Annotated in this window: 116 protein-coding genes, 3 tRNA genes and 1 pseudogene (1 of these 120 only partly in view); 46 read left to right on the top strand and 74 right to left on the bottom strand. The window is 72.3% G+C overall.

The features are described from left to right. Window positions 1–186, bottom strand: partial view of a DoxX family protein gene (locus B0E54_RS08265; RefSeq protein ID WP_234582674.1) — the 5' end (the start) only. It extends 360 nt beyond the left edge of the window; 186 of the gene's 546 nt are visible here — the first part of the coding sequence; it begins with the start codon at window positions 184–186; the stop codon falls past the left edge of the window. Window positions 187–320: 134 nt separating this feature from the next. On the opposite strand from B0E54_RS08265, the gene B0E54_RS08260 reads away from it, so the two are divergent. Next, window positions 321–869 (top strand): GNAT family N-acetyltransferase, encoded by a 549-nt coding sequence (locus tag B0E54_RS08260; protein ID WP_234582673.1) that lies wholly within the window; start codon window positions 321–323, stop codon window positions 867–869. Window positions 870–890: 21 nt separating this feature from the next. On the opposite strand, the gene B0E54_RS08255 is transcribed toward B0E54_RS08260, so the two are convergent. From B0E54_RS08255 to B0E54_RS08245, 3 genes and pseudogenes are all read right to left on the bottom strand, one after another. Continuing rightward, window positions 891–2,132: an ATP-binding protein gene (locus B0E54_RS08255; protein ID WP_234582672.1), complete on the bottom strand. Its 1,242-nt coding sequence runs from the start codon at window positions 2,130–2,132 to the stop codon at window positions 891–893. A gap of 133 nt (window positions 2,133–2,265) precedes the next feature. Then, entirely contained in the window at window positions 2,266–2,721 is a 456-nt protein-coding gene (locus tag B0E54_RS32745; RefSeq protein WP_308195342.1) for a hypothetical protein, read from the bottom strand. A gap of 333 nt (window positions 2,722–3,054) precedes the next feature. Continuing rightward, window positions 3,055–3,525, bottom strand: a pseudogene (locus B0E54_RS08245) (flagellar basal body protein FliL); the annotation flags it as partial. A 489-nt stretch (window positions 3,526–4,014) separates the two neighbouring features. On the opposite strand from B0E54_RS08245, the gene B0E54_RS08240 reads away from it, so the two are divergent. Both B0E54_RS08240 and B0E54_RS08235 read left to right on the top strand, forming a co-directional pair. Beyond that, window positions 4,015–5,067 (top strand): EamA family transporter, encoded by a 1,053-nt coding sequence (locus B0E54_RS08240; protein ID WP_234582670.1) that lies wholly within the window; start codon window positions 4,015–4,017, stop codon window positions 5,065–5,067. A gap of 10 nt (window positions 5,068–5,077) precedes the next feature. Next, window positions 5,078–5,713, top strand: a complete 636-nt coding sequence (locus tag B0E54_RS08235) for a prepilin peptidase (RefSeq protein WP_234582669.1) — start codon at window positions 5,078–5,080, stop codon at window positions 5,711–5,713. A 33-nt stretch (window positions 5,714–5,746) separates the two neighbouring features. Here the strand turns inward: B0E54_RS08235 and B0E54_RS08230 are convergent, their stop codons facing one another. From B0E54_RS08230 to B0E54_RS08210, 5 genes are all read right to left on the bottom strand, one after another. Next, window positions 5,747–8,941, bottom strand: coding sequence for a UvrD-helicase domain-containing protein (locus tag B0E54_RS08230; protein ID WP_234582668.1), 3,195 nt, complete (start codon window positions 8,939–8,941; stop codon window positions 5,747–5,749). A gap of 61 nt (window positions 8,942–9,002) precedes the next feature. Next, entirely contained in the window at window positions 9,003–10,253 is a 1,251-nt protein-coding gene (locus tag B0E54_RS08225; protein ID WP_234582667.1) for a metallophosphoesterase, read from the bottom strand. Window positions 10,254–10,265: 12 nt separating this feature from the next. Then, window positions 10,266–10,520: a MoaD/ThiS family protein gene (locus B0E54_RS08220; protein WP_234582666.1), complete on the bottom strand. Its 255-nt coding sequence runs from the start codon at window positions 10,518–10,520 to the stop codon at window positions 10,266–10,268. Window positions 10,521–10,523: 3 nt separating this feature from the next. Further along, window positions 10,524–11,537, bottom strand: a complete 1,014-nt coding sequence (gene moaA, locus B0E54_RS08215) for a GTP 3',8-cyclase MoaA (RefSeq protein ID WP_234582665.1) — start codon at window positions 11,535–11,537, stop codon at window positions 10,524–10,526. Beyond that, window positions 11,534–12,448, bottom strand: a complete 915-nt coding sequence (locus B0E54_RS08210) for a fructosamine kinase family protein (RefSeq protein ID WP_234582664.1) — start codon at window positions 12,446–12,448, stop codon at window positions 11,534–11,536. Before B0E54_RS08210 ends, moaA begins: the two co-directional genes overlap by 4 nt. 152 nt (window positions 12,449–12,600) lie before the next feature. Here B0E54_RS08210 and B0E54_RS08205 point away from each other — a divergent pair, with 152 nt between their 5' ends. The 3 genes from B0E54_RS08205 to B0E54_RS08195 all read left to right on the top strand — a co-directional run bounded on the left by B0E54_RS08205 (window position 12,601) and on the right by B0E54_RS08195 (window position 14,355). Next, window positions 12,601–13,647: a DUF4192 domain-containing protein gene (locus tag B0E54_RS08205; protein ID WP_234582663.1), complete on the top strand. Its 1,047-nt coding sequence runs from the start codon at window positions 12,601–12,603 to the stop codon at window positions 13,645–13,647. Window positions 13,648–13,708: 61 nt separating this feature from the next. Further along, complete coding sequence (locus B0E54_RS08200; RefSeq protein WP_234582662.1) at window positions 13,709–13,960, top strand: hypothetical protein; 252 nt, start codon at window positions 13,709–13,711, stop codon at window positions 13,958–13,960. After that, window positions 13,957–14,355: a hypothetical protein gene (locus B0E54_RS08195; RefSeq protein ID WP_234582661.1), complete on the top strand. Its 399-nt coding sequence runs from the start codon at window positions 13,957–13,959 to the stop codon at window positions 14,353–14,355. The genes B0E54_RS08200 and B0E54_RS08195 overlap by 4 nt, the downstream gene beginning before the upstream one ends. Window positions 14,356–14,562: 207 nt before the next feature. On the opposite strand, the gene B0E54_RS08190 is transcribed toward B0E54_RS08195, so the two are convergent. Together B0E54_RS08190 and B0E54_RS08185 are read right to left on the bottom strand one after the other, a co-directional pair. Then, on the bottom strand, window positions 14,563–14,757 hold the full coding sequence (locus B0E54_RS08190) for a DUF397 domain-containing protein (RefSeq protein WP_234582660.1): 195 nt from the start codon (window positions 14,755–14,757) through the stop codon (window positions 14,563–14,565). Next, window positions 14,754–15,503: a DUF5753 domain-containing protein gene (locus tag B0E54_RS08185; protein WP_234582659.1), complete on the bottom strand. Its 750-nt coding sequence runs from the start codon at window positions 15,501–15,503 to the stop codon at window positions 14,754–14,756. The genes B0E54_RS08190 and B0E54_RS08185 overlap by 4 nt, the downstream gene beginning before the upstream one ends. Window positions 15,504–15,700: 197 nt before the next feature. Here B0E54_RS08185 and B0E54_RS08180 point away from each other — a divergent pair, with 197 nt between their 5' ends. Both B0E54_RS08180 and B0E54_RS08175 read left to right on the top strand, forming a co-directional pair. Continuing rightward, window positions 15,701–15,994, top strand: coding sequence for a hypothetical protein (locus B0E54_RS08180; protein ID WP_234582658.1), 294 nt, complete (start codon window positions 15,701–15,703; stop codon window positions 15,992–15,994). Continuing rightward, window positions 15,991–16,227 carry a flavin reductase gene (locus tag B0E54_RS08175; RefSeq protein WP_234582657.1) on the top strand — a complete coding sequence of 79 codons (237 nt, stop codon included), beginning with the start codon at window positions 15,991–15,993 and terminating at the stop codon, window positions 16,225–16,227. The genes B0E54_RS08180 and B0E54_RS08175 overlap by 4 nt, the downstream gene beginning before the upstream one ends. An 85-nt stretch (window positions 16,228–16,312) precedes the next feature. Here the strand turns inward: B0E54_RS08175 and fdhD are convergent, their stop codons facing one another. After that, entirely contained in the window at window positions 16,313–17,179 is an 867-nt protein-coding gene (gene fdhD, locus B0E54_RS08170; RefSeq protein WP_234582656.1) for a formate dehydrogenase accessory sulfurtransferase FdhD, read from the bottom strand. 105 nt (window positions 17,180–17,284) lie between these two features. Between fdhD and B0E54_RS08165 the strand changes: the two genes are divergently transcribed. The 3 genes from B0E54_RS08165 (at window position 17,285) to B0E54_RS08155 (ending at window position 19,381) form a co-directional block, all read left to right on the top strand. Continuing rightward, a complete protein-coding gene (locus B0E54_RS08165; RefSeq protein WP_234582655.1) occupies window positions 17,285–17,887 on the top strand; it encodes a molybdenum cofactor guanylyltransferase in 603 nt (200 codons plus the stop codon). Continuing rightward, the gene (locus B0E54_RS08160; RefSeq protein ID WP_234582654.1) at window positions 17,884–18,147 is read left to right on the top strand and encodes a DUF6457 domain-containing protein; all 264 of its coding nucleotides are present in this window, start codon (window positions 17,884–17,886) and stop codon (window positions 18,145–18,147) included. Before B0E54_RS08165 ends, B0E54_RS08160 begins: the two co-directional genes overlap by 4 nt. Before the next feature lie 130 nt (window positions 18,148–18,277). Beyond that, window positions 18,278–19,381: a YbjN domain-containing protein gene (locus B0E54_RS08155; protein WP_234582653.1), complete on the top strand. Its 1,104-nt coding sequence runs from the start codon at window positions 18,278–18,280 to the stop codon at window positions 19,379–19,381. On the opposite strand, the gene B0E54_RS08150 is transcribed toward B0E54_RS08155, so the two are convergent. Both B0E54_RS08150 and B0E54_RS08145 read right to left on the bottom strand, forming a co-directional pair. Next, the gene (locus B0E54_RS08150) at window positions 19,378–20,334 is read right to left on the bottom strand and encodes a zinc-binding dehydrogenase (RefSeq protein WP_234582652.1); all 957 of its coding nucleotides are present in this window, start codon (window positions 20,332–20,334) and stop codon (window positions 19,378–19,380) included. The genes B0E54_RS08155 and B0E54_RS08150 overlap by 4 nt on opposite strands. A gap of 60 nt (window positions 20,335–20,394) precedes the next feature. After that, entirely contained in the window at window positions 20,395–20,856 is a 462-nt protein-coding gene (locus B0E54_RS08145) for an Lrp/AsnC family transcriptional regulator (protein ID WP_234582651.1), read from the bottom strand. A gap of 59 nt (window positions 20,857–20,915) precedes the next feature. Here B0E54_RS08145 and ddaH point away from each other — a divergent pair, with 59 nt between their 5' ends. Further along, window positions 20,916–21,749 carry a dimethylargininase gene (gene ddaH / locus B0E54_RS08140; protein WP_234582650.1) on the top strand — a complete coding sequence of 278 codons (834 nt, stop codon included), beginning with the start codon at window positions 20,916–20,918 and terminating at the stop codon, window positions 21,747–21,749. 75 nt (window positions 21,750–21,824) lie between these two features. Here the strand turns inward: ddaH and B0E54_RS08135 are convergent, their stop codons facing one another. Further along, window positions 21,825–23,012, bottom strand: coding sequence for an ABC transporter substrate-binding protein (locus B0E54_RS08135; RefSeq protein ID WP_234582649.1), 1,188 nt, complete (start codon window positions 23,010–23,012; stop codon window positions 21,825–21,827). Window positions 23,013–23,091: 79 nt separating this feature from the next. After that, on the bottom strand, window positions 23,092–23,889 hold the full coding sequence (locus B0E54_RS08130; protein WP_234582648.1) for a S9 family peptidase: 798 nt from the start codon (window positions 23,887–23,889) through the stop codon (window positions 23,092–23,094). 84 nt (window positions 23,890–23,973) lie between these two features. Between B0E54_RS08130 and B0E54_RS08125 the strand changes: the two genes are divergently transcribed. Beyond that, window positions 23,974–24,576: a bacterial proteasome activator family protein gene (locus B0E54_RS08125; protein WP_234582647.1), complete on the top strand. Its 603-nt coding sequence runs from the start codon at window positions 23,974–23,976 to the stop codon at window positions 24,574–24,576. A gap of 9 nt (window positions 24,577–24,585) precedes the next feature. Here B0E54_RS08125 and B0E54_RS08120 read toward each other — a convergent pair whose 3' ends face one another. From B0E54_RS08120 to B0E54_RS08110, 3 genes are all read right to left on the bottom strand, one after another. Next, window positions 24,586–25,398 (bottom strand): HAD family hydrolase, encoded by an 813-nt coding sequence (locus B0E54_RS08120; RefSeq protein WP_234582646.1) that lies wholly within the window; start codon window positions 25,396–25,398, stop codon window positions 24,586–24,588. After that, window positions 25,398–26,219 (bottom strand): HAD family hydrolase, encoded by an 822-nt coding sequence (locus B0E54_RS08115; RefSeq protein ID WP_234582645.1) that lies wholly within the window; start codon window positions 26,217–26,219, stop codon window positions 25,398–25,400. Before B0E54_RS08115 ends, B0E54_RS08120 begins: the two co-directional genes overlap by 1 nt. Before the next feature lie 257 nt (window positions 26,220–26,476). Continuing rightward, entirely contained in the window at window positions 26,477–27,202 is a 726-nt protein-coding gene (locus B0E54_RS08110) for a hypothetical protein (RefSeq protein WP_234582644.1), read from the bottom strand. Between the two features lie 174 nt (window positions 27,203–27,376). Here B0E54_RS08110 and B0E54_RS08105 point away from each other — a divergent pair, with 174 nt between their 5' ends. The 3 genes from B0E54_RS08105 to B0E54_RS08095 all read left to right on the top strand — a co-directional run bounded on the left by B0E54_RS08105 (window position 27,377) and on the right by B0E54_RS08095 (window position 29,268). After that, on the top strand, window positions 27,377–27,808 hold the full coding sequence (locus B0E54_RS08105; protein ID WP_007453754.1) for an OsmC family protein: 432 nt from the start codon (window positions 27,377–27,379) through the stop codon (window positions 27,806–27,808). A gap of 195 nt (window positions 27,809–28,003) precedes the next feature. Next, window positions 28,004–28,351 (top strand): metallopeptidase family protein, encoded by a 348-nt coding sequence (locus B0E54_RS08100; RefSeq protein WP_234582699.1) that lies wholly within the window; start codon window positions 28,004–28,006, stop codon window positions 28,349–28,351. A gap of 194 nt (window positions 28,352–28,545) precedes the next feature. Then, entirely contained in the window at window positions 28,546–29,268 is a 723-nt protein-coding gene (locus B0E54_RS08095; protein WP_234582643.1) for an AIM24 family protein, read from the top strand. Window positions 29,269–29,341: 73 nt separating this feature from the next. On the opposite strand, the gene pheA is transcribed toward B0E54_RS08095, so the two are convergent. The 5 genes from pheA to B0E54_RS08070 all read right to left on the bottom strand — a co-directional run bounded on the left by pheA (window position 29,342) and on the right by B0E54_RS08070 (window position 32,830). Then, the gene (pheA, locus tag B0E54_RS08090) at window positions 29,342–30,298 is read right to left on the bottom strand and encodes a prephenate dehydratase (RefSeq protein ID WP_234582642.1); all 957 of its coding nucleotides are present in this window, start codon (window positions 30,296–30,298) and stop codon (window positions 29,342–29,344) included. Window positions 30,299–30,308: 10 nt separating this feature from the next. Next, window positions 30,309–30,932: a hypothetical protein gene (locus tag B0E54_RS08085; protein ID WP_234582641.1), complete on the bottom strand. Its 624-nt coding sequence runs from the start codon at window positions 30,930–30,932 to the stop codon at window positions 30,309–30,311. Between the two features lie 66 nt (window positions 30,933–30,998). Then, window positions 30,999–31,388 carry an ACT domain-containing protein gene (locus B0E54_RS08080; protein ID WP_234582640.1) on the bottom strand — a complete coding sequence of 130 codons (390 nt, stop codon included), beginning with the start codon at window positions 31,386–31,388 and terminating at the stop codon, window positions 30,999–31,001. 75 nt (window positions 31,389–31,463) lie between these two features. Then, on the bottom strand, window positions 31,464–31,922 hold the full coding sequence (locus B0E54_RS08075; protein WP_234582639.1) for a hypothetical protein: 459 nt from the start codon (window positions 31,920–31,922) through the stop codon (window positions 31,464–31,466). Window positions 31,923–32,089: 167 nt separating this feature from the next. Further along, window positions 32,090–32,830, bottom strand: coding sequence for a hypothetical protein (locus tag B0E54_RS08070; RefSeq protein ID WP_234582638.1), 741 nt, complete (start codon window positions 32,828–32,830; stop codon window positions 32,090–32,092). Window positions 32,831–32,997: 167 nt separating this feature from the next. On the opposite strand from B0E54_RS08070, the gene B0E54_RS08065 reads away from it, so the two are divergent. Beyond that, window positions 32,998–34,215, top strand: coding sequence for an arginine deiminase (locus B0E54_RS08065; protein ID WP_234582637.1), 1,218 nt, complete (start codon window positions 32,998–33,000; stop codon window positions 34,213–34,215). 18 nt (window positions 34,216–34,233) lie between these two features. Here B0E54_RS08065 and B0E54_RS08060 read toward each other — a convergent pair whose 3' ends face one another. From B0E54_RS08060 to B0E54_RS08005, 12 genes are all read right to left on the bottom strand, one after another. After that, window positions 34,234–35,121, bottom strand: a complete 888-nt coding sequence (locus B0E54_RS08060; protein ID WP_234582636.1) for a DUF5926 family protein — start codon at window positions 35,119–35,121, stop codon at window positions 34,234–34,236. A gap of 62 nt (window positions 35,122–35,183) precedes the next feature. Continuing rightward, window positions 35,184–35,618 (bottom strand): ATP-binding protein, encoded by a 435-nt coding sequence (locus B0E54_RS08055; RefSeq protein WP_234582698.1) that lies wholly within the window; start codon window positions 35,616–35,618, stop codon window positions 35,184–35,186. A gap of 61 nt (window positions 35,619–35,679) precedes the next feature. Then, window positions 35,680–37,134, bottom strand: coding sequence for an ATP-binding protein (locus B0E54_RS08050; RefSeq protein WP_234582635.1), 1,455 nt, complete (start codon window positions 37,132–37,134; stop codon window positions 35,680–35,682). 159 nt (window positions 37,135–37,293) lie between these two features. Then, window positions 37,294–38,082 (bottom strand): glycerophosphodiester phosphodiesterase family protein, encoded by a 789-nt coding sequence (locus tag B0E54_RS08045; protein ID WP_234582634.1) that lies wholly within the window; start codon window positions 38,080–38,082, stop codon window positions 37,294–37,296. A gap of 10 nt (window positions 38,083–38,092) precedes the next feature. Continuing rightward, a complete protein-coding gene (locus B0E54_RS08040; protein WP_039905019.1) occupies window positions 38,093–38,428 on the bottom strand; it encodes a rhodanese-like domain-containing protein in 336 nt (111 codons plus the stop codon). 58 nt (window positions 38,429–38,486) lie between these two features. Beyond that, window positions 38,487–39,449, bottom strand: coding sequence for an LCP family protein (locus B0E54_RS08035; RefSeq protein WP_234582697.1), 963 nt, complete (start codon window positions 39,447–39,449; stop codon window positions 38,487–38,489). 228 nt (window positions 39,450–39,677) lie between these two features. Next, the gene (locus tag B0E54_RS08030; RefSeq protein WP_234582633.1) at window positions 39,678–40,940 is read right to left on the bottom strand and encodes an LCP family protein; all 1,263 of its coding nucleotides are present in this window, start codon (window positions 40,938–40,940) and stop codon (window positions 39,678–39,680) included. A 195-nt stretch (window positions 40,941–41,135) separates the two neighbouring features. Then, window positions 41,136–42,359: an LCP family protein gene (locus tag B0E54_RS08025; protein WP_234582632.1), complete on the bottom strand. Its 1,224-nt coding sequence runs from the start codon at window positions 42,357–42,359 to the stop codon at window positions 41,136–41,138. A 76-nt stretch (window positions 42,360–42,435) separates the two neighbouring features. After that, on the bottom strand, window positions 42,436–43,413 hold the full coding sequence (locus B0E54_RS08020; RefSeq protein ID WP_234582631.1) for an NAD-dependent epimerase/dehydratase family protein: 978 nt from the start codon (window positions 43,411–43,413) through the stop codon (window positions 42,436–42,438). An 82-nt stretch (window positions 43,414–43,495) separates the two neighbouring features. Further along, entirely contained in the window at window positions 43,496–45,187 is a 1,692-nt protein-coding gene (locus tag B0E54_RS08015; RefSeq protein WP_234582630.1) for a cation acetate symporter, read from the bottom strand. Further along, window positions 45,165–45,530, bottom strand: a complete 366-nt coding sequence (locus tag B0E54_RS08010; RefSeq protein ID WP_234582629.1) for a DUF485 domain-containing protein — start codon at window positions 45,528–45,530, stop codon at window positions 45,165–45,167. The genes B0E54_RS08015 and B0E54_RS08010 overlap by 23 nt, the downstream gene beginning before the upstream one ends. A gap of 176 nt (window positions 45,531–45,706) precedes the next feature. Continuing rightward, a complete protein-coding gene (locus B0E54_RS08005; RefSeq protein WP_234582696.1) occupies window positions 45,707–46,459 on the bottom strand; it encodes a flavin reductase family protein in 753 nt (250 codons plus the stop codon). A gap of 479 nt (window positions 46,460–46,938) precedes the next feature. Between B0E54_RS08005 and B0E54_RS08000 the strand changes: the two genes are divergently transcribed. Together B0E54_RS08000 and B0E54_RS07995 are read left to right on the top strand one after the other, a co-directional pair. Beyond that, window positions 46,939–47,724: a helix-turn-helix transcriptional regulator gene (locus B0E54_RS08000; protein ID WP_234582695.1), complete on the top strand. Its 786-nt coding sequence runs from the start codon at window positions 46,939–46,941 to the stop codon at window positions 47,722–47,724. Then, the gene (locus B0E54_RS07995) at window positions 47,721–47,936 is read left to right on the top strand and encodes a DUF397 domain-containing protein (protein WP_234582628.1); all 216 of its coding nucleotides are present in this window, start codon (window positions 47,721–47,723) and stop codon (window positions 47,934–47,936) included. The genes B0E54_RS08000 and B0E54_RS07995 overlap by 4 nt, the downstream gene beginning before the upstream one ends. Here B0E54_RS07995 and B0E54_RS07990 read toward each other — a convergent pair. Beyond that, window positions 47,933–49,636, bottom strand: a complete 1,704-nt coding sequence (locus B0E54_RS07990) for an ABC transporter permease (protein ID WP_234582627.1) — start codon at window positions 49,634–49,636, stop codon at window positions 47,933–47,935. The two genes, B0E54_RS07995 and B0E54_RS07990, sit on opposite strands and share 4 nt — an antisense overlap. Next, window positions 49,621–50,385, bottom strand: a complete 765-nt coding sequence (locus B0E54_RS07985) for an ABC transporter ATP-binding protein (protein ID WP_234582626.1) — start codon at window positions 50,383–50,385, stop codon at window positions 49,621–49,623. The genes B0E54_RS07990 and B0E54_RS07985 overlap by 16 nt, the downstream gene beginning before the upstream one ends. Window positions 50,386–50,507: 122 nt before the next feature. Between B0E54_RS07985 and B0E54_RS07980 the strand changes: the two genes are divergently transcribed. Both B0E54_RS07980 and B0E54_RS07975 read left to right on the top strand, forming a co-directional pair. Next, window positions 50,508–50,969, top strand: coding sequence for a hypothetical protein (locus tag B0E54_RS07980; protein WP_234582694.1), 462 nt, complete (start codon window positions 50,508–50,510; stop codon window positions 50,967–50,969). Then, on the top strand, window positions 50,966–51,319 hold the full coding sequence (locus B0E54_RS07975; RefSeq protein WP_234582625.1) for a hypothetical protein: 354 nt from the start codon (window positions 50,966–50,968) through the stop codon (window positions 51,317–51,319). The genes B0E54_RS07980 and B0E54_RS07975 overlap by 4 nt, the downstream gene beginning before the upstream one ends. A 14-nt stretch (window positions 51,320–51,333) precedes the next feature. Here B0E54_RS07975 and B0E54_RS07970 read toward each other — a convergent pair whose 3' ends face one another. Genes B0E54_RS07970 through B0E54_RS07960 form a run of 3 tightly spaced genes read right to left on the bottom strand, consistent with a single transcriptional unit; the run spans window position 51,334 to window position 54,777 of the window. After that, window positions 51,334–52,974 carry a cation acetate symporter gene (locus B0E54_RS07970; RefSeq protein ID WP_234582624.1) on the bottom strand — a complete coding sequence of 547 codons (1,641 nt, stop codon included), beginning with the start codon at window positions 52,972–52,974 and terminating at the stop codon, window positions 51,334–51,336. Window position 52,975: 1 nt separating this feature from the next. Further along, window positions 52,976–53,389 (bottom strand): DUF485 domain-containing protein, encoded by a 414-nt coding sequence (locus B0E54_RS07965; RefSeq protein WP_234582623.1) that lies wholly within the window; start codon window positions 53,387–53,389, stop codon window positions 52,976–52,978. A 44-nt stretch (window positions 53,390–53,433) separates the two neighbouring features. Continuing rightward, complete coding sequence (locus B0E54_RS07960; protein ID WP_234582622.1) at window positions 53,434–54,777, bottom strand: DUF4153 domain-containing protein; 1,344 nt, start codon at window positions 54,775–54,777, stop codon at window positions 53,434–53,436. 130 nt (window positions 54,778–54,907) lie between these two features. Here B0E54_RS07960 and B0E54_RS07955 point away from each other — a divergent pair, with 130 nt between their 5' ends. After that, entirely contained in the window at window positions 54,908–55,468 is a 561-nt protein-coding gene (locus B0E54_RS07955; protein ID WP_234582621.1) for a hypothetical protein, read from the top strand. A 100-nt stretch (window positions 55,469–55,568) separates the two neighbouring features. Here B0E54_RS07955 and B0E54_RS07950 read toward each other — a convergent pair whose 3' ends face one another. From B0E54_RS07950 to B0E54_RS07920, 7 genes are all read right to left on the bottom strand, one after another. Then, a complete protein-coding gene (locus tag B0E54_RS07950; RefSeq protein ID WP_234582620.1) occupies window positions 55,569–56,645 on the bottom strand; it encodes a HAMP domain-containing sensor histidine kinase in 1,077 nt (358 codons plus the stop codon). Next, window positions 56,642–57,319 (bottom strand): response regulator transcription factor, encoded by a 678-nt coding sequence (locus B0E54_RS07945; RefSeq protein WP_234582619.1) that lies wholly within the window; start codon window positions 57,317–57,319, stop codon window positions 56,642–56,644. The genes B0E54_RS07950 and B0E54_RS07945 overlap by 4 nt, the downstream gene beginning before the upstream one ends. Before the next feature lie 172 nt (window positions 57,320–57,491). Further along, window positions 57,492–58,154 (bottom strand): DUF5701 family protein, encoded by a 663-nt coding sequence (locus B0E54_RS07940; RefSeq protein ID WP_234582618.1) that lies wholly within the window; start codon window positions 58,152–58,154, stop codon window positions 57,492–57,494. 66 nt (window positions 58,155–58,220) lie between these two features. Further along, the gene (locus B0E54_RS07935) at window positions 58,221–58,979 is read right to left on the bottom strand and encodes a LytTR family DNA-binding domain-containing protein (protein ID WP_053651534.1); all 759 of its coding nucleotides are present in this window, start codon (window positions 58,977–58,979) and stop codon (window positions 58,221–58,223) included. Then, complete coding sequence (locus B0E54_RS07930; protein ID WP_234582617.1) at window positions 58,976–60,202, bottom strand: sensor histidine kinase; 1,227 nt, start codon at window positions 60,200–60,202, stop codon at window positions 58,976–58,978. The genes B0E54_RS07935 and B0E54_RS07930 overlap by 4 nt, the downstream gene beginning before the upstream one ends. 32 nt (window positions 60,203–60,234) lie before the next feature. Continuing rightward, window positions 60,235–61,806 carry a sugar transferase gene (locus tag B0E54_RS07925; RefSeq protein WP_234582693.1) on the bottom strand — a complete coding sequence of 524 codons (1,572 nt, stop codon included), beginning with the start codon at window positions 61,804–61,806 and terminating at the stop codon, window positions 60,235–60,237. A 264-nt stretch (window positions 61,807–62,070) separates the two neighbouring features. Beyond that, window positions 62,071–62,931 carry an Fpg/Nei family DNA glycosylase gene (locus tag B0E54_RS07920; RefSeq protein WP_234582616.1) on the bottom strand — a complete coding sequence of 287 codons (861 nt, stop codon included), beginning with the start codon at window positions 62,929–62,931 and terminating at the stop codon, window positions 62,071–62,073. 24 nt (window positions 62,932–62,955) lie between these two features. On the opposite strand from B0E54_RS07920, the gene B0E54_RS07915 reads away from it, so the two are divergent. After that, window positions 62,956–64,221, top strand: a complete 1,266-nt coding sequence (locus B0E54_RS07915) for a glycosyltransferase family 4 protein (RefSeq protein ID WP_234582615.1) — start codon at window positions 62,956–62,958, stop codon at window positions 64,219–64,221. A gap of 185 nt (window positions 64,222–64,406) precedes the next feature. Here the strand turns inward: B0E54_RS07915 and B0E54_RS07910 are convergent, their stop codons facing one another. The 5 genes from B0E54_RS07910 to B0E54_RS07890 form a co-directional block, all read right to left on the bottom strand. Further along, window positions 64,407–65,129, bottom strand: a complete 723-nt coding sequence (locus B0E54_RS07910) for a CDP-alcohol phosphatidyltransferase family protein (RefSeq protein ID WP_234582614.1) — start codon at window positions 65,127–65,129, stop codon at window positions 64,407–64,409. Further along, entirely contained in the window at window positions 65,104–66,171 is a 1,068-nt protein-coding gene (locus B0E54_RS07905) for an iron-containing alcohol dehydrogenase family protein (RefSeq protein WP_234582613.1), read from the bottom strand. The genes B0E54_RS07910 and B0E54_RS07905 overlap by 26 nt, the downstream gene beginning before the upstream one ends. Further along, window positions 66,159–66,890, bottom strand: coding sequence for a sugar phosphate nucleotidyltransferase (locus B0E54_RS07900; protein WP_007453659.1), 732 nt, complete (start codon window positions 66,888–66,890; stop codon window positions 66,159–66,161). The genes B0E54_RS07905 and B0E54_RS07900 overlap by 13 nt, the downstream gene beginning before the upstream one ends. 79 nt (window positions 66,891–66,969) lie before the next feature. Beyond that, on the bottom strand, window positions 66,970–67,737 hold the full coding sequence (locus tag B0E54_RS07895; RefSeq protein WP_234582612.1) for a hypothetical protein: 768 nt from the start codon (window positions 67,735–67,737) through the stop codon (window positions 66,970–66,972). Next, window positions 67,734–68,183, bottom strand: coding sequence for an NUDIX hydrolase (locus B0E54_RS07890; RefSeq protein WP_234582611.1), 450 nt, complete (start codon window positions 68,181–68,183; stop codon window positions 67,734–67,736). Before B0E54_RS07890 ends, B0E54_RS07895 begins: the two co-directional genes overlap by 4 nt. Window positions 68,184–68,297: 114 nt before the next feature. On the opposite strand from B0E54_RS07890, the gene B0E54_RS07885 reads away from it, so the two are divergent. The 4 genes from B0E54_RS07885 to corA all read left to right on the top strand — a co-directional run bounded on the left by B0E54_RS07885 (window position 68,298) and on the right by corA (window position 71,887). Further along, window positions 68,298–68,690 carry a cyclic nucleotide-binding/CBS domain-containing protein gene (locus B0E54_RS07885; protein ID WP_234582610.1) on the top strand — a complete coding sequence of 131 codons (393 nt, stop codon included), beginning with the start codon at window positions 68,298–68,300 and terminating at the stop codon, window positions 68,688–68,690. An 84-nt stretch (window positions 68,691–68,774) separates the two neighbouring features. Beyond that, entirely contained in the window at window positions 68,775–69,233 is a 459-nt protein-coding gene (locus tag B0E54_RS07880) for an ester cyclase (RefSeq protein WP_234582609.1), read from the top strand. Window positions 69,234–69,339: 106 nt separating this feature from the next. Further along, window positions 69,340–70,434: a PLP-dependent aminotransferase family protein gene (locus tag B0E54_RS07875; RefSeq protein WP_234582608.1), complete on the top strand. Its 1,095-nt coding sequence runs from the start codon at window positions 69,340–69,342 to the stop codon at window positions 70,432–70,434. Window positions 70,435–70,738: 304 nt separating this feature from the next. Beyond that, window positions 70,739–71,887: a magnesium/cobalt transporter CorA gene (corA, locus tag B0E54_RS07870; RefSeq protein WP_234582607.1), complete on the top strand. Its 1,149-nt coding sequence runs from the start codon at window positions 70,739–70,741 to the stop codon at window positions 71,885–71,887. Between the two features lie 68 nt (window positions 71,888–71,955). Here corA and B0E54_RS07865 read toward each other — a convergent pair whose 3' ends face one another. After that, window positions 71,956–72,732 (bottom strand): hypothetical protein, encoded by a 777-nt coding sequence (locus B0E54_RS07865; protein ID WP_234582606.1) that lies wholly within the window; start codon window positions 72,730–72,732, stop codon window positions 71,956–71,958. Between the two features lie 84 nt (window positions 72,733–72,816). Between B0E54_RS07865 and B0E54_RS07860 the strand changes: the two genes are divergently transcribed. Together B0E54_RS07860 and B0E54_RS07855 are read left to right on the top strand one after the other, a co-directional pair. After that, the gene (locus B0E54_RS07860; RefSeq protein WP_234582605.1) at window positions 72,817–73,347 is read left to right on the top strand and encodes a peptidylprolyl isomerase; all 531 of its coding nucleotides are present in this window, start codon (window positions 72,817–72,819) and stop codon (window positions 73,345–73,347) included. Between the two features lie 100 nt (window positions 73,348–73,447). Further along, window positions 73,448–74,359: a rhomboid family intramembrane serine protease gene (locus B0E54_RS07855; RefSeq protein WP_234582604.1), complete on the top strand. Its 912-nt coding sequence runs from the start codon at window positions 73,448–73,450 to the stop codon at window positions 74,357–74,359. Between the two features lie 3 nt (window positions 74,360–74,362). On the opposite strand, the gene B0E54_RS07850 is transcribed toward B0E54_RS07855, so the two are convergent. Further along, window positions 74,363–74,791, bottom strand: coding sequence for a PH domain-containing protein (locus B0E54_RS07850; protein WP_234582603.1), 429 nt, complete (start codon window positions 74,789–74,791; stop codon window positions 74,363–74,365). Window positions 74,792–74,909: 118 nt separating this feature from the next. Here B0E54_RS07850 and B0E54_RS07845 point away from each other — a divergent pair, with 118 nt between their 5' ends. From B0E54_RS07845 to B0E54_RS07820, 6 genes are all read left to right on the top strand, one after another. Next, window positions 74,910–76,082 (top strand): acetyl-CoA C-acyltransferase, encoded by a 1,173-nt coding sequence (locus B0E54_RS07845; protein ID WP_234582602.1) that lies wholly within the window; start codon window positions 74,910–74,912, stop codon window positions 76,080–76,082. Between the two features lie 123 nt (window positions 76,083–76,205). Further along, window positions 76,206–77,219, top strand: a complete 1,014-nt coding sequence (locus B0E54_RS07840) for a phosphotransferase (protein WP_234582601.1) — start codon at window positions 76,206–76,208, stop codon at window positions 77,217–77,219. Window positions 77,220–77,330: 111 nt separating this feature from the next. Then, complete coding sequence (locus B0E54_RS07835; protein WP_234582600.1) at window positions 77,331–77,843, top strand: hypothetical protein; 513 nt, start codon at window positions 77,331–77,333, stop codon at window positions 77,841–77,843. Window positions 77,844–77,936: 93 nt separating this feature from the next. Then, complete coding sequence (locus B0E54_RS07830) at window positions 77,937–78,629, top strand: response regulator transcription factor (protein WP_234582599.1); 693 nt, start codon at window positions 77,937–77,939, stop codon at window positions 78,627–78,629. After that, window positions 78,622–80,088, top strand: coding sequence for a histidine kinase dimerization/phospho-acceptor domain-containing protein (locus B0E54_RS07825; protein WP_234582598.1), 1,467 nt, complete (start codon window positions 78,622–78,624; stop codon window positions 80,086–80,088). Before B0E54_RS07830 ends, B0E54_RS07825 begins: the two co-directional genes overlap by 8 nt. 56 nt (window positions 80,089–80,144) lie before the next feature. Continuing rightward, window positions 80,145–80,744, top strand: coding sequence for a hypothetical protein (locus B0E54_RS07820; RefSeq protein ID WP_234582597.1), 600 nt, complete (start codon window positions 80,145–80,147; stop codon window positions 80,742–80,744). 66 nt (window positions 80,745–80,810) lie between these two features. Here B0E54_RS07820 and B0E54_RS07815 read toward each other — a convergent pair whose 3' ends face one another. Next, entirely contained in the window at window positions 80,811–82,529 is a 1,719-nt protein-coding gene (locus B0E54_RS07815; protein ID WP_234582596.1) for a glycosyltransferase family 39 protein, read from the bottom strand. 86 nt (window positions 82,530–82,615) lie between these two features. Between B0E54_RS07815 and B0E54_RS07810 the strand changes: the two genes are divergently transcribed. Further along, complete coding sequence (locus B0E54_RS07810) at window positions 82,616–82,777, top strand: hypothetical protein (RefSeq protein WP_234582595.1); 162 nt, start codon at window positions 82,616–82,618, stop codon at window positions 82,775–82,777. A gap of 222 nt (window positions 82,778–82,999) precedes the next feature. Then, a complete protein-coding gene (locus B0E54_RS07805; protein ID WP_234582594.1) occupies window positions 83,000–83,707 on the top strand; it encodes a glycosyltransferase family 2 protein in 708 nt (235 codons plus the stop codon). Here B0E54_RS07805 and B0E54_RS07800 read toward each other — a convergent pair. Both B0E54_RS07800 and B0E54_RS07795 read right to left on the bottom strand, forming a co-directional pair. Next, on the bottom strand, window positions 83,693–84,586 hold the full coding sequence (locus tag B0E54_RS07800) for a transketolase family protein (RefSeq protein WP_234582593.1): 894 nt from the start codon (window positions 84,584–84,586) through the stop codon (window positions 83,693–83,695). The genes B0E54_RS07805 and B0E54_RS07800 overlap by 15 nt on opposite strands. Window positions 84,587–84,591: 5 nt before the next feature. Further along, window positions 84,592–85,287, bottom strand: a complete 696-nt coding sequence (locus B0E54_RS07795; protein WP_234582592.1) for a transketolase — start codon at window positions 85,285–85,287, stop codon at window positions 84,592–84,594. Window positions 85,288–85,332: 45 nt separating this feature from the next. On the opposite strand from B0E54_RS07795, the gene soxR reads away from it, so the two are divergent. Further along, window positions 85,333–85,788, top strand: a complete 456-nt coding sequence (gene soxR / locus B0E54_RS07790) for a redox-sensitive transcriptional activator SoxR (protein ID WP_234582591.1) — start codon at window positions 85,333–85,335, stop codon at window positions 85,786–85,788. Here soxR and B0E54_RS07785 read toward each other — a convergent pair. Further along, window positions 85,771–86,748: an NAD(P)H-quinone oxidoreductase gene (locus tag B0E54_RS07785; RefSeq protein ID WP_234582590.1), complete on the bottom strand. Its 978-nt coding sequence runs from the start codon at window positions 86,746–86,748 to the stop codon at window positions 85,771–85,773. The genes soxR and B0E54_RS07785 overlap by 18 nt on opposite strands. A gap of 334 nt (window positions 86,749–87,082) precedes the next feature. Here B0E54_RS07785 and B0E54_RS07780 point away from each other — a divergent pair. After that, window positions 87,083–87,172 (top strand) — tRNA-Ser (locus B0E54_RS07780). Between the two features lie 3 nt (window positions 87,173–87,175). On the opposite strand, the gene B0E54_RS07775 is transcribed toward B0E54_RS07780, so the two are convergent. Continuing rightward, entirely contained in the window at window positions 87,176–87,331 is a 156-nt protein-coding gene (locus B0E54_RS07775) for a hypothetical protein (RefSeq protein WP_234582589.1), read from the bottom strand. A 143-nt stretch (window positions 87,332–87,474) separates the two neighbouring features. Here B0E54_RS07775 and B0E54_RS07770 point away from each other — a divergent pair, with 143 nt between their 5' ends. Further along, on the top strand, window positions 87,475–88,017 hold the full coding sequence (locus tag B0E54_RS07770) for a YbhB/YbcL family Raf kinase inhibitor-like protein (RefSeq protein WP_234582588.1): 543 nt from the start codon (window positions 87,475–87,477) through the stop codon (window positions 88,015–88,017). A gap of 64 nt (window positions 88,018–88,081) precedes the next feature. Here the strand turns inward: B0E54_RS07770 and B0E54_RS07765 are convergent, their stop codons facing one another. Beyond that, the gene (locus tag B0E54_RS07765; RefSeq protein ID WP_234582587.1) at window positions 88,082–88,792 is read right to left on the bottom strand and encodes a bifunctional 2-polyprenyl-6-hydroxyphenol methylase/3-demethylubiquinol 3-O-methyltransferase UbiG; all 711 of its coding nucleotides are present in this window, start codon (window positions 88,790–88,792) and stop codon (window positions 88,082–88,084) included. A gap of 211 nt (window positions 88,793–89,003) precedes the next feature. On the opposite strand from B0E54_RS07765, the gene B0E54_RS07760 reads away from it, so the two are divergent. Then, a complete protein-coding gene (locus B0E54_RS07760; RefSeq protein ID WP_234582586.1) occupies window positions 89,004–90,833 on the top strand; it encodes a hypothetical protein in 1,830 nt (609 codons plus the stop codon). Window positions 90,834–90,877: 44 nt separating this feature from the next. Here the strand turns inward: B0E54_RS07760 and B0E54_RS07755 are convergent, their stop codons facing one another. After that, the gene (locus B0E54_RS07755) at window positions 90,878–91,660 is read right to left on the bottom strand and encodes an IucA/IucC family C-terminal-domain containing protein (RefSeq protein ID WP_234582692.1); all 783 of its coding nucleotides are present in this window, start codon (window positions 91,658–91,660) and stop codon (window positions 90,878–90,880) included. Window positions 91,661–91,992: 332 nt separating this feature from the next. Between B0E54_RS07755 and B0E54_RS07750 the strand changes: the two genes are divergently transcribed. Further along, window positions 91,993–93,522: a peptide deformylase gene (locus B0E54_RS07750; protein ID WP_234582585.1), complete on the top strand. Its 1,530-nt coding sequence runs from the start codon at window positions 91,993–91,995 to the stop codon at window positions 93,520–93,522. 69 nt (window positions 93,523–93,591) lie between these two features. Here the strand turns inward: B0E54_RS07750 and B0E54_RS07745 are convergent, their stop codons facing one another. Then, window positions 93,592–94,707 carry a globin domain-containing protein gene (locus tag B0E54_RS07745; RefSeq protein WP_234582584.1) on the bottom strand — a complete coding sequence of 372 codons (1,116 nt, stop codon included), beginning with the start codon at window positions 94,705–94,707 and terminating at the stop codon, window positions 93,592–93,594. A gap of 144 nt (window positions 94,708–94,851) precedes the next feature. Here B0E54_RS07745 and B0E54_RS07740 point away from each other — a divergent pair, with 144 nt between their 5' ends. Then, on the top strand, window positions 94,852–95,622 hold the full coding sequence (locus B0E54_RS07740; RefSeq protein ID WP_234582583.1) for a CPBP family intramembrane glutamic endopeptidase: 771 nt from the start codon (window positions 94,852–94,854) through the stop codon (window positions 95,620–95,622). Here B0E54_RS07740 and B0E54_RS07735 read toward each other — a convergent pair. Then, window positions 95,583–97,013, bottom strand: coding sequence for a hypothetical protein (locus B0E54_RS07735; protein WP_234582582.1), 1,431 nt, complete (start codon window positions 97,011–97,013; stop codon window positions 95,583–95,585). The two genes, B0E54_RS07740 and B0E54_RS07735, sit on opposite strands and share 40 nt — an antisense overlap. Window positions 97,014–97,159: 146 nt before the next feature. Here B0E54_RS07735 and B0E54_RS07730 point away from each other — a divergent pair. Together B0E54_RS07730 and B0E54_RS07725 are read left to right on the top strand one after the other, a co-directional pair. Further along, a tRNA-Ser gene (locus B0E54_RS07730) sits at window positions 97,160–97,250 on the top strand. A 35-nt stretch (window positions 97,251–97,285) separates the two neighbouring features. Then, a tRNA-Arg gene (locus tag B0E54_RS07725) sits at window positions 97,286–97,358 on the top strand. 112 nt (window positions 97,359–97,470) lie between these two features. Here the strand turns inward: B0E54_RS07725 and B0E54_RS07720 are convergent. From B0E54_RS07720 to B0E54_RS07695, 6 genes are all read right to left on the bottom strand, one after another. Next, a complete protein-coding gene (locus tag B0E54_RS07720) occupies window positions 97,471–98,040 on the bottom strand; it encodes an NUDIX domain-containing protein (RefSeq protein ID WP_234582581.1) in 570 nt (189 codons plus the stop codon). 26 nt (window positions 98,041–98,066) lie between these two features. Then, the gene (locus tag B0E54_RS07715; protein ID WP_234582580.1) at window positions 98,067–99,488 is read right to left on the bottom strand and encodes a hypothetical protein; all 1,422 of its coding nucleotides are present in this window, start codon (window positions 99,486–99,488) and stop codon (window positions 98,067–98,069) included. Window positions 99,489–99,491: 3 nt separating this feature from the next. Then, window positions 99,492–100,400, bottom strand: coding sequence for a hypothetical protein (locus B0E54_RS07710; protein ID WP_234582579.1), 909 nt, complete (start codon window positions 100,398–100,400; stop codon window positions 99,492–99,494). Then, entirely contained in the window at window positions 100,397–101,722 is a 1,326-nt protein-coding gene (locus tag B0E54_RS07705; protein WP_234582578.1) for a hypothetical protein, read from the bottom strand. Before B0E54_RS07705 ends, B0E54_RS07710 begins: the two co-directional genes overlap by 4 nt. Then, window positions 101,719–103,035, bottom strand: a complete 1,317-nt coding sequence (locus B0E54_RS07700; protein WP_234582577.1) for a glycosyltransferase family 4 protein — start codon at window positions 103,033–103,035, stop codon at window positions 101,719–101,721. Before B0E54_RS07700 ends, B0E54_RS07705 begins: the two co-directional genes overlap by 4 nt. Window positions 103,036–103,176: 141 nt before the next feature. Then, window positions 103,177–103,503, bottom strand: a complete 327-nt coding sequence (locus B0E54_RS07695) for a hypothetical protein (protein ID WP_234582576.1) — start codon at window positions 103,501–103,503, stop codon at window positions 103,177–103,179. 426 nt (window positions 103,504–103,929) lie between these two features. On the opposite strand from B0E54_RS07695, the gene B0E54_RS07690 reads away from it, so the two are divergent. Beyond that, window positions 103,930–105,153 (top strand): PQQ-binding-like beta-propeller repeat protein, encoded by a 1,224-nt coding sequence (locus B0E54_RS07690; RefSeq protein ID WP_234582575.1) that lies wholly within the window; start codon window positions 103,930–103,932, stop codon window positions 105,151–105,153. Window positions 105,154–105,186: 33 nt separating this feature from the next. On the opposite strand, the gene B0E54_RS07685 is transcribed toward B0E54_RS07690, so the two are convergent. Genes B0E54_RS07685 through B0E54_RS07670 form a run of 4 tightly spaced genes read right to left on the bottom strand, consistent with a single transcriptional unit; the run spans window position 105,187 to window position 110,443 of the window. Next, on the bottom strand, window positions 105,187–105,699 hold the full coding sequence (locus B0E54_RS07685; RefSeq protein WP_234582574.1) for a DUF4913 domain-containing protein: 513 nt from the start codon (window positions 105,697–105,699) through the stop codon (window positions 105,187–105,189). Next, the gene (locus tag B0E54_RS07680; protein ID WP_234582573.1) at window positions 105,696–107,498 is read right to left on the bottom strand and encodes a type IV secretory system conjugative DNA transfer family protein; all 1,803 of its coding nucleotides are present in this window, start codon (window positions 107,496–107,498) and stop codon (window positions 105,696–105,698) included. The genes B0E54_RS07685 and B0E54_RS07680 overlap by 4 nt, the downstream gene beginning before the upstream one ends. After that, window positions 107,495–108,958, bottom strand: a complete 1,464-nt coding sequence (locus tag B0E54_RS07675; RefSeq protein WP_234582572.1) for an ATP/GTP-binding protein — start codon at window positions 108,956–108,958, stop codon at window positions 107,495–107,497. Before B0E54_RS07675 ends, B0E54_RS07680 begins: the two co-directional genes overlap by 4 nt. Window positions 108,959–108,970: 12 nt before the next feature. Then, entirely contained in the window at window positions 108,971–110,443 is a 1,473-nt protein-coding gene (locus tag B0E54_RS07670; protein ID WP_234582571.1) for an SCO6880 family protein, read from the bottom strand. Between the last annotated feature and the right edge of the window lie 173 nt (window positions 110,444–110,616).

Here is a 110,616-nt window from a genome sequence, read left to right as displayed (position 1 = left end):
GAGGCGGATCAACGTCTCGGTCTCGGTGGGGAAGTTCGGGTGCGCCTTCTGCAGGAGCGGCGCGACCCGGTCGGTGACCGGCTTGGCGGTCTCCGCGAGCCGGTGGGGGTTGCGGAAGTTGCGGTACCCGCTGACCACGAAGATGCCGCTCAGCATGGCGCGGGCGAGGGAGCGTACGGGCGTCATGGATCAGTCATACCCCGTCGGGGCGTTTGCTACCCCGGCAACCGCCGGATCCGGATCGGTCGGTGTGCACGTACGCCACGCCGATTCGAGCGACCATCGCTGATGGACAGGCTGTCACGGGTAACGTCGCGCGGGTGACGACGCTGCGGCTCCGCCCCGAAGGCCCGGCCGACGCCGGCCCGGTGCGTCGGGTGCTGGCCTCGGCGTTCGCCCGCCCGGAGGTGCAGACGCCGCCGGAGGTGGGGCTGGTCGATGACCTGCGCGGCACCGACGCCTGGCTGCCCGAGCTGGCAATGGTCGCCGAGTACGGCGGCGAGGTGGTCGGATACTCGCTGCTCACCCGGGTGCGGGTGCGACCCGATCGCGGTGCCGTCGCGCCCGCCCTGGCGCTCGGGCCGGTGGCGGTCGCGCCGCACCGGCAGCGGGTCGGGCACGGCAGCGCCGTGGTGCAGGCCGCTCTGGACGCCGCCACCGAGCTGAGCGAGCGGCTGGTCGTGGTCCTCGGTGCCCCGGCCTTCTATCGCCGCTTCGGCTTCGGGCCGGCCGCGGAGCTGGGCCTCACCAGCCCGTGGGCCGGGCTCGGGGAGCCCTGGCAGGCGCTGGTGCTGCCACCGTCGACCAGTGAGGAGGGTCCGCCGCCGCGCGGCGAGGTGGTCTTCCCGGCGCCCTGGTCGAGGGTCTGAAGGCGACTGCGGGCGCGGCGGTCAGGTTGGCTGGGTGCGCAGGTACCGGCCGAAGTGCGGAACGGTGAAGGCCACCGTGCCCCGTTCACCGGAGTAGATGAGCCCCTTCTTGATCAGCGCGTCGCGGGCCGGGGACAGGCTGGCCGGTTTCCGGCCGAGAGCGCGGGCGATCTCGGAGGTGGGCACCGCGGCGTCCATGTCGTCGCGGACCGCGGCACCGGACTCGCCCTCCACCAGGGACAGCGTGGCCATCGCCCGCATGTACTCGCGCTCGGCCGGAGTGGCCCGCTCGAACCGGGAGCCGAAGAAGCCGACCGCCAGCTCGGCCTCGGCCTCGGGGGCGGCGACCCGGACGTCGGCGGCGGTGATCGGCGACCGTGGCGCATGATCCCAGGTCGCCTTCCCGTACGCCTGGACGAAGTACGGGTAGCCACCGGACTTCTCGTAGAGCAGGTCGAGTGCCTTCTGCTCGTACTCCACCTCCTCGCGCTCGGCCGGCGCGCAGAGCGCCTGGTCGGCGGCGATCCGATCGAGCCGGTCGATGCGCTGGTAGCGGAAGAGCCGTTCCGAGTACGACTTCGCGGCGCTCAGCACGGCCGGCAGGTGTGGCAGCCCGGCGCCGACGACGATCAGCGGGGCGCCGATCTGGGACAGTTCGTGGCAGGCGGCGCAGAGCGCGGAGACGTCCTCCGGGCCGAGGTCCTGCATCTCGTCGATGAAGAGCGCGACGCCGGTGCCCACGTCACTGGCCACGGCGGCGGCGTCGGTGAACAGCTCGACCAGGTCGATCTCGATGTCGCCGGAGTCGGCCCGGCCACTGGCGGCGGGCACGTCGATGCCGGGTTGCCACCGGTCGCGCAGCTTCGACGGTGCCCCGGCGCGGCCGGTCGTTGTGGACCGCTGGGCGAACGCCTTGAGCACCCCGAGGAAGGCGTCGATCCGGTCCGGAGCGCGGTGCCGGGGGGCGAGTTCGCGGATCGCCATGTGCAACGCGGCGGCGACCGGCCGGCGCAGTGACTGGTCTGGCCGGGCCTCGATCTTGCCGCTGCCCCAGAGTCGGTTGATCGCCTGGGAACGCAGGGTGTTGAGCAGGACCGTCTTACCGACGCCGCGCAGGCCGGTGAGCATGAGGCTGCGTTCGGGGCGACCGCGGGCGATGCGTTCCAGCACGATGTCGAAGACGTCCAGCTCCCGCCCCCGCCCGGCGAGTTCGGGCGGGCGCTGCCCGGCGCCGGGGGCGTACGGATTGCGGACCGGATCCACGCATCGCAGAGTATCGGGCCCTCTAGCTGCGAAGCTAGATATGGATAGATGAGGCTACCGGCGTGTTGCGACCGTCGAGACAAAACTAGGGCTGTCTAGCGTCCACGCTAGACAGCCCTAGTTTCCGTGAGGGTTACCGCTTCTTCAGGCAGAGCACGTAGTCGAACACGTCGATCGCGTTGTCGTGCACGTAGTTCGCGGTCGCCTGCGGTGCGAGCGTCGCGCACCGGTCCCCGTCAGTGGTCGCCGGGATGCGCAGCAGCACCTGGTAGGTGTTCGGGCCACACGGCACCTTGCGCAGGTCCGCGTCGTCCTCGCTGCCGTCGTTGACCACGCAGTCCCCCTTGGCGAACTCCTCCTCGTCCGGGGACGGCAGGACGGGGCTCGGGGCGTCGCTGGGCAGGCCCGGCGGGACGACGGGGACGCTCAGCGACGGAGCTGGCGCGGCAGAGTCGCTGTCGCTGTCGGCGGCCTTCAACGCCGCCCAGCCGAAGAGACCGAGGCACGGGCAGACCAGGAGCAGGACCACCAGCGCGACGATGAGGGCGATCTTGCCGCCGTTCCTCTTCGCCGGCGGGGCAGGCGGCATCGGGTACCCGCCGGGCACCTGCGCAGGCCACGGCGCCGCCGGCTGGCCGGGGCCGGGCCCGGCGGGTGGGAACGGCCCCGGCGGCGCGTCCCACTCCGAGGGCTGCGGCGGCGGGCCCCACTGCGCCGGCTGCGGTGGCGGACCCCACTGCGGTGGCTGCGGTGGCGGCGCGTCCCACTGCGGTGGCTGCGGTGGCGGCGGGCCCCACTGGGGGACGGTCGGGTCGACCGGGGACGGGCCGTCGGGCCCGATCGGCGGGCGTTGGTACGGGTCGTCCGGCTGCCCGGAACCCGATGGTCCGTTGGTCGTCATCTCATCCCCAGGGGTGGGTGGTCAGCGCTGCTTCAGGCAGAGGACGAAGTCGAGGGTGTCCAGCTCGCTGTCGAAGAAGTACCAGTTGGTGTAGCCCTCGACCTTGGCGCACTTCGCCTCGGCGTCGCGTTCGCCACTGGTCGCGCCGTCGATCCGGCGCAGCACCTCGTACGACTTCGCCGTGCAGCCGCTGATCAGCAGCTTGGGCTTGCCGCCGGCCGTCCCGTCGTTGCGCACGCACTGGCCGACCTTGACGAACCGCGGGTCGGCCGACGACTCCGGCGCGGCGGCGCTCGGCGCCGGCTCGGCCGGCTCGGTCCCGGCCGCGCTCGGCGCCCCGACACCTGCCGAACCGGTCGGCGCGGCCACCGGAGCGGCAGGGTCATCGGACCGGCCGAGGAACCAGTACGCGCCGCCACCGGCCAGCGCCAGCACCACCACGACGGCCACCACAGCGATCAGCGGCCCTCTGCCGCGTCGGGGCGGGACGGGTGCGGGGTCACCGCCGTACGGGCCGTCGTCGGGCCGGTACGGCTCCCCGCCGTACGGGGGATGCGCCTCGGCCGGCCGGTACGCGCCACCGTACGGCGCCTCGGTCTCCCCGCCGTACCGTCCGCCGCCGTAGGGCGCACCGGACGGCTCAGCCCCGTACGGTGCCCCGCGCTCGCCGCCGTACGAGGGGCCGCCACCGTAGGGCCTCGCCGGTTCGCCGCCGTACGGACCGTCGCCGTAGGACCCGGGGCGCTCCGCAGGGGCGGGCGGGTAGGACTGAACCGTCGGCGGGTAGGGCTCCGGGCCGGGCGGGTAGGGCTGCTGCGGCGGCCGGCCGGGCGTCTCGTCGGGCCGTTGCCCACGCCACGGGCCTCGATAGCCCTCACCCGGTGGTCCGTAGTTCGTCATGCCGCCCTCCTGCACGAGTGGTGAGAGGCCGGCCACCAATGCGCGACGCCGACTCCGAGGTCACCGTAGCGTGGTCCACCGATGAGCTCATCTTCACCGAGCGCCGCCGCCCTGCCCGGCCGCCGCGCCGCCGCCGCGCCCACCCTGGTCTGGACCGCGTTGATCGTGGTCTACCTGCTGTGGGGTTCGACCTATCTGGCCATCCGGGTCGCGGTGGAGACGATGCCGCCGCTGCTGTCGGCCGCCCTGCGGTTCGCCGTCGCCGGCGTCGTGCTGGCGGTGGTGCTGCGGTTGCGCCGAGGGCCGGGCGCGCTTCGCGTGCAGCGTCGGCAGCTCGGCTCCGCCGCGCTGGTCGGTGTGCTCCTGCTCGCCGGTGGCAACGGCCTGGTGGTGCTCGCCGAGTCCGGGCCGCCCGGGGTGGCGGTGCCGTCCGGGATCGCGGCGCTGCTGGTGGCGACAGTGCCGCTGCTCGTGGTGCTGCTGCGCTCCTCCACCGGTGACCGGCCCGGAGTCTGGACGTTCGCGGGGGTCACGTTCGGCTTCGTCGGTCTGGTCCTGCTGGTGCTGCCCGCCGGCAGCGCGGACGCGGTGCCGCTGGTCGGCGCGCTGACGGTGGTGGCGGGGGCCGTCGCGTGGTCGGTCGGGTCGTTCCTGTCGGGACGGATCGGGGTGCCCGCCGACCCGTTCGTCGGCACGGTGTACCAGATGGTGGCCGGCGCGGTGGCGCTGGCAGTTGTCGCCGCCGGCCGGGGCGAGCTGAGCGAGTTCCACCCGGCGGCGGTCAGCACCCGGTCCTGGCTGGCGTTGGGCTACCTCATGGTGGCCGGCTCGCTGGTGGCCTTCACCGCGTACGTCTGGCTGCTGCAGAACGCGCCGATCTCGCTGGTCTCGACGTACGCCTACGTGAACCCGGCGGTCGCGGTGGCGCTCGGGGCGCTGCTGGTGGCCGAGCCGATCACCCCGCGGGTGCTGCTCGGCGGGGCGGTCATCGTCGCCGGGGTGGCCCTGGTGGTGAGCACGGAACGCCCGCGCCGCAAGGGCACGGAACGCCCGGGTCGGACAGGCGCGGAACGCTCGCGCCGAACGGGCGCGGGATCGCGATCGGGGACGGCGCGGACGGGCGACCGCCGGTAGCGTCCGGCCCATGTCGGCAGCGGCGCTGGTGGGGGTGGCGTTGCTCGGTGGGATGGTCGGATTCGTCGTACCCCCGGTGGCCCGGCGCTTCACGACCCTGCCGGCGCGGCCTCGACGCGACGCGCGGGCCTGGCTCTGTCCGCCGTTGGCGGCCGCGCTGTTCCTGGGGCTCGCCGTCGCCCAGGGTGACGATCCGGCGCTGCCGGTCCTCCTCGCGGTGGCGGCGGTGGGGTTGGTGCTGGCCGTGGTCGACCTTGCCTGTCTGCGGTTACCCGACCCGCTGGTCGCGGCGGCCTTCCTGCTGGCCCTCGGTGGCCTGACCGGCGCGGCCCTGCTGGCCGGCACTCCCGGGCGGTTGGTCGGCGCGCTTGTCGGTGCGGCGGTTTCCGGCGCGGCGCACGTGCTGCTGGCCCTGCTGCCGGGATCCCGGCTCGGCTTCGGGGACGTGAAACTCGCCGCCGTCCTCGGGTTGCCACTGGGCTGGCTGGGCCGCGACGCCCTGCTCACCGGGCTGCTCCTGCCACATCTGCTGCACGGGATCCTGGTCCTCGGCCTGCTGGCGGCGCGCAAGGTCCGCCGCGAAACCCTGCTGCCCCTGGGCCCGGCCCTGCTGGCGGGCACGTGGCTGGCCGCGCTCGTGAGCTGACCCCAGGTCAGTGTCGCGCGTGCGGTGGCTCGCTCAGATCAACCGGAGCTGGCGGTCCTTCGGGCGGCGCGGTTCGGTTTCGCCGAACCGCTCGAACAGGCCCGGGTCGATCGTGCCCAGGAACGGCGAGGGTGCGCAGTCACGTTCGGTGCCGTGTCGGGTCCTTCGGGCGGCGTGGCTGACGTACAGCCGGTCCTGCGCCCGGGTCAGGCCGACGAAGAAGAGCCGGCGTTCCTCGGCTACCGCGTCCTCGTCGGGCGTCGAGCCCGGCCAGCGCAGCGGCAGCAGCCCGTCCTCGACGCCGACCAGGAAGACCACCGGGAACTCCAGGCCCTTCGCGGCGTGCAGGGTGAGCAGGGTGACCGCCTCGGCACGCGGGTCGAGCGCGTCCACCTCCGCGCCGGTGGCCAACTGCGACAGGAACGCCTCCAGGTCGTCGCCGCAGCGGCGGGCCAGCGGGGTCAGCAGGTCCACCGCCGAGCGGACGTCGTCGGGGCGGACCGTGCTGCCGGCGCCGTCCAGGGTGGGCACCGCGAAACGCTCGGCGACCACCTGGCCGGCCAGGCGCACCCGGGCGGCCAGCGAGCCGGCCAACCCGTCGGCGTGCCGCAGCTCGCGGGCGATGGCCGCCACGCCGGGCCGGTCCCGCAGCCGGTCGTGCGAGCGCTTCTGCACCGGAATGTTGGCCCGGGTCAGGGCGTCCACGATCGGGGCGGCCTGCGCGTCGGTGCGGTACAGCACGGCGATGTCGGAGAACGAGAGCGAGGTGGTCCGGCCGTCGATCCGGCCCGAGTCCAGGGAACGGTGGGACAGGCCGCCGACCAGCTCGTCGACGGTACGCACCACGAAGTCGGCCTCCTCGGCAACCGACGCCGCCGGGTACCGCCCGACGAGTGGGGCTTCCGGGTCGAGTCGGGCCGGGTCCAGCCGCCGGCCCCGCACCAGCGAGGACGGCGCGATGGCCTGCACGGCGGCGGCCAGGATGGGCGCGGACGAGCGGTAGTTGCGGTTGAGCCGGACCAGCCGGGCGTCTGTGAAGTCCTCGGAGAAGCGCAGGAAGTAGCCGACGTCGGCACCCCGGAACGAGTAGATAGCCTGATCCGGGTCACCGATCGCGCAGAGGTTGCCGTCGGCCGGGCTGAGCAGTCGCAGCAGCTCGTACTGCACCTCGTCGACGTCCTGGTACTCGTCGACGAAGATCCACCGCCAGCGGTCCCGGTACCGCTCGACCAGCTTCCGGTCGGCCCGCAGCAGCTCGACCGGGAGGCTCACCAGCTCGTCCAGGTCGACCAGGTCCTGCTTGCGCAGCAGCGCCGTGTAGCTGGCGGCATCGTCGCCGGCCTCGGACCGCGCCGCCGCCCGCTCGCCGTCGTCGGCGATCCGGAACCCGGCCGGCAGGCCCGCCGCGTCGGCGTTCTCCCGCAGGATGGTCAACCCCAGCGCGTGGAACGTGCCGACTGTGACGTCCTCGGCGACCGGGCCGAGCAGACCGTCGAGGCGGTGCCGCAGCTCCTCGGCCGCCCGCCGGGTGAACGTGATCGCGAGGCAGTGCTCGGGAAAGACGTTCAGCTCCGCGCACAGGTACGCGATCCGGTGGGTCAGCGTCCGGGTCTTGCCGGTGCCCGGACCGGCCACGATGAGCAGTGGCCCGCCGGGCGCGGATGCCGCCACCCGCTGCATGGCGTCCAGCCGGTCCAGCAGGCCGGTGCCGACCTCCTCCATGCCGGAGAGCATCGGCTCGAACGGCTCGTGCGGTGACGGTGGCGACGCGATCGGCGGCGCGGGCGCCGGGACCGGCTTGCGCTTGGGTTCCGCCTTGGCCGCCGCCGGGCGTTTGGCCGTGGCCTTGGCCGCCGGCTCCGCGGGTCGCCGCTGCGCCGGCACGGGTACGTCGAACAGCGTCTCCTGTGCCGTGCCCGCACCCGTGCCCAGCTCCGCCGGGTCGAACAGGGTGATCACGCCGTACTCGCCGTCGTAACCCGGCACCCGGCGTACGTCGCCACGCCGCAGCCGCCCGATGCCCTCCGCGAGCACGTCACCGCCGGCCTGCGCGATGTCGGACAACGGCGTCGTGGTCAGGATCTCCAACTCGGGGCCGAGCGCGGCGAGCAGGTCGTTGAGTTTCCCCTCGACCTTCTTCGACCGGGCGCCCACCTTGTTGATCTCACCAAGGATCTCGGCGAGCGGCACCAGATGGGTGACGTCCCGGGCGTGCGCCGGGCGGTGCCCGTCGGGTCGGTCGGCCAGCTCCTCGATGCGGCTGAGCACGCCCACGGTGAGCGGCTTGCCGCACTCGGGGCAGAGCCCCCCGGCGGCCCGGGTCCGCTCGGGGGACCAGTTGACCCCGCAGAGCCGGTGCCCGTCCGCGTGGTACTTGCCCTCCTCCGGGAAGAACTCGATGGTGCCGGCCAGGCCGTCACCGGTGCGCAGCGCCTCCCGGACGGCGAAGTAGTCCCGCTCGGCGGTCAGCACGGTGGCCTCCCGGCCCAGGGCCGGCGGCGAGTGCGCGTCCGAGTTGGAGACCAGTTGGTAGCCGTCCAGGCTGCCGACGCGCCAGTTCATCGCTGGGTCGGACGAGAGGCCGGTCTCCACGGCGAAGATGTGCTCGGCCAGGTCGGCGTAACAGTCGGCGATCGCGTCGAAGCCGGACTTCGAGCCGAGCGCGGAGAACCACGGCGTCCAGATGTGCGCCGGGACGAGATAACCGTCCGGGCTCGCCTCCAGGGTGATCTCCAGCAGGTCCCGCGAGTCCAGGCCGAGGATCGGTCGGCCGTCGGAGCCGAGGTTGCCGATCCGGCCGAGCGCGGTGTTGAACCGGGCCACCGCTTCCAGATCGGGGAGGTAGATGAGGTGGTGCACCTTGCGGGTCCGGTCGTCCCGCTTGTAGATAGTGGAGATCTCCACGCTCAGCATGAACCGGACCGCGTCGGCGTCGGTGGTGCCGGCGAGTCGCGGCGGCAGCCGGCGGGCGACGTCGCGCTCCGCCTCCGGGGCGAGCCGGTAGAGCCCGGGCTCGGCCGGGCGCAGCGTCTCGGTCAGGTGGTCGTACCAGGCGGGGTGGGTGAAGTCGCCGGTGCCGAGCAGGGCGATGCCCTTGCGCCGCGCCCACCAGCCGAGGGTCGGCAACGTCAGGTCACGGCTGCACGCGCGTGAATACTTCGAGTGGATGTGCAGGTCCGCGACGAAGGGCGAACGGCCACCGGGGGGTACGGCGCTGAACGGGGGCACGCCGCATCCTGTCACGCCCGCCGCGCGGCCCGCCTTCCGCCACGCGCGGACGTGACGTCCGCTATGCCGAGCGCAGCTCCACGAGGCTGATCTGCGGCTTGGCGCCCACCCGCACCGGCGGGCCCCAGAAACCGGCGCCGTTGGTCACGTAGACCTTCGTGCCGTCGACCTCGCCGAGACCGCTGACCACCGGCTGCTGAAGCTTGACGACCAGGTTGAACGGCACCACCTGCCCGCCGTGCGTGTGCCCGGAGAGCTGCAGGTCGACGCCGTAGCTGGCCGCCTGCTTCGCGGCGAGGGGCTGGTGGGCGAGCAGGACGACCGGGCGGCTCGGATCGCGGTCACCGAGGGCGGCGGCGAAGTCCGGACCGGCGGCGAGGCCGGTGCCCGCCGGGTCCGCGTTCAGGTCGTTCACGCCGGCCAGGTCGAGCACACCGCCCCGGGCCTGGATCTCCTGTCGACGGTTCTGCAGCACCCGCAGGCCGAGACGGTCCACCTCCTGGACCCACTCCTGGACGCCGGAGTAGTACTCATGGTTGCCGGTGACGAAGAAGTTGCCGTACCGGGAGCGCAGGTCGCGAAGCGGCGCGGCGGCCGGCCCCAGTTCGGCGACCGAGCCGTCGACCAGGTCACCGACGACCGCGACCAGGTCCGCGTCGAGACGGTTGATCGCGGCGACGATCCGCTCGGTGTGCGCCCGCCCGCGCAGGGGGCCGAGGTGGATGTCCGAGACGGTGGCGATGCGCAGGCCGTCCATGCTGCGCGGGAGTTTGCGCAGGGGGATCTGCACCCGGTCGAGTTGGGGCGGGCCGAGTGCCGTGCGGACGCCGTACCCCGTGATGCCGGTGGCGGTGAGGCCGGCGAAGATGGCGGCTCCGCGGGCCAGCAGCAGACGGCGGGCCGGGTCGTGGTCCGGTGCCGCGACGGCGCCGGTGGCCGGCGGATCGGCGGGCCCGGCGGCCCCGACCAGCACCGGCTCGGGCGCGGCGGTGGTCGGCTCGGCGGCGGTCACCCGGCGGCGCAGCACCAGCCGGACGACAAGCATCGGCACTTCCAGCACGACGAGCGTGACCAGCAGGTAGAACATCACCGCGAGCCACAGGTAGCCGGGCCAGGCGAGCCAGTACAGGCCGGCCTGCGTGCCGACGAGGGTGGCCGGCACGAGCACCGCCAGCACCAGGGCGACGATCCCGCCGACCCGCCGCCAGCGACCCGGCGTGGTGGTGTCCCGGATGAGACGCTTCCACAGATAGAGATGGATCAGGCCGGTGACCAGCGCCAGGACGCCCATGAACCCCAGAACCGCCAACATGTGTGCGCCCCCTCAGCCGCCCGCGAACGGGGGCAGGACATCGATCGTGGCCCCGCCCGGCAGGGGTGCCCGACGATCATGACAGGCGACGCCGTCCACGAGGAAACTGGCCACCCGCAGCACGGCGGCGAGCCGGTCACCGTGCCGCTGGGCCAGCTCGGTGGTGAGGTCGTCGAGTGACCGGCCGGCGGCGGTGACCTCCTCGGCGCGGCCGGCTGCGGCGCGCGCGCCGGCGAAGTAGCGGACGGTCAGCGGTCTCGGTTGCACGGGTCAGCCCCCGATCGCGGACATCGGCCGGGTCGGCTGGAGGAAGGTGGGGTCGTCGATGCCGTGCCCGGCGCGCTTGCCCCACATCGCGGTGCGCCACCGCTGTGCCACCTCGTCGTCGGTCGCGCCGCCGCGCAGCGCCGCCCGCAGGTCGGACTCCTCGGTGGCGAACAGGCAGGCGCGGATCTGACCGTCAGCTGTCAGCCGGGTGCGGTCGCAGTCGCCGCAGAAGGGCCGGGTCACGCTGGCGATTACGCCGACCCGGGCCGGGCCGCCGTCGACCAGCCAGGTCTCCGCCGGTGCCGCGCCGCGCTCGGCCGGGTCAGGGCTGAGAGCGAAACGGGTACGCAGGGAGGCCAGGATCTCCTCGGCGGTGACCATCGTGCTGCGGTCCCAGCCGTGTTGCGCGTCCAGCGGCATCTGCTCGATGATCCGCAGCTGGTAGCCGTGGTCGAGCGCGAAGCGGAGCAGGGCCGGCGCCTCGTCCTCGTTGACACCGCGCATCAACACAGAGTTGATCTTTACGGGGTTGAGCCCGGCGGCAGCCGCCCCGGCGAGCCCCGCCAGCACCGCGTCGAGGCGGGGACGGCGGGTGAGCTGGGTGAACCGGGCCGGGTCCAGCGTGTCCAGCGAGACGTTCACCCGGTCCAGGCCGGCCGTACGCAGCGCGGGCGCCAACCGGTCCAGGCCGATGCCGTTCGTGGTGAGCGAGACCCGTGGGCGGGGGTCGAGCGCGGCGACCGCTGCCACGATGCCGAGCAGCCCGGGCCGGATCAGCGGCTCCCCACCGGTGAACCGCACCTCGGTCACACCGAGCCGCTCGACGGCCACCCGGACCAGCCGGACGATCTCCTCGTCGGTGAGTAGCTCCGGCCCGGCCAACCAGGGCAGCCCCTCGGCCGGCATGCAGTACGTGCACCGCAGGTTGCACTTGTCGGTGAGGGACACGCGCAGATCCCGTGCGACCCGGCCGTACCGGTCGACGAGGACGCCGTCGGTTCGTGGGGCGACACTCACCGGTCGACCGTAGCGCGCTCGACGCTGCCCAGGGCGGCTCGGGCGAGTTCGATGACCGCATCGCGGTAACCCGCGCCGAACAGCGCGGTGTGCACGAGCAGCAGATGCAGCTGGTGCAGCGGCACCCGGTCGCGCCAACCGTCGGCCAGCGGCCAGCTCTCCCGGTAGGCGGCAAGCACCCGATCGGTGTGCGCGACGCCGCCGAACAGCGCCAGTTGGGCGAGGTCGGTCTCGCGGTGCCCGCCGTGCGCCGCCGGGTCGATCAGCCAGGCCCGCTCGTCGGCGCCCCACAGCACGTTGCCCGGCCACAGGTCGCCGTGGATCCGGGAGGGCGGCTCGTCCCCGCCGAACTCGTCGACCCGGCCGATCACCTGCTCGACCAGCGCGGCGTCGGCGCTGCTGAGCGCACCGCCGTCGACCGACAGCCGCAGGTAGGGGGCGAGCCGGCGTCGCGCGAACCACGTCGACCAGGGACCGTCGTCGGGCGTGTTGTCCTGCCCGAGCGCCCCGATGAAGCCGGCCCACTCCGCACCGAAGGTCGGTGCTCCGGCCCGGTGCAGGGCCGCCAGCTCCCGACCGAGGCGTTCGGCAGCCGCCGGCGTCGGCTCGCCGGGCTCCACCCAGTCGAGCGCCAGCAGGTCGGGCAACGCCACGATCACCTCGGGTACGCCTATCGCGTCGGCCTCCCGCAGCCAGCGCAGCCCGGCGGCCTCGGCGGCGAAGAAGCCCTCGGGCACCGGCCGGTCGGCCCGCTCCGGCCAGGACTTGGCGAAGACCGAGTGACCGTCGTCCAGGGTGAGGCGGGCGGCGGCGCAGATGTCTCCCCCGGCGACCGGCGTCTCGCGGAGTCGCTGATGGGTCCGGAACGTCGGCAGGTGTGCCGGATGAGCGCGCAGGTACGCCAGGTCCATCAGCGCACGGTAGCCGCCGCCCATGACACGGCGGTGTCGTGTGCGCACATCGAAACGCGTCCACCTGCGGCAATACTTTCGGTAACTGTGGACAAGCCGCGTGTCATCCACAGGGTCTGGAAGCCTCAGCAGGCCGGACGCAGCCTTCCTGCATGACCTCGACCGAACGCGCGAAGCTCTCCGTCCGCTCGCCCGCCGACCTGATCGCCGCCGTGCCGTACCTGCTCGGCTTCCATCCCGCCGACAGCGTGGTCGCGGTCGCGCTGCGCGGCCGGCAGATCATCTTCGCCGCCCGCGCCGACCTGCCCGAACCGTCCACGGACCCGGTCGACCGTGCCCGACACCTGGCCGGGGTGATCTCTCGACAGGGCGCGGACGCCGCCACCGTGGTGGGCTACGGGCCACCCGACCGGGTGACCCCGAGCGTGGACGCCGTACGCGCCGCCCTGACCGGCGCCGGCCTGGACGTGCTCGACGCGCTGCGGGTGACCGACGGCCGGTGGTGGTCGTACCTGTGCACCGAGGCCGACTGTTGCCCACCCGAGGGTCGGCGCTACGACCCGACGGCCAACCCGGTGACCGCGTCGGCCGTGTTCGCCGGTCAGGTCGCCCTCCCCGACCGGGCGGCCCTCGTGGCGCAGGTGTCGCCGGTGGACGGCCCGGCCCGCGACGCGCTGCACGCGGCCACCGTGCGGGCGGAACGGCGACTGGTCGAGCTGGTCGAGCAGGCGCCCGCCAGTGACCTGCTCGGCGGGCGGGCGCTGCGTACCGCCGGGGTGGCGGCGGTCCGCGAGGCGCAACGCCGGCAGCGGCGCGGTGAGCGCCTCGACGACGACGAGGTGGCCTGGTTGAGCATGCTGCTGAGTCACCTGCCGGTGCGCGATCACGCCTGGGAGCGCACCGACGGTCGTGACCGGGACATCGCCCTCTGGACCGACGTGCTCCGTCGGGCCGAGCCGGAGCTGACCGCCGCGCCGGGCGCGTTGCTGGCCTTCGCGGCCTGGCGGGCGGGGCAGGGGGCGCTGGCGGCGGTCGCGCTGGAGCGCACGCTGAGCCTGCACCCCGACTACTCGCTGGCCCTGCTCCTGGACGACCTGCTCCGGCGCGGTGTGCCGCCCTCCGAGCTGGACGGCTGGCCGTCGGTAGGGATGCCCGGCGTGGTGCGCCCCCGAAAGCGGAGCCGACGTGGCCGCCGCTGACGGGGCCGCCCGGAACTTCGGTAGTACCGCTGGTGCTACCGGCGTTGGTAGGCTGGCGGCCATGACCTCGAAGCGCTCGGTGAGCCTCCCCGACGACGTCGCGGAGTGGCTCGATCGGCAGCCCAACGTCTCGGCCGCGATCACCGCTGCGGTGCGGGCCCAGATGGCCGCAGGGCACCTCCATGAGGTGCTGCGCCGAGCCGGCATCGAGGTGACCGAGGAGGGCAGGGCGCGGTGGCGTGAGCGGTTGGCGGCACCCATTCCGCCGGACGCTCTCGCGGAGGGGCGCCGGATGTTGCGAGACGCCGGATGAGCGATCAGATTGCTGCCGTGTTCGACGCGTCGGCGTTGACGGCCTACCTCAAGGGCAATGTCTCGGTGGGGGAGTTGATGCTGGAGGTCGCCGATGAGGGGCGGCAGGTGGCCGTGCCCGCCGCCTGCCTGGCGGTCGCATTCGCGGGCGCGGGCGACGAGATCGAGGCGGCGCTGCTGGGCCTGATGATGACTGCCCCGGTGATACGCCTGCTGCCGCTCGATCCCGACGACGCCCGAGTCGTGGGCACGCTGGCCCGCGCCGTCGACGGCGACATCGCATCCGGTCAGGCCGCCCGTGCGGCGGTCAGACACGAGGCGCACTACGCGACCGCGCAGCCCAAGGTCGCGGCGAAGGTGCTGCCAACCAACTGGAGCATCCTCGACCTGGCTTGACGGGTGACAAGGTGATCGCTTGACGCTCGGCGGTGGACCTCGTCGCCGTCGGCAGCGCGTGGTGCGCCAGAGACGGCGACCGATTGGTCCGCTCCAGGTCGCCGATATTGGGGTGTCCGGCGGTCGGGATGCCCCCATATCGCCGAGCTGGAGCGGATCAACCATGGGCGTGACGGCAGGGCTGTCCAACGGCAGCAGCGGACCGGCTCAGCCGACCTGGTCACTCTCCTTCACCAGATCGACGAAGCTCGCCCAGGCGACCGGCCGGAACGCCAGCGTGCCGCCGGCCCGGTCCTTCGTGTCGCGGACGAGCACGACGCTGGGCAGATTGTCGGCCACCTCCACGCACGCTCCACCGTTCGAGCTGCTGCGGGTGCTCTTGCGCCAACGGGCGCCGCTCACGTCATCCATGCTCGCGCTCTCATCAGGTCGATGGTCAGGTCTCGCGGTAGCGCTAACGACCTCACGCTATCCCAGACCGCCCAGAGCGGAGCAACGTCATTGCTGAGGCGTCCGGCCGCCTGGTCGTCGAGGTAGCCGACGTCGCCGCCGTCCGGCGTGCTGGCGATGACGAACGGCCCGGCCTGGCCGGGGTGGAACCCAGCAGTCAGGGGAAGCACATGGATCATCACGGCCGGCCGTTCGGCGAGCACCATCAGATGATTGAGCTGCTCCGCCATGATGTCTGTTCTTCCCCGGCGCAGCGCCGCCTCGTCGATGACGAAGACGGTCAGCGGTGGACGGGGTCGATCGAAGACGGCGGCCTGCCGGCGCAGCCGGGTCTCCACGTGCGCCGCGAGGTCGTCATCTGCCCAGAGTCCGCTGGTCAGCACGGCGCGCGCGTACGCCTCGGTCTGCAGGAGGCCGGGCAACACGGTGGACTCATACCACCGCAACCCGACGGCCTCGCGCTCGATGTCAGTCCAGGGCCGGAGCCATGCAGGCTCGCGCCGCTTGAACAGGTCGGGCCACAGGTCCATCTCGTCGCGGCCGAGGACCGCTGCGACCTTCGACCGGTGGCGTGTCTGAGGAATCCGTCCCGGGTTCGCCCACTTGGCCGCCGTCTTCGGATCCACCCCGATCTCAGCGGCGAGACTGTCCGCCGTCAGGCCGGATGCTGACATCGCCTCGGCGACTGCGCGGTTCATCCGCGACCCCTCCCGTACGTCCCAGACGTCCACAGGAGATATTGCTACGCAGTGTATTCGGCTGACAACCCTTGGAAGTGTTCCTTTCGAACGGCGCGGCCGGCAGGGACCCCCCAAGACCCGGCGGTCGCGTTCGTGTCGGGGCCGGCCCGCAGGCGAGCACTCCGGGGCGGCCCCTCCCAACGAGGAGGGGGACCATGCCGCCCAAACCCACGAACCCGCCACCGCTCAAGGCCGGCGACCTTGTTCGCCTGACCCGCGCCGCGAGCCCGCAGTTCGTCCGGCCGATCAGGGTCCGGGTCATCCGCGAACTCACCGACCGCCACACCTACCACGGCTGGACCTGGATCGAGGCGTACGAGCTGGGACCCAACGGCGAGGCACGGGCCAAGCGGGAGCTGTTCGTGCTCCGCGAAGGGGTCGGCCTGCTGAGGTTCGGGCCGACCAGCCGCCAGGCGACTCGGCGTGACCCGGTGCGGGCTGTCAGATGACCGAACACCAGTTGCTCAAGCCGACGTGGCGCTGCCGCACCTGCGGGATCGCTTGGCCCTGCTCGGCCGCGAAACTGCGCCTGCTCGGTCAGTACCGCGGTCGCCGTGACGAGTTGATCGAGCACCTGACGGCGCTACAGGCCGAGGCGACCGAACACCTCACCGAGCTGCACGGTGGCACGCCACCGGCTGGCCTGACTGAACGTTTCATCGGCTGGGCCCAGGCCCGGTAGCCCGCACCTCGACGCGGGATCCATGGCCACCTCGGGGGTCGGCCCGGCGACCAGGGCTGGACCTGGTCGAACCGGCCGCTGAGGTTCAGGCCGGCTGATCGACCGTGATCCTCTGCGGGCCGGCGTAGACGTTCATGGTCGGGCCGCGCAGGAAGCCGACAAGCGTCATGCCCGCCTCCTCGGCCAGCTCGACGGCGAGGGTGCTCGGCGCGGACACCGCGGCCAGCAGCGGCAGGCCCGCCATCCACGCCTTCTGGGTCAGCTCGAAGCTGGCCCGGCCGGACACCAGCAGCAGGTGCCCGGTCAACGGCAGCCGGCGTTCCCGCACGGCCCAGCCGATCACCTTGTCCACGGCGTTGTGCCGGCCCACGTCCTCGCGGAGCACCACCAGCTCCCCGGCCGGGCTGAACAGGCCCGCCGCGTGCAACCCGCCGGTGCGGTCGAACCCGCGCTGGGCGGCACGCAACCGGTCGGGCAGTTCGGCGAGGAGCGCCGCCGGCACGGTGAGCGGGTCCGCCGTGACGTCGAACAGCGACCGCGTCCGGATCGCGTCGATGCTCGCCTTGCCGCACACACCGCAGGAACTGGTCGTGTAGAAGTTCCGGGACGGATCGGTGGTGGGTTCCGGCACGCCGGGGGCGAGCACCACGTCCACCACGTTGTACGTGTTCGGCGTCTCCGCGCCGGCGCAGAGCTGGGCGGTCAGCACATCGTCGGTGGACCGGATCAGCCCCTCGGTCAGCAGGAACCCGATCGCCAGGTCCAGGTCGTCGCCGGGGGTGCGCATGGTGACGGCGAGCGGCTTTCGCCGGCCCGGGCCCGCCGCACCGACCCGGATCTCCAGCGGCTCCTCCACGGCCAGGGTGTCCGGCCGTCGGACGGCCGAGCGCCCGTCGGCCCCCGCGTTCAGGTCGATCCGCAGTACGCCCCGTCGGTCAGTCGCCCGTCCCATCCCGCCATCCTGCACCCCGGCCCGGCACACCCGCACGGCCGCCGGTCACCAGGCACCCGGCAGCGCACGCCGCCACCGGGCATCCGGCCCGGCTACCGTGACCGGGTGGGGACGTACGCCGCAGTGGTGCTCGCGGGTGGGGCCGCCCGGCGGATGGGCGGGGTGGACAAGCCCGCCCTTCCGGTCGGTGGCCTGTCGATGCGTGACCGGGTGCTGGCCGCCGTCGACGATGCCGCGCCGCGCGTGCTGGTCGGTCCGGGTAACGGTGTCGCGGACGGGGTGCGGGTCACCCGGGAGGACCCGCCCGGCGGCGGGCCGGTCGCCGCGACGGCGGCGGGGCTGGCACTGCTCGATCCCGACACGACGCTTGTCGCGCTGCTCGCCGCCGACCTCCCACTGCTCACCCGTACCGCGATCGGCGACCTGCTGACCCACCTCGACCGGGAGCGATCGGTCGAGGGGGTGTGCTTCGTCGATGCGGACGGCCGGCGGCAGTCGCTCTGCGGGGTGTGGCGTGTCGCCGCGCTGCGGGCTGGGCTGGCCCGGCTGGCCGCCGAGCGGGGCGGCAACCTGGCGGGTGCTCCGGTACGGGCGCTGCTGGCCGGTCTCGCCGTCGGGGAGGTGCCGTGGGCCGGTGACGGTCCGCCGCCCTGGTTCGACTGCGACACTGACGAGGACGTACGCCGGGCGGAGGAGTGGGTGCGATGACGGTGCTGGACGACTGGGTCACGGCAGCCTGTGCCGAGGTGGGTCTGGACCCGACCGAGGTGCCCGTGTCGGCGGTGCTGGACCTGGCCCGCGATGTCGCCCACCAGGTGTTGCGGCCGGGGGCGCCGGTCACCGCGTACCTGCTCGGACTGGCTGTCGGCAGGGGTGCCGACCCGGCGGACGCCGCGGCCCGGCTCAGCGCTCTCGCGGCCGACTGGCCGGTCCGGTTGGGCGCCGATCCCGACGACCCCACCTCCTGACCCGCCCGTCGCCGCGCCCCCGCGACCAGGCCGTCTCCACGACGCGAGGACTGTGGTGTCCGATCCCGGTCCGGGCTGATTCGACGCCCGGACGGCGTGGGTAGGGTGATCGGGACGGACGGAGGCGATCATGACGGCTGACCACCCCTCGGCGCCGGACGGTGAGCCCGACGGCACATCCGAGCCGGCGGAGTCGATCCTGCTCGACGAGCCCAGCACCACCGACCTGCGCGCCAAGGTGACGGAGGCGTGGCGGGAGTTCGCCCGGATGCTCGCCGTGCGGCTGCGGGAGTTGCCCGCCGGCGCGCACCTCGAACTGACCCTCGACCCCACCGCCTCCGGTACGGGGGACGCCGTCTACTCGATCAGCGTCGACGTGACCGGCGACGGCGGGCTCTCCGCTCGGGCCGTCGGCAACGCCGCCCTGCCGCAGGGCTTCCGGCTGGACCGTGCCGCGGTGGCGGACATGGTGGCGCTGGGCTGGTCCCCGCCCGGGGTGGTGGCCGGCTCCGGCGGCTCGTTCGGGCTGGACGGTACGACGGCGGAGGCCGGTCGGATCGCCCCGCTGCTGTCCCGCACGCTGCGCGACGTGTACGGCGCCCCGCACCCGGCCTTCCTCGTCTACCTGGTGCACGACGCCGAGGGTGAGCCGTTGACTGTGGGGCCGCTGGGCACCGCGCGCAGCGAGTTCGGGCCGGACGCCGACGTCGAGGGTGACCTCCAGGAGGCGTTGGCCGAGGCGGCCGCCGCGCAGGTCGAGCGGGACGACGTGCTCGATCTGGCGGACCGCGTCCGTACCGTCGTGTCGACGATGCTGAAGTCCGACGCCGAGCGGTTGCAGATCGACTCGGACGGCGACATCACCATCCGGGCCGGCTCGGCGATGGTCTTCGTGCGGGTGCGGGACGATCCATCCCTGGTGGACGTCTTCTCGCCGGTGCTCACGGAGGTCGAGCCGACCGAACGGCTCTACGTCAAGCTGTCGGAGCTGACCAACCGGATGCCGATCGGTCGCCTCTACTGCGCCGACGACACGGTCTGGGCGTCCATCCCGGTCTTCGGCCGCAACTTCCAGGCCACCCACCTCATGCTGGCGGTGCAGGTGATGACCGGCCTCGCCGACGAGCTGGACGACCGCCTGCACGGCGAGTTCGGTGGCAAGCGGTTCTTCGGTGAGGGCGACAAGCCGGTCCGGCGCGACGAGTCGGAGCACCGCACCGGCATGTACCTCTAGAGCACGTCCAGCAGGGTCTTGCCGACCGTCGCGCGCGCCTCGATGGCGGCGTGCGCGTCGGCGGCGCGTTCCAGCGGAAAGCGCTGGCCGATCAGCGGCCGGAGCTGGCCGGCCGCCGCGTCCGCGAGCGCCTGATCGGTGTACGCCCGCATGCGTGCGGGCGGCACGTCGGTGCGGACCAGCGTGATCTGGCGGGCTGCGGCGTCCTTGGCCGAGACCGGCGACCACGCACCGCTGGCCAACCCGAAGCTGACCATCCGGCCACCCGGGTTCAGCAGTTCGAACGCCGTCCGGGCGGTCGGCCCGCCGACGCCGTCGAACACCACGTCGACTCCACCCACCGCCTGCCGGACCTGGTCGGCCCAGCCCGGCAGGCGGTAGTCGACCGCCAGGTCGGCGCCGAGGCCGGGCAGCAGGTCCACCTTGCGTGCGCCGCCGGCCACACCGATCACCCGTGCGCCGGCGCGCGCCGCGAGCTGCACGAGCAGGCTGCCCACGCCGCCCGCCGCCGCCTCCACCAGCACCCGGTCGCCGGGTTGGACGCCGGCCGCCTCGACCAGCAGGGTGGCGGTCCGTCCGTCGGCCAGCAGGGCCACCGCGTCGTCGAGCGCCAGCCCGGCCGGCACCTCGAAGGGCGCGGACGCGTCCACCACCGCCCGTTCGGCGTGCCCGCCGGAGCCACCGGTGGCGCTGACGACCCGGCGCCCGGTCGGCGCCGGGTCGACGTCCGGCCCGACGGCGGCGATCACCCCACCGACGCCGTTGCCGGGGATCAGCGGTGGGGTGACCTGGTACGGCCCGGGTCGACCGGAGCGTAGCTGCGTCTCGATGAAGGTGATGTTCGCGTGCGCGACGTCGATCAGCACCTGGCCGGGGCCGGGTGTCGGGTCGGGCGCCGGCCCGGGCGTCAGCACCTCGGGACCGCCGAATTCACGTAACCAGATCGCCCGCATGGAGTCCCCCTCGTGTCGTGCCAGGCCGCCACGAGTCCAACACCTGAACCGCGCTTGAGGTCAAGCCCCGGTGGACGGCCCGACGCCGGGGGACTCGACCAGCCGGGACAGCACGATGGTGCTGCGGGTGGACGTCACGAACGATTCGGCGCGCAGCCGTTCCAGCGCCGTCTCCAGGTGGGCGATGTCGGCGGCCCGCAGGTGCACCAGCGCGTCCGCCTCGCCGGAGACGGTGTACGCGCCGACCACCTCCGGGTGCCGGCGGACGGCCACGCCGATCTGCGCCGGGGTGGTCCGGCCGGCGCAGAACAGCTCGACGAACGCCTCGGTGGTCCAGCCGACGGCCGCCGGGTCCACGACGGCGGTGAATCCCCTGATCACCCCCGTGGCGCGCAGTCGGTCCACCCGGCGCTTGACCGCGGGGGCGGAGAGTGACACCCGGGTGCCGATGTCGGCGTACGACGCGCGAGCGTCAGCGACGAGCAACGCAATGATCCGCTGGTCAACGGCGTCTATCTGCAACGTTCCGCCTCTGGGAAGCAATGGTTGTGGCTGTTACCAAAGTTCAACGGTACCTACTCTTGGTGACCGTGAACCAGCAGCGAGTCTCGCGAAAGCGGACATATCTCTTGTGCTCGCCCGAGCACTTCGCGGTCGAGTACGCGATCAATCCGTGGATGGACGTGACCACCCCCGTGGACCGGGAACTGGCCGTCAAACAGTGGGACCGCCTGCGCGAGACGCTGGTCGGCCTCGGCCACGAGGTGCACCTGCTCACGCCGGAGCCCGGCCTGCCCGACATGGTGTACGCCGCCAACGGCGCCTTCGTGGTCGACGGCAGCGTCTACGGGGCACGGTTCAAGCACGAGCAGCGGGCCGGCGAGGCCGCCGCGCACCACGCGTTCTACGAGGAGCAGGGCTGGCGGTTCGTCGCGCCGAGCGAGACCAACGAGGGTGAGGGTGACTTCGCGTACGTGCCGGAGGCGCACGGCGGGCTCATCCTGGCCGGGCACGGTTTCCGCACCGAGATCCCGGCGCACGCCGAGGCGCAGGAGGCGCTGGGCCGGCCGGTCGTGTCGCTGCGCCTGATCGACCCCCGCTTCTACCACCTGGACGTGGCGCTCGCCGCTCTCGACGACACGAACGTCGTCTACTTCCCGGGCGCGTTCTCCGCGGCCAGTCAGCGGGTGCTCACCCAGCTCTTCCCGGACGCGGTGATCGCCGACGACGAGGACGCGATGGCCTTCGGACTGAACCTGGTCAGCGACGGCGCGAACGTGGTGCTCAACAGCGAGGCCACCCGGCTGGCCGGGAAGCTCAAGGCCGCCGGCTACAACCCGGTGCCGGTCGATTTGGCCGAGCTGAAGAAGGGCGGCGGCAGCGTGAAGTGCTGCATCGCCGAACTGCGGCACTGACCCGAACACTGCCGCGTACGGCAGGGGCCGGCCTCCCGTCGGAGGTCGGCCCCTGCTGTTGCTTCTGGTGGGCGTTCAGCCGAGCGTGGCCAGCTCGTTGATCAGCACGTTCGACATGACCTGACCGTCGCGCTGGACCTCGCGCAGGTACCACTTCTGCTGCGGGGTACGCGGCTGGTTGAACTGCCAGATGCCGCGCGGGCTGTCGATCTGGCCGATCTTGCCGAGCGCCAGGTTGACCTGCTGCGGGGTGGGCGACCCGCCGGTCAGCTGGATCGCCTGGTCGAGCACCTGCGCCGCGTCGTACGACGCCATCGCGTAGGTGGTCGGCGTGGTCTGGTGCTTCTTGCGGTAGGCGGAGGCGAAGACCCGGTTCGACGTGTTGTTCAGGTCGGCCGAGTAGTTCAGCGCGGTCTGGATGCCCAGCGCGTCCCGGTCCAGGCTCTCCAGCACGGTGCCCTCGGTGAGGAAGCCGGGCGCGTAGACGGGCCCGGTGAACTGGTCGCGCAGTTGCTTGATGAACTCCACGGCGGCCGAGCCGGCGAAGAAGCAGAAGACGGCGGTCGGCTTCTTGCGTAGCGCCTTCTCGATGTCGGCCACGTAGGTGGCCTTGCCCGGCGTCGTGGTCGGGCTGGTGTTGGTCACCGGGTCGGCGATGCGCGGGTCGGAGGTGCCGAACTCCTGCCGGAAGCCCCGCACCACGTCCGGGCTGCCCACGTTCTCCGGCACGATGATCGCGATCCGGCCGTTCGGCGGTAGCTGGTCGCGCAGGTAACGGCCCAGCGCCCGGCCGGCCTCGTCCAGCACGTACGAGGTACGCCAGATGTAGACGACGCTCTGCAGGCTGCTCGGCGAGGCGTTCGAGCCGATGAGCGGGACCCGGGCCTCCTCCACGGTGTCGCGGATGCCGACCATCACCGCCGAGTTGACCACGCCGGTGAGCGCCAGCACGTTCTGCTTGAGCAGTTGGTCGACGGCGGCCTTGCCGGTCTTGGCGTTGTCACCCTCGTCGGCGGTCAGCAGCTCGACCGGATGCCCGCCCAGTTGCTGGCCGTGCAGGTCGAGGAAGAGCTGGAAGCCGTTGGTGATGTCGTCACCGATGGACTTGAAGCCGCCGGCCTTCGGTGCGATCAGACCGATCCTGATCGGGCTCTTGGCGGCGGCCGGCTTGCCGTCGGTGTCGGAGCCGCACGCGGCGGCGAACCCGGCCGTTCCGAGCGCGCCCAACAGTTGGAGCGCCCGCCTGCGATTCATCTGCGACACCGAGTTCCTTCCAGGAGCGTTGCAGGGCAGAACATCGCCCCTCCGGCGTTCTACCTGCTCCGCGACGCTGCGTCAATGGCTAGTGATCATCGTGCAGGGACCGCAACACAGCGAGCACCCGGGGCCACGCCGCAGACTCCGGGTCGATCAGCCCGAAATGCTCACATCCGGGCAGCTCGACAAGGGAAATATCGGATCCTGCGGCACGAGCCGCCGCGACGAAGTCCCGGCTCATCGCCACCGGCACCTGCAGGTCCGCAGAGCCGTGTACGACTACCGTGCGTGTTTGTATCGGTACCAATGATCGTGGATCGACCGCCGCGTACCGGTCCGGGAAGTCGAGTGGGCCGCCGCCGAGCAGCGCCGCCACCGCACCCGAGTCCAGATCCAGCCGGTGCGCCGCCGCGAGATCGGCCACCGGGGCCAGGGCGAGCACCCCGCTCACCGTCGACGGCGCGGTGGCCGCCGCGTACAGCGCCAGGTGGCCACCGGCGGAGTGACCGATGAGGATCGGCGCGGCCCCACTGACCCGACCGGGCAGCGCCTCGGTGGCCAGCCCCGGCAGGGCCGCGATGCCGGCCAGCGCGTCGGTGAACGTGCCCGGCCAGCCGCCGCCCGGCTGCCCCGTACGCCGGTATTCGATCTGCGCCAACGGGTAGCCCTCGGCGGCGAGCGCGGCGGCCAGCGGGCCGGTGTGCCGGCGGTCGTACTCGGCCCGCCAGAAACCGCCGTGCACCACGACGACCAGGGGCCGGGCCGGGCCGATCCCGGCCGGGCGGCGCAGGTCGGCCACCTGGTCCGGGTGGTCGCCGTACGCCACCGTCAGGTCCGGCTCGGGCGCGGGCCGGGTCAGCACGGCGCGTGGGTCGGCAGGCATGGCGCGACGGTAGCGCGCCCCGCCCGGGTGGTTCGGCCCTGGGAGTCGGTCCCGGGCGGCATGGGCCGCGCCCACTGGGTAAAGATGGACCCCATGACCGAAGCGCGCTCCGCTGAGCAGAACGACCAGCCCGGCCCCGACGACTCCGGCCACTCCGGCACCGTGGTGGTGGTCGGTCCGGACGGCCGGCCGATCGGCACCATGCAGACCGACGAGGGCCAGGGCGAGGACCCGACCCGCCTGGTAGAGCAGCCGGCCAAGGTGATGCGGATCGGCAGCATGATCAAGCAGTTGCTGGAGGAGGTCAAGGCGGCCCCGCTGGACGACGCCAGCCGGCACCGCATGCGCGAGATCCACGAGCGGTCCATCGTCGAGCTCAAGGAGGGTCTGGCCCCCGAGCTGCGCGACGAGCTGGAGCGGATCTCGCTGCCCTTCACCGAGGACAAGGCCCCGAGCGAGAGCGAGCTGCGCATCGCGCACGCCCAGCTCGTCGGCTGGCTGGAGGGCCTGTTCCACGGCATCCAGGCGGCCCTGGTCGCCCAGCAGATGGCCGCGCGGGTCCAGCTGGAGCAGATGCGCGGCGGGCGGCAGGCGCTGCCCAGCGGCCCCGGCGGCGTGGTGCCCGGGATGCCGGGCATCGGCCAGCCGGGCGGCGGTGAGGGCCACAACACCGGCCAGTACCTCTGACCTGGCCGGTCAGTCCACCCCGAAGACCTTCTCCAGGTACGCCGCCACGCCGTCCTCGGAGTTCGCCCCGGTCACCTCGTCGGCGACCGCGAGGACGGCGGGGTGCGCGTTGGCCACCGCCACACCGCGCCCCGCCCAGCTCAGCATCGGCACGTCGTTCGGCATGTCGCCGAAGGCCAGCACGTCCGCCGCGGCCACACCGAGCCGGTCGCAGTACCAGTCGAGCCCGGCCGCCTTGGTCACCCCGGTCGCGGAGATCTCCACCAGACCCGAGTACGACGAGTGCGTGGCCTCGGCCAGCCCCGCCACCGCCGCACCGATCAGCTCGACGAACGTGTCCGGGTCCTGCTCCCCGGCTCGGGCGAGCAGCTTCACGGCAGGAAGCGAGAGCAGTTCCTCCGGCGTCTCGACCGGACGGATCCGGTCGTGGTCGGCGTCCCAGCGCAGCGGATAGTGCGCCTCGTGCCGCATCTCCCGGCTGTCCAGGATCTCCACCGCGAAGCTGATGTCGGGCACCTCGGCGCGTAGCCGCTCGGCCACCTCGGCCAGGTGCTGCGGCGCGAGCGGATCGGCGCGCAGCACCTCGTCGCGTACCGGGTCGTAGACCACGGCGCCGTTGGCGCACACCGCCGGCAGCGGAGCGGCCAGCTGGTCGTACACCATCTTCAGCCAGCGGACCGGACGGCCGGTGACCAGGACGACAGGCGTGCCTCGCGCGGTGATCCGCGCGAGCACGTCGGCGGTGCGCGGGCTGAGCGTGCGGTCGTCGCGGATCAGCGTGCCGTCGATGTCGGTGGCGACAAGCGCAGGGGTGTCTCGCATCACCGGGACAGTAGCCGGTCCAGGTACACCGCCACCCCGTCGTCGTCGTTGCGCAGGGTCACCTCGTCGGCGGCGGCCCGCAGCGTCGGGTGCGCGTTGGCCACCGCGACCCGGGACCAGCCGGCCCACTCGAACATCGGCAGGTCGTTGGGCATGTCGCCGAAGACCAGGACGTCCGCGGGGTCGACCCCCAGGCTCTGCGCCACCACGGTCAGCCCGGTCGCCTTGTCCACGCCGGGCGGGCAGATCTCGATGAACCCGAGCCCGGCCTGGGTGAGCGTGGCGACCTGCGGCGGGACGATCCGGCGGGCCACCGCGAGCAGTTCGTCGACGTGGTGGTCGGCCGTGCGGGCGAACGCCTTGATCACGTCGCAGGAGAGGCACTCGGCGCGGCTGCGCGCCTCGAACCGGTCCTGGTAGGGCCAGCTCTCGTGGTAGTCGCCCCAGAGGGGGGCGTCGTGCTCGTCGGACGCCTCGACCATCACGGTCAGCGGACCGACCTCGGCCTCCAGATCGGCGAGCAGCCGGGCCAGCACCTCGGCGGGCAGCCGCTCGTCGCGCAGCACCACCGGACCGGTCGGGTCGCTCTGGTCGACCACCCGTCCGCCGCCGGCCATCACCAGGAAGTCGGCGGCCCGGATGTCGTTGCGGGTCAGCTCGGTCAGTCGGGGGCCGCGGCCGGTCGCGCCGACCACCGGAATGCCGGCGGCCCGCACCCGGTCGAGCACCCCATGGGTGTACGCGGAGACTGTGTCATCGCTGCGGACCAGCGTTCCGTCGAGGTCGGTCGCGATCAGCTTGGGCAGTCCTGGGCGGGTCATCGTTCCTCCTTCGCCCGCCGCCGTCGCACCTGCCCTGGCCAGGAAAGCGAGGCCCGGCGTGACGGCGGGCAGCAACCGTACCTCGGGAAACGGGCCCGAACCATGTCTTCCAGGCGAATCGGGCACCAACACCAGGCCCGCCCCCAACCCCCGCGATCTTGCACTTTCGGTCGCCGATCTGCGGTGCAATGCACCTTCTCTCCCGGCAGAAAGTGCAAGATCGGCGCGGTTGGGAGGGGTTCGCGCAGGGTCAGGGGTTAGGGGGTGGGGTGTTGGGGGCGGGCGAAGGGGGGAGCTGCGGTTACTGTCAGGTCGGCTGGGGCGGGTGGGCCGTCCTCCCGCTCGACCGGGTCGAGGTGCCGACGGTGCCAGCCCTGCCCCCTCGTGGACGCGGAACCGTCGTCCTCCGTCGGCGTGTTCGGGGCCAGCCGCAGGGCCGCAGCGAGCAGCACGCAGGCCACGAACGCCATCACCAGGCCGCGACCGTACTCGACCCGGAAGTTGTCCTCCGACTCGTAGAAGAAGTTGCGCTGACCGGGGTCGTCGAGCGTCGCCGTCGCCGCGACCAGCAGTGCCAGCAGCGCCCCGCTCAGGGTGAACCCGACCAGTCGGGCGTTCGGCCGGACGGCCGCCGTGCCCCGCAGCGCCAGCGCCACGGTGCAGACCAGCCCGAGCAGACCGACCAGGTAGCCGATGCCGAAGCCGCCGATGTCGGACACGCCGGCGGGCACGTCGATCGAGGTGGAACCGACCGGGCCGCCGTTCGGCAGGGTCATCACCAGCCACTCGCCGAGCAGCGAGGCCACCCCCGCCACCGCGCCGAGCCCCGCGAGCAGCAGGGGCAGACGGGGGTCCCGGGTGATACCCGCCAGGGACCAGCCGAGGCGGCGGCTTCCAGTGGCGGCCTCGTCGGCACCGAACTCGATCACGGCCGACCCGTCGGACGGGTCGCCCTGCCGTGGGATGGGCAGCTCCTCGGACATCGGCCATCCTTCCGCCGGTCGCGGGCCTGCGTCGAATCATGGCACAGAGGGCCGTGCTGGTGCCGTTGCCGAAGCCGCCCGCGTCGCGCCTCCCGCCAGGGTGACGGGGATCGCACGGCAGGCGTCGGTGCCGGTCGGTCGCTCGGAAGGCACGTTTCGGCTAGCGTTCTCCTCATGCCTATCCGTACCGCTTCCGCACAATGGCAGGGCAATCTCACCGAGGGTTCCGGCACCGTCCGCACCGGTAAGGGCGGCCTGTCCGGCAACTACTCCTTCAAGTCGCGCTTCGAGGAGGGTGAGGGCACCAACCCCGAGGAGCTGATCGCCGCCGCGCACGCGGGCTGCTTCTCGATGGCGTTCTCGAAGGCCCTCGCCGACGCCGGCTCGACGCCCACCTCGGTCGAGACCACCGCCAAGGTCCACCTGGACAAGACCGACGCCGGGATGAGCGTGACCCGGATCGACCTGGAGACCGTCGGCCAGGTGCCCGGGGTCGACGAGGCGGAGTTCCAGAAGCTCGCCGAGGCCGCCAAGGCCAACTGCCCGATCTCCCGGCTGCTCTCGCCGGGCGCCGAGATCACCCTCACCGCTCGCCTGGCTTCCTGACCCAGCGACGTACGCCGCACGTTCACGGAAGGGGCCTCGCCCGGGTCCCGGGCGGCCGCTCTCTTTCGTGAACGCGCGGCCCCGGCCTGGGCAGCCGAGCGCGGCCCTGGCCTGGATGGCCGAGCGCGGCCCTGGCCGTGGCCGAGCGTGAGCCGGCCGACCGGTGCGACGTCGGGCAGAATGGACGCCGTGCCGGTGGACATGACTCGCGAGCGCTTCGAGGAGCTGGTGGCTGACGCCCTCGACGAAGTTCCCGAGGAACTGCTCGGCCTGATGAGCAACGTGGTGATCCTGGTCGAGGACGACCCGCCGCACACCGACCCCGACCTGCTCGGCCTCTACGAGGGGCACGCGCTGACCGATCGGGGCTGGGACTACTCCGGCGTGCTGCCGGACCGGATCTTCATCTACCGCCGTCCGATCCTGCGGATCTGCGACAGTGACGAGGACGTCGTCGACGAGGTCGCGGTGACAGTGGTGCACGAGATCGCCCACCACTTCGGCATCGACGACGCGCGACTGCACGCGCTGGGCTGGGGCTGACCCCGGCGTTAACCGCGACGCCGGCCGCACACGGCGACCCCCGGCGCAGACGGCGATTCCCTGGCCGCACACGGCGACCGTTCGCTGCTCACCGCCACGCCCGAGCGCGGCACGCCGCTCGGGCGATGGCCCCTGGTTGCCCTGGTCGCCTACCGTCGGTGCAGCTACCGCGACCGTTTCAGGAGGCACCTTTCATGCGCAGCGAGCTGTTCTCGGCGGAGAATCTGGAGAAGGAGTCCGCGCAGGCCGGCATGCGGCTACAGAACTCCAAGATGTTGAAGATCGAGCTCAACGGCGAGGCGATGGCCCGGGTCGGGTCGATGGTCGCCTACCAGGGCAACGTGCAGTTCCAGGCGCTGGGCTCGGGTGGGCTCGGCAAGTTCCTCAAGCAGAAGCTCACCGGCGAGGGCGTCCCGCTGATGAAGGTCACCGGCCAGGGTGACGTCTTCCTCGCCGAGCTGGCCAAGGACGTGCACATCATCGACCTGGAGCCGGGCGACGCGCTCTCCATCAACGGTTCCAGCGTGCTGGCGTTCGACTCGACCCTCCAGTACGACATCAGGATGGTCGGCGGCGCCGGCATGGCCTCCTCGTCCGGCCTGTTCAACTGCGTGTTCAGCGGTTACGGCCGGATCGCCATCACGACCAAGGGCACCCCGGTGGTGCTCAACGTGGACGCCCCGACGTACGTCGACCCGCAGGCCGCCGTCTGCTGGTCGGCCAACCTCCAGACCGGCTACCACCGGGCTGAGCAGCTGGGTCTCGGCACGCTGCTGGGCCGGCGCACCGGCGAGTCGTTCACGATGAGCTTCGCCGGTCAGGGCTTCGTGGTGGTGCAGCCGTCCGAGGAGCCCCCGGTCATGGGCAGCGGTCAGCAGCAGCAGGAGGGCGGTCTGCTCGGCGGTCTGCTGAGCTGACCACCGACGCGGGTACGGGCGCTCCCGGTCGCACCGGGGCGCCCGTACGCGTGTTGCGCGCCTGCTCGGCCGGTCAGCTCAACTCGCCGGTGCGCAGCCGGGCCAGCCAGGCCGCCGCGTCGGCGTAGTCGACGTCGGAGAGGCCGGCCGGCGCGGGCACCTGCCGCTCGCCCGCCGCGTCGACCCAGCGATGCCGGGGGTACGACCCCAGGAAGCGGACGTCGGCGCACACCCGGCGCAGCCCCTGCAACGCCTCGCCCAGGCGTACGTCGGCCACGTGGCCCGTGCAGTCGAGGAAGAAGACGTACCGGCCCAGGGCCTCGCCGGTCGGGCGGGACTCGATCCGGGTCAGGTTGACGCCGCGGACGGCCAGCTCCATCAGCACCGACAGCAGCGCGCCGACCCGGTCGTGGGCGATGTAGACGGCCAGCGAGGTGAGGTCGTCGCCGGTCGGCGGTGGGGGCGGCCCGGGGCGGGAGACCAGGACGAAACGGGTCACGGCGTCGGGGTGGTCGGCGATCTTGTCGGCGAGCAGGGCGAGTCGGTGTCGGGCCGCCCCGATCGGCGCGCAGATCGCCGCGTCGTACTGGCCGGAACCCGCGCCGGCGGCGGCCGCGCCGTTGGAGAGCACGTCGACGACCACGGCGTCGGGGACGTGGTCACGCAGCCAGCCCCGGCACTGGGTGGACGCCTGCGGGTGCGCCGCGACCGTGCGGACCGCCGACAGCGCGGTGCCGGTTCGCGCGGCGAGCACGAACTCGACCGGCAGGATCACCTCCCGGGTGATCACCAGCGGATCGCCCTCGGCCATCTCGTCCAGGGTGACGCCGACCGCCCCGCCGATCGAGTTTTCCAGCGGCACCAGCGCCGCGTCGGCATCCGAGGCCCGGACGCTGTCCAGTGCCTCACCGACGCTGCGGGCCGGAGTCCGGGTGCCACGCTCGGCGGCGGGAACGGTGCGCAGGGCCTGCTCGGCGAAGGTGCCCTCCGGGCCGAGGTAGACGAAACGCGTGGGCGGTGTTCCGGGCATGTCGACCAGACTACGCACCCGGCTGGATCGCCGGATCGTCATCGCAGGCGAGCGTACGGATCCCGGCCGGCCCGGTGGCGCGGACCTCGATGGTGCACACGTCGGTGCCGGCGGTGACCAGCTCTGGGGCGGCGGCCCGACCCCGGGTGACGACCTGGAGTTCCTCGTGCCCGGTCACCTCCAGCACCGTGTACTGCCAGTCGGCGGCGCACAGCGGCCCGGTGCGGACCCGGACCCGCACGTTGTCCGGGAGCACCGAGGCCCGGCCTTTCAGCAGTTGCACCACCCGCTCCCCGGTCGGACCGTTCCGGCAGGCCGTCGCGACCAGGCCCGGTTCCCGGCTGGCCGACGGGGTCACGGCCGGTGGGGCGCTCGGCGCGGTGGACGGCGTGCCTGTCGGGACGCCGGTCGAGGAGGGTGCCGTCGGGGTGCCGGCGCCGGTGGGCAGCCCGGCCGGGTCGCGCAGCTCGGGAGGGGCGCCGCAGCCGGCCAGCGCCCCGATGGCCAGGAGCGCCAGCAGGGCCCCGGCCACGGGCAGCGCGCGAACCGCCACGGATGTGACAGCGGTTGTCGCCCGGGTCGGGGGAGCCGGGTGGCGGGGCGGGGTGAACGGCACGGGCCGATCCTCGGACATCGGGAAACGTCGTTGCGGCCGGGGTGGCCGAGCCCATCGTAGGGCGAGTGGTCGGCCGGGTGAAGCTCAGCCGAGGACGCGGTGCCCGGCACGCTCCAGGGCGGCCCTGCCCTCGGTCAACCGGACGGTCGGCACCAGCACGTAGTCCGTGTCGAAGGTGGAGAACGTGACCACGCTGACCCGGGCCGCGGCGAGCGGGTCGACCAGCGCCGCCAGTGTGCCGGTGCCGTCCACGCCCGACGGGCCGACGACGCGCAGGCAACGCCAGGTGGTCTCCACCACGGCCTTGGCGGGCACCCGGTCGGTAGGGCAGATCACCGAGATCCCGTCGGCGGTCCAGCTCACCGTGACCACGTCGGCGCGGCCCAGCTCACTCGACAGTGCGGCCGGCAGGGCGGTGCCGGCACTCAACCGGCACACGGCGTACTCCCCCGGCAGCAGATCGATATTGAGCATGAAGGCACCTTACGGCGTGGGTGTGGGACCGTCCCGCCATCGGCGCGTGCGGCGAACGACACATTGCGCCGCAGGTCAGACCTCTGAGAAGAAGGTGAGCGAGCCGGCCACGGCGCCGTCGGTGAGGACCGGGGTGGAGATCGCGTCGACCGTCGCGTCGGAGCTGTCCGCCGAGGCGGCCTGCACCCGCAGCAGCCCACGGGCGAGGCGGCCGGAGGAGAGCGCCAGCAGGGGCGGGATCTTGTCGATCTCGGCCTCGGTCAGCTCGCCCCGGTTGGCGGTGAAATCCAGCAGGCGCAGCCCGCCGTCGAGCAGCGGTCGCCCGATCAGGCCGGCCGGGTCACCCAGACAGAGCAGCTCACAGCCGGCGGTGGAGATGGCCACGACCCGGGTGTCGGCGTCGATCAGCAGGCAGGGCTCATCGGCCCGGCCGACCGTCGAGGACCACTGGCCGACATTGTCGGACCCCAGCTCTGTCGAGGCCCGCGCCGACGGCACGAACACTTCCGAGAGCGAGAGTTCGACGTGGGCCACCGCGCCTCCTATGTCCACCGACGGACTGTCCACGCTAGCCGGTCGCCGACGGAATCACCGAGCGCACCAGGTCACCGAACCGCACAGCTCGAACCGGGGCGGCCGGCGACGGCGCGGGAGCCGGTGGGGTAGGTGGGGGACCGGGCCGCGTGGCGTCGCCGGTGACGTTACCGGCGGTGGGCCGGCTTGTCAGCGGCCGTTCGGCCCTCGTCGTACCACCGGTAGTCGGCGGATGGACGGTACGTGCCGTTCAGCCAGGTGCTCGGGTGCTGTGCCACCCGGGACAGCTTTTCGGCCGTGGCCGGGCTGATCCGGCTGCCACCGGCCACGAGGAGCCGATCCAGCTCCCGGTGGGTGGCCATCAGACAGTCCTTCGGAAGGCCGTAGACGCTGATCACGCCGGAGCCCACGAAGGTCAGCACCGGCGTCACCGGGATGGTCAGCCCCACCGCGTCGGAGAGGGCCTTGCTGGCCCGCCTGGCGTCCCGCCGGGCCTCGGTGACGTACGGAGGCCGCTTGCCGTTGATCTGCACGACGTCCCCGGCGACGAGCACCCGGGCCCGGCCGTGGTCGGCGATGGTCACCGCGAACAGGCCGCTCGGTCCGATGGCGAGGAACCCGGCGCGGTCGTCCTGGGTGCGGTCGAGCAGGACGTCCGCCACGTCGGTGCGGGGCCACTCGATGACGTGCCAGGCCGGCCCGAGATGGTCGAGCTGGCCGAGCGCTCGTGCTCCGGCCGCCTCCAGTCGACGGGCGCCCCGCTCGGCACGGCGGCGGCGGGCCCATTCGAGCGGTGTGGGACGGACCGGCTCCAGAGCCCCGGGCGACTCGACGCGGGGGTGGGGCACCGCGATGGGCGGCAGTGCCCTGGCGGTCGGTACGGCTCGTCGTGCGGGAAAGACAGTCATCGTCGTCGACCTCCGGCAAAAGGTCCCTCGAAGTTATGTCCTCACTACCCTACGTTGCCACTGTGGGTGTTCGGCAAGCCGGAGCGCCGGAGTGACTGTGGATGAATGCCATATTCATCCACAGTTCTTTTCTCGGATGCCGCCAAACCCTGCCCTACGCTGCGGGGGTGACCCACTACGTCGACAGTGAAGTCGGCCGGCTCGGCACCGTGCTGCTGCACCGGCCCGGCCCGGAACTGGCCCGGCTCACCCCCCGCAACAACGACTCGCTCCTGTTCGACGCGATCCCCTGGGTCGGCCGCGCCCAGGAGGAGCACGACGCGTTCGCCGCCGCGCTGCGCGAGCGCGGGGTCGAAGTGCTCTACCTGGCCACCCTGCTGGCCGAGACGCTGGCCGTCGAGGACGCCCGCGCCGAGTTGACCGAGGAGGTGCTGCGCTCCCGTCGCCTCGGCGACACGCTCCGCGCCCGGGTCGCCGACCACCTCGCCTATCTGGACCCGGTCGCGTTGGCCGACGTGCTCACCGCCGGGCTCGCCCACGAGGAACTGCGGATCAGCTCGGAGCGGCCGGGCGGCCTGGTCTACACCCTGATGGACCGGCACGACTTCGTCATCGACCCGCTGCCGAACCTGCTGTTCACCCGGGACTCGTCGCTGTGGATCGGCGACCGGGTCGGCGTCACCAGCCTGGCCATGCCGGCCCGACGCCGGGAGACCACCCTGACCGACGCCATCTACCGCCACCATCCACGCTTCGCCGGCACCCAGTTCGTCTACCGCCCCAACCTGGAGCACCTGGAGGGCGGGGACGTCCTGCTGCTCGCACCCGGCGTCCTGGCGGTCGGGGTGGGCGAGCGGACCACCCCGGCCGGCGCCGAACGCCTCGGCCGGCAGGTCTTCGCCGCCGGGCTGGCCCACACCATCCTGGTGGTGCCGATCGCGCAGAAGCGCGCCACCATGCACCTGGACACCGTGTGCACGATGGTCGACGCAGACGCGGTGCTGATGTACCCGAACATCGCCAGCACGCTCTCGGCGTACACCGTGATCGCCGGCGCGGACGGCGAGGACCCGCGCGTGGACGGCCCGGCGCCCTTCCTGCGGGCCGCCGCCGACGCGATGGACCTGGACCAGCTCCGGGTCATCGACACCGGCCTGGACCCGGTCACCGCGGAACGCGAGCAGTGGGACGACGGCAACAACACCCTCGCCCTGGCACCCCGGCTCTGCGTCGGCTACGAGCGCAACACGGAGACCAACGCGCAGTTGGAGCGGGCCGGCATCGAGGTCATCCCGATTGCCGGCTCGGAGCTGGGCTCCGGCCGGGGAGGCCCGCGCTGCATGTCCTGCCCGATCGTCCGCGACCCGCTGCCCGTCAACGGGTGAACGGGCAGCGAGCCGGGGTCAGCGCAGGGTGAGTTGGCGGCCGAGCAGCCCCTGGCGGGCCCGCCGGCCGGCGGCGTCCAGCGGTTCGGTGGTGGCGAGCGCCTCGGCGTACCGCTTGGCGAACTGCGCGACCGGGTCCTCCCACTCGGCGGCCGGAGTCTCCTCGGGCAGGTCCCACACCGGCACCAGCCGGCCGTGCGCGCGGAACATCCCGGCGAACTTGGTCTGCTCGCCGAGCGTCAGCGTGCCGGCCGCGCCGAGGCGGGCCAGCGCGTCCAGGGCGGCGTCCTCGTCGTCCGGCAGCACCCAGCGCACGTGCGACTTCTCCGGGACCCGGCACCAGTACGCGGCCTTCGCGGCGGTCATCCGCACGGTCGGGTAGATGGCGGCGTTCGCCCGCTCCAGCGACGCCTGGACGCTCGGGTCGTCGGCCGCCCCGGGGTCGAGCCAGAACTCGAACCCGTCGTGCATGGTGATCTCCAGCGGGCCGTCCACCAGGATGTCCTGCAGACGCGGCCCGGGACCGGGCAGCGGTGGTACGGACACCTGGCCGCCCGGCTCGGCCCGCAGCGCGCAGAGCAGCGCCTCGGCCAGGTCCCGGGAGACGTCGCCGGACTGCTGGTGGCGTTGCAGACCGATGAGCACCCGGCCGTCCGGCTTGCTCACCGCGGGCGCGGCCATCGGCAGCACCGTGGCGAGCGTGACCGACCGCTCCCCGAACTCCTCGACGAGGGCCGGCGCCAGTCGCAGCGGCGCGGACGCGGCGGGCACCAACTCGCGCAGCGCGATCCACTCGACCTCGTCGGCCAGCCCCTCGAACGGTCGCGGCACGAAGACGTCGCGCACCTTGTCCTTCCGGGGCGCGGTGTCGGCGGCGGTTCGCTGGCTCTTTCGACGCTTGCTCACGGCGTCACAGCCTAAGGCCCCGCCGGTCCCACCGTGGGCCGGACCCACCCGGCCCGGCAATGTCAGCCGGCCGTCACCAGGCCGGAACGCGGGGGCGCGGTGGGCCGCGAAGTGCGGGGTGGGTCGAACTCCGCCCACACGCGCTGGCCCATGCCGTCCCGCTCGACGCCCCAGCGGGTCGCCAGGCCGGCCACGATGTGCAGTCCCCGCCCGTCCGCGGCGTCCGGGTTGGCCGTGCGGATCCGCGGGCTGGTGCCCGCGCCGCCGTCGGTCACCCGCAACTGGATCCGGGGGCCCTCGGCCGAGGGCCGCAGCCGCCACGCCACCCGGACCACGCCGCCGGGCAGCGGTCGGGCATGCCGGACCGAGTTGCCCACCAGCTCGGCGAGCACCGCGATCAGATCCGCGAGAAGCGCCGGGGCCACGACGTCGGCCAGGTCGCCGGCGAGCCGGTGTCGTGCCAGCCGTGCGCCGGCGGGGTGGTGGGGAACCACCACGCACCACGCCCGATCCCTCACTGCCGCTGCCACCGTCGCCTCCACGTCGCGCCACCGTCGGTCAACCGCGCGGTAGCCGCACCTCTGCGACCGTACCGCCGTCGGTCCTCGGACGTAGGGATACCCATCCATTCTGTTGTTCAACGATCCGGCGGACGAGATAGAGGCCGAGCCCCGCTCCCGGGTAGCCGCGCCGGTCGCCTGACTCGCCCTGCCAGAACCTGTCGAACGCCCGCTCCACGTGCTCCGGCCGGATGCCGATGCCCCGGTCTTTGACCCGGAACGCGACCAACTGGCCGTCCACCCCGGCGGTGATCTCGATGGGGGAGCCCGGCGGCGAGTACTTGCCGGCGTTGGTCGCCAGCTCGGTCAGCACTGTGGCCAGGCTGGGCCGGTGGCCGAGCGCCTTGGGCAGGTCGGCCGGGAGGCGCAGCGTCAGCCGGTGCCGCAGATCCGCCGGCAGGTCCACGGTGGCGGCGCGCAACGCCTCACCGAGGTCGAACGGGGTCGGTGGGTCGTCCCCCGGCCCCGCCTCGGCCGCCGAGGAGAGCAGTCGGTCGACCAGCCGGGCCAGCTCGTTGGCGCGCTGCCCGATCACCCGGGCGGCCTGTCGCCGGTCGCCCTCGGTCAGCGACTCCCAGTGGTCGGTGAGGGTGTCCGCGTACCCCTTGATGACGGTGACCGGCGTACGCAGCTCGTGGCTGGTGACCGCGACGAACAGCTCCCGGTCGTGATCGCGGCGCTGCTGGTCGGTGATGTCGCGGAAGGTGACCACCCGTAGCGCGCCCGGGCCGGGCAGGTCGCCGGAGGTGATGCGCAGCCAGCGTCCGTCCGGCAGCCGGTGGTCACGGACCTGGCCGGAAGGCGGCAACGGGAACGGTAGAAGGCCGCTCAACGCCTGCTCTGCTGTCCGGCCGGTGACCTGGGCGGCGGCCGGGTTCCAGAGCCGGACGTGGCCGTCGCGGTCGACCACCGCCAACCCGTCGGCGAGCGCCGCCACCACCGGCCCGTCGCCGTGCACCGGCAGCCCGCTCTGGTCGCCGTACATGTGCGCGATGCACGAGGCGAGGTAGGCGAGCACCCCCTGCTGCTCGGCGCCCGGGTCGTCGTCGCCCGGGTAGAGGGCGTGCAGGCTGCCGACGGTGTGACCGCCGATCTCGGCCCGGGACACCACCATCCGGCGCAACCCGCTGCCGGCCAGCTCGGCGGCGAGCTTGCCGTTGAGCTCGGTCACCCGGACCTGGCTCACCCGTGGCCCGGAGAGCAGGCAGACGGTGTCCGGGTCGTCCACCGCGAGCGGTCGACCGAGCGCCCACTCTGCGGCGCCGGTGGCCGCGATCACCCGGCCGCCGGTCGGGCCGAACTCGACGAACGCCATTCCGGTCGCGCCGAGCGCCGGTTGGGTCACCAGAAGGAGCTGGGTGAGGACCGGTAGGCCCGCGTCCCCAGAATTGATCATCTCGATCACGGCGGCCTGGCCGGCGAGGAGAGCGGGAAAATCGATACGCTCCGGCATGTGCCGAGTCTGCCCCGCCGGTCCGGCTTTCGGCACCCCCGGTTGTCGCGCAGGCGGTCGGCACGCTGCACGGCGAGCTCGGCGTTGTCGCGCTGGCGTAAGGTGCCGGCGCTGCCGGCGGTCGGCACGCTGCACGGCCAGCTCGGCGTCGAGGGCCTTTCAGCGGTCCCGGCGGGCCAGGACGTGCGCTGGTCGGTCGGTGATGATCCCGTCCACCTCCTCGGCCAGCACCAGCTCCAGGTCGGCCGGCTCGTTGACCGTCCAGACGTACACCTGGTTGCCGGCGGCGCGCAGCGCGGGCAGCAGGCGCGGTCGGGCCCGGACCAGGCCGATGCCCGGCCCGGCGATGCGGGTGCCGAACGGCAGCCGGCCCAGCCGCAGCCAGGGCGGCAGCACCTCCAGCAACAGCACCGTGGGCAGCGCGGGGGCCAGCTCCCGGACCCGTCGCACCGCCAGCGGGGAGAACGACATGACGGTGACCTGGACCGGGTCGTCCGGCGCCGGGTCGGCCAGCCCGTACCGCCGCAGCAGGTCGACCAGCCGCCGCTCCACGTTCGAGCCGTAGCGGGACGGGTGTTTCGTCTCGACCAGCAGCCGGACCGGCCGCCCGGCGGCGAGCACCGCGTCGAGCAGCCGGGCCAGCGTCAACAGCCGGGTGTGCGACTCGTCCGGTGGCAGGTCGCCGCTCGGCGCGCTGCCCGGATGCCAGGACCCGAAGTCCAGCGCGTCCAGCTCGGCGAGCGTACGCGCGCTGACCAGACCGCGGCCGTTGCTGGTGCGGTCCAGTCGCCGGTCGTGCACGCAGACCAGGTGCCCGTCCCGGGTCAGCCGGACGTCGCACTCCAGCCCGTCGGCACCCTCGTCGAGGGCGCGCAGATACGCGGCGAGGGTGTGCTCCGGAAGGTCGTACGAGGCGCCGCGGTGCGCGAAGACCAGAGGCCCGCCCATTCCGGCCGCCTCAGATGACCTGGCCGGGCTGCCCGTTCGCGTCGACCACCGGACGGCCGACCGCTGCCCACTGGCGCATCCCGCCGTCGGCGTTCCGCACCTGCTCCCAGCCGTTGTTGACCAGGTAGGCGACGACCTGGGCGGACCGTCCGCCGGAGCGGCAGATGACTGCCACGTCCCGGTCGGTGGGCACCTCGGCCAGCCGCGCCGGCAGCTCCATCATCGGCAGGTGGTGGGCGGTGGGCGCGTGGCCGGCCGCCCATTCGTCGGCCTCCCGCACGTCGAGCAGGTAGGTGTCGTCGGCGATCTCGGTCACGGGCACGGTGGGAACCTGGGGTCCGAACACAGGAAGCAACACTAGATCCTCGCGGGCCGGATCGGCACCGACCCGGCCGTCGGTACGGTCACAACCGGGTCACCCAGCGCGGGTTGGCCTGCGCCCAGGCCGGTACGCGGGTCCCCCGGACGGCCTCGAAGAGCCCGTTGCCGCCGTTGTCGAGCACCACGTACGAGACCTGGTCGATGGTCTGCGGCGACGACGGCACCTGGACGCCGTGCATCCCGTCGGGCGGCAGCGCGCGGAGCGCGAGGAGCAGGTCCTCCAGGGGTACGCCGTTGGTGTCGACGGTCAACGAGCCGCCGACCGCGCGCAGCACCTGGTCCAGTTTGACGGGGTTGTTGCGCAGGTCGGCGTTGCCGGCGCTGTCCAGCATCGCCTTCAAGAGCTGCTGCTGGTGGTGCTGCCTGTCGAAGTCGCCGTTGGGCAGGTCGTAGCGCTGCCGCACGTAGTCCAACGCCTGCGCCCCGTCCATCCGCTGGCAGCCGGTGGGGAAGACGCGGTTGGTGTGGATCGAGCGGACCTCGGTGTCCACGCACATCTGCACCCCGCCGAGGAGGTCGATCACCTTCCGGAAGCCGGAGAAGTCGATCAGCGCGGCGCCGTCGAAGCGGATGCCGGTGAGCCGGTTGAGGGTGACGGAGAGCAGTCGGGTGCCGGCCTGCCCGCCGCCGCCGTGCTCGTACGCCGCATTGATCTTGTCTGGACCGCCGCCGAAGCCGTTCGCGGGTGGGATGGAGACCAGCAGGTCACGCGGGATGGAGACCAGGTACGCCTCCCGCCGTCCGGCGGGCACGTGCACGATGAGGATGGTGTCCGAGCGCTGGTCCGGTTCGCTGCTGCCGGCGCGTCGGTCGGTGCCGATGAGCAGGTAGTTGAGCGGCCCGTCCAGGTCGGTCCGGTCGGTGCGGGCGTCGGCGTCGAGCAGCTGTTCCTTGGTCACCGTCCGGTCGTACCGGCGGGTCAGCGTCTTGAGCCCGATGAGGGCGAGCCCGGCCAGCAGGACGAGGGCCAGACCGACGCCGAGCAGGACGCGTGACCAGCGGGTGCGGCGGGGCGCGGCCGGGCGTGCCCGGTCCGCTGCGTTCCGCCCCCACCTGGACGTGACCGCCTCCCCGCAGCCGATACGTGAAACCTGCTCACGTCAGGCTACGGTCGGTAGCGGACCGGTCGCCGGGCTTTCCGCGACTTCACGCGACACGGCCTCGGGCGACGGCGCGGCCTGAGGCGGCGGCCGCCTCAGGCGCCGCGGCGGCCGTCACTTGCGGCCGGAGATCACCTCGGGGTGGGAGAAGACGAACTCGGCGAGCTTGTCCTGCTTGACCGCCTCGAACATCTGCATTGTTTCCTCGTTCAACGCCTCGCGGTTGTTGCTGTTGCCGTTGAAGCTGCCGTTGTTGGTCTTCAACATCGTCAGCTCGTTCGCGGTGACCCCACGCATGGTGAAGATGAAGTTCTCGATCGGCACGCCGCCGGTGTCCAGGACGAACGCCTTGCCGGCCGCCTTGATCAACTGGTTCAGCTTGGCCGGGTTGGTCAGCATGCCGCCGTCGGTGGCCTTGCGCGCCATCGCCTTGATCAGTTGCTGCTGGTTCTGCTGACGGTCGTAGTCGCCGCCGGGGAGCCCGTAGCGCTGCCGCGCGTAGTCGAGGGCGGCCCAGCCCTCCATCTCCTGGCAGCCCTTCTTGTGCACCACCGGGGTCATCTGCTTGCCGGTCTTCTTGGCGTCGGCGTTCCACATCGGCTTGCCGTCGACGAACGACATGTGCTTCGACTTGACCTCGTGACTCACGCAGATCTTCACGGTGCCCAGGGTGTCGATGACGTTCTTGAAGCCACCGAAGTTGATGATCGCCGCGCCGTCGAAGCTGACCCCGGTGAGGCGCTTGATCGTCTGCGCCATCAACTGGGCGCCGCCCTCCCAGCCGCCGCCGTTGCGGGCGCCGGCCTGGAACGCGGCATTGATCTTGTCGGTGCCACCGGCGAAGCCGCTCTTCTTGAAGGGCGGGATCTGCGCCTCGGTGTCCCGGGGGATCGAGATCAGGTACGCCTGGTCGTGCGAGGCCGGGATGTGCAGGATGATGATGCTGTCCGAGCGGACGTCGTCGGCGGCCCACCGCTCGCGCGCGTCCACGCCGAGCAGCAGCATGTCGATCGGGCCGTCGAGGCTCGCGCCGCCCTCCGCGTCGGTCTTGCCGGCATCACCGAGCAGGTTGCGTTGGGCGATGTCCCCGGTCGCCTGGCCGATCAGCACCTTGCTGCCGACGATCGCCACTCCGCTGCTGAGCATCAGCACCGCACCGAAGATCACGGTCAGTCGGGCCCAGAGCGGATCCTTGCGCTTGGGCCGCTTCTTCGCCGGCCCCTTGCCGCCCGTCCGGCCCTTGCCGCCGCCGCCCGGCGGGCGACCGCCTGGCCCTCCACCTGAAGGGCCCGGCTGCGCGGGAATGGACGCGGCGATCCGGCCGCTCGGGGCTGCGGCTCCGGGGGACGAAGGGCGACGGCTGGCCTGAACCGGCATGCGTGCTCCAGCTCGTGATCAGGAGGGGGCGGCCCTACTGTACGTACATCAATTCGAGTTTGCGAGTTCATCTGGGCTCGACTCGGTCGCCGGGCGTTGTCAACCGGGCGATCGTCGCCACGTGATGACCGTAAAGGCGAGGCCCTCTCGGCTCCGGGTGGACCGCGTCGCCGGCGACGCGGCCCACCCCTGCGCTCAGCCCCCGTCGGTGTTCTTCGGCGGGTTGGCCTTGACCCAGTCCCCCATGGTGTCGGCCGACATGGCCTGGTACATCGCCAGCGCCTTCTCCCGGTCCGACACCACCACCGACTCGCCGTTGATGGTGTCGCTGCCCGAGTTCGGGCTGGTCAGGAACGTGAGGTTCTGCCCGCGCAGGTTGCGGAACTGCACCGCCATGTCCGTCACCGAGAAGCCCTGGTCGACGGTCACCGCGGCGGTCACCGACTTGAGGAAGTCGTTGAGCTTCTTCGGGTTCGCCAGGGTGCCGGTGCTCGCCGCCTTGTCCATCAGCGCCCGCAGGAACTCCTGCTGGTGCCGCATCCGGGCGAAGTCGCCGTCCGGGAACTGCTTGCGCTGCCGGATCCAGTCCAGCGCCTCCGCGCCGTCCATGTGGTTGGTGCCCTTGGTGAACGTCCGGTACGGCTTGTGGATCGAGGTGATCGTCCGCTCCACCTTCAGGTCCACCCCGCCGAGGGCGTCGGTGACCTCCTTGAACCCGCCGAAGTCGATAGCCATCACGTGGTCGATCCGGACGTCGGTGAAGCACTCCACCGTGCGGACCGCCAGCGGCAGGCCGCCGAACGCGAACGCCGCGTTGATCTTCGCGCGCTGGCCGGAGCCGCAGTCCGCTCCGGCGCTCTGCGGGATCGGCACGTACAGGTCACGCGGGATGGAGACCAGGTACGCCGACTGGTGGTCGGCCGGGATGTGCATGACGATGACCGTGTCGGCCCGCCACTGGCTCTTGGTGTCGACAGGCGCGTCCGGGTCCCGGGAGTCGCTGCCGACCAGCAGGATGTTCAACGCGCCGTCGACGGGCTTCGCCGGCCGACCTCCGGTGATCTCCGCGAACGGGTCGGTGCGGGCCAGATCGTTGTTGAGGTTGCGCGCGTACAGCCAGGCGCCCAGGCCGCCGAGCAGCGCCAACACCAGCACCGCGACCCCGGCCACCAGGCCGATCCGCCCCCAGCGCGGCCGGGGGCCACGCCGTCCCGGCCCGCCGGCGCCACCGGGCCGGCCCGGTCCCGTCGGCCCTCCCGGGCCGCCCGGGCCGGGCTGCTGCTCGTCGTACGACGGATACCAGCGCGCCTCGGCGGGACGCGCGCGTCCGGAGGCGCCCCGGTCGGGGCCGGGCACCGAAGCGCGCCCGGTGCTGCGGTGCAGGTGCGGGTGAGGAACGCCGGCAGAGGTCGCTGACATGTAACTCAGGGTACGTAGCGAGAGCCACTACCGCCCTCAGGCGACACTCAGCGACCGGTGTTCCGCCGTGACCTGGTTACCCTAGCCGCGCCCGGAAGTACTCGATCGTGCGTCGCAGGCCGTCTTCGGGCGCCACGGTCGGCTCGTATCCGAGCAGTTCACGGGCGAGGGTCAGATCGGGGCGCCGCATCTCCGGGTCGTCCGAGCTGCGGGTGATGTACGTCACCTGCGAGGTGCTGTCGGAGAGCGACACGATCAACTCGGCGAGTTGCCGCATGGTCAGCTCGTGCTCGGTGCCGCAGTTGACCGGGCCGGTCTCGGTCGAGTCGAGCAGCAGCAGGATGCCCCGCACCAGGTCCTCGACGAAGCAGATCGACCGGGTCTGGTTGCCGGTGCCGTGCACGGTGATCGGCTCGCCGCGCAGCGCCTGGGAGATGAAGGTGGGGATGGCCCGGCCGTCGTCCGGGCGCATCCGCGGGCCGTACGTGTTGAAGATCCGCACGATCGCCGCGTCCAGCCCGCGGTAGCGGTGGTACGCCATCGTCGCGGCCTCGGAGAAGCGCTTCGCCTCGTCGTAGACGCTGCGAACGCCGATCGGGTTGACGTTGCCCCAGTAGGTCTCGCGCTGCGGGTGCTCCTTCGGGTCCCCGTACGCCTCGGAGGTGGAGGCCATCAGGAACCGGGCGCCGTCGGCGACCGCGCGCTCCAGCAGGTGCAGGGTGCCCACCGAGCCGACCCGGAGGATCTCCACCGGCAGTTGCGCGAAGTCGGTGGGGCTGGCCGGCGAGGCCATGTGCAGGATCGCGTCGAACCGCTCGGCGAGGGCCGGGTGGTGCGTCGGCAGGCCGTCGGAGAGGTCCGCCTCGACCAGGGTGAAGGTTGGCCGGTCGAGCAGGTGGGCGACGTTCTCCTTGGAGCCGGTGACGAAGTTGTCCAGCGCCACCACCGTGCAGCCCCGGGCGATCAGGGAGTCGACCAGGTGCGACGGGACGAAACCGGCGCCGCCGGTGACGAGAACGCGGTGACCGGGACCGAAGCGCTCAGCAACCTTCATGCCGGTCAGCCTACCGACCCCCGTTTACCGCGAGAGGCCCCCTGTCGACGCGTGGCGTCGACAGGGGGCCCCTGTCGCGGTGTCAGTGGGCGCCCGAACCGGTGAGGGCGCGCACCTCCAGCTCCGCGTACTTCTCCTCGTCGTGCTCCTTGGAGATGAGGGTGCCGATCCACCCGCACAGGAAGCCGAACGGGATGGACAGGATGCCCGGGTTGGACAGCGGGAACCACTGCCAGTCGTGGTCCGGGAACATCGACGTCGCCGCGCCCGAGACCACGGGTGAGAAGAACACCAGCACCACTGCCGAGAGCAGACCGCCGTAGATCGCCCAGACCGCTCCGGAGGTGTTGAACCGCCGCCAGAACAGGCTGTAGAGGATCGCCGGCAGGTTGCCCGAGGCGGCGACCGCGAAGGCCAGCGCCACGAGGAACGCCACGTTGAGGTTCTGCGCGAAGATCGACAGGAGGATGGAGATCGCGCCGATCACCAGGGCGGAGATCCGGGCGACCCGTACCTCCTGGCGCTCCGACGTCTCGCCCTTCTTCAGGACGTTCGCGTAGAAGTCGTGCGCCAGGCTGGACGAGGAGGCCAGGGTCAACCCGGCGACCACGGCCAGGATGGTGGCGAAGGCTACCGCCGCGATGATCGCCAGCAGGGCCGCGCCGCCCAGGTCGCCGCCGAAGAACTCCAGGCCGAGCGCCTCGGCCAACTGTGGTGCGGCAGTGTTGCCGGCCTTGTCCTGCGCAGTGATGGCCTCACTGCCCACCAGTGCCGCGGCGCCGAAGCCGAGGGCCAGGGTGAGCAGGTAGAAGGTGCCGATGATGCCGATGGCCCAGAGCACGCTCTTGCGGGCCGCCTTGGCGGTCGGCACCGTGTAGAAGCGGATCAGGATGTGCGGCAGGCCGGCGGTGCCGAGCACCAGGGCGATACCGAGCGAGAGCAGGTCCATCTTGTTGTAGAAGGTCTGCGTCGAGTTGCCGGCGACCTCGACGCCGTACCGCAGACCCGGTTCCAGGAGCTTGTCCCCCTTGCCGGAGGCGGAGGCGGCGGCGCCCAGCAGCTCCGACAGGTTGAAGTGGAACTTGGCCAGCACCAGCACGGTCATCAGCAGCGCGCCGGTCATCAGCAGGAACGCCTTGACGATCTGCACGTACGTGGTGCCCTTCATGCCACCCACGGTCACGTAGATGATCATCAGAGCGCCGACCATGATGATGGTCGCCACCTTGGCGGTGGCCGCGTCCATCCCGAGGAATGTCGTTCCCGGCTTGATGCCGAGCAGCAGCGCCACCAGCGCGCCGGCGCCCACCATCTGCGCGAGCAGATAGAAGATCGACACCGTGATGGTGGAGACCGCCGCCGCCGTCCGCACCGGGCGCTGGCGCATTCGGAACGCCAGCACGTCGGCCATCGTGTACCGGCCCGAGTTACGCAGCAGCTCCGCGACCAGCAGCAGGGCCACCAGCCAGGCGACCAGGAAGCCGATCGAGTAGAGGAAGCCGTCGTAACCGTAGAGCGCGATGATGCCGGCGATGCCGAGGAACGACGCGGCCGACATGTAGTCGCCGCCGATCGCCATGCCGTTCTGGAAACCGGAGAAGGAGCGGCCGCCCGCGTAGAAGTCGGTTGCCGTCTTGGTCTGCCGGCTGGCCCAGATCGTGATGCCCAGGGTCACCGCCACGAAGACCAGGAACAGCGTGATCGTCAGGTTGCGGGCCGTGTGGTTGCCAGCCTCGGCCGCGAGGAGCGGATTAGCCGCGAGGACCGTCTTCATGGGTCACCTCCCCGATCTCGGCACGGATCCGGTCGGCGACCGGGTCGATCTTCCGGTCCGCGTACCGGGAGTAGAGCCAGGCGATCACGAACGTGGAGACGAACTGGAGCAGGCCGAAGACCAGTGCGACGTTGATGTTGCTGCCGAACAGCTTCGTGCCCATGAAGTCCCGGGCGTACGCGGAGAGAATGACGTAGAGCGCGTACCACAGGAAGAACGCGACGGTCATCGGGAAGACGAAGCCGCGCAGCGCGCGCCGCAGCCCGGCGAACTCGTCCGACCGTTGCACGGCCAGGTACTTGTCCGGCTGGGAAGCGGTAGGCGCGGGTGTGTCCGTGGACATCTGTGGATCACCACCTTCACAGGCGTCGGGGGTAGTTTCCGCGCACCGTAGAGAGCACGCTCCCCGACGGGGAAGGCCGAGATCGACGCCGGTCGTCGAGTGCGCCGAGCGGTTGGCTGGCTGCGCCGAGTGACCCAGGTCACTCCGGTGACCGGTCGGTTCGCGGGCCGCCCAGGTCAGCCCGGCAGCTCGTGGTAGCGCCCCCGGTAGTGCAGCAGCGGCGTGGCCTCCTCGGCCAGGTCGACCGTCTCGATGGTGGCCTCCACCAGCAGGCCCCAGCCGTACTCCCGGGCGGTGTCCAGGCGGCAGCCCACCCAGCCGCCGGCGTCGCTCGGCACCGACCCGTACGGCGTCTCGGTCCACGTGCCGGTGGCGAACAGCCCTCCCGGCGCGGGAAAGAGGCCGGCGAACCGGTCGGCGAGCTGGCGGTGCGCCGGCCCGAGCGGCGCTACCGCGAACCGGCCCGCCTCCTCGACCGCGGCCCAGAGGTCGGACTCCGCGTCGATCAACCCGAGCAGCCGATCCGGCTCCCCCTCGGCGATCAGGGTGGACGAGACGGTCAGGCCCGCCGGCCCGGGCGCCGTCCAGAGGGTCACCGGTGCGGCGAGCCGACCCCGCAGCCGGCGGACCGGCGACCGCTGCCCCGTCGGCACCGCGAACGGGTCGGTGTGGTGGATCTCGGCACCCGGCTCATGATTCACGTGAAACATTGTGCCGCCCCGGCCCCTCGCCCAACCCAGGAAGCGCTCGTGCAGGTCGGCGGGTCGTCCGTTGAGCCGGGCGAGTTGATCGCCCGCCTCCACCATCAGGGTGCCCAGGTGGACCAGCAGCGCGGTGCGGTCGTGCCGGTAGTCCGCGAGCAGCGCCAGCCGCGCCGGCTGGCACGGCCACAGCGCGCCGCAGCCCCGACACCGCCACAGCGGCCGCATCGGCACGTGCGGCCGGCTCACCGCGCACCGCCGGCGGCAGGCGTCGGGCGCCCCGGGCCGCGCGGTCGCTCGGCTGCCGGGGGGTAACGCCGGAATAAGCGTGATGCCTGTGAGTCATCAAAATGACTCACAGGCATCACGCTCGTTGGCATGGCACGCTCCCCGGCCCGACTCGCCGCGCCGCCGCGTGCCGGCTGGATCGCGCCCGGCACGGCCGCCGACGCCACGATCCTCAGCGGATACGACCACCGCGCCCCGTTCCCAGCGAGGACTGACCCGAGCATGAGGAATCCCTCCCGGTCGACGAGGGCCGCCCCGATCGGGGGATGACCGGGGCGGCCCGACGCAGGACCGACCGCCGGGACGTCGCCTCCACCGGCCGGGCCGCGCGTTCTCCACCCTGGACTCCCGGCTGTGGGCAGGGGAGTATTCCAGGGCTTACTACGCAGAGCGGTCACGTACTTACCGGGAAGGTAAGGATGAACATCGAGATGTGGGTACGGGCGTTGAAGGCCGCCCGGGCTGGTGCCGAGGTCTCCCAGGAAGCGCTGGCGACCGTCATCAGGTGGAGTCCGTCCACGGTGGCCGCCATCGAGACCGGCCGCCGCCGGCCGACAATGGAGTTCGCGGTCGCCGCGGACGAGGCTCTCGCCACCGGCGGCCTCCTCGCCGAACTCCTCAGGGCCGCCGACCGACAGAGGTTGCCGAGCTGGTTCGTCCCGTGGCGTCACCACGAAGAGGAAGCGATCCGGCTGTGTGAATTCGAGCCATGCCTGATTCCTGGCCTGCTCCAGACCGAGGAGTATGCCCGAGCAGTGATCTCGGCCGGTGGTCTGAACCCGGTCAACGTGGTGAACGACCTGGTTGCGGTCCGGTTGGATCGGCAGCAGTTGTGGCAGCGCGCAGAGCCGCCGCAGTGCGTGTTCGTCCTGGACGAGATCGCCCTACGACGCCCGGTGGGTGGACCGGCGGCACTGGACGCTCAGCTCGGTCGGCTGCTGGAACTCGCCGTCCTGCCCAGCGTCAGGTTGCACGTGGTGCCGCTCGATATCGGGGCGCACGTCGGCCTGACCGGCGGATTTCTGCTCGCGGAACTGCCCGACGGTGAACGGGTCACCTACGTGGAAGACGTCGCTCGTGGACACGTGATTGACGACCCCGACGTCGTCCGTCTGATTGGTCGGAAATGGGATAGCCTGCTCGGCGAGGCGCTGTCCGCTGGCGCTTCGCTGGATCTGATCCGGAAGCTGAAGGTGACGCCGTGACCGTTGCTCAACCGCTGTGGCGGACATCGACCAGATCCGGCGACACCGGTGGCGCCTGTGTCGAGGTGGCGGACAATCTGCCCGGTGTCGTGCTGGTGCGGGACAGCAAGGATCGCTCCGGTCCGACGCTCACCTTCGCTCCGGCCGCGTGGCGTGACTTCGTCGCCCAGGCCGCTCTGACCGCCCAGGGCGCCGGCCGGAACGACGGTTAACGACGCGGGGTGACAGTGGCAAGCAGTTCCGGCTGACGGCGGTCCAGCACGTCGCCGGCCAGGTACGCGCCGAGCAACGCCGCGCCCAGCCCGTACGCCGCACCGACCGGCAGGGCCAGCCAGAGCCAGGCGTTGCCGAGCAGCGCGGCAGCCACCACCATCGGCACCCCGATGACCGTCGTGATGATCATGGACAGCAGGGTGAGCAGGCCCTTCGCCACGCCCGCGCCGCTGTTCATCGCGAACGGGTTGCTCGTCTCCGGCAGCGAATATGCCGCGAGCACCGAGACGAAACTGTTCACCGCCAGCCCCGCGCCGTAGGTGGCGGCCAGGCTGCCCAGCATCAGCCCGATCCATCCCGGTCGACCAAGGAGTGCCGACAGCACCACCGCGACGACAGCCAGCATCGGCAGGACGTACAACGAGAATGCGGTCATCCGCGCGCGCAGCTCGACCCGACCGGGCACGCCGGCCACGACGTTCGCCGCGTACGCGTTGCCGTCGAAGCCGAACTGGTTGGCCAGGGTGACCGAGGCGAGTACGCCGACGAAGAGCATCGAGACGGTGACCACGACGGGGGAGCTGTCGCCGACAGCCGCCGTGAACCCCGCGCCGTCCTCGGCCGCGAAGTCCCCGCCCGTGACGTTGATCAACACGGGCACGAAGATGCCGACCACCGCGATCGTGATCAGGTTGGCCCGGCGACGGGCGTCCCGCCACCAGTAACGGGCCTCCCGGGCGACCAGCGCGCCGAACCGGTCCCGCCGGACCCAGCCTGCGGCCCGGGGAAACAGTTGGGCGACCGCCCCACCTGTGGCACCGCGCTGCGCGGGCGCCTTGCCGGTGCTCGCCGTGCCCACCATCGCCGACTCCAGCGAGCGGGACCACCAGGCCAGCAGGGCGACGATCGCCGCCACCGTGATCAGCAGCTTGAGCGGGGCGGCCCACACCCGCCCCTGCGCCACGTCGATGCCGACGGTCCACGGGGCCCCGAACGGCGTCCACCCGAGCACCGTCGCGGCACCGGTCAGCCGGGTCCAGTCCGTCTCGCGCAGCGCCGCCAGGCCGACGATCTGCAACGGCCCGAGCAGCGCGGCGGCCACCGCCAGCAGCACGGCCGCCAGGTCCCGCACCCGGCGGGACCGCAACATACTGGCGAAAGCGCTGGTCACCGCCCGGCTGGCGGCCACGCAGAGCAGCAACCCGGCGAGTACGCCGACCACTGCCACCAGGCCGGCGGACCAGCCGCCCAGCGCCCAGGCGGTCAGCACCAGCCCCAGCACGGCGACCGACATCGCCAGCACCGGCACGCTGACCAGCGCGGCGGCGAACAGGCCGATGACCAGCGTGCGGCGCGGCAGCGGCAGCAGCGCGAACCGGGCCGGGTCCAGCGTCTCGTCCACGCCGAAGAAGACCAGGGGCAGCAGCAGCCAACCGAGCACCAGCAGGCCACCGCCGGCGGCAGCGATCAGCACCGCGTACCGGCCGTTGTCGGCCAGGCCCGGCGCGGCGAAGAGGAAGAAGCCGCTGGCCGCGAACCACAGCCCGACCAGCGCGCCACCGATGAACAGCGCGACCCGCCAGCCCTGACCCCGGAAGTTGTTGCCCATCACCCGCAGCTTGAGGCGCACGAAGTGGCGGGCGGAGACCGTCCGCGCCGGACCGGCGGGCGCGGCGGCGACGTTCACCGGGAGAGCCATGACAGCTCGTCACCGGTCGCGGTGCGCCCGCCGACCACCTCGACGAAGACCTGCTCCAGCGAGCGGCCGCCGCGGACGTCCGCGATCGTGCCGACCCGCTTGATGGTGCCCTGGGCGAGGATCGCCACGTGCGAGCACAGCCGCTCGACGACCTCCATGACGTGACTGGAGAAGATCACCGTGCCTCCGCCGGCCGCGTAGCGGGTGAGGATGTCGCGGATCAGCGCCGCCGACACCGGGTCCACCGCCTCGAACGGCTCGTCCAGCACCAGCACCCGGGGGCCGTGCAGCAGCGCGCAGGCCAGGCCGATCTTCTTCTTCATACCCGCCGAGTAGTCGACCACCAGCGTCCGGCCGGCGTCGCCGAGCGCCAGCACGTCGAGCAGCTCCGCGGCCCGCTGGTCGACCACCGCCGGGTCCATCCCCCGCAACAGCCCGTGGTACGCCAGCAGCTCCGCACCGGTCAGCCGGTCGAACAGGCGTACCCCGTCGGGCATCACGCCGAGCAGCCGCTTGGCCGCGACCGGATCGCGCCACACGTCCTGGCCGAGTACCCACGCCGAACCGGCGTCCGGCCGCAACAGCCCGACCGCCATCGACAGCGTGGTGGTCTTGCCGGCGCCGTTCGGGCCGAGCAGGCCGTAGAAGGAGCCGGCCGGTACGTCCAGGTCGACGCCCGCCACCGCGATCGTGCCGTCAAACCGCTTCGCCAGGCCACGCAGCGCGAGCGCGGGGTGCTCACCAGTCATGGGCCCGACGTTATCCGCCGACCGCCAGTTCCGCCGTCCGGCCGCGGATGGACCCGGGGTCATCCGCGAGGCGGAGTTCGTAGCCTTCCCTCGACTTCTGAAGTAGTGTTGAAGTCGTGTCCATGCCCTTGGAGTCCGTGCCGTTCTCGGAGCTGCTGCGGCAGCCAGCCGAGACAGCCGAGCGGCTGTCCCGCGCCCGCGCGGTGCGGCTGCGCCGCCGCGATGCCGCTGACCTCGTGTTGATGTCCGCCGATCGGGCGGCGGCTGAGGGTGAGGTGGTGGACCTGACCGCCCGGCTGCTGGCCAGCGTCGTGCGCCGGGACCCCACCCTGGTGCGTGAGGCACTGCCGACCGTGTTGCCGTGGGTGCGGTTGCTGCCCCCCGACGACCGTGAGCAGATGGCCAACGAATTCGTCGAGACGGCGGAGGCCGCCGCGGCGATGGGAAACACCGCCGCCGTGTCCCAGTTGCTCGCCGAGTGGCGGCACACAGCCGAGATTCACGCGGACCCCGACCTGCACCGGGTCCTGGCCGCCCCCAGTTCCGGCGACTTCGGGGCGGTGCCCCGCCCGGACGCAGAGTGAGCGCCAAGCGAGGCGATCGGGCAGCGCCGCCACCCCGCCCCGGTGGCTACGTCCTGCGATTCGCCACGAACGACGCGGCCAAGGGCTGGGAGGAACTGTGTCGCCAGGCCGCGGCCAACACCCGCGCCGCCTTCGACGCCATCGAATCCGACCCCTGCCCCTCCCCGCCGACCAGCAGGCAGCACCCCCTGAAGGGCTCTCTCTCCACCGCGGCGCACAACGGGAAGACACTGCCGCAGTGGCAGTACGAGGTCACCGCTGGCGGCCGCATCTGGTATCTCCCCGACCACGACACCCGCACCTGCTGGGTCAAACACGCTGGCACGGGTCACCCCAGGGCAACCGACTGAGCCTGGGGCTGCGCTCACAGGCGCAACGCTTCGGGGGTGTGCAGGCGCAGCATGGTGGCGGCGACGTCGGCCGGTGCGCGTCGGCGGGTCGCCATGGACACCGCGACCATCACGGTGAACGCCAGCGGCACCGTCCAGGCGGCCGGCTGCTCGGTGAGCGTGGCGGGCCAGCCCGACAGCGGCGGGCCGAGCACCGTGACCAGCACCGCCCCGATCGCCGCCCCGCCGCCGGCCAGCACACCGGCGGCGGCGCCCAGGTCGGTAAGCCCCCGCCACCAGATGCCGAGCACCAGCAGCGGGCAGAAGCTCGACGCGGCGACCGCGAAGGCCAACCCGACCACCTGGGACACGTCCAACCCGGAGACGTGCAGGGCCAGCGCCGTTGGCACACCCCCGGCGATGATGGTCGCCAGGCGGAAGCCGCGCACCGAGCCCCGGCCGAGCACGTCCGTCGAGATCACCCCGGCGACGCTGGTCAGCAGCCCCGACGAGGTGGAGAGGAAAGCCGCGAACGCTCCCGCCGCGACCAGCGCGGCGAGCAGCCGCCCGACCAGCCCGTTCCCGAGGGCGGCGCCGGGCAGCAACACCACCACCGCGTCGGTCTGCCCACTGATGAGCAGCTGTGGTGTGTAGATCCGGCCCAGCACCCCGTACAGGGTGGGCAGCAGATAGAAGGCACCGACCAGCGCCAGGACCACAAGCGTCGTCCGCCGCGCCGCCGCGCCGTCGGGATTGGTGTAGAAGCGGACCAGCACGTGCGGCAGGCCCATCGTGCCGAGGAACGTGGCCAGGATCAGGGAGTACGTCGCGAACAGGCCCCGGTCGTCGTCGCCGGCCGCGCTGGGCAGCAACCAGTCCCCCGCGTCTGTGGCCACCCCGGACACCTCCGGCACCGGGTCACCGGCGGCGAAGGACAACTCGTCGCCGGGGCGTACCTCTCGGATGTCGCCGTCGGCCAGGGTGAGGGTCGCGCGGTGCTCGACCACGACGGTGGTCGCGGCCCGGAACGTCGGCCCGTCGGGCGGGGTCACCGCAGGGCGGCCGTCGGCCTGCCACTGCAACGCCAGGAAGATCACCGGTACGGCGAGAGCTGTCAACTTGAGCCAGTACTGGAACGCCTGCACGAAGGTGATCGCCCGCATGCCGCCGAGCGCCACGTTCGCGGTGACCACGGCGGCCACCAGAAGGGCGCCGACGGGGTACGGGGAGCCGGCCACCGTGGCCAGGGTGAGCCCGGCGCCCTGCAACTGCGGCACCAGGTAGAGCCAACCGATGAAGATCACGAAAGCCGTGGCGAGGATGCGCAGGCGACGGGACCCCAGCCGCAGCTCGCAGAAGTCGGGCAGCGTGAACGCGCCGGAGCGGCGCAGCGGTGCGGCCACGAACATCAGCAGGGCCAGGTAGCCGGCGGCGAACCCGACCGGATACCAGAGGACGTCCACGCCGTACTTGAGGACCAGGCCGGCGACGCCGAGGAAACTCGCTGCCGACAGGTACTCCCCGCCGATGGCTGCGGCGTTCCAGGTCGGACTGATCGCCCGCGACGCGACCAGGAAGTCGGAAGTGGTCCGCGCCAGCCGCAGCCCGTAGAAGCCGATCCCGACGGTGACCAGGGTGACCGCGACGATGGCCGGAACCACGTAGTCGTTGCTCACGTCAGCGCTCCGGCCGCTGCACCAGGTCGGTGAAGTCCTGCTCGTTGCGCTCGGCCAGCCGCACGTACGCCCAACCCACCGCGATCAGGAACGGGAACGAGACCAACCCGAGCAGCAGCCAGGGCAGGTTGACGCCGACCACTGTGGTCCGGCCGAGCGACGGTGCGATGGCGAACAGCCAGGGCAGCCCGCCCAGCCCGATGACGACCACCAGTGACAGCCGCAACGCCAGCGCGAGCTGGGCGCGGACCAGGCCGCGAACCAGCGCCTCGCCGACCTGGGTCTGCTGGGCCAACTCGGCGCGGGTCCGCTCGGAGCGGGTGTCCCGCCGGGTGATGTCGGCCAACACGATCCGGGCCCGCCGGGGCGGCGGTACCGCACCGCCCGACCCGACGTCAGACAGTTGCTCGGCCACCCCGGCAGTCTTGCCCGCCCAGCGCGATTGTCAAGCGTTCGCGCTCACCAGCGCACCTCGGCGACACAGTTCGTCGTGCTGCTGGTCACCTGTGTCGCGTCCAGGACCGACCGGGCCCGTTCCCGGCCGAGGTTCGTCGCCCAGAAGCCGTCGTCGGGCAGCTCGAAGGCGATCTCCCGAAGCGCGCACGTCCGCATCGGCTCGGGCAGCCGGGCCAGGGCCGGTACGGCGTCGGCCGACAGCCCGGAGAGGTAGGTGAGGTCGACGCGGCCGGTTTCGAGGTACCTGTCGACGTTCCGGTCCGCGATCAGCCGATCCGGGTTGACCAGGGCCAACCCCAGCAGCGCCAGCACCGCGGTGCCGATCACCAGGCGAGGCAGCCAGTCGGCCCGTAGCCGCGCCACGGCCACGCCGACCAGGACGAAGAGCACCCCGAGCGACAGCTCCACGGTCGCCACGAAGAGCCGCAGCCGGGTGGCGCCGTACGCGTCGGCGTAGACCTGCATGCGGTAGAGCGACGAGGCGACGACGACCAGGCTGAGTGCCGTGAGCACACCGAGCAGCGTCCGGACGAGCAGCCGGTCGGCACGGGTGGCCTTCGGTGCCCGGCGGGCCGCTACGGCGATCACCAGCAGGGTGAGCGCGGTGACGGCGAGCAGTTGCCAGAACCCGCTCCGGGCGTACTCGGCGTAGGTGAGGCCGGCCGTGCGCAGCACGTGCCCCGCGCCGCCGAAGAACACTGTCAACTGCACCAGTACGAAGGCGGCGAACAGGACGTCGAGCAGCACCAACGGCAGGGCCCATTCCAGCCGGTGCACCGGCCGGCCCGGCTTCGCCCGCAGGCTGTCCAGGTCGGGCGGCCGGCTGACCAGGTACGCGCCGCCGAGCAGGCCCAGGCCGATCAGCCCGAGGCGTACCAACCAGCCGACCACGCTGCCCGGCGAGATGTCCGGCAAGAGGCCCGCCAGCAGGTCGGCGAAGACCGCGTCGGCGGAGGAGAACAGCAGGCCGAACAGCGTCAGCAGACCTACCGAGACCGCCAGGCTGGCCACGATCCGCCCGATCCCGGGCCCGGACGAGCGGGTGCGGTGCAGCCCTCGTACCGCCCAGGGGAGCGCTCGGACCGTCGCGGCCGGCGGCAACGTCGCGGCCAGCAGCATCCCGAACGGAGTGCGGCCGCCGGTCACCGCGAGCGTCGCGGTCACCGCGGCGGCGAGCAGGCAGAGCACGAAGAGCCAGCCGGCGGCCCGGACCGTGCCGACGGCTACCAGCGCGACAGTCGCGGCGGCCCAGGCGACCTGCGCCGCCCGCCCCGGTGCCCCCGTGGCACCGGGACGGACGGTGGTCGCGGCCCCCGGCGGAACCGGTGCCGGGGTCGAACCCGGCACAGCGGTTGGCGCCGCCGGAGCGGTTGGAGTCGGCGCTTCGGGTGAAGCCGGTGTAGCGGTTGGACCCGCCGGAGCGGTTGGCGCGGCGGCGACGGGAGTCGGCGCAGCCGCTGCGGCTGACTGGGCCGGCGTGGCCGCCGGTGGCCGCGCGGCGCTGGTGACGGCAGTCGTGCTGGCATCCGCGGTCGACGCGAGGTCGGTGGCCTCCGCCGTGGCCGGCGGCGGACCGGCGGAGGTCGACCCGGGGGTCGACACAGTGGACGCGGTGGTCAGCGGCGGTGCTGGCGGTGAGCCCGGCGCGCCGGGCTGCGGGGCCGATGCGCCGGGCGGCGGTCCCGGTCGGGCATCCGGTGCGGTGGACGCGGTGCGTCCGGTCGGGTCGGTTGCAGAGGACGACGTGCCGGACCGGACGACACCGGCGGTGGCGAGCGCGGCGGTGGCCGCCAACGCGGCGACCAGCCAGCCCAGTCCGGGCCGGACCACAGTCAGTGCCGAGGCGCCGACGACCGCCGCTGCCGTCAACACGCCCAGGAGCAGCGGATGGGCGGCACCGGTCGGACCCGGCCACCGCTGCGCGAGCAGCGACGGTGGCCGTGGCGGAACGGACTGGGACGGCCAGGGTTGCGGTGGCCACGGTTGGGGCCGGCCGGTCGTCGGCGGAGGCGTCGGGCCGGGGCCGAACCAGGGCTGAGCGGGCTGGGCGGGCTGAGCGGCCTGGGTGGCCGGGCCGGGCGGGGTGGGCTGCGGTCCGGTCGGTCTGTCGGCCGGTGCGGACGTGCTGCCGGGGCTGGTCATGCGGCCTCTTCTCGGTGTGGCCCGTTGCTCGGGATGGTGACCCGGATGCGACAACCGGGCTGGGAGTACCTGGCGGCTCCGGCCGGGTCGAGGACCCCGATCTGACCGCCGTGCAGTTCGACGACCCAGCGGGCGATGGCCAGGCCCAGGCCGGTCCCACCGCCGGCCGCCCGGTCGCCGCGGGTGAACCGCTCGAACACGCGGGAACGCTCGGCCGTCGGTATGCCCTGCCCCTCGTCGCTCACCTCGAAGTGGAGTTGGCCGGCGTGTTCCTCGGCGCTCACCCGCACGGTGCCGCCGGGTGGGCTGTGCCGTGCCGCGTTGTCCAGAAGGTTCGCGAACACCTGGTGCAGCCGCCACGGGTCCGCGCGCACGGTCAGCGGCACCGCCAGCTCGCGGAGCTGGAAGTTCACGTCGAGTCCCGCTCCGGCGGCGCTGGCGGTGGCGTGTTCCACCGCCTCGTCCAGGAAGTCCCCCACGTCGATGCGGACCCGGCGCAGCGGCACCACCCCGGCGTCGAGACGGGACAGGTCGAGCAGGTCGGCGACGAGGTGGCCGAGCCGTTCGGTCTGGGACAGCGCCGCGCGCAGGGCCGCGGGCTCCGGCTCGGCGACCCCGTCCACCATGTTCTCCAGTACGCCCTGCAACGCGGTGATCGGCGTACGCAGCTCGTGGGAGACGTTGGCGATCAGCTCGCGCCGGCGCTGGTCCGCCGCGTGCAGGTCCTCGGCCATCTTGTTGAACGCCTGGGCCAGCTCACCCACCTCGTCGCGGGAGGTGGCGCGCACCCGACGGGTGTAGTCGCCGCGGGCCATCGCCCCGGCGGCCGCCGTCATCTCGCGCAGCGGCGAGGTCATCCCGTGGGCGAGCACCTGCGAGGTGACCAGCGCGATGCAGATGACGGTGATGGAGGTGCCCGGCGGGAGCCATCCGATGCCGTACCAGAAGTAGCCGATGGCCACCGCCCAGGAGGCGACCAGCAGAACGCCGAGCTTCATCTTGATCGAGCGGACCGGGTCCAGCGGGCGAGGCAGCGCACGGTCCAGCCAGTCCACCACTCGGTGGTTGGTCACGCGGGCACCTCCAGGGCGTACCCGACGCCGTGCACGGTCCGGATGAGATCGGCGCCGAGCTTGCGCCGCAGGGCCTTGACGTGGCTGTCCACGGTGCGGGTGCCGGTGCCTTCGGCCCAGCCCCACACGTCGGCGAGCAGCCGTTCCCGGGGCAGCACCGTGCGGGGCCGTCCGGCGAGGTGGATCAGGAGGTCGAACTCGGTAGGTGTGAGGTGCACGTCCGCGCCGGAGCGCCGAACCCGCCGCTCGGCCTCGTTGATTTCGATGTCGCCGAGCCGGATGGCGGGTGGCGCGGGCGTCGCGGCACGTTCCATCCGGCGCAGCAGCACGTGTACGCGGGCGGCCAGCTCGCGCATCGAGAACGGCTTGGTGAGGTAGTCGTCCGCGCCGACGGCGAGCCCGACCAGGAGATCGGTCTCGTCGTCGCGGGCCGTGAGCATCAGCACCGGCACCGGCCGGACGGCCTGGATCCGGCGGCACACCTCCAGGCCGTCGAAGCCGGGCAGCATCACGTCGAGGACGACGAGGTCGGGCTGCCCGGCCCGGAACCGCTCGACCGCGCTGGGGCCGTCCGTGGCGATCTCCACGGCGAAACCCTCGGCGCGCAGTCGGGCGGCGACCGACTCGGCGATGGTGCGTTCGTCCTCGACGACCAGGACGCGGCGTTCCTTCATGGGGTCTGACTGTAGGGAGCCACCGTGGAGATCAGTGGGTGGCATTGTGAATAACCTGTGGAGAACGGTTCACCCCTGTGGATAACCCGGGGGTCACGAGGGCTGGCCTCGACGAACCCCCGAGCCTCCGTGTGGACGAACCGAGCGAGCCGTGGCGGCGGCCCGTGCGCGGTTACTCCAGACCGACGCGTACGGGGCGGGCCGAGGCGGAGCCGAGCCAGGTGTGCGGGTTGCCGTACCAGCACCAGCCCAGCTTCGGCGCACCCTGGCTGATCCACAGCGCCGGCACCCGCTTGTCGCCGCACCGCGAGCCGACCAGCGAGAAGCACCTGTTGCTGGCCAGCGCCTCCGGGTGGAGCGTGATGAAGGCGAGCCCCTCGTCGATGGTGAGCGGCAGCCGGTCCTGGGCGGTCATGCCCTCCATCGCCGCGGCCGGCGCGAGGTTGCGGAACTCCTCGCCCCGGTCGACGTCGAAGAGCAGGTACGCCGGCCCGACGGGCACCTCCAGTTCCTTGATCGGGTCGAAGCGCGGCAGGTCGTCCTCGGCGTAGTGCCGGTCGAGGAAGCCGGGCTTGCGCTTGCCGGCCAGGGTGGTGAGTGCGAGCCGGGGCTCCACCCCGATCAGGTCCCGCGTGACGACCAGCAGGAACGGCACCCGGGCGTCGGTGGGTGCGCTCAGGCCGGCGGCGCCGTCGACCGCGCGGGCGCGCAGCGGCGCGACCAGGTCGCGGAAGGCGCTCTCGGGCATCCCGGCCAGGGCCGGATAGCCCAGTCGCACCAGCTGGTCGAGTTGGGTGTCGAACTCGGTCTCGGCGTCGAACGGAGTTTCGTGCACGGCGGCCTCCCGGGTTGTCGTATCCGCTATCGTACAACGTACGGGAGGGTCGGGAGCATTCCCGCCTCAGCGACTCCAGTCCTGCTTCGCCGCCCTGACCAGCTTGTCCTTCAACTCCCGGGTGTGCCGCCGGCTCACCGGCAGCTCGGTGGAGTCGACCACCACCACGTAACCGGAGTTCACCAGGCGCAGCTCCGCGATCAACTTCAACTGCACCAGGTACGACCGGTGCACCCGGACGAAACCGGCATCGGCCCACCGCTCGGCGAGCGTGGCCAGTGAGACCCGCACCAGGTGCGACCCCTCGGCGGTGTGCAGCCGGGCGTAGTCGCCCTGCGCCTCCACCCAGCGCACCGCCGAGCGGGGCAGCATCCGGGTGGTGCCGGCCAACTCGATCGGGATGGTCGGGTCCTCCTCGGCCCGGGCCAGCGCCGCCGGATGCGACGGCACCACCCGTGAGCCGATCACCCGCCGCAGCGACTCGGCCAGCCGTTCGGCGCGTACCGGTTTGCGCACGTAGTCCGTCGCGCCCAGGTCGAACGCGTCCACCGCCCCGTCGTCGTACGCGGTGACGAACACGATCGCCGGCGGCCGGGCGAACCGGCGCAGCACCCGGGCCAGCTCCATGCCGTCCAGGCCGGGCATCCGGATGTCCAGGAAGACCACGTCCACGTCACCGTCGCGCAGCAGCCGCAGCGCCTCGGTGGCGTCCCCGGCGGTGTGCAGGCGGGCCACCCGGGGGTCGGCCCGCAGGTGGTACGCCAACTCGTCGAGCGCGGGCGGCTCGTCGTCCACCGCCAGCACCCGCAGGAAACCGGTGGTCACGAGCCGGCCCGTACGCCCGGGTGGAACTTCGGCACCCGCATGCTGACCCGGGTGCCCGAGCCCAGCCCGGTCTCGACGACCAGACCGAACCGGTCCCCGAAGACCGACCGCAGTCGCTCGTCGACGTTGGAGAGGCCGACGTGCTGGCCCGGGTCGTCTCCCGGATCGCCGGTGCTGCGGGCCAGCTCGGCGATGCCGGCGGTCAGCGTGGTCGGGTCCATTCCCACCCCGTCGTCCTCCACCGTGATGTGGCATTCGGCGCCCGCGTCCCGGGCCTCGATGCTCACCATGCCCGTGCCCGGCTTGCGGGACAACCCGTGCCGGACGGCGTTCTCCACCAGCGGCTGAAGGCAGAGGAACGGGAGCGTCACCGGCAGCACCTCCGGGGCGATCTGCAACCGCACCTGCAGCCGGTCGCCGAACCGGGCCCGCTCGATCGTCAGGTACCTGTCGATCGAGCGCAGCTCCTCGGCGAGGGTGGTGAACTCCCCGTGCGCCCGGAACGAGTACCTGGTGAACTCCGCGAACTCCAGGATCAACTCCCGGGCCCGCTCCGGATCGGTGCGGACGAACGAGCCGATCGCGGTCAACGCGTTGTAGATGAAGTGCGGGCTGATCTGCGCCCGCAACGCCCGGACCTCCGCCCTCGCCAGCCGCTCCCGTGACGAGTCCAGCTCGGCCAGGGCGAGCTGGTTGCCCGCCCAGTGCGCCGTCTCCAGGGTGGCCTGGACCAGTCCCGGCGCCGGCGCGCTGTCGGCGATCGCCACCAACGCACCGACCACCCGCGCGTCCGCGCCGTGCAGGGGCGCGACCACCGCACCGCGGATCGGGCAGTCGACCCGGTCGCACCGCAGGTCGGACTCCCCGAGCACCGTCGAGCGCCCGGTGGCCACCGACCGCTGGGCCGCCGCGAGCAGTTGCTCACCGTGGTGCGTGCCGCGCCCGTCGAGGGCGAGCACCTCGTCGGCGTCCGTGAGCGCCAGCCCGACCGCGCCCACCAGGGCCCGCAGATGGCGTACGGCTTTCGTCGCGCCGGCCGCGCTCAGTCCCGCCCGCAGTGGCTCGGCGGCCAGGCCGGCGGTGTGCAGCACCTCGTAGGTGGCCCGTTGTGTGGCGGTGGCGATGCCGCGCCGGGCGCGCAACCGCAGCACCGCCAGCAGAGCCGCGGTCAACGCGGTGACCAGCGAGACGACGCCGACGACGGCGGAGAGGTTGCCACCCACGCAGCGATCCTGACGGCTCGCCGCCCTCAGCGCTAGTACGCGCCCTTGCGGGCGAGCACCACTCCGACGGTGCGCCAGAGGATGCTCAGGTCGTACGCCAGCGACCAGTTGTCGACGTAGTAGAGGTCCAGCCGGACGGCCTCGTCCCAGGAGAGGTCGGAGCGGCCGGAGACCTGCCAGAGACCGGTCATGCCGGGGCGGACCAGCAGGCGGCGGCGCACGTCGCCCAGGAAGTCACCATCGTCGGCCGGCAGTGGGCGGGGCCCGACCAGCGACATCTCACCCCAGAGCACGTTGATCAACTGCGGCAGCTCGTCCAGCGACGAGGCCCGCAGGAAGCGACCCACCGGGAAGACCCGGGGATCCTGCTTCATCTTGAACAGCATGCCGTCGGTCTCGTTCTGGTCGGTCAGGCTGGCCAGTCGGTCCTCGGCGTCGACGTACATGGTCCGGAACTTCCACACCCGGAAGGTGCGCCCCTCGTGCCCCACCCGGGGCTGGCGGAAGAACACCGGCCCGGGGTCGGAGATGCGGATCGCGACGGCGACGGCGACGAAGAGGGGGATCAGCAGCAGCAGGCCCAGGCCTGCGGCGACCCGGTCCATCAGGTTCTTGGCCAGCAGCGCCGGCCCGGAGAGGGTCGGCTCCTCGACGTGCAGCAGCGGCAGACCCTCGATCGGCCGGATGTGCACCCGAGGGCCGGCGATGTCGGTCAACTGCGGTGCGACCACCAGGTCGACGCCGGAGCCCTCCAACTGCCAGGCCAGCCGGCGCAGCTCGCCCGGCTCGGCGCTGGCCGACCCGCAGACGGCGATGGTGTCCCCGCCGACCTCGCGGACCAGGGCCAGCACGTCGCGCCCGGCGTGCACCGGCACCGGCGTCGGCATCCCCCGCGCCGCCGCGTACCCGTCGGTGATGTGGATGGCGACCGGGACCAGCCCGGCGTTCGGGCTGCGGGTGACCGCCGCGTACACCTCCAGGCACTCCGGCAGGGTGCCGACCAGCACCATCCGGTGCGCGGCCTGACCGGCCCGCCGGCGGATGTAGTGCAGCGCCCAGCGGGCCACGAAGCGGCCCCACAGGATCAGCAGGAGCGCCCCGAGCAGTGCCGTGCCTACCGTCCACCGGGACAGCGCGGTCTTGGTGGCGAACGCGAGGAAGGAGACGCTGGCCGCGACCGTGACGGCGGCCCGGATGACCCGCTTGAACTCGTCCGGCCCGAGCCCCAGGTAGCGCCGGTCGTACGCCCGGTTGCTCCAGAGGATGACCACCCAGCCCAGCGGCAGCAGCAGGTAGGAGACGGTGTGGAACCAGGTCGGATCCTGGTTGGTGCCGGAGAAACCGGAGGCGGCCTGGTCGAAGAGCTGGATCGCGATCCAGCTGGCGAACGCCGCCGCGCCGAAGTCGAGCAGCAGCAGGATGGCGGTGTAGGGACGGTGCCAGCGGGAGACACGGCGTCGCGCCCTGGCCCAAGCCGACCGGGGGACGCCGTTGTGGGACGGCGGCGTCGGCGGCTGGATCTCGAAGCTGTCGACGTGCCGCACGAGTCTGCTCCGGCCTTCGTTGGATACCGGGCGCTGGAGGCTTGCCGTCACCTCACCCATGTCCTCCCGCATGACACGGGCCGCTCACTCGGCGTGAGGGCCCGGGTCGCCCACCGTCCCAGTCTCCCACGCGGGCTCCGACCGGTCGTCGCCCCGAAGGAGATTGGCGACCGATGGTGCCGGCGAGATCTGGCCGGCTCCGCACCATTTCAGAAGCCGGGGACCGGGCCACTATACCGATGGATGTGCGTGTGGCGAGAATGGCGGACGGGAGCTTCGGCGCAGTCTGGCCGATTCCGCTCCGTAGTCGCCGAGTGGAATTACTCACCGTACAAGGCGGGACAACCGTCGGTCAGCCAGCGGTTTGCCGCCCGTCTGGCACGTCGCGCAGTACTGGAGGCTCGAGTCGGCGAACGACACCTCCCGCACGGTGTCCCCGCAGACCGGGCAGGGCAGCCCGGTGCGGGCGTGCACCTTCAACCCGGACCGCTTCTCACCCTTCAGCTCGGCGGCACGCTGGCCGAGGGACCGCTCGACCGCGTCACCGAGCACCTGGCGGGTCGCCGCGTGCAGGGTGGCGAGCTGGGCGTCCGTGAGCCGGTCGGTGATCGCGAACGGGGACAGCTTCGCGGCGTGCAGGATCTCGTCCGAGTACGCGTTGCCCACCCCGGACAGCACCGACTGGTCGGTCAGCACCCCCTTGAGCTGCCCACGCCGACTGCGTAGCCGCTCGGCGAAGGTGGGCAGGTCGGCGGCGAGCGCGTCGGGGCCCAGCTTGGCCACCCCGGGCACCGTCGCCGGGTCGGTGACCAGGTACGCGGCCAGCTTCTTCTGGGTGCCGGCCTCGGTGAGGTCGAAGCCGGAGCCGTCGTCGAGGCGGACGCGTACCGCGATCGGGCCCTTGCCGGGTCGCAGCGGCGTCGTCGATCCAAACGCCTCCCGGTAGTGCAGCCAGCCCGCCCGGGCCAGGTGGACCACGAGGTGCAGATCACCCTCGACGACCACGTCGAGGAACTTGCCGTGCCGTCGGGCGTCGACCACCGCCCGACCGGCGACCGCGGCGGGTGCCGGGTCGTACGTCTTCAGGGCGCTGATCGCGGCGATCTCCAGCCGGTCGACACGCCGCCCCACCGCGCGCTGCCGCAGGTAGCCTGCGAGCGCCTCAACCTCCGGTAGTTCGGGCACCAACCAACGGTAGCCTTCTTTCCCGTGAGAATCGTGGTGGCGCACAACCGGTACCGGGAAGCTCAGCCCTCCGGCGAGAACACGATGGTCGACTCGGAGATCGCTCAGCTCACCGCTGCCGGCGTCGAGGTGCTGCCCTTCATCCGCAGCTCGGACGAGATCCCGTCGATGTCGAAGGCCGCCAAGGCGCTGCTGCCGATCTCGCCGATCTGGGCGCCGCGTGCCCAGCAGGATCTCAGCCGGCTGCTCACCGGGCACCGCCCGGACGTGCTGCACCTGCACAATCCGTACCCCCTGATCTCGCCGTGGGTGGTGCGGACCGCGCACCGGCACGGTGTGCCGGTGGTGCAGACGGTGCACAACTACCGGCAGGTCTGCTCGTCGGGGATCTACTTCCGCGACGGGGTGATCTGCCAGGACTGCAAGGGTCGGGCGCTGGGCGTGCCGGCGATCAGGCACCGGTGCTACCGCGACTCGACGGCGCAGAGCGCGCTGATGGCGACCACCCTGGCCGTGCACCGGGGCACCTGGCGCTCGGTGGACCGGTTCATCGCGCTCACCACCGCCATCGCCGACCACCTCCACGATTACGGCATTCCGGACGATCGGATCGTCGTGAAGCCGAATGCCGTACCCGATCCGGGCCGGCCGGCCCCACTGGGTGACGGCTTCCTCTACATGGCCCGGCTCTCGCCCGAGAAGGGTGTCGACCTGCTGCTGGACGCCTGGCGTCGGCATCCGGTGGGCGCCCTGGGCACGCTGCGTGTGGCAGGTGACGGCGAGCTGCGCCCGCTGGTGGAGGCCGCCGCCGCCGAGCGACCCGATGTGGTCTACCTCGGTCAGCTCGACCGGGCCGGGGTACGCGCCGCGGTCGAGGCGAGCGCCGTGGTGATCGCGGCCTCGATGTGGCACGACGTGCTGCCGACCGTGATCATCGAGGCGCTGGCCAGTGGCCGGCCGGTGCTCGGCACCGCGTTGGGCGGCATCCCGTACCTCGTCGGAGCGGACGCCCCGCACGAGCCCGCCGGCACCGGCCCGGCCGAGACCGCCTCGGCGGTCGCCGGCGGCGGCGGGCCGGTCATGCCGGCCGGGATCGGCCTCGGCGAGGCCGGCTGGGTGGTGGCTCCGGAGCCGGCCGCGCTGGCGGCAGCCCTGCCGGTGGCCCGTGCCGGCGCGTCCGGGTTGGCGCTGGCCGCCCGCGCCCGCTACGAGCGGACCTTCCACCCCGACGTGGTCACCAAGCAGCTCATCGACATCTACGCGGGGATGGCCCACGCCGTAACTCCGTAACTCCGGAGCGCGGGAGCGCCGAAATCCGGGAGGAGAGCACCTACTGTTCGCTCCCTTTGCTCTGCTTCAGCGGAGGAAACACCCGGTGTCCGGATATCGGACGCCACGTGTTTCCTGGGCTGAAGCAGAGCAAAGGACGACTCGAACACCCTTGGCGCCGGTCTGGGAGCGGCGCGGGCGGGGGATCAGCGCAGCGAGGCGCGGGCGGAGAAGGCGATGCTGGCCAGCAGGAAGCCGCCGTTGACGATCGTGAACGCCACCAGCACCCAGAGGACCAGCGCGGGGGCCACGGCCAGCACCACTGCGGCCACGAAGACCACCGCGCCGTAGTCGCGGACCAGCTTGGCCAGGCGTACCGGCAGCGAGGTCGAGGTGACCATGCTGGCCGCGTTCGGGCCGGACTGCATCACCGACGTGACCAGGTTGACCATCCAGGTGCCCGCGAAGGTCGCCACGAGCCAGGTAGGCGTCGACGGCTCCTGCGCCACGGCGGTGGCGGCCAGCGCGGCCACCAGGGCGATCTGTGCGGCCACGTCGCAGAGAATGTCGATCCGTCCGCCGGCCGGGCTGCCCTGGCCGGTCACCCGGGCGAGCTGCCCGTCGGCGCAGTCCAGGGAGTACGCGACCTGCCAGCCGATCAGGGCGAGCAGGCCGACCACCCAGGCCGGTACGTCCCCGTCGGCGACCGGCCCGGCGAGCGCCACGACGGTGACCGAGGTGGCCAGCCCGAGCACCAGGTTGGTGAGGGTGAGCGCGGTCGGGCGCAGCCCGAGGCGTTGCGCGACCAACGCGAAGACGGCCCCGAGCCACTGGCTGATCGACTCGCTGAACAGGCCGCCGCCCCGGTTCACCCGGTGGAAGTCGGCGACGGTGGGACGGGGGTCAGCCAAGCTGGTCGCGGATTGCACCGGCGTAGTCTGCCAGCCGCTCCCGCGTCTCGGTAGGCGACAGGGCCAGGTGCTCGAGGATCGTGTACCGGTCCGGTCGGGTACGCGGCGCGAACTGCACCGCCTCGATGAACTGGTCGTCGGTGAGCCCCACCTCGGCGGGCAGTCGGGGCAGACCGTGCCGGGCGAGGCAGGCCGACATCTCCCCGAAGCGGCGCAGGTCTCCGCGCAGCCAGGTGCAGAACAGCGCGCCCAGCCCGGCCAGCTCACCGTGCGAGGCGGTGCCGGGGAAGAGCGAGTCGACGGCGTGCATGATCTCGTGACAGCCGCCGCTGGACGGACGGCTGGTGCCGCAGACCGCCATGGCCAGACCGCTGGAGATCAACGCCTCGGCCAGCACGGTGACGAAGGCGTCGTCGGTCATGTCGCCGGGGTGGTTGAGCACCGCTTCGGCACCCGCCCGGGCCAGCGAGGCGGCCAGCCCGTCGACCGGTTCGCCGCGTACCCGCCGGGACAGCTCCCAGTCAGCCAGCGCGCTGATGTTGCTGATCACGTCGCCGATGCCGGCCCGGTTGTGCCGGTCCGGGCCGCTCTCCACGAAGTCCAGGTCGACGATCACCGCGATGGGGATGTGCACCCCGTAGGAGCCCTTGATCCCGTCGGTGATCAGGCTGGCCACCGGGGAGCCGATCCCGTCGTTGGCGAGGCTGGTCGCCACCGACACCATCGGCAGCCCGCGGCGGGTGGCCGCGTACTTGGCCACGTCGATGGTCTTGCCACCGCCGATGCCGACCACCGCGTCGTACGACCGGGCGCGGAGTTTGCCGCCCAGGTCGTCGGCGGCGTCGAGGGTCGCCCCGGCGACGGTGAACACGTCGGCCGAGCGCAGCGACGGTCGGATCAGCTCCGCGATCTGCGCGCCCTGACCCGGGCCGACGACCACCGCGACGTCGCCGCCGGCGGAGATCCGCCCGTCGGCGAGGATCGCGGCCAGGTCGGCGACCGCCCCGCGCCGCACGTCGATGTGCAGCGGGGTGAGGACGCTCCGAGCTAGTAGCGGCACGCGATCTCCCGTGCGCGGGCCAGGTCGGCGTGGTTGTCGACCTCGACCCAGGGGACGTCGCCGATGGGCGCCGCCCGCACCTCGCCGCCCCGGTCGGCGAACTCCTGGTAGCCGTCCTCGTAGTAGAGGTTCGGGTCCCGCCGCCAGGTCGCCTCCAGGGCGTCGGCCAGGGCGTCGGCGACCTGCGGCTCGATAAGCGTCGCGCCGATGTACTCCCCGTACGCCTCGCCCGGGTCCATGATCTTGGTGATCCGGGTGAGCTGGCCGGCGGCGTCGAAGGTGGTCTTCATCTCCTCCTCGGCCAGCGGCTTGAGGGTGTCCACCGCGAGCAGGATGCCCGGGCCGCGCTCGGCCAGCAGCGTCTTCTCGATGCTCACCGGGTGCACGGTGTCCCCGTTGACCAGCAGCACCCCGCGCGCGAAGTACTCCCGGGCCAGCCAGAGGGAGTAGGCGTTGTTCCACTCCTCGGCCTTGTCGTTGTGCACCAGGGTGAGCGTGACCCCGTACTTCTTCTCCAGGTCGGCCTGCCGCTCGCGGACCGCGTCCGCCGCGTAGCCGACCACGATCACGATGTCGGTGAGCCCGACCTCGGCCAGGTTGCCCAGCGCGATGTCCAGGATCGTCGTCTCGCCGTCCACCGGCACCAACGCCTTGGGCAGGGTGTCGGTGTACGGGCGCAGCCGTCGTCCCGCGCCGGCCGCGAGCACCATTCCGATCATCGCGACATCCTCCCTCGTCCTGCTCCCCGTCACCGCTGGAGGATAGCGCCGGCCGGCCGTGCCGCTCCGGCCAACCGGGTCAGCCGGGCAGCGCGGCCAGGTCGGCGAGCATGGTCAGCCGCTCCTGGGCGTCGAGCGCGTCGTACGGGCCGGCCGCCCGGCGGTCGGTCTCCAGCTCGATGGCCAGCCGCTCGGGGCCGGGAGGCAGGGCGGCGACGCTGGACGCGGTGTGCCCGGCGGCCGTCCAGGCGGCGGCGTGCGCGTCGGCCCGGTGGTAACGCAGCGTGCCGAGCCGGTTGAGCAGCAGGACGCCGGGCGGGGTGCCGTCCGGCTCGTGCGGGGGCGCCAGCGCCGCGAACGCCGACCCGTTGCGGTCGCCGTCGGCGTCGGCCAGCACCAGGGCGTACGTCAGCAGCCGGCCGAGCGCCGCCACCAGCCGCGTGACCCGTTCGTCGTGCCCGGCCCACAGTTCCTCGGTGACCTCGGCGTGCACCTGGTACAGCTCGGTGAGGAACGCGGCCCCCCGCTCGGTGGCGGAGAGGGACCCGTCCGGACGGCGGTGGAGCATGCCGTACGCCACCTGCTTGTCGACCGCCCGGCGGACCGCTACCGGGTCGGCGTAGCGGGTGATCGCCGCGAAACCCGGCCCGTCGACGGTGCCGCCCGGCGCGGCGAGCCGGGTGCGCAGGTCCACCAGGAAGCCGTTCGCCGTCGGCCCTCCGTACCGCTGGCTCAACTCGGCGCCGCCACCGTCGCGGCCGGCCAGCATGCCGGCGCGGAACGTCCGGTCCACGGCCGGGGCGAGCAGCCCGGCGATCCGGTACGGCGCCAGCTCGACGGTGTTCACCGATCGATCGACCGCAGGGTGGCGAAGCCCTCCTCCGCGATCCGCCGGATCAGACCGTCGTTGACGTCGCGGTTCTCGTCCAGCACTGTCACCTCGTGCTCGGCCAGCCAGCGGTACTCGGTGTGCTTGCCCGCCTCCAGCGTCGGGTGGTCGAGGTCGCCGTCCGCCCGGACCAGGAAGTCGTACTCGATGCGGGCCAGGCCGTCGTCGCCGACGTAGTGGTATTCGCCCACCTGACCGAGGACGTGCGAGACGTGCCACCCGGTCTCCTCGGTGACCTCCCGGCGCAGCGCCTCGTCGATTTCCTCGCCCGGTTCCAGGTGGCCGCCGACGACGTCCCAGCAGTTGGGAAACAGGCGCCGGTGGGGTGAGCGGCGCTGGAAGAAGATTCGGCCGTCGTGGTCGACGATCAGCGCGCCGGCGCAGCGCAGGGGCTCGGTGGACACGCTTCGACAGTAGCGAGCGGCCCGGCATCGCGACGATGCCCGGTCTTGTCCCGGAAACATCCACCGACGACCATGTGCGTACCGAATGCCACCGTCCCAAAGGGGTGATGTGTGATGCAGGTACGGGAAGCGATGTCCAGCCAGGTCCTCGTCGTCGGTCCGGAGCACACGCTGCGTCAGGCGGCCCGGATGATGTCGGCCCGCGGTGTCGGGTCGGCGGTCGTGATCGACCCCGAGTCCGAGGGAATCGGAATCATGACCGAACGCGATGTGTTGAAGGCCATCGGCGCGGGCCTCGACTGCGACACCGAACGCACCGGCGCCCACCTGACCTGGGACGTGGTCTACGCGGGGCCGGAGTGGACGGTCGCCGAGGCCGCCGCCGCGATGGCCCGCGGCGGCTTCCGGCACCTGGTGGTGCTCGACGGCCGGGAGGTGGCCGGGGTGATCTCGGTCCGCGACATCATGCGGGTCTGGGCCGAGAGCCAGGTGGCCGCCACGACCTGACCCGCGCGAGGTGTGCCAGGCCGGATCGACGGGTAAGGATCCCTCGCGGGCGCGGAGATTCCGTGGCCCGTGGGGGAGGGCCCGATGCGTGACGCGGAGCGCCTGGTCGAGCAGCAGTACGCGATGCTTCTACGGCGGGACGTGGCCCGACTGCCGGACCTGTACGCCCCGGAGGCGTTCTACGCCATGCCGGGTGTCACGGTCCGCCCGATCGAGCTGCCCGCGCTGCTGCGCACCTGGACGGGTGCCTTCGGGGATCTGCGGGTCGATCCGCTGGGCTCGGTGCGCACGTCCGGCGGCGCGGCAGTGGAGCTGCGCCTCAGCGGCACCCACACCGGCACGCTGCACTCGCCGTACGGCACCGTCGCTCCGACCGGCCGGTCGGTGAGCTGGGAGGTTGCCGACATCGTCCGGGCACGCCGGGGCCGGATCGTCGCGTGGCGCTCCTACTTCGACTGGAGCCAGCTCCTCGACGCGCTCGGCGTGCAGTTGGAGGGCCTTTCCCGCGCGCCGCAGCACGACTCGCTCGCACTTCCGGTCTGATCTGACGGCGACCGGCCGACCCGGGTCACCCGTCCCGGTGGCTCAGGATGCGGACATCGCCGTGCCGTCCGCGCGTCGCCCGCCGCCGCCCGTACGCTCAATATCCATGACCGCCGAGCAGCTGATCTCCTTTGCCCGTGGGGCGCCCTCGCTGGACATCGTCGATGTCGAGGGGCTCAAGGCCGCCGCCGTACGCGCCTTCGACGCCGACCCCGCGGGGGTCACGGCGTACGGCACCTCCGTCGGTTACCTTCCGCTGCGAAAGTGGATCGCCGAGAAGCACGGGGTCGAAGCCAACCAGGTGCTGGTCACCAACGGCTCGCTCCAGGCCGACGCCTTCCTCTTCGACCACCTGGTCCGTCCCGGCGACGCGGTGGTGGTGGAGCGTCCGACGTACGACCGCACGCTGCTCAACCTCCAGCGGATGGGCAGCGAGCTGCACGGCATCTCAGTCCAGCCCGACGGCCTGGACACCGCCGAGCTGCGCAAGCTGCTGGAGTCCGGGGTCCGCCCCCGGCTGGCCCACGTCATCCCGAACTACCAGAACCCGGCCGGCATGACCCTGTCGCTGGAGAAGCGCCGCGAACTGCTCGACCTGGCGGCCGAGTACGAGTTCACGATCTTCGAGGACGACCCGTACGCGGACATCCGCTTCCGCGGCGAGGCGCTGCCGTCGATGCTCTCGCTGGACACCCGCAACGTGGTCGTGCACGCGTCGAGCTTCACCAAGACCGTCTGCCCGGGCGTGCGGGTCGGCTATCTGGTCGGTCCGGCGGATCTGATCGCCGACATCGCCAAGAACGCGACGAGCCTCTACATCTCGCCCGGCATGGTGTCGCAGGCGATCGTGCACCAGTTCTGCGTCTCCGGGGACATCGACCGCTCGATCGAGACCGTCCGGTCGGCGCTGGGCGAACGCGCCCGGGTGCTGGCCGAGTCGCTGCGCCAGCACCTGCCGCAGGCCCGGTTCGTGGAGCCCGACGGCGGCTACTTCCTGTGGGTGGAGTTCCCCGAGGACGTGTTTGTCGATCAGCTCGCCCCGGCTGCGGCCGAGCGCGGTGTCGCAGTGGTCAAGGGCAGCGACTTCGTTCTCGACGGTGGGCGGCACGCCCTGCGGCTGGCCTTCTCGGCCGTGACGGCCGACAAGATCGACGAGGGTGTCCGCCGGCTGGCGTCGGCTGTCGAAGCCATTCGGAGCTGATTTTCTGTCGGGTTCCCGACAGAACGACGATGCCGGCCGTCCCGGGACTCCCCAGCGGGCGGCCGGCGGCTCACAATGCTGCGAGCGTCACCCGTCAGGTGCAGCGAGGGTCACCCCGCCGCCACCGCGGGCCACGCGTGCAGCACAACCCCCGCCCCCACGGGCGCCGGGTGGGCCGTGTCGTCCTTCACCCCCCGATGCGGCCCGGCCCGCCCGGCGCCGCACCCGCGACCGCCGTCACACCTGCCGGTGGCGACCATCGGCGTAGCCTGCAAGCCGCAGGCGAGCGCGGGGAGGTGTCGCGATGACGGATCGGGCAGAGCAGGGCCGGACGGCCCCGCTGAACACGTCCCGGGTGCTGCGACCCCGGGCCTGGCCGTCCCCGGTCCGGGCGGTGACCAGGATGCTCAACGCCGACGGATCGCCGCCCACTCCGGCCCCCACCGGCACCGGCCGCAGCGGGGTGGTCGACTGCGCGCTCTACATCGACGGCAAGCGGCAGCCCGGCGACTGGACCTACGCGGAGGCGCTGGAGGCGGCACGCCGCGAGGAGCACGGCTTCGTCTGGATCGGGCTGCACCAGCCGGAGCTGGCCGAGATGACCGCCATCGCCGAGACGTACGGCCTGCACGAGCTGGCCGTCGAGGACGCGGTGAAGGCCGAGCAGCGACCCAAGCTGGAGCGGTTCAACGACGTCAGCTTCCTGGTCCTGCGCACCGCCCGCTACTGCGAGCACACCGAGCTGACCGAGACCTCCGAGGTCGTCGAGACCGGCCAGGTGATGCTCTTCATCGGCCCGAACTTCCTGATCAGTGTCCGGCACGGGGACGCCTGCCGGCTCTCCCCGGTCCGCGCCGACCTGGAGACCAAGCAGGAGTTGCTGCTCCAGGGCCCATGGGCGGTGGCGTACGGCGTGACCGACCGGGTGGTCGACCTCTATCTGGAGGTGGCCGAGCAGCTCGAGGACGACCTGGATCAGCTGGAGGCCGAGGTATTCGACCGCAACAGCCACGGCCGGATCCAGCGGATCTACCAGATGAAGCGGGAGCTGGTGGAGTTCAAGCGTGCGGTGGTCCCGTTGCAGCGGCCGCTGATGAACCTGACCTCCCAGGTCAACCGCGACGTGCCCAAGGAGATCCGCAAGTACTTCCGGGACGTGCAGGACCACCTGAGCCGCACCGTCGAGCAGGTGAACTCGTACGACGACCTGCTGAACTCGATCCTCCAGGCGCGGCTCGCCCAGGTCACCGTCGACCAGAACAACGACATGCGCAAGATCGCCGCGTGGGCGGCCATCGCCGCGGTCTGGACCTCCATCGCCGGCGTCGAGGGCATGAACTTCGACAACATGCCCGAGCTGAAGATGACGTACGGCTATCCGGTGGCCCTGGCCCTGATGCTCGGTGTCTCCCTGGCCCTCTACCGCTGGTTCCGCCGCAACGGCTGGCTCTGACCCGCGAAAGCGCCGGCGAGCGGGGTGAACCCGCGTCGCCGGCGCTCGCTGCGTTGCTGTGCCGGGGGTCAGCGGCGGCCGTTGGTGCGGGCGGTGTCCTTGCCCAGGGCCTTGGTGAGGTCGTCGGTCGGGCGCCCGGAGACGTCAGTGGCTCCCTCGGCGACCGACGGGACCTTGTCGGTCGGGCGGACACTGCTCGGCTTGGCCGTGCCGGTGGTGCTGGCGCTGTCGCCGCCGGCCACCGCCGAGCTGCCGGCGCCGGTCATCCCGGTCATGGCGGAACCGTCGGTCCCCTTGGTCGCGCCCGGGGCGGCAGGCGTACGCACCTCGATCGAGTCGACCTCGTCGCGCATCGGCTCCAGGGTGCGGGTCGGGTCGTACTCGGCCCACTCCTGCTGCTCCCGGCGGCGACGCAGGGCGACAGCGCCGGCCAGGCCCGCGATGGCGCCCGCGGCCAGCAGGCCGGTCATCATCGAGCCGCGACGGCGCGGCTGCTTCTTCTTACCGGTGATCCGCATGGTCTTCGACTTGGCCTTCCTGGTCAGCGGCCCTGCCTGCGTGGCGCCGTCCCGGGCCGCCGCCGCCAGCGGTGCCAGCGTGGTGAGTGTGGTTCCCCAGCCGGTCGACGCGCGGTCGCGCACCTTCACCGCGGCCGGCCCGACATAGCCCCGGGCCACCTGGACCCGCGGACCGACAGTCGCGCCCGCGCCCTTGGCGGCGTGGTTGGCTGCCTGCATCAGGTGGCTGATGCTCTGGTTCAGCTCTGCCTTGGCGAGCTGGCCCTGGGACTGACGCCGCCCGATTCCAAACACGGTCCTACCTCCTGGGAGTTGTTCCTTCGTCATCCTCCACCTTCGGATGCCTCCGCGATGCCAGATCGGGCACATGGGAGGATCCGCATGGAACTGACCAACGAGTGAGGAGTACCCGTGGCCGAGGCTGTCTACGCCACCCTGCACACCAACGCTGGCCCGATCCGGCTGGAGCTCTTCGAAAACCACGCTCCGAAGACGGTCCGCAACTTCATCGACCTGGCCGAGGGCAACCGGGAATACACCGACCCGCGCACCGGTCAGCCGGGCAGTGGGCCGTACTACGACGGCACCATCTCGCACCGCGTGATCAGCGGTTTCATGGTTCAGATGGGCGACCCGACCGGCACCGGTCGGGGCGGGCCGGGCTACAAGTTCGCCGACGAGTTCCACCCGGAGCTGCGCTTCGACCGGCCGTACCTGCTGGCGATGGCGAACGCCGGACCGGGCACCAACGGTTCGCAGTTCTTCATCACGGTGTCCCCGACCCCGCACCTCAACAACCGGCACACCATCTTCGGTCAGGTCGCCGACGAGGAGTCGGTGAAGGTCGTCGACTCGATCGCCAACACCCCGACCGGCCCGAGCGACCGTCCGCTGCAGGACGTCGTCATCGAGCGGGTCGAGATCGAGCGGTCTGCCGCCTGACGAACCCGCGAGGTACCTTTGCTCGCATGATTGAGCGCTCCGGAGCACCGCGCCGGCCAGCGTCGGTGAGCCGCGCGGTGGCGGACGGAGGACCGGCCCGGTGAGCGAGTCCCCGCCGACCACCCCGGTCTGCTACCGGCACCCTGGCCGGGAGACCTACGTCCGGTGCACCCGCTGCGACCGGCCGATCTGTCCGGACTGCATGCGGGAGGCGTCCGTCGGGCACCAGTGCCCGGAGTGCGTCAACGAGGGCCGTCGCACCGTCCGGCCGGCACGTACCGCCTTCGGTGGTGGTACGGCCGGCCGGCACGGCTACGTCACCAAGGGCATCATCGCCCTGAACGTGCTGGTCATGCTGCTGTCCATCGCCTCCGACCGGGGCGGGGACGCCGCGCTCGGCGGCTCCGGCTTCGGCGGGCTGATGGGCGGCGGGACCCCGCTCACCAACTGGGGTTCGGTGCTCGGGCTGGCGGTCCTCCCCGACGGCACGCTCGGCGGCATCGCCGAGGGCCAGTGGTATCGGCTGATCACCGCGATGTTCCTGCACTACGGCGTGATCCACCTGCTCCTCAACATGTGGGCGTTGTGGGTGCTCGGCCGGTCGCTGGAGGCCAACCTCGGGCCGCTGCGCTTCGGCGCGCTCTATCTGGTCGCGGGCCTCGGCGGCAACGTGGCCGCCTATCTGTTCAGCGCCCAGAACTCGGCGACGGCCGGCGCGTCCACTGCCGTCTTCGGCCTCTTCGCCGCGCTGATCATCATCGAGCGCAAGCTCGGCCGGGACATCTCCCAGGTGATCCCGATCCTGGTGATCAACCTGGTGTTCACGTTGACAGTGCCGGGCATCTCCATCCCCGGGCACCTCGGCGGCCTGGTGGTCGGCGGCGCGATGGCGGCGGTGCTCGCGTACGCGCCGCGTGGTCGGCGCACGCTGGTGCAGGCCGTGGGCGGCGCGGTCATCCTGTTGATCCTGCTCGGCCTGGTCCTGTTCCGCACCGCGCAACTGTTGAGCTGACGCTCAGGGGTGTCGGCGGGCGGCGCGCAGCTCGGCGGCCACCTCCTCGGGGGTGGCACCGAGGTCGTACCTGCCGAACAGGTGCAGCGACTCGCCCGCGTCGATCTCCAGGACCTCGCCGGTCAGTCCCCACCGCTGCCGGCGGTCCACGGTGATCGCCTCGACCGTCGGCCACGGCAGCAGCCGCCGGCCGGCGAAGCCGTGGATGACGGTGAGCCCCGCCGGATCGACGGTCAGGCGGACCGGCGCGACCAGGTCCCGTACCGCCCAGGCGGCCAGCGCGGCGGCGGCCACACCGGCCACGACCAGCCGGATCGGGTCGCCGTCGGCGAAGAGCAGACCGAGGGCGACCAGCAGGACCGCGCCGGCCAGCTTGGCCACCGGCAGGTTCGTCGGCACCCGCCACTGCCGCACCGGGGAGATCTCGTCCACCCGCCCAGCATGCCAGCGGTCGGCGGATGCCGGGAGTAGCGGCACCTCGGCCCGTGGGCGGACGAGGGTTCCACGGACGACGTAGGATCGGGGCAGCCCAAGTTACCGGGGAGTAAACATGAGTGACGCGGTCATCGTCGGCGCGGTACGCACCCCGGTCGGGCGGCGCAAGGGCAGCCTCGCCGGTGTCCACCCGGTCGACCTGTCGGCGCACGTGCTGCGCGCCCTCGCCGAGCGCACCGGCCTGGACCCGGCGCAGGTCGATGACGTCTTCTGGGGCTGCGTGTCCCAGGTCGGCGAGCAGTCCTGGAACATCGCCCGCAACGCGGTGCTCGCCGCCGGCTGGCCCGAGACGGTGCCCGGCACCACGCTGGACCGGCAGTGCGGCTCCAGCCAGCAGGCCCTGCACTTCGCCGCCGCGACAGTCCTCTCCGGCCAGGCCGACCTGGTGGTCGCCGGCGGTGTGGAGTCGATGACCCGGGTGCCGATGGGCTCCAGCGTGGCGGGCGGCATGCCGTTCAGCGACCAGCTCCGCGCCCGCTACCGGGGTGTCGAGGGCTTCGCCGACGACGCGCCGCTGCCGTTCAACCAGGGCGTCGGGGCCGAGCTGATCGCCCGCCGGTGGCGCCTCTCGCGTACGCAGCTCGACGAGTTCGCGCTCGCCAGCCACGAGAAGGCCGCCGCCGCGCAGGACGCCGGGGCGTTCGACCCCGAGCTGACAGCGGTGCCGCTCGCCGATGGTGGCAAGTTCAGCGCCGACGAGGGCATCCGTCGGGACACCTCGCTGGACAAGCTCGGTGAACTGGCCACCCCGTTCCGCGCCGACGGCGTGGTCACCGCCGGGTCCGCGTCCCAGATCTCCGACGGCGCCGCCGCGCTCGCGGTGACCACGTCCGACTGGGCCAGCCGGCACGGTCTGCGCCCGCTGGCCCGCATCCACACCGCGGTGGTCGCGGCCGACGACCCGGTCACCATGCTCACCGCGCCCATCCCGGCCACCGCGAAGGCGCTGCGCCGCGCGGGGCTGGGCATCGAGGAGATCGGGGTGTACGAGGTGAACGAGGCGTTCGCCCCGGTGCCGCTGGCCTGGCTGGCGGAGACCGAGGCGGACCGGGAGCGGCTCAACCCGCGCGGTGGCGCGATCGCCCTCGGGCACCCGCTCGGTGGCTCCGGCGCCCGGATCATGACCACGATGCTCCAGCACATGCGGGACAACGGGCTCCGCTACGGCCTGCAGACCATGTGCGAGGGCGGCGGCATGGCCAACGCCACCATCGTCGAGCTGCTCTGACCCGGCGACCCGCCGTCGGCCGGAACCGTCGGGCCGGTCTGACCCGCCGGCTCGGCCGCCAGCCCGAGGAGCACCGCGGAAATGGTCTCGCCCCGGTCAGGCACGCCGCCTAGGGTGCCCATCGTGACGACGATCGCCGACGAGCGCGCCCCCGACTGGTCCAGCGTGCAGTGGCAGCAGGAGGCCCGATCCTGGGTCGACGAGCAACTCGGCAACGCCGGTCGCCGGGCCACCGGGCCTGTCGAGCCCCGCGTCCGGCCGTGGTCGCTGGTCTGGCGGGTGCCGACCGACGGTGGGCCGGTCTGGTTCAAGGCCAACAACCGGGGCACGGTCCACGAGGCGGTCCTCATCGCGATGCTGGCCGGGTTGACGCCCGAGCGGGTGCTGACCCCGATCGCCGTGGACCGGGAGCGGGGCTGGTCGCTGCTTCCCGACGGCGGCGAGTCACTGCGGGACGTGCTGGGCCGCGACCCCGACCTGGCGCACTGGGAACGGGCGTTGCCCGGGTACGCGGCCCTCCAACTCGCCACCACGCCGCACGCCGACGAGCTGGTCGCCCTCGGCGTACCGGACCACCGCCCGGAGGTGCTGCCCGGACTGCTCGCCGGACTGCTCGACGATCGCGATTCGCTGCGCGTCGGCGCGGAGGGCGGGCTCGCCGTCGAAACGTACGAGCGGTTGCGGGCGGAGGTTCCGGCGTACGCGCAGCGGTGTCGCCGGCTCGCGGACATCGGCATCCCGGCGACCGTTCAGCACGACGACCTGCACGACGGGAACGTCTTCGCCGGGCCGGCCGGGTACCGCTACTTCGACTGGGGCGACGCCTCGGTGGCGCACCCGTTCGGCACGCTGCTGGTGACCCTGCGCTCCATCCGGTACGCCAGCGCGTTGTCGGCGGACGACGCCAGCCTCGCCCGGCTGCGCGACGTGTACCTGGAGTCGTGGACCGACCGCTACGACCGCCGTACCCTCGTCGAGGCCGCCGACCTGGCCATGAACCTGGGCGCGGTGAGCCGGTCGCTCTCCTGGCAGCGGGCCCTGGACACGGCCGACCCGGCCCGGGCGGAGTACGCCGAGGCGGTGCCCGGATGGCTCGCCGAACTGTTCGCCGCCTCCCCTCTTGCGCCCGAAGGCTGACCGACATCCGTCCCGGTCGGAAGTCGGACAGGCGGTGCGACGCGCCGCGTGGAACTTCCAAAATTCCGACGTGACCCACGTCACCGGTGCGGGGACGTCGTTGGGCAGGTCATGGACGTCTTCTCTCGAACGTTCCTCCCGGCCGCCACCGAGGCCGGCCTGGCCGTACAGACGGTGAGCCGGCACATGCCGGTCTTCCGCCGCTGCGTGGGCTCGGGTGACGCCACCATCCTGGTCACCCGGTGCAGCCGCCCCGACCGTCCGGTCACCGGCGACTACCTGTTGCTGCTCACCCACCGCCGACTGGTGGTGACCCAGCAGACGAGGCTCCTGCACCGGCTGCGCCTGCACCTCAACACCGAGCTGCGCGAGCTGAGCAACGTCACCTGGAGCCCGGACCCCCGGCTGGGGTCGGTCGAGCTGGCCGCCACCGCGATCGACGGGATCCGCGAGCGGTTCCTCATCCGCACCAGCCACCCGAAGCAGGTGTGGCAGCTCGACGCGCTGCTCAACCACGCGTTCCGGACCCGCCTGCGGGCACCCCGCGAACGGATCGTCGCCACCATCGGTGACGCGCCGGCCGCCGTCCGACCCAGCGCGTTCCGCCCCGCCGTGGCGCGCTGACGCCCGGCGGGCCGGTCGCCGTTCACGTCTCCTTTACCGAACTCGAACACGCACCGATCGCGCCGAACCGACCGGGTCGGCAATCATGGGCCGGTGACAGTCGAACCGCCGCACCGCGGGCTCGTCCTCGTGGTCGAGGACGAGCCGGCCATCGCCGACCTGGTCCGGCTCTACCTCACCCGCGACGGGTTCGGCGTCCACCTCGAACGCGACGGTGAGGCCGGCCTGAGCGCCGCCCGCCAGCTGCGGCCGGTCGCCTGCGTCCTGGACATCGCCCTGCCCGGTCTCCCCGGCACCGAGATCTGCCGCCGGTTGCGCGAGGCCGGTGACTGGACGCCCGTCATCTTCCTCACCGCCCGCGACGACGAGGTGGACCGGATCGTCGGCCTGGAGCTGGGCGCCGACGACTACGTGACGAAGCCGTTCAGTCCGCGCGAGCTGGTCGCCCGGGTCCGCGCGGTGCTGCGCCGCACCGCCGGTGGCCCCGAGGGCGCGGAACGACAGCGCATCGTCGGCCCGGTGACCCTCGACCCGGCCCGGCGGACGGTCACCGCCGGCGGCGTACCGGTGCAGCTCACCTCCACCGAGTTCGACCTGCTGGCGCATCTCATGGCCCGGCCGGGCCGGGTCTTCACCCGGGAGGAGTTGCTGGCCGGCGTCTGGGGTTACGCCGCGCACGCCGGGACCCGCACGGTGGACGTGCACGTCGCGCAGGTGCGGGCGAAGCTCGGCCCGGCCAGCGTCATCCGTACCCACCGGGGCGTGGGGTACGCGGTCGATGCCTGAGCAGCCCGTGCGCGCCGAGTCGCCGACCATGGCACTGCCGGTGGTCGGTGCCCGCCCGCCGGCCGCACCCCGGCGCAGCCGTCTCGGCCGCACACTCACCGCCCGCGCGGTGCTGGTCACCTGCGCGGTGGCACTGGTGTCGGTGCTCGTCACGGCAATCGTCGCGGTGCCACTGGCGATCCGCGGCGCGGAGCGACGCGACCAGCAGGCGCTCGCCGCGCAGGCCCGACTCGCCGCCGAGGTGCTGCGCACCCGGCTGGACCGGGGTCGCACCGTCGACGAGGAGCGGCTCATCCAGCAACTGCGCGACCAGGGCATCGACGCGTACCTGATCCGGCGCGGGACCGTCGACCGGTCGGGTCTGCCGCCGCGCGTGGTGCAGCGGATCGGGCAGGGCCGCAACGTGTCGGCCCGCCGCCCGGTCAACGGCCACCGCGCCCTGGTGGAGGGCCGGGCGCTGCCCGGCGGCAACGGGGTGGTGCTGTCCCGCGCCTCCTCGAACGGGTTGTGGGCGCAGGTGCTGCTCAGCCTCTGGTTGCCGCTGCTGGCCGGGCTGGCCGCCGGCGTGGTGGCCGGCCTCCTGCTGGCCCGCCGACTGGCCCGACCGATCCGCGTCGCGGCCACCGCCGCCGCCCGACTGCGGGCCGGAGACCGCGCCGTCCGGGTGCCTGTCGAACCGCCGGACGAGGTCGCCGACCTGGCCGAGGCGCTGAACGGGTTGGCGGCGGCCCTGACCACCAGCGAGGGCCGGCAGCGTGAGTTCCTGCTCTCCGTCTCGCACGAGCTGCGGACCCCGCTGACCGCGATCCGGGGGTACGCCGAGGCGCTGGCCGACGGTGTCATCGACGCGGACGGCACCGCCGACACCGGCCGGACCATGCTGGCCGAGGCCCAGCACCTGGACCGCCTGATCGGCGACCTGCTGGCGTTGGCCCGGCTGGAGGCCGCCGACTTTCCGCTGGAGCCGGTGCCTGTCGACCTGACCCGGCTGGCCGCCGACGCCGAGCCGACCTGGTCGGGTCGGTGCGCCGCGGTGGGTGTGTCGTTCCGCGTGGAGACGCCCGGTCAGCCGGTGTCCGCGTACACCGATCCGGGTCGCATCCGACAGGTGCTGGACGGGCTGCTGGAGAACGCGCTGCGGGTCGTACCCCCGGGGGCGCCGGTGGTGCTCGCGGTCCGGCCGGTCGGTCCGGACCCGGCGGCCGGCGGTGTGCTGGAGGTCCGCGACGGCGGGCCCGGCTTCACCGACGACGACCTGGCGGTGGCGTTCGAGCGGGGGGCGTTGCACGAGCGCTACCGGGGGGTGCGCAAGGTGGGCAGCGGGCTGGGCCTGGCACTCGCCGCCGGGCTGGTCCGGCGGCTGGGCGGCGAGATCGTCGCGGGCCACGCGCCCGAGGGTGGCGCCGCCTTCACGGTCCGGCTGCCCGGTGATCCTTACCTGACCCGAACATCGGCCTGACGGTCCGCTCGTCCGCGCGGGGAAGGCTGAGGGCTCCACGGACGAGAGGGAGAGTCATGCCACGTTGGGGATTCGTCACCGGCACCACGGCACTGCTCGCGGCGGTCGCGCTCGGGGTCAGCGGCTGCGGCGCGGCCGAGGTGGCCAGCCAGCCCGCGCGGGACGCCGCGGTCGAGGTCGCCGCCGCGATGGGTGTGGAGGGCCAGGCGCTGACCGCGATGGGCTTCGACGCCACCGACCTGGACGTGCAGACCGTCGCCGCCCCGGCCACTCCGACGCCGGGTGCCTCCCCGACGGCTCGCGACAAGGACCGGCAGAAGCGCGGCGAGGAGTGGCGCAAGCGTCACCAGGCCCGCGTGCAGTTGCGCAAGAACACCCTGCACGGCGAGGCGGTGGTGCAGACCAAGGACAACGGTACGCAGACCGTGGCCGTGCAGCGCGGCGAGGTGACCGCCATCGCCGGCGACTCGATGACCGTCAAGTCCACCGACGGGTTCACGATGACCTGGACCTTCGGCGACGACCTGCGGGTCGTCGAGCGACGCGCGACGGTGCAGCCGAGCGAGGTCAAGGTCGGCGCGAAGCTCGGCGTCGCCGGTGCCAAGGACGGCGACAAGGGCGTCGCCCGGCTCATCCTCATCCCGCGCGACAAGTGAGCGACGGGCCCCCGGGTGTACGCCCGGGGGCCCGTCCCTGCGCGGCTGCGCCCGAGCGGCAGGCGATCAGCGGCCGGGCGGCAGGGCGTAGCCCACGTAGCCGCGGAACTCCAACCGCCAGCCGGCCGGGACCAGCTTGGCGCAGGCCGGCTGACTGCCGGTGCAGACGATCGCGTCCATCGAGGCCGGGTCGGCCGGCGGCCGCTCGGGCAGAACCGACTGCAACGACACCAGGTCCGGCGAGCCACCGTCCGGCTGGCGCAGCAGCAGCCACCACGGGTACTCCCAGTTGTCGTTCTGCTCCACCAGCCCGATCCGCCGCGCGCCGCTGTCGCGGACCGCTGTCGCGGCCCATTGGAACTCGTCGGCCCACTGTGGCCGGCGCAGGAACCGGGTGTCCCAGTCCGAGGTGGTGAAGACCGAGCCGGAGCCGACGAGCCGGCGCGGGAAGCCGTACGACAGCGCCAGCACCCCGGCCAGCGCCGAGGTGGCCAACACGGCGACGGTCGCCACGGTGGCCACGGCCTGCCGCCGTGCCGGCACTGAGGGCTCCGGGTTCGTGTGGCGGCGCAGGAGCGCGTCCAGCCACAGGCCGGCGAGCGGCACGGCGAGGACCAGGGCGTAGAGCAGCAGTCGGTTGCCCCACGGCTGCCACTTGAGCATCGACGTGTGCAGCAGCACGGTGGTCAGCACCACCACGGCGTACGAGCGCAGCGGCCCCACCGGCCCGAGGTCGAGCCGACGCGGGCGGACGAGCGCGACAAGTGTGCCGAGCACCGCGAGCGCCCCGGCGATCGGGAACGCCACCCGGTCCTCGTCCGGGTACCAGGCGGGCACCGGAAAGACCTCCCGACCGAAGGTGATCGCCCGGTCCTGGGGGTCGACACCCAGCACGTCCGCGCCCTCGATGATCGCGTCCGCGCTGGCGCTGCGCAGCGGCGCCAACGGCGTGTCGAACGCCGTGTGCCCGATCCGCAGGGCGTTGACCAGGATCGACGCCGGATCGTGCCGTTCCATCGGGATCGACTCCCGCAGCCGCGGGGGGCCCAGCGGATTCCCGAACTCGGCGGTCACCCGGGTCAGGAACGGGCCGACCACCAGCGCCGCCACCACCAGGATCAGCGCTGAGCCACCGACGACGCGAACCACCGAACCGACTGACCGAACGCGACCGGCGGCCGGCGCGCGACCGGCGGCCGGTGCGCGACCGGCGGCCGGTGCCCGGTCGGCCAGGGCCAGCCGGAGCTGGGCCAGGCCCCACAGCACCAGCAGCGGGCCCACCGCGAGCAGGCCACTGGTCTTGGTCACCGCCGTCAACCCGGTGGCCGCGCCCAGGCCGAGCAGCGTCCCCCAACCGGTCCGCCGACGCAGCCCGTCCAGGGCGAGGGTCGCCGCGCACGCCACCCACGCCGCGCAGACCAGGTCGGTCTGCGTGCTGGTCGCCTGTAGCACCACCATCGGCGTGGTGGCCAGCACGAATGCGGTGATCAACTGAGCCCGCCGGCCGCCGCCGAGCTGCGCGGTGATCCGCGCTACCACCAGCAGGCAGAGCACCCCGGCGGCCCACTGCACCAGGTTGTGCAGCGCGTCGGAGCCGGTGAGCAGGCGCAGGTGCAGGAGCAGGTACTCCGCGCCGGGTGGGATGGTCACCTGCCGGTGGATGGCGGTGGGCCAGAAGTCCAGGTCACCCTGGGCCACCCAGTGCTCGACCTTGGGCAGGTGGTAGGTCTGCGAGTCGAAGTTGTTCGGCTCGGCCAGCAGCGCGACAAGCAACTCCAGCAGCACCAGTCCGCCGATGCCACCGCCGAGCAGTCGCTCGCCCCGACTCGCCGGGCCGTCGCGGCCGGCATCTCGGCGGGCGGAGTGTCCCGGTGCCAGCGCAGGCCCACCGCCGTCGCGGTGGCGAGCAGGAAGAGCAGCCAGGCGGCGACGAACGCCGGCCGGGTCAGCGCGTGCAGCGCGCCGAGCACCTCGACGACGAGCACCCCGTACGCCCCGGCGACCACTGCCGCGCGCACCGCGGCGAGTCGTGACGGCCCCACCGCGTCGGCCCCGCGGGGCTTCGTCGCGACCGTGAGCAGGAGCAACGAGGCGGCGGGGAGCACCGCGAGCAGGGAGCCGGCAGCCGACATGGCCGGAAGTAAACACCATCTGGCTGAATCGTCGCGCCGGTTGTCCGACGGTGGCGGCAACCGTCGGCCTGACCAGTCGGGCTAGGCTATGCCCGACGTGTCGTCGCCCCCGTGGAGATTCCCGTGAAGCTCTCGATCCTCATGCCTGTCTACAACGAGGAAGAACGCATCGCAGACGCCCTCAAGCAGGCGTTGGCGGTTGACTACCCCTGCGAGATCGAGTTGGTCGTTGTCGACGACGGCAGCCGGGACGGCACCGGCGAGGTCCTCGGTCGCGTCGACGACGCCCGCCTGCGGGTCATCACCCACCCGCGCAACGCGGGCAAGGGCGCGGCCATCAAGACGGCGGTGGACAGCGCGGAGGGCGACTTCATGGTCATCCTCGACGCCGACCTTGAGTACGACCCGCAGGACATCCCGAAGCTGCTCGACCCGGTGCTCGACGGGCGGGCCACGGTGGTCTACGGCAACCGCACCTTCGGCAGCCACAGCGCCTACAGCTTCTGGTACGTGATGGGCAACAAGGGCGTCACGATGGCGGCCAACGTCCTCTTCAACTCGTACATCGGCGACCTGGAGACCTGCTTCAAGCTGATGCCTGTGGAGCTCTACCGGTCGCTGGAGGTGCGCTCGCGGGGCTTCGGCATGGAGGCCGAGGTGACCGGCAAGCTGCTGCGCCGCAAGATCCGCCCGTACGAGGTGCCGATCAGCTACCGGGCGCGGGGCCGCGAAGAGGGCAAGAAGATCACCTGGAAGGACGGCGTCGAGGCGATCTGGATCCTCGGTCGCGAGCGCGCTCGCCGCCGTCCCGCCGTGTCATCCGCGCGCTGATCCCAGGAACGCGCCGATCGTCCGCCGCAGACCTGCGGCGTCCAGGCCGTGCCAGCGGGCGTGGTCGGCGGCATCGCCGTAGCGCCGCAGATCGGTCCGGCCCACCCCGAGCGTGAGCAGCCGGTGCGGCACGTCCGCCAGGGCGTGCCCGACGACCGCGCTCGACGTCCCCGCCAGGTACGGCTCGACCAGCACCACGTCCGTCCCGGCCAGCGCCCGCAGCCCGGCCGTGTCGAAGGGCCGGGGGGTGTGGGTGTACGCGACCGTCACGTCCATTCCCTCGGTCGCGTCGAGCGTGGTGTCGAGCATCGGCCCGACGGCAACCACGAGAGGTGCGTCCGGCCCGCCCCGCCGCAGCACCCGTAGTCGGTCGGCGTCCGGATACGCCTCGGCGTTGCGCTGCTCGGTGAGCCGCAGGTAGACCGGATCGTCGCCCGCCGCGGCGTCCCGGAGCAGCGGCGCGACCTCGTCCGGGTGACCGGGCACCCGCACGGTCCAGCCGTCGCCGAGCGAGTCGAACAGCGCCACGTCACCTGGTGACTGGTGCGTGCGGCCCTCCTCCGCGGCGTCGTACGAGGCGCCGATGCTGACCAGCACCGCGCTCACGCCCTGGTGGCCCAGATCCAACTTGATCTGCTCGTACGCCCGGTCGACCAGGAACGTCGCGTACGAGTGCACGATCGGGCGCAGCCCGGTCAGAGCGAGGCCGCCGGCCACGCCGATCATCAGTTGCTCCCGGATGCCGACGTTGAGCACCCGGTCCGGGTGCCGCCGGCCCGCCGGGGCGAACTGGCTGACCGAGATGTCGGCCAGCACGAGGGCGGTGCGAGGGTCCTCGTCGAGCAGGGCAGTGGTGGTGTCGATGAAGGCGGTACGCATGACTGTCATCCCTTGCTCTCGACGCGGGCGACCACCAGGTGCGGCTGTCCCGGCCGGTGCCCGGTCAGGGCCGCGTACAGGGCGGTGTGGTCCCGGCCGTCGACCGTGTCGGCGGTCCACCCGTTGACGGTGAACCGACCGGCGATGCCACCCGCCCAGCCGTGACTGGCCGACGAGTTGTCCACCACGATCGCGGTGAGGCTGTCCAGACCGGTCGCACCCGCGTAGGCGATCGCCTCGTGGTTGGACCCCTCGTCGAGTTCGGCGTCGCCGAGCAGCACATACACCCGGGGGGTGAGCAGGCCCTGCGCGCGCAGGCCGAGGGCGGTGCCGACGCCCAACCCCAGCCCGTGGCCGAGCGAGCCGGAGCTGATCTCCACGCCTGGCACCAGCACCCGGTCCGGGTGGTGGCCGAGCCGGCTGTCCGGCCCGCCCAGGTCGTCGAGCCAGGCTTCCGGGATGAACCCGTGTGCGGCGAGCGCCGCGTAGTACGCGGCCGGCCCGTGCCCCTTGGAGAGCAGGAACCGGTCCCGGTCCGGGTCGTCGACGGTGTCAGGGGTGACCCGCAGCACCCGGTCGTAGAGGACCTGGATCACGTCGATTGTCGAGTGGGCGCTCGGCGCGTGTTTCTCGTCGCCGGTCAACCGCCGGATCAGGCCGGGGAGCCTGGCACTGCTGTCGGTGGTGAGTGTGGTTGCCATGCCACTAGCGTGTGAGTTGAAGTGCACTTCATTTCAAGGACCGTGATGCAGGACTCATTGACCATCGGCGAACTCTCCGTCCGCTCCGGCGTGGCGCCGTCGGCGCTGCGCTACTACGAGCGGCTCGGTCTGATCCGCGCCGATCGCACCGGCGGAAACCAGCGCCGCTACGCCCGCGCCGAACTGCGGCGGGTCGCCTTCATCCGGATCTCCCAGCAGGTTGGCGTCTCGCTGGACGAGATCCGCGAGGCGTTGGAATCGCTGCCCGGCGGCCGTACGCCCAGCCCGCAGGACTGGGAGCGGCTCTCCGCGAGCTGGCGCGGCCGCCTGGACGAGAGGATCCGGCTGCTCACCAAGCTCCGCGACGACCTGGACGGCTGCATCGGCTGCGGCTGCCTGTCCCTGCAACGCTGCACCCTCTACAACCCGGAGGACACGCTGGCCGGCGAAGGTCCCGGCGCCCGCCTCATGCTGCCCCGCGCCTCACCCGACGGTGAGTAGCACCTTGCCGACGTGGTCGCTCGACTCGACCAGCCGGTGCGCCTCGGCAGCCTCGGCCATCGGCAGCCGCCGGTCCACCACCGGGCGGACCGCGCCGGCCTCGACCAACGGCCACACCTCATCGCGTACGCCCCGGACGATCTCCGCCTTCTCGGCCAGCGGTCGGGAGCGCAGCGCGGTCGCCGCGACGCTCGCCCGCTTGGCCAGCAATGCCCCGAGATCCAGCTCGGCCTTGCGACCACCCTGCATCCCGATCACCACGAGCCGGCCGCCGGTCGCCAGTGCGGCGACGTTCCGGCCCAGGTAGGACGCGCCGACGATGTCGAGGATGACGTCCGCGCCGTGACCGTCGGTGACCTTGCGGACCTCCTCGACGAAGTCCTGCTCCCGGTAGTCGATCGTGTGCGCCGCGCCCAGCTCGCGCAGGCGGGGGTGCTTGGCCGCGCGGGCGGTCGCCAGGACTGTGGCGCCCAGGGCCGCCCCGAACTGGATCGCGAACGTGCCGATCCCGCTGCCCCCGCCGTGCACCAGCAGCGTGTCACCCGAGCCGAGTCGGCCCGCCCCCACCACGTTCGACCAGACCGTGCAGGCCACCTCCGGCAGCGCCGCGGCGTCGACCAGGTCGACGCCGGCCGGCACCGGCAGCAGCTGCCCGGCGGGCACTGCGACGCGCTCGGCGTACCCGCCGCCGGCCAGCAGCGCACAGACCTCCTGGCCGACGGCCCAACCGGTCACCTCCGGCCCGATCGCGTCGATCACCCCGGAGCACTCCAACCCGAGGTACGCGGGCGCACCCGGCGGCGGCGGATAGTGCCCCTGCCGTTGCAGCAGGTCGGCGCGGTTCACTCCGCTGGCCCGCACCGCGACGATCACCTCGCCCGGGCCGGGTTCCGGGTCGGGGACCTCGGCCCACACCAGCGCGTCGGGTCCACCGGGCTGCGGAACGGTGATGGCTCGCATGGCCTCAGTCTTACCCGATGCGCCCGTGGGCCGCAGACGCACCCCGCGGCGCGCTCCGGTCGTCGGTGCTCGGCCCTGGCGCTCGGCGCTCGGCCCCGGGTTCCATGAAACCGGGGTGTCTGTGACGGTCCGATGCCCCGGTTTCATGGAATCCGAGTCGATCACGCCGCTGCACGCTGCGACGCGTGTCCCGACTTCCGTCGGGTGGCGGCGATCCCCGCCACAGTGGACGCTACGGCCGCCGCCTGACCGGCGCTTCGGGGAGGGACGCCGAGCCGGCCGGCGGGTGTCGTGGCAGACTGTCCACGGCCGTACACCCGCGGGTGGCGGTCCGGGAGGGTTCGCCTAGTGGCCGATGGCGCTGGTCTTGAAAACCGGTAAGGCAGCGATGTCTTCGTGGGTTCGAATCCCACACCCTCCGCCACCGCTACTCCGGTGGGTCGACCGTCCGTCGGTTCTGGCGGATCGTCTCGTCGGCGAGCCGCTCGACCGCGCGTCGGCGCTCCTCGGCGAGCGCCTGCTCGTCCGGCTTACGCAGCGCGCTGACGACGGCGACCAGGAAGTCGCGCCAGATCCCTAGCAAGTATTCCCCCCGTGGAAAGTTGCGGGCTGCCAACCATAGCCTCCGGCTGGTGCCGCCGGACAACCGACGCATCTGGTCGTTGGTCGGCCCGGAACGGGGTATGAAGGGCAGGTATCTGCCCAGACCGGAAGGACGCCGTCCCGATGACCCTCGAACGACCGATCGCCCCGGACCCGTACGAGCTGCTGCCGACCGTGCCCTCGTTCACGCTGACGAGCGACGACGTGCAGAACGGCGAGCCGATGGACGCCCGGCACGCCCACGGCAGCACCGGTGGTGAGAACGTCTCCCCGCAGCTGACCTGGTCGGACTTCCCCGCCGAGACCAAGAGCTTCACCGTGACCTGCTACGACCCCGACGCCCCGACCGGCAGCGGCTTCTGGCACTGGGTGCTGGTGAACGTGCCGGTCAACGTCACGCAGCTGCCCAGCGGCGCGGGCGGCGCGGCGGGCACCGACCTCGGCGGGGCCTTCTCGGTCCGCAACGACTACGGGGAGCAGGGCTACGGCGGGGCGGCGCCGCCGCCCGGTGACCGCCCGCACCGGTACGTCTTCGCGGTGCACGCCCTGGACGTCGACCGTCTGGACCTCACCCCCGACGCGAGCCCGGCCTACGTCGGCTTCAACCTGACCTTCCACACCCTGGCGAGGGCGGTCATCCGCCCGACGTACCAGATCAAGGAGTGAGCCGTACCCCGCGATCTTGCACTGTCCGTGCCCGGTCGAGTGCAAGATCGCGGGGCGGGGTGGGTCAGGCGGGGACGCGGGCCACCGCGAAGACGGACTGGCCGAACGGGGGTCGGACGACCTGCTCGGCGGCCTTGGTGGCGGGGAGGACGAGGGTGTCGTACACCTTGACCATCGGCCCCTCCTTCGGCATCAGCCGGAAGACCTTGGTGGCCATGAAGTAGCCGATCAACCCGAGCGCGTTGGCGTAGTGGATCTTCTCCACCGTCAGACCGGCCTCGGCCATGGCCGTGCCGAGCGTCTTCTTGGTGTACCGGCGGACGTGGCCAGTGGCGATGTCCGCCGGGCTCATGGCGAACTGGAACGCCGGCACGATGATGATCACCGCGCCGCCGGGACGGACCAGGTCGCGCATGCTGCGCAGCGCGCCCACGTGGTCCTCGATGTGCTCCAGGACGTTGTACGAAACCGCGGCGCTGTAGTCCCCCCGGTCGCTGTGCGGGAGCAGCATCTGCCGGACGTCGATGCCGGGCTGTTCGGCGAGGCGCTCCTTGAGCTGCACCAGCCGGTCGGGATCGGCCTCGGTGGCGGTGAACCGGGGCAGCCGCTGCGACCATTCCAGCGCGTAGTCACCGAGGCCGCTGCCGATCTCGATCGGGTCGTCACCGAGGTACGGCACCGCCAGCTCGACGAACCAGCGGCGGTGGTTGACGGCCGTTGCCAGGCCCTCCAGCACCTCGGACTGGACGCGCTGATCCCCAGTGATTTCTGCCATGCGTCGATTCCTCACGATATGAACTCGACCCGTGCCTGGACCGACAGAGTGAATCATCCGCTTGGATGGCAGAAGAATCGGGGGAGCGGTTGGCCGAATTGCGGTCGGGGGGTGGGCACGTGATCGGCGGTCGGCGAACCCGGCACATAGTACGGCAGTACCCCGAAACATGTCACGGTGCCGCCATACGCTGACTACCCTATGAATTGTCATGACTACTCCCGAACCGGACGCGCCCGGCGACGGCCCGGCCACCGCGTCGCCGGTGGAGGAGGCCGGCGGCGGCGATCGCTTGCGCCGCAACGGGAAGTGGACCGATCTGGCCGCCGTGCTGAGCTTCGTGGTGCTCGCCTTCTGGGTCACCGGCCGCCTCTGGTTGGACCCGGGCAGTGGAGTGCGGGACAACCGCTCCGACCAGCAACAGTTCGAATGGATGATGGCGCACGGTGCGCGAGTGGTCACGCATTTCGCATACCCGTTCCATTCCGATCAGATGAACGTGCCCGACGGTGTCAACCTCATGGCAAATACGTCCGTATTATCCATTTCGCTGCCAATGACGCCGATCACCCTGCTGTTCGGGCCACGTGCGGCATTCCTGCTCTTTCTCACCCTCGGAATGATCGCCACCGCCACCGCCTGGTACTTCCTGCTCTCCCGCGTCCTGATCGGAGCCCGGGGGCCGGCCTGGCTGGGCGCGGGCTTCTGCGCGTTCGCGCCGGCCATGGTGTCGCACGCCAACGGGCACCCGAACATCGTGTCGCAGTTCGTCGTCCCACTGATCATCTGGCGTACGCTGCGGCTCGCCGACCCCGGCCGCTGGTTGCGCAACGGGCTGCTGCTCGCTCTGGTGATCGTCTGGCAGGCGTTTCTCAACCTGGAGATCCTGCTGATGACCGCGATCGGGCTCGGCGTGATCGTCGGTGCGCTGGCCATCGGCCGCCCCGCCCTGCGGTCACGGGCCCGGTCCTTCCTCGCGGGCCTGGCCGTCGCCGCAGTGGTCACGGGTCTGCTGCTGGCGTACCCGCTGTATGTGCAGTTCTTCGGACCCGGCGCCTACTCCGGGCTGTCCAGCCTGATCCGCGGCTACTCCAGCGACCTGGCCTCGTTCGTCGCGTACTCCCGGGAATCGCTGGCCGGCAGCCCGCGCACCGCCGCCGGGCTGGCCAAGAACCCGACCGAGGAGAACAGCTTCTTCGGCTGGTCGCTGCTCGTGCTGGTGGTCGCCCTCATCTGGTGGCTGCGGCGCTCGGTGGTGGTGCTCGCGCTGGCCGGGCTCGGGCTGCTCTTCACGGTGCTCTCACTCGGGCGGGAGATCCGTTTCGCCGGTCACGGCACCGGCGTGCCGGGGCCCTGGGCCGCGCTGGAGAACCTGCCGATCCTGCACTCGGTGGTGCCGACCCGGTGGGCGCTGGCGATCACTCCGATCGTCGGGGTGCTGCTCGCCTACGGCGCCGAACGCGCCAGCGAACTGGCCCGTACGCGCCCGGCCGCCCGCCCGCAGATCCGCTTCGCCACCGCGACCGTGCTGACGATGGCCCTGCTGCCGATCCTGCCCACCCCGCTGCCGGTGGTCCAGCTGGACCCGGTCCCCACCTTCGTGACCAGCGGGGCCTGGCGGCCGTACGTGGCTGGTGGGCGCAGTGTGGTGACCCTGCCGCTGCCGGACACCAACTACGCCGAGCCGCTGCGCTGGTCCGCCGCGACCCGACTGGACATGCCGCTGGCCCGGGGCTACTTCCTCGGACCGGACACCCGCCCGAGCGCGGAGCCGCCGAAGGTCGCGCTGTTCACCGCGCCACCCCGGCCCACCAGCAGTTTCTTCGCCACCATCCGACGGACCGGCGCGGTGCCGCCGATCACCCCGCAGAGTCGGGTCAACGCGGTCGACGACCTGCGCTACTGGCGGGCCGGCGTGGTGATCCTCGGGCCGCACGAGCACGAGCTGGAACTGCGGCGTGGAATGACCGAGCTGACCGGGATCCAACCGGTCTTCACCGGCGGCGTCTGGGTGTGGGACGTCCGGCCGCTGACCGACTGAGCGGGGCCGGACACGCCGGGATCAGCCTTGTCGGACGCGCGGGATCAGCCCTGGCGGACGCAGCAGCCCTGGCAGACCTTCGGGCTGGGCAGCGTGAAGGCCAGGCAGCAGGTGCGTCGCTGCACGCTCGGCTCACCGGTCGGGCCGGGCACCAGCTCGACCAGGTCCGCCAGGTCGAGCGCGCCGAGCAGGGTGTCGATGCTCTGCACCGTCGAGCCCGGCAGGGCGTCCGCGGCCCGGAGGATGCCGTGCGCGATGCCGGAGGCGACCGAGCCGAGCAGCGTCCGGGTGCCCACCCGCACCTCCGCCTGGATCGCCGCGATCAGCGGCGCCAGGTGGGCGTCGAGCAGGGAGGCGCGCAGCTCGGCGAGCAACTCGGCCTCGCCGGCGACGACGCGTACCTCCGGCAGGCCGGAGAGCGCCAGCGGGTCGCTCGGCAGCACGGCCACTGTGGTGCCGTGGCGCAGGCCCAGTGTGAGCAGGGGCCGGTGGTCCTCGAAGTGGATCAGCACGTCGGACGGGTCGAGCAGTGGCACCCGGCGGGCCGAGGCCCAGCCGAGCACGACCGGCAGGGCCGTCCAGTAGCTGTACGACTTCCAGGCCAGCGCGGCGCAGGCGTGCGGGGTGCCGCCCCAGCGGACGCTTGCCGCGTGCAGCAGCTCCGGCAGGCGGGTGCCGTCGATCAGGGTGGTGGCGGGCGCCCAACCGAACTCGTCGTCGACAAGCAGGCCCCGGGCGAGACCGGGAAGGTCGTCGGTGCCGAACATGGCCCGCAGCGCCGCGGTGACGGGGGCGAGCGGCGTGGCGGTCACGTCCCGCCTCGGCATCACCGCTGTCACCGTGTCATCCCCCGTCCGCGTGACCGGGGAGCATGCCCCGGCGGACGACCAGCGCCGTCCTGAGCTAAGGCTAGCCTAACCACGCCTGGCGGTCTAAGGGAAGCCTTGCCTCGGTCGGATCGGGAGGTCCGGGTCACTCCGGCTCCCGGCGGGAGCAGCGCTCCGCGCCCCGGCGTACTACCCGCACCCGGCCTCCGAAAACGCCGCCGCAGGATCGATCACCGTCGGTGGATTGTCAAGCGTTGTGTCGACAAGGTGGCAGATGCGTGTGCGCTTCGCCACGGAACGTGAAACTGATACTCCCGGCCACGAGGAAGCCGATGACGACGTCACCCCTCGAACGGGCTGCCGACTCCTTCGCGGCCGAGCTCGCCCGCCAGCGCGCCGGGCGGGGCCTGTCCAAGAAGCAGCTGGCCATCCTGATGGGGTTCGACCCGTCCTACGTCAGCCACGTCGAGGGCCGCCGACACCGCCCGACCGAGGACTTCGCCCGCCGTGCCGAGGCCGTCCTGGAGGCCAGCGGCGCGATCTGGCAGCGCTTCCGGGAGTACGACGACCTCCGGCACGCCCGCTCCGGCCAACCGCACCGCGAGCCCCCGCTGCCCGGTCAGTGGCTGCCCCCCGGCACCGGCCTCGTCGTCGAACGGGAACTGGCCACCCTCACCCACACCGACGACGCCTACCGGTGCGTCATCCGCCGCGAGCTCTACAACGCCGGCACCGAACCGGTCACCCGCTACCTCGTCCGCGTCGCGGTGGACCGCTACCCGAACGACCCCGGTCGCTCCAACCGGCACCACCGGGAACACCCGCTCACCTTCGCCGAGCTGCAACTACAGGCCCGTCGCGACGACGACGCCGGCGACCCGGAGCCGATGCACTGGCGGGCGAAACACGACCGGGACGCGTTCAAGGAGATCTGGCTGCTCTTCGAGAACGGGGAACGGCGCTTCCCGCTCTACCCCGGGGACCGGGCCATCATCGAGTACGCGTACAGCGTCGGGCACGAGAAGTGGGGCCCCTGGTTCCAGCGGGCCGTCCGGCTGCCCACCCGGCACCTCGCCGTACGCCTGGACCTGCCGGCGGCCCTCGACCCGCAGGTCTGGGGCGTGGAGACCTCGCTCTCCGCGGAGGAGGGCCCGCTGCGGACGGCGCCGCAGCGTCGCGACGAGGGCGACCGGGCGATCTACGACTGGCAGACCGACGCCCCGCCGCTCAACGCCCGCTACCGGATGCAGTGGCGCTTCCGGGCCCGGCCGGACAGCGACCCGGACGTCGGCCCCGGCGGCACCCGGGTCCGCCCCAGCGAGCGGATGCGCGGGATCGGCATCGTCCAGCGCGGGGCCGACCTGCTCCGCCAGCAGGTCCGGCAGTTCGACCTGCCCGGCGAGGAACAGGTGGCCCGGGACGTCGTGGACCGACTCACCATGGCGCTGTCCCGGCTCGACGAGCTGCACCCGTTCAGCAAGGGAGTGGGCATCGCCGCACCGCAGCTCGGCATCGGCCGTGCCGCCGCAGTGGTCCGGCCCCCCGACCGGTCGGCGGAACCGGTGGTCCTGCTCAACCCCCGGGTGGTGGACGCCGACCCGGAGACCGACGAGCAGTACGAGGGGTGCCTCTCCTTCTTCGACCATCGCGGTCTGGTGCCCCGACCGCTGCGACTCGACGTGGAACACGCCCAGTGGGACGGCAGCCGGATCATCACGTCGTTCGAGTTCGGCATGGCCCGGCTCGTCGCGCACGAGATCGACCACCTGGAAGGGCGGCTCTACGTCGACCGGATGGCACCCGGCGTGCCGCTGGTGCCGGTGGAGGAGTACCGGGAGACCGGCCAGCCCTGGCGCTACTGACCAGGGCGGGGGCCGGGGCGCGTGCCCCAGGGGGCAGGGGCACGCGCCCCGGTGTGGGGGGAGGAACGTCTAGAGATCGCCGAACGTGTCGTAGCGGATGTTCGGCGGCGGCACCTCGTCGGCGGCCAGCACCCGCAGTGTCGACCGAACCATCTGCGCCGACCCGGAGACGTAGCAGTCGTGCGTCGTCCACGGGCCGTACCGGGCCACCACGTCCGGGATGTCGCCCAACTCGCCGTCGAAGTCGGGATCGTCGCTGCACGCCGCCGTGACCGACAACCACGGGTGCGCGGCCACCAACTCCTGCAGGCCGGCCAGCCCGTACAGGTCCGTCGCGTGCCGGGCGCCGTAGAAGACGTGCACCCAGCGGGTCCGGTTGTAGCTGGCCAACTCCTCGACCAGCGCCTTGATCGGCGCCAGCCCGACGCCACCGGCCACGCAGAGGATGTCCCGCTCGGAGGAGCGGTCCAGGGTCATCGACCCCATCGGCGCCGCCAGGCGCAGCAGGTGCCCCGGCTGTACGCGGCGCACCAGCGCCCCGGACACCCAACCCGCGCCGGGGCTCCGCACGTGGAACTCCAGCACGTTGTCGTCGTTCGGGGCGTTCGCCACCGAGTAGTTCCGCCACACCCTCGGGTGGAAGCGGGGCAGCTCCAGGCTGACGTACTGGCCCGCCCGCCAGGACAGCGGATGTTGCAGGGCCCGGCAGGTCAGCACGGCGATGTCCGGGCCGTGCCGCTCGTGGGTCAACACCTCGGCGTGCCAGAACGGCGGGTTGTCGTCGTCGGCCGCCCCGGCCGTCATCTTCGCCGCGATCGCCGCGTACGCGTCCCGCCACGCCTGGTCGTACTCCAGATTCCAGCCGTCGCCAGCGGTGCTGCGCAGCGCGTCCAGCAGCGCGACGCCCATCGTCGCGTAGTGCTTGTCGTCGACGTGGTACTTGCGGTGGTCCCGGCCCAGCGCACGCAGGAACTCGTCGAAGCTCTCCGGGTCGTCCACGGTGTGGATCGCCGTGATGATCGCTTCCAGCAGGCGGTCACCCTGGCCGTTCATCTGCACTGGGAAGAGCTGCCGCAGGGTGGGGTCGAGCAGGAACAGCCGGGCGTAGAAGTGCCCGCTCAGCCGCTCCCGGTCCTCCTCGACGAGGGTCCAGCTCTCCTTCAGCAACCGTGCGACGTTGTCCACCGGTGCTCCTTCTCCAGACGGCAGCGGATCGGGCGCTCATAGAATCTCCACGGAGCGTGCTCACCGGTCGCACAGAATGTGCGATCGGTTCACGCCGGCCGATCGGCCGTGCCCCCGGTGCCGTCCGTCGGGCAGAGTGGTGCGGTGACCGTTGAGCTGACCCGCCCGGTGTCCCGCCGAGTACTGGGGACCGAGACGCTGCTGGTCCTCGGCCTCTCCCTCGGCCAGTCCGCGGTCTACGCGGTGGTCTCGATCATCGCGAAGCTGACCGCCGAGGGGCCGCTCTCCAAGCAGACCGCCGCACTGAACACCTCGGCGTCGGCCCGACCCTGGCTCGACCTGACGTACCAGCTCCTCGGCATCGTCTTCGCGCTGCTGCCCGTGCTGCTCGCCGTACACCTGCTCAGCCGCGACCCCGGCGACCCGGCGCGGACCCTCGGCCTGGACGCGCGGCGGCCCGGCCAGGACCTGGCCCGGGGTGCCGGCCTGGCCGCGCTGATCGGCCTGCCCGGCCTGGCGCTGTTCTGGGCGGCGGCACAGCTCGGCATCAACGCCACGCTGGTGCCGGCGGCCCTGCCGCACGTCTGGTGGGCGGTTCCGGTGCTGATCCTCTCCGCCGTGCAGAACGCCGTGCTGGAGGAGGTGATCGTGGTCGGCTATCTGGTCACCCGGCTGCGCCAACTCCAGTGGCGGCTCGCCGCGATCGTCGCCGCCAGCGCGCTGCTACGCGGTAGCTACCACCTCTACCAGGGCTTCGGCGCGTTCGTCGGCAACGCGATCATGGGCGTGATCTTCAGCCTGTTCTACCTGCGTACCCGGCGGGTGCTACCGCTGATCATCGCGCACACAGTGCTCGACGTGGTCGCCTTCGTCGGCTACGCGCTGCTGCCCCGCGACTGGTTCAGCTGGCTCTGACGCGGCCGGTAGGCAGCGATCGCGCGGGCAGCGAGCCGATCGGTCGCCGCGGCGTCGCCCAACGTGGCGGCGACCACCGCCGCGCCCGGCAACAGCCGGGACGCCAACCGCAGCGCAACCCACCCTCCGGCCTGCGCGGTGAGCGGTGCCGCGAGTCGCCACGCCGCCTCCGCCGCCCTCGGCCACGTCCCCTCCACCGGCTCGTGCGCCGCCCGCGCACCGGCCAACGCCGCCTCGGCGCTCGCCGCGTCCGGATGCACCTGGGTCAACACCAGCAGTTCGGCCGCCCGGTCGGGATGCGCCGGGTCCCGGCCGTACGCCGCCGCCAGGTGCAGCACCAGGTTCGACTGGGTCCAGAGCACCGAGCCCAACTCCGCCAGCGGCGCGAAGAGCCCCGCCAGCGCGGACGCCGCCCCACCCGCGCCCGCCGCCCGCACGTACCGCCGGGTCGCCAGCCGCGCCACGCCGTCCGCCGGAGCGTCCGGATAGCGGGCCCGCAGCCGCTCGGCCCACTCGGCGGCGCCCGGACCGAGCGCCCGCACCGCCTCCAGAGCCAGCAGCTCCGGTGCGAAGCCCGGGTGGTCGCGCAGGCGGGCGATCACCGCCCGCAGATCCGATTCCGGGGTACGCCCCGACGCCGGCACCGCCATCGACCGCCCCGTCGCCGGGGCGGTGATGATCATCGGCGGCGACTGCTCGGCCGGGGGTGCGGCCTTCTTCGACGCGGCGGTCTTGCGAGGGGCGGCCGCGCGCTTGGCCGGTGCGGCGGTGCTTTTGGCCGGTGTGGGGGTGCTCCTGGCAGGTGTGGCGGTGCGTCTGGTCGGGGTGGTCGTCGGGGCGGAGGTGGCCGGGGGCGGTGTCGTGGCCGTCACATCGCCGGCCGGGGCCTTCCTGCGGGTGCTCGCCGGACGCGCGGAGGTGGCGCGCGGCGTCCGCTTCGACGGGTTCGCCGGCTGCTGTGGGCCGGCTCCAGGCACCGGCCCGTCCTCCTGCGCCGCGCTGGACGCCTCGTCCGGCCGGCGCGTCGCGGCCGGCTTGGTGGTCCCGGCCGGTTCGCCCGGTGCGGGCGGCGTCACCGGCTGCGGTGGACGGGTCGGCCCGGTCGGTGTTGTCACCTCGGCCGGCGGAACCGGCTCGCTGCTGCCCGGCTGTCGAGGCAGGACCCGCTCCGGCTCCGGTGGCTGGAACAGCACCGCCGGGGCGGGTCGGGGCCGTCGAGGACGCTGCCCAGGTGGCGCGGGAGCCGCCGCCGGCCCGGACGTCGGCTCGGTCTTCTCCGCCGTCTGCTCGGCGGCTGCGGGCGGGGTGAAAGTGGCCCGCGGAGAGCGCCTGCGCGCTCGGTCAGCAGGCTCTTGGCGGGTCGGCTCGCTGGGCGGCTGCTGCTCCTGCATATCGATGGAGCGTAGTCCCGATCACACCGTCGCACAGGGAGGCGGCACAGGCGGCGGGGAGCACTGGCGGTCGTACACCGGAAGTCGTTTTGCTCCCGGTGGGTGGCGACCTGTATCCTCGGGCGCGGTGGTCTGCGGATCACCAGGGAGACTTCGCCTAGTCTGGTCTATGGCGCCGCACTGCTAATGCGGTTGGGGTCTTAAAGCCCCTCCCGGGTTCGAATCCCGGAGTCTCCGCGCGAAAGCCGGGTGTGTACACTGGCTGAGCACGAGCGCCCGTAGCTCAATGGATAGAGCATCTGACTACGGATCAGAAGGTTAGGGGTTCGAGTCCCTTCGGGCGCACAGAGTTTGAGCAGTTAAACAGCCCCCTGATCATCGACAATCGTCCACCAGGGGGCTGTTCTGTGTGCGCCCGCCTGCCGCTCGCGGGCTTCGCGTACCGCACGGACTGGCGCTATCGGGCGGCGACATCACCACCATGCTCGGTGCGCCTGCGCGTCTCCACGGCGAGCATGAGCAGGTCGGGAAGCCAGGGCTGATCGGTGAGCAGCAACACGGCGGCCTCGGGGACCGGCACCGCGCGGACCTCGACGATTTGTTCCGCGTTCTCCGGCATCGTCGGTGCCTGGACGATCGAGGCGTCCGCGGTGCACCACAGCCAGGCCTTCTCCGGATGCGGCTGGTGCGGCCGGTACGGCAGCGGGCGGTCGGTGACGCAGTGGTGCGCGCCCACCAGGGTCAGCGGGCTGGTGAGGACCGCGCCCGCCTCCTCCAGCAGCTCCCGCCCGACGCAGTCCGCGACGCTCTCACCGGGTTCGCGCGTGCCCCCGGGGAGGAACCACACGTCGCGGTCGTCGCGGCACAGGATGACCTGGTCGCCGCTGAACCCGACGACGTGCACGTTGGTGACCAGCGCGTCCGCCGGTGCTTCGGTGCTGAACTGGGCGTCGAGGCCACCCCATTCCCACCGCTGTGGGGCGCACAGCCGGGGGTACGCGGCGGCGAGGCCGGACTCGATAGGCATTGGCGAGGCCCTTCCTGTCTGAGGGGTCAGCGGCTCGGAGCGTCGGGCCGCCGGGGCCGCCCGGTGTGCCGCGTACCGCCGGAGATCCGCCCCGGAGCGTTGCTGCCGGACGGCCGTGCCCGCTGGGGAGGCACCTGAGGCACCGCGCCGCCCGCCGCGGGTGCGATGCCCTGCAGCCACGGCTGGCCCTTCTCGGCGCGGCGGTGCGGGGCGTCGATCTCCCCGCGCGGCGGCCCGACGTCAGGACCCCGCTGGGTCACGTTCCGGAACTGCTCGATGAAGTTCTTCTTGTCGTCCATCGAGGTGACCTCGTCGAACTTCGTCCAGAACTGGGTCCGGGTGTCCTCGGGAAGACGTGCCTCGTGCATGAGGTCGTCCAGGCGGCGGACGAGGCGGTGGTCGTCGCGGTGGACGAAGCTGTCCAGGATCCGGTTCAGTCCCGGCTCCACGTCGTCACTGCGGTTGATCCAGGAACGCACCTGCGTGGTGAACTGCTCACGCACCGCAGCGGTGTCGAGCGGGGTACCGTTCCTGACGTCCACCGCGCTGTCGTGGACGGCGAGCAACGCCGCGACCTTGCTGGCTTCGCGCACAGCGGGAGTGCGGTAGGGCTCGGCGACCAGCACGGGATTGCATCCCCACGTCCGGTCCGGGGTGTCAATCAGGCGTGTCTGGTCGGGCGCGTCGTCCTTGATCCGTTTCGGACTGCTCAACGGGCCCTGCAACGCGTTCTCGATGACGCGGATCGCCGGGATGCTGCCGAAGGTGAGAGCGGGGTCGTCCGGGAGCGTCTTCAGGCCTCCGCCGATGCCACCCTCGCGGTGCAGCGCATATCCCTTCTTGCTCCCGGGATGCGGATCACCTTCGATGCCGTAGTAGAACATGTATCGACCGGTGAACTCGGTCTTGGGATAGACCGCGGCGCACAGTTCCTGAATCGTCCCCTTCAGACAACTGTCGACGAATGTGACGCTGCTGCCTTCCTTGCCCACCGGAATGCCGTTCCCCCGCAGGTACCGGGTGAGTCGCTGGTAGGCGCCGTCGATGTCCCGGTCGTCGACCGACTTGGAGATCTCCCGGTAAGGCTGGAGCTGTGGGTACTCGGCCCCGCTGTTCTTCTCCTTGTCCTGAACCGCGGCCTCGGCGAGTGCCCGGGAGAGCACCACGTTGTGGCAGTGCGCGTCGAAGAAGTCAGGGTCCAGCGCACGGACGGCCACGCCGAGGCTGAAGCCGTCCCGTCCCACGAAGACGACCCGCGTGTTCGGGTCGGCGTCGACGGAGGCCCGCAGGTCATCCAGCATCTCCGTGGCGATGGAGGTGACATAGGGCCCGTGGTGCTCACGGAAGACGGCGTACGCCTCCGCGACCGCCGAACGGTCGCCCGCCGACTCCAGCCCGTAAGCCTCGTAGATCGCGTCGAGGCCGGAGAAATCCTCGGTGGCCGACACCTGTCACTCCCCTCGGTCGGGCCGCGACGCCGTTGACGACGGCTCGACGACCCGGGTGAGCCAGCGGACCAGCGGGTCGTACTCCTCGACGGTCCCCCACCACAGGCGGACCCCGTCGTGGCCGCGCTGGAAGACGCCCTCGCCGTCGACCTCGGTGCCCGCCTGATCCACGTCGACGAAGGGCAACATCACGGCGGCGCTCAGGGCGACGGAGTCGCTGAGCACGGCTGCCGCATCCGACCTGTCGACAGTGTCGTCCAGCGCCTCGGCCAGCGCCATGGCCTGGCGGCGGCTGCCGTCGATGGACGGCCCGGCGTCGCCCGGCCCGCTGAGCACCAGGTCGAGCGCGGCGAGCCGCCTCTCCCGCACCGCGTTCAGCACCGTACGGGCGGCCGTGGCGCTCGCCGGTACTCCGCTGCCCGCCGCCTGCGTCACACGCAACCGGCCGGCGAGGTCCGGATCATGCTGGATCAGCTGCGCAAGGCGGAGAGGCTCTCCGAAGCTGACCCAGCGGATCGGCTGCCCGCTGTCGCCGCAGGCGGACCGGACGACTGACGGCACGTCGGGGGGCCGGTTCACGACAGTGACCTCGGCGCGGCCAGCAGCGTCCAGGAGGCGACGTGCCGCCGACCGGGCCGACTCGTCGGCCACCAGCACCAGGGCGAGCTGCGGGACGGCGCGCGCGGCGGCCGCCACCGCGAGGACGGTGCCCGGCCCCCAGGCAGAGGCGGCGTCGATGACGAGCGGGGTTTCGCTCAGGTTCTCCGGCCAGTCACCGCCCCGCCCGAGCTGCCTGCTGCTCTCCGCGAGTGCGGTGCCGGGGAACAGCTCGCCGACCGCGCTCAGAGCTTCGTAGTCCTGCCGGGCCTCATCGATGGCACCGCCCTCGTGCCTCGGACTTTCCGATGTCATCGCCTGCCCCTTGCTGGCTGTGGTGACGTTTGTGGACGCACCGCCGGTGTCGACTGGTGCGGCTGCTGCTGCCGGCGCGCGGCGGGCCTGGGCAGGTAGGCGACGGCGGCGGGCCGGCGCTCCTGCATCTCCGCCACGGACCTGGCCACTCCCGCGACCCGCTCGAACAGAGCGTCCGGACCGTCGCGTAACAGCTGATCGTACGGGACCCGTTCGGCGCGACCGCCGTGACCGAAGGCGACGGTCAGGTCACTGGAGGTGTCGTCGCGGTCCGCGCGGACGGAGACCTGCACGAGCGGGCCGGGCGATCCGATCAGGACCGAACGGTGGGTGCGTTGGATGTCCGGGCTGATACCGAGGTCGGCCACTGCGGAATCGACAAGCAGTTGGATCCGCCGGCCGGCGTCGCGGTCGGCTGGGTCCTCGAGAACGAGACGGTACGAGTCCTGGGCGTGCGCCACGGCACCGCGCTCGGGGTGGGTGGCCCGCAGGGCCGCCCGGTCGGCCCAGACCATCGCTGCCGCGCCGTCGCCGCGAAGGAACCGGCGGAAGGACTGGCGAACGAACTCGTCGGTGGGGCGTACCCCGTGCGGCTCACCGCTGTGCTCGGCCGTGACCGCTGTCGCGCAGCGGTCCCACAGCGAGACGGTGAGGTCCCTCCGGTCGAGGCCGGCCGCCTCGCCGGGCAGGGCGTTGCAGGTGCGCGCGAACCATTCCGCCCGTTCCCGCGACACCGGGTCGGCCGCCAGGTGCGGCGTACGCTCCAGAAGGTCCGCGCCGGTGAGGACTCCGGGACCGCAGGCGCTTCGGGCCCATGAGCGCACCTGATCGAGGTGGTCGGGGAGCAACCCGACCGCTGGGTCGATCGGCACGAGCAGCGTGGGTACGCCCGTGTCGAGGACACGCGCCTCGGCCCACCGCCGGTCGGGGTCCGTGAAGAAGTCGTCCAGCCAGGCGAACGGCATGCCGTCCGCCTCGGCCAGCACGCTCGCGGCCTTCCAGTTCACGCCGAACGGCACCGGGCCGGCCAGAGCCCGGTCGATGACCAGGACGGGCAGCGGGTCAGCCAGGCCGACGATGGGCGCGACGTAGGCGTTCGCGGCATCGTTCCAGGTCGTCGCCCAGCGCAGATCGACAAGTCCCTCACGGTCGAGGGCGTTCAGCATCAGCCCGTGCTCGGGGCTGAGCTGCACCTGGTGGCCGTCCAGGTCGTGGGGTGTGAAGCCACGGTCGGCGTGGTCCCCGGTGGGGTTGAGGACCCCGTCGATGTCGAGCAACAACCACGGCTTCACCGCGTCGCCACCGGGTCCCGTCTCGCTCACCGGCCGCGTCCCGGCCGGAAGGCCTCCTGCCATCCCTGCGGCCGGCGGGGCGCCACGGCCGGCGGACGAGTCTGCTGGTGAGCGACCTGCAACGCGGCAGTCGCGGCGGCGGTGGTGCTGCGCGTGGGTGGCGCCAGGGTCCGGATGTTCTCGACAACCCCTTCGGCGGCGTGTCGCCAGGTGTGGTTCTGCCCGAGGTGCTCCCGCAGGTCGGTGGCCCGACGCCGGGCCTCCGGCAGATCCTTCAGGACGGCCTCGGCGTGGTCGGCCCACACGGTGGGCAGTGTCGCCTCCGAGGTTCCCCGGGTGTTCACCACCGACGGTGCGCCCAGAGCCGCAGGCACCTCCTTCGGGTCGCCGAGGAACATCCCGACTCCGGTGTGGTTCCCGACCAGGACAGGCACACCGTGCCCGGCGGCCTCCAGTGGGGCCAGGCCGAAGTCCTCGTGCCGTGCCGCGTGGATCACCATGTCCGCCCCACGGAGTTCGGCGGCCATGACGCTCGGGTCGGAGGTGTAACCCCGGACCCGGACCGGGAAGCCGGCGATGTCGGACAGCACGCGTTCCTGCTCCGCGACGTCGGACTTGTGCGCCCCCAGCATCGTCAGCCGTACGTCCATGCCGCGCTTGTGCAGTTCGCCCACCGCGGCCGCGGCGATGTCGGCCCCCTTGAGGCGGTCGTCGGTACGCGTGAAGACCAGCAGGTTCAGCCGGGTCTGCTCGGGGTCGTACCGGGGTGGCGTCTCCAGGATCACCCCGGGCGTCATCTGCACCACCGGGGGCGGCTTCTCACACATCCGGGCCAGGCGGCGGCCCTCGTCGGTCAGCAGCGGGCCCACCCCGACCACCAGGTCGGCACGGGACACCAGGGCGCGTTCGGTCTCGGTGTGCTGGTTCGACTCCAACGGTTCGCCGCGGCCGCGGTCCATCTCGTCCGCCGTCACGTGGACGAAGTGCACCACCTTCGCGTGCGGGTAGAAGTTGTCGCGCAGGTAGGAGGCCGCCCCACCGGAGAATCGGCCGTGGCCCATGATGACGTCGACGTCCGCCGGCAGCCGGTCCGCCCGGAGCAACTGCGCCCGCGTGTCGGACACCCCGGGGACCGGGTCGAGCACCTGGATGTCGACCAGGGGATGCGACGGCGAGGGGACACTCACCCGGGTAGTCACCCGGTGCCCGAGCTCCGCGAGCGCTATGGAGATCTCCCGGTTGACGGCGATCGGGCCGCCGCCGATCCACTTGTCGCACAGCGTGAGCACGTTCAACGGCCGGGTCTGCGCCTCCGCCCGGGCCGGCGGCAATGGCACTGTCATCTCTGCTGCCCTCTTCTGGTGTCTGCGGATACCTGGTCGGCGGTCAGGGCACCGGAACCATCCGGCGCGCGGTCGCGCCGGGTCCATGTCGCCGAGGCGTACGCCAATCTGCGCGGGACCTGCGCGCGGTGGTGGCGAAGGTCAGCCACGCATTCCCGTCGCTGCGTAGAGCCGGGCGACGAGTTCGTCGGCCACGTCGGCCAGTTGCACGGCGTCCGTGCTCACCGCGTCGGTGGTGACGTCGTGGCGGAGCCGGGCCGACAACTCCCGGAGCAGGGACGCGGCCACGAGCGCCTCGGTGCTGGCGATCTCGACGGGTCGCGGTGGCTCGGCGTCGCCCTCGCCCGCCAACGTCCTGCGGGACAGGGCGGCCTGTTCCGCGAAGGTGAGGTTCTCCCGTACCGATTCGTCCCGCTCGTTCCAGCGGTATCGGTGCGTGCTGAGCATGCATCCCCAGGAATCCGACACCTTCGTCACCTTGTTGCCTCCATGTCCAACATCCTTACGCCAGGGGGGAAGGTCATGGCCTCGTAGCTCATGGGACGCTCATCGACGCGACTGGCAGGACGAGGCTGGCGGCGTGCGGCAGCACCGGTGGCGCCCCAGCGGTCCACGCACAGCAGACTCATGCGGCGCCCTCCCCCGAACGCACGACTGCACCGGCACGCCCCTGCGGTGGCCAGCTGCCGAATCCGCTCACGGTGCGTGCAGAGCTGAGCATAGATCGACCTGTCCACTCACGACAGGCCGGAAAGCCAGCGCAGCGGCGTCACCGCCGATCCGGCCCTCGTCGACCGGCCGACACGGCAGCGGACCTCGGCGAACACCCTTCTGATCGATGCCCGTTGCTATGCTTCGGCGCCGGGGACGATCGCGGGAGACGGGGATCCAGTGGTGAGAGTGCGGCTCCAGACGGCGGCGGTGATTGTTGCGCTCGCGGCGACGACCGCCGCGTGCAGCAAGGACGACCCGCCGTCACCGCCAGCCGCGTCGGCCACCGCCGCCACCCCGTCGATGCCGACGTTCGACCCGCCGACCCGGTTCTCGCCCACCGGTACCGCGCTGGGCGAGGCCCGCCCCGGCGACGTGCTCCTGCACGGCACCACAGCGTTCATGGCCGGTGACGCCCAGACCACAGTGGTGGAGGTGGGCAGCGGACGCCGCCTGTCGGTGCTCACGCCGGAGCAGTCACCGATCACCCGCAACCCGGCCGCCGCCGGGCACCGGCCCGTGCTGCTCGACCTCTCCGGACGGCCCGCGGTGGTCGTGCCGTACGCGGTGGAGATCCCCGCCTCCGGCACCGTCGCGGCCCGGCAGGCCGTCGAGCTGCTCGTGATCGATGCGACCGACGGCCGGCTGACGAAGACCATCACGGTGGACGCCAAACCGGCCGAGGGCGACTTCAGCCTGGTCTCCCGCGACTACGTCCGCGCGATCGGCGGTCGCGGCTCCGCCGTGGTGCTCGGCATCGGTAAGCAGGTGACGGTGGCCGTCGACGTCAGCACCGGCAGCACCCTCTGGCGCGACAACGACTTCGACGCCTCGGCACTGCTGGGGGACACCGTCGTCGGCCTCACCGCCCCGGACGCCGGCTACCGCCGGTCCATCACCGGACTCGCGTTGCTCGACGGCGCCAAGCGCTGGTCGGCGCTCTCGGTCGCCGACGCCGAACTCGCCGCCGGCGGCCCGTCCTTCATCGTCGCGGTGGGTAAGCAGACCGACGGCAAGCGTTTCTACACGCTCATCAAGAAGGACGGCACCCTGGTCAACCGCACGAAGGGCGAGTACGGGGCGGGGCTGCGCTGCTCCTACGACGAGGCAGCGGTCACGGTGTGCGCGATCGGCAACTCACAGCCGCTGTTCGCCCTGGACTCCACCTCCGGAGACGACCTGTGGCAGCTGCCCGCGACGGGTCGCCGCGCCCCGCGGATGACAGCGGCGTGGCACGGCGCGGTCTACGGCACGGTGAACGACGCCGCAGTGGTCCTCGACGCGCGCACCGGCACGGACAGGGAAGTGTCGCCCGGGGTGGCTCCGGTGGCCGTCACGGTTCACGGGGGCCTCGCCGCCGGCCCGTCGGACAGCACCGCGCTGGCGTTCCACCCGGCCCTCGGCTAGCCGGTACGGGCCGCGGTGGGGCCGTCCCGGCGCTCAGCCCTCGGGCAGCTGATCGAGGACCGAACGCGGAGCGGCGACGGCCGGCAGGGTCTTGGGCTCGGTGTGCCGGCCAGGTTCGCATTTGGCGAACGGCCCGTACTCGGTCGTCATGGTCATCAGGTGCGGATCGAGGTGGTGCAGCCACCAGGTGCTCATGGTGTCGTCGATGCGGGCCTTCTCCCATTCGCGCCACATCGCGTAGAAGCGCGAGATCGCCTCCGGGTGCGCCCACCACCTGTCGCACCAGTAGATGCCGCTCTTGGGCCCGCTCAGGACGCGGCGCTCGACGACCTCGGCCAGATACAGCCGCATGAAGTCGTCGAGGTTGCGGAACGCCGGCTCCGGCACCTCGTCGACGGCCTGCGGCGGCTGTGCGGCAGCGCCCGCGGCTGCCTGCGGTTCGGGCTGCGTGTCGCCGCGCGGCAGGGCACCGGACAACCGCTCCAGGAGTGCGGACAGCTCGGCCACGGCCCTCTCCGAATCGCTCTGGCCGGTGGGCGTGGTCATCGCGGCTCCTGCACGGGGTTGTCGAACGACTGCACTTGCGGGTTGTCGGCCTTGAGACTCCAGTCGTTCCGGCTGTCCGGGTCCCAACGGGCGATGGATGCCTTGATGGCCTCGGCGTACGGACCGGTCTGCCAGGGGGCGGTGCGGGCCAGCACCGGCGGCGCACCGGAGCTGTACACCACCATCCGGCCCCGGGGCAGCGCGTGCAGCTCCGCGACGTCGAGCACCCGCTGGCGGCGGGTCTGCCGCGACACGGACTGCTGACCGAAGCCGGAGCCGTTTGTCGACGTGGAACGGGTCATGACGTCGTGCTCACCGATGAGGCGGGACAGCTCCTCGAGGAACTCCGGGTCCGCGACGCCACCGCCGTAGGTGCGCACGTTCGCCGCCGACCACAGCTTGCGCATCCCTTCGCGACCCCACACGTCGATGCCCTGAGCGTACGACTGCAGCACGGTGATGATCGGCAGGCCGTGCGAGCCGTAGTAGGAGTACAGCGCCGGCAGTTGGCGGATGCGGCAGATGTTTGCCGCCTCGTCGAGCACCGACATCAGCGGCGGGTCGAGGCGCCGGCCCGGCGAGGCGCGGGCGCGCAGCTCCCCCGCCCGCAACACGGCGTCGGTCAGCGCGGCGATCAGTGGCGCCGGTGAGCCGGGACCGCCCTGGCTGAGCAGGTAGACGGTGTCGCACGTGGCCACGAAGGTCTCGGGGCGGAACTCCCGGATCGTCGACGAGGTCGGCGGGCTGACCCAGGCGGTGACACTCGGCTCGGTCAGGCACATGAGCATCTTCTGCGCGCCGGCGTAGACGCCGCCGCGGGTCTGGTCCGGCATGTTGACCACACCGATGATCGAGTCGGCGGGCAACTGGAAGCCCGCACCGGTGAGGATGTCCGCCGGCGACTCGTCGCGCGGGTTCACCGCCCATCGGTACACCTCGAGGATGGACCGGCCGCCGACCGCGGCCGCCAGCAGCAGATTGGCCACCAGCTCCTCGGCGCTGGGGTCGAAGAACGCGTCGCGCTGCATGCCCGGCTCACGCTCGGCCGAGGCGAAGTGCTCGGCCAGCCGGCGCGCGTCGGTGATGGTGGCGATCCCGCCGAGCGGGTTCCACCACAGCTGCTGCGGCTGACCCCAGACCTGCTGCGGGTCGAACACCCAGATCTCGCCGCGCGTCGCGCGCAGTTCCCGGGTGGCGTCGATGATGTCGCCCTTGACGCTGGTGACCAGTGTCGGCCCGGGGTTGGACACGGTGGCCGGGATCGCACGGGCGGTCGTCTTACCGGTGCGGGGCCCCCAGATGTCGACGGCCATGTCCTCCCAGGACTGCCGCAGCTCCATACCGCCGGCCACGGTGCGTCCGATGAGGACGCCGGCGTCGTCGGGGGCGATGGTGCCGGCGTCGGCCAGGCTGGCCCGCAGCCGCTTCGCGGACGCGGTGACCCCGTCCGGGCTCAGGTGCTTCAGGTCGCCGCGGCGGGCCATGTGCCGCGCGGCCTCGTCGACCCGGCTGCCCCGGAGCCGGCGCCCCTTGGTCAGCAGCAGCACACCGGTTGCCAGCGCCGCCACCACCAGCACCTCTCCGACGGCCACCAGGGTGCACGCGACGGTCCACGTGATCCGGCCCGAGATCAGCGCCGCGGCGGCGCTGAACAGGCCCTCGCCGTGATAGCCGGGTGGCTCGGTCAGCCGCAACGGAAGCCACACCGCCCCGGCCGCCGCCAGCGCGAGCACGGCCAGGCCACCGGCGATCAGGCCCGAGGAGTCGCTGCTTCCGCCAGGTCCCACTGCTCGACTCATGTGCGCTTCCAACGGAAGTCGGTGTTGCCCAGTTGTTTCTCGATCTCGGTGGGCTCCAGGTGCACCGGGATGCCGGGCCTGGTCCCGACCTTGATCAGGAAGTTTCCGCGGCCGATCAGGACCTCTTCGTCCTCCGGCCCGGTCGTCCACGACGGCGGCGCCGACCACGACAGCACCTCGCTGCGTTCGGCCTGCGACAGGGGCCGTACCCGCGCGACGGCGTCGAGCTCCTGCTCCGAGCAGGCGCCGATCATGAGCACCGCGCACCGGTCGGCGAAGCCGCGGGCCTTGGCGCGGTCCTCCTCGTTCGGCAGAGCCTGCAGGTCGCCCAGCGAGTGGGTGATGAACGCGGTGCCGGTGCCCTTGGAACGGTTCAGGCGGGTCAGCGCGTCGATGCGGTCGACCATGCCGTGCCCGACCCGCAACGCGCGCCACATCTCGTCCAGGACCAGGAAGAACCGCCGCGGCGGGGCCAGTCCCAGGTCGGCCATCCGGTGCGCGGCCTCGACCTGACCGAAGCCGGCCGCCCAGGTGGTGACCAGGGTGGCGGCGGTCAGGGCCTGGTTGGTCTCGCTGATGCCGGAGATGTCCACGCACAGCGCGGTGGTGTCGAGCTCGATCGAGGCGGTGGTGTGGCCCTCGACCGTCGAGCCGAGCGGCCCGTGGATCAGCGCCCGCAGCGTACGCCGCAGATTCTCTGTCTCGAGGCGGTAGCGGTCCAGGTCGTGGTCGTCGTGCCACAGGGTCACCCACCGCACCTGCATGGGTGCCTCTTCGATGACCCGCAGCACGTCCGACAACAGCGGCTGGGCGGTGCTCTCCCGCTCGGTCAGGTAACGCAGCGCCGCCGCCAGCACGGTTATCTCGTCCGACGCGAGCGGAGCGCCCCGCGTCAGGGTCGCCAGCACCAGGGCGGCGTTGAGCCGACGGTCGACGATCTCCGCACGTAGCTGCTCGATCTCCTTGGGGTCCTGCACGTGTGCCAGCACCTGCTGCCACGGGCCGATGTCGAGCGGGTTGATCCGGTGCAGGCCGGGACCCACGCGCAGCACCCGCCCACCGAGCGCGGCGACCAGTTCGGCGTAGTCGGGTTTGAGGTCGCCCAGGATCAGCGGGGTCACGCCCTGCCCGACCAGGCTCAGCAGCATCCGCCGCACGCTTGTGGACTTGCCCATGGCCGGTTCCGCCTGGATCCACACCGACGGGTTGTTGATCAGCTTGGCACGTTCGTACCAGGAGATCGGGTCGAAGCACACCGTCGCGTTGGTGTAGCGGTGCCGGCCGAGCGGGGCGCCGATCGTCGGGGTGGACGAGCCGGTGCCGAACGGCCACAAGCCGCACACCTGCACCGTGGTCCCGCGGTACTCGGTGGGCGACTCGACCCAGGACACCCGGCCGCCGCCGGGGCCGGCGTAGCCGAACCGGGTGGGACGTCGGATCGGGATGACGGATCGGGGCATCAGGTCCGCCTCCTAGAACGGCACGGTGGCGTGCACGGGCAACACCACCCCGGTCGGCAGGGTCGCGGCGAAGGTCGCCGCCTGGGCCCCGTACATCGGGCGGAGCATGAGCCGCGCCTCGGCGGCCCGCGAGTCGACGATCCGGGTCGCCTCGTCGAGCTGCTCGACCGAGGAGACGGTGGCGGTGACCAGCACCGTGAAGCGCACGACGCCGGCACCGGAAGCCTCCTCCTGCGCGGCCTGCTCGGCCGCGTTGAGGTCGGCCAGGTCCCGGGCGGTGGCCTGGGACTTCTTCGTGGCGTTGAACCGGGCGTCGCGCTTGTCCGCTTCGACGAGCTTGGCCGACTCGGCCGGCGAGTACGGCCGGTAGATCAGTGACACCCGCTTGCGCAGCAGTTGCGGGTCGGGGTCGGTCAGCCGGGCGAACGTGTTGGCGAAGGTGACACCGCGGGGAGCCTCGACCATGCCCCAGGTCCTCGAGACCCCGGAGTCGTGGCGGTAGTAGTCCCAGCTCTCCCGCGCCGAGACCGGGCCGGCGTTCTCCCAGGTGAGGTCCAGGTCCGGGGTACGCGACAGTTCGATGCTCGTGCCGGGGTCGTACGCGGCGCGTACGGCCCGGACGAGCGACCGCGGCATCATCGGGCGTACGCCGCCGCCGCCGGCGGCCGAGAGCCCGGAGTGCAGGTTCGGCAGCCGGGCGGCGACCTCCCGGCACATGTCCTCGTGCGAGAGCTGCCGCCGGTTCGGAGGCAGCGTGTAGGTGAGCGAGACCCGGGTCTCCACTGTCGCCGACCCGGCCGGGTAGCTGCGTACCACTTCCTGGAGGACCTGGCGGGCCAGCTCCGGCGCCTGCGGCGACATGGTGTCGTTGACCTCCGTGGCCAGCCGCGTGCCCGGGTCCGGGGTGCTCTCCACGGTGACCGCGGCCTGCACCAGGCCCGGTTCACGGCTGAGGTTGGACAGCCAGGCGGCCAGGTGTGCCACACGCGCGTCGATGGCGCTCTGGTCGACCAGGTCCATGCCCTCGGGGTAGCAGCGCAGCGTGACGGTGTAGTGCCGCGACTGTGGGATGACCACCACGCCGATGCGCCCGGAGCGGCCCGTCTCGACCTCGTAGATCTGCGAACGGGCCAGAATGCCGGGCAGTTGGTGTGTCTGCGTCACCTTCGAGGCCACGCCGGACAGGTACAGGTGCTGTCGTCGTGAACGCCCTCGCCACCACGCGAACCGTGCCGCCATGACCTGAAGTCCGGTGCGCCCGTTGACGCGGATGGCCAGCGGGACCAGGACGGCAGCACCGCACAGCGCGGTCAGCAGGGCGGCCACGAGCGACACGGCGAGCATCAACACGGTCAGCAGGGCCAGGCCGAACATGATCAGCGTGCCGATGGTGCCCAGGCCGAACAGCCCGGCCGACACGCCACGGCGCCAGTTGCCGTAGGCGCGCTGCTGCGACGGGTTCGGCGGCGCTGCGGTCGTCGTCACTGCTCAGCTCCCGTCGGTCCGCTCGCGCCCGCAGCAGCACCACCGATCTTCCTGATCGCGTCCGGGCCGGCCTTCGCGGCGGCCTGCCCGACCACGACGCCGGCGGCGATTGGGCCAGCGGCCGCGGCCAGTCCGCCGGCCGCTGCCGCACCCCCGCCGGCTGCGGCACCCCC

Origin of the sequence: Micromonospora sp. MH99, assembly GCF_021442385.1 — a bacterium.
GTDB lineage: Bacteria > Actinomycetota > Actinomycetes > Mycobacteriales > Micromonosporaceae > Micromonospora.
This window is presented reverse-complemented; position numbering and strand designations above follow the sequence as displayed.

What these genes read in the sequence shown, in the direction of transcription:
- B0E54_RS07945 (WP_234582619.1), bottom strand. Translation starts at nt 57,319, where the DNA reads ATGAAGGAACGCCGCGTCCTGGTCGTCGAGGACGAACGCACCATCGCC.
- B0E54_RS08130 (WP_234582648.1), bottom strand. Translation starts at nt 23,889, where the DNA reads ATGCCTGCCGACCCACGCGCCGTGCTGACCCGGCCCGCGCCCGAGCCG.
- B0E54_RS07820 (WP_234582597.1), top strand. Translation starts at nt 80,145, where the DNA reads ATGCCACGTTGGGGATTCGTCACCGGCACCACGGCACTGCTCGCGGCG.
- B0E54_RS08085 (WP_234582641.1), bottom strand. Translation starts at nt 30,932, where the DNA reads ATGTCCGAGGATCGGCCCGTGCCGTTCACCCCGCCCCGCCACCCGGCT.
- B0E54_RS08010 (WP_234582629.1), bottom strand. Translation starts at nt 45,530, where the DNA reads ATGTCCACGGACACACCCGCGCCTACCGCTTCCCAGCCGGACAAGTAC.
- B0E54_RS08070 (WP_234582638.1), bottom strand. Translation starts at nt 32,830, where the DNA reads ATGACTGTCTTTCCCGCACGACGAGCCGTACCGACCGCCAGGGCACTG.
- B0E54_RS08020 (WP_234582631.1), bottom strand. Translation starts at nt 43,413, where the DNA reads ATGAAGGTTGCTGAGCGCTTCGGTCCCGGTCACCGCGTTCTCGTCACC.
- B0E54_RS08125 (WP_234582647.1), top strand. Translation starts at nt 23,974, where the DNA reads ATGGACCCCATGACCGAAGCGCGCTCCGCTGAGCAGAACGACCAGCCC.
- pheA (WP_234582642.1), bottom strand. Translation starts at nt 30,298, where the DNA reads ATGCCCGGAACACCGCCCACGCGTTTCGTCTACCTCGGCCCGGAGGGC.
- B0E54_RS08155 (WP_234582653.1), top strand. Translation starts at nt 18,278, where the DNA reads ATGACGGCTGACCACCCCTCGGCGCCGGACGGTGAGCCCGACGGCACA.
- B0E54_RS07835 (WP_234582600.1), top strand. Translation starts at nt 77,331, where the DNA reads ATGGACGTCTTCTCTCGAACGTTCCTCCCGGCCGCCACCGAGGCCGGC.
- B0E54_RS08240 (WP_234582670.1), top strand. Translation starts at nt 4,015, where the DNA reads ATGAGCTCATCTTCACCGAGCGCCGCCGCCCTGCCCGGCCGCCGCGCC.
- B0E54_RS07735 (WP_234582582.1), bottom strand. Translation starts at nt 97,013, where the DNA reads ATGCAGGAGCAGCAGCCGCCCAGCGAGCCGACCCGCCAAGAGCCTGCT.
- B0E54_RS08105 (WP_007453754.1), top strand. Translation starts at nt 27,377, where the DNA reads ATGCCTATCCGTACCGCTTCCGCACAATGGCAGGGCAATCTCACCGAG.
- B0E54_RS07875 (WP_234582608.1), top strand. Translation starts at nt 69,340, where the DNA reads ATGACCGCCGAGCAGCTGATCTCCTTTGCCCGTGGGGCGCCCTCGCTG.
- B0E54_RS08160 (WP_234582654.1), top strand. Translation starts at nt 17,884, where the DNA reads ATGACGGTGCTGGACGACTGGGTCACGGCAGCCTGTGCCGAGGTGGGT.
- B0E54_RS07770 (WP_234582588.1), top strand. Translation starts at nt 87,475, where the DNA reads ATGACCCTCGAACGACCGATCGCCCCGGACCCGTACGAGCTGCTGCCG.
- B0E54_RS07845 (WP_234582602.1), top strand. Translation starts at nt 74,910, where the DNA reads ATGAGTGACGCGGTCATCGTCGGCGCGGTACGCACCCCGGTCGGGCGG.
- B0E54_RS08200 (WP_234582662.1), top strand. Translation starts at nt 13,709, where the DNA reads ATGACCTCGAAGCGCTCGGTGAGCCTCCCCGACGACGTCGCGGAGTGG.
- B0E54_RS08210 (WP_234582664.1), bottom strand. Translation starts at nt 12,448, where the DNA reads ATGGACCTGGCGTACCTGCGCGCTCATCCGGCACACCTGCCGACGTTC.
- B0E54_RS07680 (WP_234582573.1), bottom strand. Translation starts at nt 107,498, where the DNA reads ATGAGTCGAGCAGTGGGACCTGGCGGAAGCAGCGACTCCTCGGGCCTG.
- B0E54_RS08175 (WP_234582657.1), top strand. Translation starts at nt 15,991, where the DNA reads ATGACCGAACACCAGTTGCTCAAGCCGACGTGGCGCTGCCGCACCTGC.
- B0E54_RS07760 (WP_234582586.1), top strand. Translation starts at nt 89,004, where the DNA reads ATGACTACTCCCGAACCGGACGCGCCCGGCGACGGCCCGGCCACCGCG.
- B0E54_RS08205 (WP_234582663.1), top strand. Translation starts at nt 12,601, where the DNA reads ATGACCTCGACCGAACGCGCGAAGCTCTCCGTCCGCTCGCCCGCCGAC.
- B0E54_RS07785 (WP_234582590.1), bottom strand. Translation starts at nt 86,748, where the DNA reads ATGCGAGCCATCACCGTTCCGCAGCCCGGTGGACCCGACGCGCTGGTG.
- B0E54_RS07800 (WP_234582593.1), bottom strand. Translation starts at nt 84,586, where the DNA reads ATGCGTACCGCCTTCATCGACACCACCACTGCCCTGCTCGACGAGGAC.
- B0E54_RS08115 (WP_234582645.1), bottom strand. Translation starts at nt 26,219, where the DNA reads ATGACCCGCCCAGGACTGCCCAAGCTGATCGCGACCGACCTCGACGGA.
- B0E54_RS07755 (WP_234582692.1), bottom strand. Translation starts at nt 91,660, where the DNA reads ATGCCGAGGCGGGACGTGACCGCCACGCCGCTCGCCCCCGTCACCGCG.
- B0E54_RS07990 (WP_234582627.1), bottom strand. Translation starts at nt 49,636, where the DNA reads ATGGCTCTCCCGGTGAACGTCGCCGCCGCGCCCGCCGGTCCGGCGCGG.
- B0E54_RS08225 (WP_234582667.1), bottom strand. Translation starts at nt 10,253, where the DNA reads ATGTTGGCGGTTCTGGGGTTCATGGGCGTCCTGGCGCTGGTCACCGGC.
- B0E54_RS08080 (WP_234582640.1), bottom strand. Translation starts at nt 31,388, where the DNA reads ATGCTCAATATCGATCTGCTGCCGGGGGAGTACGCCGTGTGCCGGTTG.
- B0E54_RS07900 (WP_007453659.1), bottom strand. Translation starts at nt 66,890, where the DNA reads ATGATCGGAATGGTGCTCGCGGCCGGCGCGGGACGACGGCTGCGCCCG.
- B0E54_RS08185 (WP_234582659.1), bottom strand. Translation starts at nt 15,503, where the DNA reads ATGAACCGCGCAGTCGCCGAGGCGATGTCAGCATCCGGCCTGACGGCG.
- B0E54_RS07700 (WP_234582577.1), bottom strand. Translation starts at nt 103,035, where the DNA reads ATGACAGTGCCATTGCCGCCGGCCCGGGCGGAGGCGCAGACCCGGCCG.
- B0E54_RS08030 (WP_234582633.1), bottom strand. Translation starts at nt 40,940, where the DNA reads ATGCCGGTTCAGGCCAGCCGTCGCCCTTCGTCCCCCGGAGCCGCAGCC.
- B0E54_RS07675 (WP_234582572.1), bottom strand. Translation starts at nt 108,958, where the DNA reads ATGCCCCGATCCGTCATCCCGATCCGACGTCCCACCCGGTTCGGCTAC.
- B0E54_RS08180 (WP_234582658.1), top strand. Translation starts at nt 15,701, where the DNA reads ATGCCGCCCAAACCCACGAACCCGCCACCGCTCAAGGCCGGCGACCTT.
- B0E54_RS08095 (WP_234582643.1), top strand. Translation starts at nt 28,546, where the DNA reads ATGCGCAGCGAGCTGTTCTCGGCGGAGAATCTGGAGAAGGAGTCCGCG.
- B0E54_RS07980 (WP_234582694.1), top strand. Translation starts at nt 50,508, where the DNA reads ATGCCCTTGGAGTCCGTGCCGTTCTCGGAGCTGCTGCGGCAGCCAGCC.
- B0E54_RS07885 (WP_234582610.1), top strand. Translation starts at nt 68,298, where the DNA reads ATGCAGGTACGGGAAGCGATGTCCAGCCAGGTCCTCGTCGTCGGTCCG.
- B0E54_RS07685 (WP_234582574.1), bottom strand. Translation starts at nt 105,699, where the DNA reads ATGACCACGCCCACCGGCCAGAGCGATTCGGAGAGGGCCGTGGCCGAG.
- B0E54_RS07985 (WP_234582626.1), bottom strand. Translation starts at nt 50,385, where the DNA reads ATGACTGGTGAGCACCCCGCGCTCGCGCTGCGTGGCCTGGCGAAGCGG.
- B0E54_RS07880 (WP_234582609.1), top strand. Translation starts at nt 68,775, where the DNA reads ATGCGTGACGCGGAGCGCCTGGTCGAGCAGCAGTACGCGATGCTTCTA.
- B0E54_RS07710 (WP_234582579.1), bottom strand. Translation starts at nt 100,400, where the DNA reads ATGACATCGGAAAGTCCGAGGCACGAGGGCGGTGCCATCGATGAGGCC.
- B0E54_RS07925 (WP_234582693.1), bottom strand. Translation starts at nt 61,806, where the DNA reads ATGGGTGAGGTGACGGCAAGCCTCCAGCGCCCGGTATCCAACGAAGGC.
- B0E54_RS07825 (WP_234582598.1), top strand. Translation starts at nt 78,622, where the DNA reads ATGCCTGAGCAGCCCGTGCGCGCCGAGTCGCCGACCATGGCACTGCCG.
- B0E54_RS08120 (WP_234582646.1), bottom strand. Translation starts at nt 25,398, where the DNA reads ATGCGAGACACCCCTGCGCTTGTCGCCACCGACATCGACGGCACGCTG.
- B0E54_RS07750 (WP_234582585.1), top strand. Translation starts at nt 91,993, where the DNA reads ATGACGACGTCACCCCTCGAACGGGCTGCCGACTCCTTCGCGGCCGAG.
- fdhD (WP_234582656.1), bottom strand. Translation starts at nt 17,179, where the DNA reads ATGGGACGGGCGACTGACCGACGGGGCGTACTGCGGATCGACCTGAAC.
- B0E54_RS08005 (WP_234582696.1), bottom strand. Translation starts at nt 46,459, where the DNA reads ATGCGGCCGCTGTGGCGGTGTCGGGGCTGCGGCGCGCTGTGGCCGTGC.
- B0E54_RS08025 (WP_234582632.1), bottom strand. Translation starts at nt 42,359, where the DNA reads ATGTCAGCGACCTCTGCCGGCGTTCCTCACCCGCACCTGCACCGCAGC.
- B0E54_RS08110 (WP_234582644.1), bottom strand. Translation starts at nt 27,202, where the DNA reads ATGTCCGAGGAGCTGCCCATCCCACGGCAGGGCGACCCGTCCGACGGG.
- soxR (WP_234582591.1), top strand. Translation starts at nt 85,333, where the DNA reads ATGCAGGACTCATTGACCATCGGCGAACTCTCCGTCCGCTCCGGCGTG.
- B0E54_RS08150 (WP_234582652.1), bottom strand. Translation starts at nt 20,334, where the DNA reads ATGCGGGCGATCTGGTTACGTGAATTCGGCGGTCCCGAGGTGCTGACG.
- B0E54_RS32745 (WP_308195342.1), bottom strand. Translation starts at nt 2,721, where the DNA reads ATGCCGCCTGCCCCGCCGGCGAAGAGGAACGGCGGCAAGATCGCCCTC.
- B0E54_RS08000 (WP_234582695.1), top strand. Translation starts at nt 46,939, where the DNA reads ATGAACATCGAGATGTGGGTACGGGCGTTGAAGGCCGCCCGGGCTGGT.
- B0E54_RS07795 (WP_234582592.1), bottom strand. Translation starts at nt 85,287, where the DNA reads ATGGCAACCACACTCACCACCGACAGCAGTGCCAGGCTCCCCGGCCTG.
- B0E54_RS07765 (WP_234582587.1), bottom strand. Translation starts at nt 88,792, where the DNA reads ATGGCAGAAATCACTGGGGATCAGCGCGTCCAGTCCGAGGTGCTGGAG.
- B0E54_RS08195 (WP_234582661.1), top strand. Translation starts at nt 13,957, where the DNA reads ATGAGCGATCAGATTGCTGCCGTGTTCGACGCGTCGGCGTTGACGGCC.
- B0E54_RS08050 (WP_234582635.1), bottom strand. Translation starts at nt 37,134, where the DNA reads ATGCCGGAGCGTATCGATTTTCCCGCTCTCCTCGCCGGCCAGGCCGCC.
- B0E54_RS07720 (WP_234582581.1), bottom strand. Translation starts at nt 98,040, where the DNA reads ATGCCTATCGAGTCCGGCCTCGCCGCCGCGTACCCCCGGCTGTGCGCC.
- corA (WP_234582607.1), top strand. Translation starts at nt 70,739, where the DNA reads ATGACGGATCGGGCAGAGCAGGGCCGGACGGCCCCGCTGAACACGTCC.
- B0E54_RS08235 (WP_234582669.1), top strand. Translation starts at nt 5,078, where the DNA reads ATGTCGGCAGCGGCGCTGGTGGGGGTGGCGTTGCTCGGTGGGATGGTC.
- B0E54_RS08015 (WP_234582630.1), bottom strand. Translation starts at nt 45,187, where the DNA reads ATGAAGACGGTCCTCGCGGCTAATCCGCTCCTCGCGGCCGAGGCTGGC.
- B0E54_RS07865 (WP_234582606.1), bottom strand. Translation starts at nt 72,732, where the DNA reads ATGACGAAGGAACAACTCCCAGGAGGTAGGACCGTGTTTGGAATCGGG.
- B0E54_RS08045 (WP_234582634.1), bottom strand. Translation starts at nt 38,082, where the DNA reads ATGGGCGGGCCTCTGGTCTTCGCGCACCGCGGCGCCTCGTACGACCTT.